The sequence below is a fragment of the Meiothermus hypogaeus genome (assembly GCF_003574035.1).
Taxonomy (GTDB): Bacteria; Deinococcota; Deinococci; order Deinococcales; family Thermaceae; genus Meiothermus; species Meiothermus hypogaeus.
In genome coordinates, this window is record NZ_QWKY01000004.1 from 1 (window position 1) to 98,855 (window position 98,855).

The 98,855-nt window shown below is 61.8% G+C and carries 97 protein-coding genes and 1 pseudogene; 49 read left to right on the forward strand and 49 right to left on the reverse strand.

The annotated features are described in order from the left end of the window. Window positions 1-322 precede the first annotated feature (322 nt). The 5 genes from Mhypo_RS01555 to Mhypo_RS01575 all read right to left on the reverse strand — a co-directional run bounded on the left by Mhypo_RS01555 (window position 323) and on the right by Mhypo_RS01575 (window position 3,615). A complete protein-coding gene (locus Mhypo_RS01555) occupies window positions 323-763 on the reverse strand; it encodes a RidA family protein (protein ID WP_119339605.1) in 441 nt (146 codons plus the stop codon). Window positions 764-812: 49 nt separating this feature from the next. Then, window positions 813-1,595, reverse strand: a complete 783-nt coding sequence (locus Mhypo_RS01560) for a universal stress protein (protein ID WP_119339606.1) — start codon at window positions 1,593-1,595, stop codon at window positions 813-815. A 3-nt stretch (window positions 1,596-1,598) separates the two neighbouring features. Continuing rightward, window positions 1,599-1,976 (reverse strand): RidA family protein, encoded by a 378-nt coding sequence (locus Mhypo_RS01565; protein WP_119339607.1) that lies wholly within the window; start codon window positions 1,974-1,976, stop codon window positions 1,599-1,601. Window positions 1,977-2,286: 310 nt separating this feature from the next. Further along, window positions 2,287-2,748 carry a hypothetical protein gene (locus Mhypo_RS01570; protein WP_119339608.1) on the reverse strand — a complete coding sequence of 154 codons (462 nt, stop codon included), beginning with the start codon at window positions 2,746-2,748 and terminating at the stop codon, window positions 2,287-2,289. A 279-nt stretch (window positions 2,749-3,027) separates the two neighbouring features. Continuing rightward, window positions 3,028-3,615 carry a GNAT family N-acetyltransferase gene (locus Mhypo_RS01575; protein ID WP_119339696.1) on the reverse strand — a complete coding sequence of 196 codons (588 nt, stop codon included), beginning with the start codon at window positions 3,613-3,615 and terminating at the stop codon, window positions 3,028-3,030. A 112-nt stretch (window positions 3,616-3,727) separates the two neighbouring features. Between Mhypo_RS01575 and Mhypo_RS01580 the strand changes: the two genes are divergently transcribed. Beyond that, entirely contained in the window at window positions 3,728-4,414 is a 687-nt protein-coding gene (locus Mhypo_RS01580) for a sulfurtransferase (RefSeq protein WP_119339609.1), read from the forward strand. Window positions 4,415-4,471: 57 nt separating this feature from the next. On the opposite strand, the gene Mhypo_RS01585 is transcribed toward Mhypo_RS01580, so the two are convergent. Then, entirely contained in the window at window positions 4,472-5,029 is a 558-nt protein-coding gene (locus Mhypo_RS01585; protein WP_119339610.1) for a transposase, read from the reverse strand. On the opposite strand from Mhypo_RS01585, the pseudogene Mhypo_RS01590 reads away from it, so the two are divergent. The 3 genes and pseudogenes from Mhypo_RS01590 to Mhypo_RS01600 form a co-directional block, all read left to right on the forward strand. Continuing rightward, window positions 4,985-5,278: pseudogene (locus tag Mhypo_RS01590) on the forward strand (DUF4277 domain-containing protein); the annotation flags it as partial. The gene Mhypo_RS01585 and the pseudogene Mhypo_RS01590 overlap by 45 nt on opposite strands. Window positions 5,279-5,483: 205 nt before the next feature. Further along, window positions 5,484-5,849: a ComEA family DNA-binding protein gene (locus Mhypo_RS01595; protein WP_119339611.1), complete on the forward strand. Its 366-nt coding sequence runs from the start codon at window positions 5,484-5,486 to the stop codon at window positions 5,847-5,849. Next, entirely contained in the window at window positions 5,846-7,885 is a 2,040-nt protein-coding gene (locus Mhypo_RS01600) for a DNA internalization-related competence protein ComEC/Rec2 (RefSeq protein WP_119339612.1), read from the forward strand. Before Mhypo_RS01595 ends, Mhypo_RS01600 begins: the two co-directional genes overlap by 4 nt. 38 nt (window positions 7,886-7,923) lie before the next feature. On the opposite strand, the gene Mhypo_RS01605 is transcribed toward Mhypo_RS01600, so the two are convergent. The 5 genes from Mhypo_RS01605 to mnmG form a co-directional block, all read right to left on the reverse strand. Beyond that, a complete protein-coding gene (locus Mhypo_RS01605; RefSeq protein WP_119339613.1) occupies window positions 7,924-8,742 on the reverse strand; it encodes a ParB/RepB/Spo0J family partition protein in 819 nt (272 codons plus the stop codon). Then, on the reverse strand, window positions 8,726-9,475 hold the full coding sequence (locus Mhypo_RS01610; protein WP_338067070.1) for a ParA family protein: 750 nt from the start codon (window positions 9,473-9,475) through the stop codon (window positions 8,726-8,728). Before Mhypo_RS01610 ends, Mhypo_RS01605 begins: the two co-directional genes overlap by 17 nt. Window positions 9,476-9,483: 8 nt before the next feature. Continuing rightward, window positions 9,484-10,206: a 16S rRNA (guanine(527)-N(7))-methyltransferase RsmG gene (gene rsmG, locus Mhypo_RS01615; protein ID WP_307724517.1), complete on the reverse strand. Its 723-nt coding sequence runs from the start codon at window positions 10,204-10,206 to the stop codon at window positions 9,484-9,486. Then, the gene (locus Mhypo_RS01620; protein WP_240637073.1) at window positions 10,199-10,543 is read right to left on the reverse strand and encodes a hypothetical protein; all 345 of its coding nucleotides are present in this window, start codon (window positions 10,541-10,543) and stop codon (window positions 10,199-10,201) included. Before Mhypo_RS01620 ends, rsmG begins: the two co-directional genes overlap by 8 nt. 95 nt (window positions 10,544-10,638) lie before the next feature. Further along, the gene (gene mnmG / locus Mhypo_RS01625) at window positions 10,639-12,441 is read right to left on the reverse strand and encodes a tRNA uridine-5-carboxymethylaminomethyl(34) synthesis enzyme MnmG (RefSeq protein WP_119339617.1); all 1,803 of its coding nucleotides are present in this window, start codon (window positions 12,439-12,441) and stop codon (window positions 10,639-10,641) included. A 207-nt stretch (window positions 12,442-12,648) separates the two neighbouring features. Here mnmG and dnaA point away from each other — a divergent pair, with 207 nt between their 5' ends. The 5 genes from dnaA (at window position 12,649) to Mhypo_RS01650 (ending at window position 20,127) form a co-directional block, all read left to right on the forward strand. Continuing rightward, a complete protein-coding gene (gene dnaA / locus Mhypo_RS01630) occupies window positions 12,649-14,004 on the forward strand; it encodes a chromosomal replication initiator protein DnaA (RefSeq protein ID WP_119339618.1) in 1,356 nt (451 codons plus the stop codon). An 892-nt stretch (window positions 14,005-14,896) separates the two neighbouring features. After that, on the forward strand, window positions 14,897-15,994 hold the full coding sequence (dnaN, locus tag Mhypo_RS01635) for a DNA polymerase III subunit beta (RefSeq protein ID WP_119339619.1): 1,098 nt from the start codon (window positions 14,897-14,899) through the stop codon (window positions 15,992-15,994). 161 nt (window positions 15,995-16,155) lie between these two features. Beyond that, complete coding sequence (eno, locus tag Mhypo_RS01640; RefSeq protein ID WP_119339620.1) at window positions 16,156-17,430, forward strand: phosphopyruvate hydratase; 1,275 nt, start codon at window positions 16,156-16,158, stop codon at window positions 17,428-17,430. A 61-nt stretch (window positions 17,431-17,491) separates the two neighbouring features. Continuing rightward, complete coding sequence (pyk, locus tag Mhypo_RS01645) at window positions 17,492-18,916, forward strand: pyruvate kinase (protein WP_119339621.1); 1,425 nt, start codon at window positions 17,492-17,494, stop codon at window positions 18,914-18,916. 137 nt (window positions 18,917-19,053) lie between these two features. Next, on the forward strand, window positions 19,054-20,127 hold the full coding sequence (locus Mhypo_RS01650) for an alpha/beta hydrolase family protein (protein ID WP_240637074.1): 1,074 nt from the start codon (window positions 19,054-19,056) through the stop codon (window positions 20,125-20,127). 303 nt (window positions 20,128-20,430) lie between these two features. On the opposite strand, the gene Mhypo_RS01655 is transcribed toward Mhypo_RS01650, so the two are convergent. Further along, a complete protein-coding gene (locus Mhypo_RS01655; RefSeq protein WP_170148181.1) occupies window positions 20,431-22,086 on the reverse strand; it encodes an HsdM family class I SAM-dependent methyltransferase in 1,656 nt (551 codons plus the stop codon). Window positions 22,087-22,341: 255 nt separating this feature from the next. Between Mhypo_RS01655 and Mhypo_RS17875 the strand changes: the two genes are divergently transcribed. The 6 genes from Mhypo_RS17875 (at window position 22,342) to Mhypo_RS01690 (ending at window position 27,323) form a co-directional block, all read left to right on the forward strand. Further along, on the forward strand, window positions 22,342-23,004 hold the full coding sequence (locus Mhypo_RS17875) for a GntR family transcriptional regulator (RefSeq protein ID WP_170148182.1): 663 nt from the start codon (window positions 22,342-22,344) through the stop codon (window positions 23,002-23,004). A 45-nt stretch (window positions 23,005-23,049) separates the two neighbouring features. Next, window positions 23,050-24,264, forward strand: coding sequence for a pyridoxal-phosphate dependent enzyme (locus tag Mhypo_RS01670; RefSeq protein WP_119339624.1), 1,215 nt, complete (start codon window positions 23,050-23,052; stop codon window positions 24,262-24,264). After that, window positions 24,255-24,968, forward strand: coding sequence for an AzlC family ABC transporter permease (locus tag Mhypo_RS01675; protein WP_119339625.1), 714 nt, complete (start codon window positions 24,255-24,257; stop codon window positions 24,966-24,968). Before Mhypo_RS01670 ends, Mhypo_RS01675 begins: the two co-directional genes overlap by 10 nt. Continuing rightward, a complete protein-coding gene (locus Mhypo_RS01680; RefSeq protein ID WP_119339626.1) occupies window positions 24,965-25,291 on the forward strand; it encodes an AzlD domain-containing protein in 327 nt (108 codons plus the stop codon). Before Mhypo_RS01675 ends, Mhypo_RS01680 begins: the two co-directional genes overlap by 4 nt. Window position 25,292: 1 nt before the next feature. Further along, window positions 25,293-26,162: a DMT family transporter gene (locus Mhypo_RS01685; RefSeq protein WP_119339627.1), complete on the forward strand. Its 870-nt coding sequence runs from the start codon at window positions 25,293-25,295 to the stop codon at window positions 26,160-26,162. 522 nt (window positions 26,163-26,684) lie between these two features. After that, the gene (locus tag Mhypo_RS01690) at window positions 26,685-27,323 is read left to right on the forward strand and encodes a hypothetical protein (protein ID WP_119339628.1); all 639 of its coding nucleotides are present in this window, start codon (window positions 26,685-26,687) and stop codon (window positions 27,321-27,323) included. A 115-nt stretch (window positions 27,324-27,438) separates the two neighbouring features. Here the strand turns inward: Mhypo_RS01690 and Mhypo_RS01695 are convergent, their stop codons facing one another. Both Mhypo_RS01695 and Mhypo_RS01700 read right to left on the reverse strand, forming a co-directional pair. Next, on the reverse strand, window positions 27,439-28,509 hold the full coding sequence (locus Mhypo_RS01695) for an LLM class flavin-dependent oxidoreductase (protein ID WP_119339629.1): 1,071 nt from the start codon (window positions 28,507-28,509) through the stop codon (window positions 27,439-27,441). Window positions 28,510-28,576: 67 nt separating this feature from the next. Further along, the gene (locus Mhypo_RS01700) at window positions 28,577-29,587 is read right to left on the reverse strand and encodes a polyprenyl synthetase family protein (RefSeq protein WP_119339630.1); all 1,011 of its coding nucleotides are present in this window, start codon (window positions 29,585-29,587) and stop codon (window positions 28,577-28,579) included. 312 nt (window positions 29,588-29,899) lie between these two features. Here Mhypo_RS01700 and Mhypo_RS01705 point away from each other — a divergent pair, with 312 nt between their 5' ends. After that, entirely contained in the window at window positions 29,900-30,562 is a 663-nt protein-coding gene (locus Mhypo_RS01705; RefSeq protein WP_119339631.1) for a PspA/IM30 family protein, read from the forward strand. A 95-nt stretch (window positions 30,563-30,657) separates the two neighbouring features. On the opposite strand, the gene Mhypo_RS01710 is transcribed toward Mhypo_RS01705, so the two are convergent. Then, window positions 30,658-30,999, reverse strand: coding sequence for a hypothetical protein (locus Mhypo_RS01710; RefSeq protein WP_119339632.1), 342 nt, complete (start codon window positions 30,997-30,999; stop codon window positions 30,658-30,660). A gap of 214 nt (window positions 31,000-31,213) precedes the next feature. On the opposite strand from Mhypo_RS01710, the gene Mhypo_RS01715 reads away from it, so the two are divergent. From Mhypo_RS01715 to Mhypo_RS01735, 5 genes are all read left to right on the forward strand, one after another. After that, on the forward strand, window positions 31,214-31,666 hold the full coding sequence (locus Mhypo_RS01715) for a hypothetical protein (RefSeq protein ID WP_119339633.1): 453 nt from the start codon (window positions 31,214-31,216) through the stop codon (window positions 31,664-31,666). An 88-nt stretch (window positions 31,667-31,754) separates the two neighbouring features. Further along, entirely contained in the window at window positions 31,755-32,228 is a 474-nt protein-coding gene (locus Mhypo_RS01720; RefSeq protein WP_119339634.1) for a hypothetical protein, read from the forward strand. Window positions 32,229-32,237: 9 nt separating this feature from the next. Next, window positions 32,238-32,918: a hypothetical protein gene (locus Mhypo_RS01725; RefSeq protein WP_119339635.1), complete on the forward strand. Its 681-nt coding sequence runs from the start codon at window positions 32,238-32,240 to the stop codon at window positions 32,916-32,918. A 119-nt stretch (window positions 32,919-33,037) separates the two neighbouring features. Continuing rightward, window positions 33,038-34,897, forward strand: a complete 1,860-nt coding sequence (dxs, locus tag Mhypo_RS01730; RefSeq protein ID WP_119339636.1) for a 1-deoxy-D-xylulose-5-phosphate synthase — start codon at window positions 33,038-33,040, stop codon at window positions 34,895-34,897. 261 nt (window positions 34,898-35,158) lie between these two features. After that, the gene (locus Mhypo_RS01735) at window positions 35,159-35,782 is read left to right on the forward strand and encodes an MBL fold metallo-hydrolase (RefSeq protein WP_119339637.1); all 624 of its coding nucleotides are present in this window, start codon (window positions 35,159-35,161) and stop codon (window positions 35,780-35,782) included. A gap of 115 nt (window positions 35,783-35,897) precedes the next feature. Here Mhypo_RS01735 and Mhypo_RS01740 read toward each other — a convergent pair whose 3' ends face one another. Continuing rightward, window positions 35,898-36,257: a rhodanese-like domain-containing protein gene (locus Mhypo_RS01740; RefSeq protein ID WP_119339638.1), complete on the reverse strand. Its 360-nt coding sequence runs from the start codon at window positions 36,255-36,257 to the stop codon at window positions 35,898-35,900. A gap of 369 nt (window positions 36,258-36,626) precedes the next feature. Here Mhypo_RS01740 and pdo point away from each other — a divergent pair, with 369 nt between their 5' ends. Genes pdo through Mhypo_RS01755 form a run of 3 tightly spaced genes read left to right on the forward strand, consistent with a single transcriptional unit; the run spans window position 36,627 to window position 37,963 of the window. After that, entirely contained in the window at window positions 36,627-37,304 is a 678-nt protein-coding gene (gene pdo / locus Mhypo_RS01745) for a protein disulfide oxidoreductase (RefSeq protein WP_119339639.1), read from the forward strand. Next, window positions 37,301-37,663, forward strand: a complete 363-nt coding sequence (locus Mhypo_RS01750) for a rhodanese-like domain-containing protein (RefSeq protein WP_119339640.1) — start codon at window positions 37,301-37,303, stop codon at window positions 37,661-37,663. The genes pdo and Mhypo_RS01750 overlap by 4 nt, the downstream gene beginning before the upstream one ends. A gap of 12 nt (window positions 37,664-37,675) precedes the next feature. Beyond that, a complete protein-coding gene (locus tag Mhypo_RS01755; RefSeq protein WP_119339641.1) occupies window positions 37,676-37,963 on the forward strand; it encodes a metal-sensitive transcriptional regulator in 288 nt (95 codons plus the stop codon). A gap of 128 nt (window positions 37,964-38,091) precedes the next feature. On the opposite strand, the gene Mhypo_RS01760 is transcribed toward Mhypo_RS01755, so the two are convergent. Next, entirely contained in the window at window positions 38,092-39,723 is a 1,632-nt protein-coding gene (locus Mhypo_RS01760; RefSeq protein ID WP_170148183.1) for a GGDEF domain-containing protein, read from the reverse strand. A 150-nt stretch (window positions 39,724-39,873) separates the two neighbouring features. Between Mhypo_RS01760 and Mhypo_RS01765 the strand changes: the two genes are divergently transcribed. Further along, window positions 39,874-40,335 carry a tRNA (cytidine(34)-2'-O)-methyltransferase gene (locus tag Mhypo_RS01765; protein WP_119339643.1) on the forward strand — a complete coding sequence of 154 codons (462 nt, stop codon included), beginning with the start codon at window positions 39,874-39,876 and terminating at the stop codon, window positions 40,333-40,335. Window positions 40,336-40,439: 104 nt separating this feature from the next. Here Mhypo_RS01765 and Mhypo_RS01770 read toward each other — a convergent pair whose 3' ends face one another. Further along, window positions 40,440-41,495, reverse strand: a complete 1,056-nt coding sequence (locus Mhypo_RS01770; RefSeq protein WP_119339644.1) for a [LysW]-lysine hydrolase — start codon at window positions 41,493-41,495, stop codon at window positions 40,440-40,442. 165 nt (window positions 41,496-41,660) lie between these two features. Between Mhypo_RS01770 and Mhypo_RS01775 the strand changes: the two genes are divergently transcribed. Continuing rightward, window positions 41,661-41,900 carry a ferredoxin gene (locus Mhypo_RS01775; RefSeq protein ID WP_119339645.1) on the forward strand — a complete coding sequence of 80 codons (240 nt, stop codon included), beginning with the start codon at window positions 41,661-41,663 and terminating at the stop codon, window positions 41,898-41,900. 106 nt (window positions 41,901-42,006) lie between these two features. Here Mhypo_RS01775 and Mhypo_RS01780 read toward each other — a convergent pair whose 3' ends face one another. After that, complete coding sequence (locus tag Mhypo_RS01780) at window positions 42,007-43,293, reverse strand: MFS transporter (protein WP_119339646.1); 1,287 nt, start codon at window positions 43,291-43,293, stop codon at window positions 42,007-42,009. Between the two features lie 105 nt (window positions 43,294-43,398). Between Mhypo_RS01780 and Mhypo_RS01785 the strand changes: the two genes are divergently transcribed. Both Mhypo_RS01785 and Mhypo_RS01790 read left to right on the forward strand, forming a co-directional pair. Next, window positions 43,399-44,106 carry a response regulator transcription factor gene (locus Mhypo_RS01785; protein ID WP_119339647.1) on the forward strand — a complete coding sequence of 236 codons (708 nt, stop codon included), beginning with the start codon at window positions 43,399-43,401 and terminating at the stop codon, window positions 44,104-44,106. Window positions 44,107-44,134: 28 nt separating this feature from the next. Next, window positions 44,135-45,403: a sensor histidine kinase gene (locus Mhypo_RS01790; protein WP_119339648.1), complete on the forward strand. Its 1,269-nt coding sequence runs from the start codon at window positions 44,135-44,137 to the stop codon at window positions 45,401-45,403. Here the strand turns inward: Mhypo_RS01790 and Mhypo_RS01795 are convergent. Next, on the reverse strand, window positions 45,390-46,733 hold the full coding sequence (locus tag Mhypo_RS01795) for a sensor histidine kinase (RefSeq protein ID WP_119339649.1): 1,344 nt from the start codon (window positions 46,731-46,733) through the stop codon (window positions 45,390-45,392). The genes Mhypo_RS01790 and Mhypo_RS01795 overlap by 14 nt on opposite strands. Next, a complete protein-coding gene (locus Mhypo_RS01800) occupies window positions 46,730-47,392 on the reverse strand; it encodes a response regulator transcription factor (protein ID WP_119339698.1) in 663 nt (220 codons plus the stop codon). The genes Mhypo_RS01795 and Mhypo_RS01800 overlap by 4 nt, the downstream gene beginning before the upstream one ends. 287 nt (window positions 47,393-47,679) lie before the next feature. Between Mhypo_RS01800 and Mhypo_RS01805 the strand changes: the two genes are divergently transcribed. The 6 genes from Mhypo_RS01805 (at window position 47,680) to Mhypo_RS01830 (ending at window position 51,706) form a co-directional block, all read left to right on the forward strand. After that, window positions 47,680-48,135, forward strand: coding sequence for a hypothetical protein (locus Mhypo_RS01805; protein WP_119339650.1), 456 nt, complete (start codon window positions 47,680-47,682; stop codon window positions 48,133-48,135). A gap of 199 nt (window positions 48,136-48,334) precedes the next feature. Continuing rightward, window positions 48,335-48,598, forward strand: coding sequence for an SHOCT domain-containing protein (locus Mhypo_RS01810; protein ID WP_119339651.1), 264 nt, complete (start codon window positions 48,335-48,337; stop codon window positions 48,596-48,598). Window positions 48,599-48,680: 82 nt separating this feature from the next. Next, entirely contained in the window at window positions 48,681-49,391 is a 711-nt protein-coding gene (locus tag Mhypo_RS01815; protein ID WP_119339652.1) for an intradiol ring-cleavage dioxygenase, read from the forward strand. Window positions 49,392-49,633: 242 nt separating this feature from the next. Further along, window positions 49,634-50,542, forward strand: a complete 909-nt coding sequence (locus Mhypo_RS01820; protein WP_119339653.1) for an FAD:protein FMN transferase — start codon at window positions 49,634-49,636, stop codon at window positions 50,540-50,542. Between the two features lie 17 nt (window positions 50,543-50,559). Next, entirely contained in the window at window positions 50,560-51,096 is a 537-nt protein-coding gene (locus tag Mhypo_RS01825) for a DUF2271 domain-containing protein (RefSeq protein WP_119339654.1), read from the forward strand. Continuing rightward, complete coding sequence (locus Mhypo_RS01830) at window positions 51,080-51,706, forward strand: PepSY-associated TM helix domain-containing protein (protein ID WP_119339655.1); 627 nt, start codon at window positions 51,080-51,082, stop codon at window positions 51,704-51,706. Before Mhypo_RS01825 ends, Mhypo_RS01830 begins: the two co-directional genes overlap by 17 nt. Here the strand turns inward: Mhypo_RS01830 and Mhypo_RS01835 are convergent. The 7 genes from Mhypo_RS01835 to Mhypo_RS01865 form a co-directional block, all read right to left on the reverse strand. Beyond that, entirely contained in the window at window positions 51,703-53,418 is a 1,716-nt protein-coding gene (locus Mhypo_RS01835) for a glycoside hydrolase family 125 protein (protein WP_119339656.1), read from the reverse strand. The two genes, Mhypo_RS01830 and Mhypo_RS01835, sit on opposite strands and share 4 nt — an antisense overlap. Before the next feature lie 37 nt (window positions 53,419-53,455). Continuing rightward, window positions 53,456-53,647: a hypothetical protein gene (locus Mhypo_RS01840; RefSeq protein WP_119339657.1), complete on the reverse strand. Its 192-nt coding sequence runs from the start codon at window positions 53,645-53,647 to the stop codon at window positions 53,456-53,458. A 70-nt stretch (window positions 53,648-53,717) separates the two neighbouring features. Further along, on the reverse strand, window positions 53,718-54,530 hold the full coding sequence (locus tag Mhypo_RS01845; RefSeq protein ID WP_119339658.1) for a carbohydrate ABC transporter permease: 813 nt from the start codon (window positions 54,528-54,530) through the stop codon (window positions 53,718-53,720). Then, entirely contained in the window at window positions 54,530-55,444 is a 915-nt protein-coding gene (locus Mhypo_RS01850; protein ID WP_119339659.1) for a carbohydrate ABC transporter permease, read from the reverse strand. Before Mhypo_RS01850 ends, Mhypo_RS01845 begins: the two co-directional genes overlap by 1 nt. Window positions 55,445-55,516: 72 nt before the next feature. After that, window positions 55,517-56,761, reverse strand: coding sequence for an extracellular solute-binding protein (locus tag Mhypo_RS01855; protein WP_119339660.1), 1,245 nt, complete (start codon window positions 56,759-56,761; stop codon window positions 55,517-55,519). A gap of 154 nt (window positions 56,762-56,915) precedes the next feature. Continuing rightward, window positions 56,916-57,341 carry a tRNA (adenosine(37)-N6)-threonylcarbamoyltransferase complex ATPase subunit type 1 TsaE gene (gene tsaE, locus Mhypo_RS01860; protein WP_119339661.1) on the reverse strand — a complete coding sequence of 142 codons (426 nt, stop codon included), beginning with the start codon at window positions 57,339-57,341 and terminating at the stop codon, window positions 56,916-56,918. A gap of 142 nt (window positions 57,342-57,483) precedes the next feature. Further along, window positions 57,484-58,749, reverse strand: a complete 1,266-nt coding sequence (locus Mhypo_RS01865; RefSeq protein WP_119339662.1) for a delta-60 repeat domain-containing protein — start codon at window positions 58,747-58,749, stop codon at window positions 57,484-57,486. 155 nt (window positions 58,750-58,904) lie between these two features. Here Mhypo_RS01865 and Mhypo_RS01870 point away from each other — a divergent pair, with 155 nt between their 5' ends. Beyond that, the gene (locus Mhypo_RS01870) at window positions 58,905-60,116 is read left to right on the forward strand and encodes a TCR/Tet family MFS transporter (RefSeq protein WP_119339663.1); all 1,212 of its coding nucleotides are present in this window, start codon (window positions 58,905-58,907) and stop codon (window positions 60,114-60,116) included. On the opposite strand, the gene Mhypo_RS01875 is transcribed toward Mhypo_RS01870, so the two are convergent. The 3 genes from Mhypo_RS01875 to Mhypo_RS01885 are packed head-to-tail and all read right to left on the reverse strand — an operon-like array spanning window position 60,113 to window position 62,500. Then, complete coding sequence (locus Mhypo_RS01875; protein WP_119339664.1) at window positions 60,113-60,604, reverse strand: macro domain-containing protein; 492 nt, start codon at window positions 60,602-60,604, stop codon at window positions 60,113-60,115. The genes Mhypo_RS01870 and Mhypo_RS01875 overlap by 4 nt on opposite strands. Before the next feature lie 24 nt (window positions 60,605-60,628). Beyond that, window positions 60,629-61,696, reverse strand: coding sequence for a C45 family autoproteolytic acyltransferase/hydrolase (locus Mhypo_RS01880; RefSeq protein WP_119339665.1), 1,068 nt, complete (start codon window positions 61,694-61,696; stop codon window positions 60,629-60,631). Window positions 61,697-61,705: 9 nt separating this feature from the next. Next, the gene (locus Mhypo_RS01885) at window positions 61,706-62,500 is read right to left on the reverse strand and encodes a metallophosphoesterase family protein (RefSeq protein ID WP_240637075.1); all 795 of its coding nucleotides are present in this window, start codon (window positions 62,498-62,500) and stop codon (window positions 61,706-61,708) included. A gap of 25 nt (window positions 62,501-62,525) precedes the next feature. Between Mhypo_RS01885 and Mhypo_RS01890 the strand changes: the two genes are divergently transcribed. Beyond that, window positions 62,526-63,101, forward strand: a complete 576-nt coding sequence (locus tag Mhypo_RS01890) for a chromate transporter (RefSeq protein WP_119339666.1) — start codon at window positions 62,526-62,528, stop codon at window positions 63,099-63,101. Next, the gene (locus Mhypo_RS01895) at window positions 63,094-63,621 is read left to right on the forward strand and encodes a chromate transporter (protein ID WP_119339667.1); all 528 of its coding nucleotides are present in this window, start codon (window positions 63,094-63,096) and stop codon (window positions 63,619-63,621) included. Before Mhypo_RS01890 ends, Mhypo_RS01895 begins: the two co-directional genes overlap by 8 nt. Window positions 63,622-63,795: 174 nt before the next feature. Here the strand turns inward: Mhypo_RS01895 and Mhypo_RS01900 are convergent, their stop codons facing one another. Further along, complete coding sequence (locus Mhypo_RS01900; protein WP_119339668.1) at window positions 63,796-64,788, reverse strand: GNAT family N-acetyltransferase; 993 nt, start codon at window positions 64,786-64,788, stop codon at window positions 63,796-63,798. A gap of 28 nt (window positions 64,789-64,816) precedes the next feature. Here Mhypo_RS01900 and Mhypo_RS01905 point away from each other — a divergent pair, with 28 nt between their 5' ends. Further along, window positions 64,817-65,014, forward strand: coding sequence for a hypothetical protein (locus Mhypo_RS01905; protein WP_119339669.1), 198 nt, complete (start codon window positions 64,817-64,819; stop codon window positions 65,012-65,014). Here the strand turns inward: Mhypo_RS01905 and Mhypo_RS01910 are convergent. Continuing rightward, the gene (locus Mhypo_RS01910) at window positions 64,986-65,933 is read right to left on the reverse strand and encodes a GNAT family N-acetyltransferase (RefSeq protein ID WP_119339670.1); all 948 of its coding nucleotides are present in this window, start codon (window positions 65,931-65,933) and stop codon (window positions 64,986-64,988) included. The genes Mhypo_RS01905 and Mhypo_RS01910 overlap by 29 nt on opposite strands. Beyond that, a complete protein-coding gene (locus Mhypo_RS01915; RefSeq protein ID WP_170148184.1) occupies window positions 65,930-66,946 on the reverse strand; it encodes an RIO1 family regulatory kinase/ATPase domain-containing protein in 1,017 nt (338 codons plus the stop codon). Before Mhypo_RS01915 ends, Mhypo_RS01910 begins: the two co-directional genes overlap by 4 nt. 492 nt (window positions 66,947-67,438) lie before the next feature. Between Mhypo_RS01915 and Mhypo_RS18480 the strand changes: the two genes are divergently transcribed. From Mhypo_RS18480 to Mhypo_RS01935, 4 genes are all read left to right on the forward strand, one after another. Continuing rightward, window positions 67,439-70,186 carry an HD domain-containing phosphohydrolase gene (locus Mhypo_RS18480; protein ID WP_240637076.1) on the forward strand — a complete coding sequence of 916 codons (2,748 nt, stop codon included), beginning with the start codon at window positions 67,439-67,441 and terminating at the stop codon, window positions 70,184-70,186. Window positions 70,187-70,267: 81 nt separating this feature from the next. After that, window positions 70,268-70,987 (forward strand): SDR family NAD(P)-dependent oxidoreductase, encoded by a 720-nt coding sequence (locus tag Mhypo_RS01925; RefSeq protein WP_119339673.1) that lies wholly within the window; start codon window positions 70,268-70,270, stop codon window positions 70,985-70,987. 73 nt (window positions 70,988-71,060) lie between these two features. Then, complete coding sequence (nrdR, locus tag Mhypo_RS01930) at window positions 71,061-71,585, forward strand: transcriptional regulator NrdR (RefSeq protein WP_119339674.1); 525 nt, start codon at window positions 71,061-71,063, stop codon at window positions 71,583-71,585. 248 nt (window positions 71,586-71,833) lie between these two features. Then, window positions 71,834-73,195, forward strand: a complete 1,362-nt coding sequence (locus Mhypo_RS01935) for an FAD-dependent oxidoreductase (protein ID WP_119339675.1) — start codon at window positions 71,834-71,836, stop codon at window positions 73,193-73,195. A gap of 57 nt (window positions 73,196-73,252) precedes the next feature. Here Mhypo_RS01935 and Mhypo_RS01940 read toward each other — a convergent pair whose 3' ends face one another. The 3 genes from Mhypo_RS01940 to Mhypo_RS01950 all read right to left on the reverse strand — a co-directional run bounded on the left by Mhypo_RS01940 (window position 73,253) and on the right by Mhypo_RS01950 (window position 79,225). Continuing rightward, window positions 73,253-73,852, reverse strand: a complete 600-nt coding sequence (locus Mhypo_RS01940; RefSeq protein ID WP_119339676.1) for a hypothetical protein — start codon at window positions 73,850-73,852, stop codon at window positions 73,253-73,255. Between the two features lie 22 nt (window positions 73,853-73,874). Further along, window positions 73,875-78,341 (reverse strand): alpha-2-macroglobulin family protein, encoded by a 4,467-nt coding sequence (locus Mhypo_RS01945; RefSeq protein ID WP_119339677.1) that lies wholly within the window; start codon window positions 78,339-78,341, stop codon window positions 73,875-73,877. Window positions 78,342-78,466: 125 nt separating this feature from the next. Then, window positions 78,467-79,225, reverse strand: coding sequence for a DUF1175 family protein (locus tag Mhypo_RS01950; RefSeq protein WP_119339678.1), 759 nt, complete (start codon window positions 79,223-79,225; stop codon window positions 78,467-78,469). A 189-nt stretch (window positions 79,226-79,414) separates the two neighbouring features. Here Mhypo_RS01950 and Mhypo_RS01955 point away from each other — a divergent pair, with 189 nt between their 5' ends. Next, window positions 79,415-80,026: a lysoplasmalogenase gene (locus Mhypo_RS01955; protein WP_119339679.1), complete on the forward strand. Its 612-nt coding sequence runs from the start codon at window positions 79,415-79,417 to the stop codon at window positions 80,024-80,026. Between the two features lie 16 nt (window positions 80,027-80,042). Here Mhypo_RS01955 and Mhypo_RS18710 read toward each other — a convergent pair whose 3' ends face one another. The 7 genes from Mhypo_RS18710 to Mhypo_RS01990 all read right to left on the reverse strand — a co-directional run bounded on the left by Mhypo_RS18710 (window position 80,043) and on the right by Mhypo_RS01990 (window position 88,482). Further along, on the reverse strand, window positions 80,043-81,713 hold the full coding sequence (locus tag Mhypo_RS18710) for a sugar phosphorylase (protein ID WP_119339680.1): 1,671 nt from the start codon (window positions 81,711-81,713) through the stop codon (window positions 80,043-80,045). A gap of 173 nt (window positions 81,714-81,886) precedes the next feature. Further along, window positions 81,887-83,173 carry an MGH1-like glycoside hydrolase domain-containing protein gene (locus Mhypo_RS01965; protein ID WP_119339681.1) on the reverse strand — a complete coding sequence of 429 codons (1,287 nt, stop codon included), beginning with the start codon at window positions 83,171-83,173 and terminating at the stop codon, window positions 81,887-81,889. A gap of 2 nt (window positions 83,174-83,175) precedes the next feature. Next, window positions 83,176-84,237: an ABC transporter ATP-binding protein gene (locus tag Mhypo_RS01970; protein WP_119339682.1), complete on the reverse strand. Its 1,062-nt coding sequence runs from the start codon at window positions 84,235-84,237 to the stop codon at window positions 83,176-83,178. A gap of 87 nt (window positions 84,238-84,324) precedes the next feature. Continuing rightward, window positions 84,325-85,125, reverse strand: a complete 801-nt coding sequence (locus Mhypo_RS01975) for a carbohydrate ABC transporter permease (protein WP_119339683.1) — start codon at window positions 85,123-85,125, stop codon at window positions 84,325-84,327. After that, window positions 85,122-85,973, reverse strand: coding sequence for a carbohydrate ABC transporter permease (locus Mhypo_RS01980; RefSeq protein WP_119339684.1), 852 nt, complete (start codon window positions 85,971-85,973; stop codon window positions 85,122-85,124). Before Mhypo_RS01980 ends, Mhypo_RS01975 begins: the two co-directional genes overlap by 4 nt. 115 nt (window positions 85,974-86,088) lie before the next feature. Beyond that, the gene (locus Mhypo_RS01985) at window positions 86,089-87,378 is read right to left on the reverse strand and encodes an ABC transporter substrate-binding protein (protein ID WP_119339685.1); all 1,290 of its coding nucleotides are present in this window, start codon (window positions 87,376-87,378) and stop codon (window positions 86,089-86,091) included. Window positions 87,379-87,390: 12 nt separating this feature from the next. Continuing rightward, window positions 87,391-88,482, reverse strand: coding sequence for a LacI family DNA-binding transcriptional regulator (locus Mhypo_RS01990; protein WP_240637077.1), 1,092 nt, complete (start codon window positions 88,480-88,482; stop codon window positions 87,391-87,393). 146 nt (window positions 88,483-88,628) lie between these two features. Here Mhypo_RS01990 and Mhypo_RS01995 point away from each other — a divergent pair, with 146 nt between their 5' ends. Both Mhypo_RS01995 and Mhypo_RS02000 read left to right on the forward strand, forming a co-directional pair. After that, window positions 88,629-89,534, forward strand: coding sequence for a hypothetical protein (locus tag Mhypo_RS01995; protein WP_119339686.1), 906 nt, complete (start codon window positions 88,629-88,631; stop codon window positions 89,532-89,534). 67 nt (window positions 89,535-89,601) lie between these two features. Continuing rightward, entirely contained in the window at window positions 89,602-90,261 is a 660-nt protein-coding gene (locus Mhypo_RS02000; RefSeq protein WP_119339687.1) for a DUF5995 family protein, read from the forward strand. Between the two features lie 8 nt (window positions 90,262-90,269). On the opposite strand, the gene Mhypo_RS02005 is transcribed toward Mhypo_RS02000, so the two are convergent. Continuing rightward, window positions 90,270-90,545 carry a metal-sensitive transcriptional regulator gene (locus Mhypo_RS02005; protein ID WP_119339688.1) on the reverse strand — a complete coding sequence of 92 codons (276 nt, stop codon included), beginning with the start codon at window positions 90,543-90,545 and terminating at the stop codon, window positions 90,270-90,272. Window positions 90,546-90,613: 68 nt separating this feature from the next. Between Mhypo_RS02005 and Mhypo_RS02010 the strand changes: the two genes are divergently transcribed. Beyond that, complete coding sequence (locus tag Mhypo_RS02010) at window positions 90,614-90,856, forward strand: hypothetical protein (RefSeq protein ID WP_119339689.1); 243 nt, start codon at window positions 90,614-90,616, stop codon at window positions 90,854-90,856. A gap of 494 nt (window positions 90,857-91,350) precedes the next feature. Here Mhypo_RS02010 and dnaX read toward each other — a convergent pair whose 3' ends face one another. The 4 genes from dnaX to Mhypo_RS02030 form a co-directional block, all read right to left on the reverse strand. Continuing rightward, on the reverse strand, window positions 91,351-93,228 hold the full coding sequence (gene dnaX, locus Mhypo_RS02015) for a DNA polymerase III subunit gamma/tau (RefSeq protein ID WP_119339690.1): 1,878 nt from the start codon (window positions 93,226-93,228) through the stop codon (window positions 91,351-91,353). 37 nt (window positions 93,229-93,265) lie between these two features. Continuing rightward, complete coding sequence (locus Mhypo_RS02020) at window positions 93,266-94,492, reverse strand: DNA polymerase Y family protein (protein ID WP_119339691.1); 1,227 nt, start codon at window positions 94,490-94,492, stop codon at window positions 93,266-93,268. A gap of 185 nt (window positions 94,493-94,677) precedes the next feature. Beyond that, window positions 94,678-95,103 (reverse strand): hypothetical protein, encoded by a 426-nt coding sequence (locus tag Mhypo_RS02025; protein ID WP_119339692.1) that lies wholly within the window; start codon window positions 95,101-95,103, stop codon window positions 94,678-94,680. Window positions 95,104-95,257: 154 nt separating this feature from the next. Continuing rightward, the gene (locus Mhypo_RS02030) at window positions 95,258-96,523 is read right to left on the reverse strand and encodes an S-layer homology domain-containing protein (RefSeq protein ID WP_119339693.1); all 1,266 of its coding nucleotides are present in this window, start codon (window positions 96,521-96,523) and stop codon (window positions 95,258-95,260) included. A 164-nt stretch (window positions 96,524-96,687) separates the two neighbouring features. On the opposite strand from Mhypo_RS02030, the gene Mhypo_RS02035 reads away from it, so the two are divergent. The 3 genes from Mhypo_RS02035 to Mhypo_RS02045 form a co-directional block, all read left to right on the forward strand. Continuing rightward, complete coding sequence (locus Mhypo_RS02035) at window positions 96,688-97,143, forward strand: CBS domain-containing protein (RefSeq protein WP_119339694.1); 456 nt, start codon at window positions 96,688-96,690, stop codon at window positions 97,141-97,143. Further along, window positions 97,143-98,309: a cation:proton antiporter gene (locus Mhypo_RS02040; protein WP_119339695.1), complete on the forward strand. Its 1,167-nt coding sequence runs from the start codon at window positions 97,143-97,145 to the stop codon at window positions 98,307-98,309. The genes Mhypo_RS02035 and Mhypo_RS02040 overlap by 1 nt, the downstream gene beginning before the upstream one ends. A gap of 61 nt (window positions 98,310-98,370) precedes the next feature. Then, on the forward strand, window positions 98,371-98,855 hold a 485-nt coding region (locus Mhypo_RS02045; protein ID WP_147371335.1), incomplete at its 3' end, for a LysM peptidoglycan-binding domain-containing protein.

A 98,855-nucleotide genomic window follows, 5' to 3' on the forward strand; every position in this document is an offset into this window, starting at 1 on the left:
AAGGGAGACGCTTTCTTCGCCGACCGACAGTGAAGGGCCATCGGCCCCCGGCTAGCGCCGGTACTCAAGGGAGGGGTGTGCTCTAGGATTCAAAAAGACAACCTATGGGTTTTTTGGTTTTGTGAACTGTCTTTTTGAATCCGGTATCATTGGGTCATTCCGAGGAGACCTGGCCGACAAGGAATCCAGCACGGGGGCGGTAGTGGAAGAGTTTGGCGCAACAAAAGCCTCGCTTCGCTCTGTACTGATGAGGGCGTGCTTCCTGAGCGAATCGCAACGCATGTATTGCACGTAAGGTGCTTTGGGTCTTCGGCTTATAGCCCTACACAACCTCAAAAATCCCCTCGATTTCCACGCTGCTGCTAAAAGGCAACTGGGCCATGCCCACCGCCGAGCGGGCGTGCCTGCCCCGCTCGCCGAACACCTCGAGCAGCAAATCCGAAGCGCCGTTGATAACCCTGGGCTGCTCCTCGAAGTCGGGCATGGAGTTGACCATGCCCAGAAGCTTGACCACCCGGCTGACCCTGTCCAGGTCGCCTACCGCATCCTTCAACACCGCAATCAATCGAATAGCGACCTCGCGGGCGGCGTGGTAGCCCTGCTCGGTACTGACCTCGCGGCCCAGCTTGCCCTTGAGGCTCGAGACCTGGCCCGAAATGAAGACCAGCTGGCCGCTTTTTACCCAGGGCACAAAGCTAAACATGGGGGGTTTGACCTCGGGCAGCACAATGCCAAGCTGTTCCAGGCGCTGTTCAATTTTCATCGGGGCTCCTTCAAGCAGTGGGGGCTACCAGGCCCTTGTCTGCACACGCTTAGGGCTGCACAAAGACCGGAACCTGGGCGTGGTTCAGAATCCAGCGGGTGACCGAACCAAAGAAGCCCCCGGCCCGGCTGCGCCCCACAAATAAGGCGTCGGCCTGTTGCTCGTAGGCAAAGCCCAGCAAGGCTGCCGCTGGCGGCTGAGCGGTGGAGAGCACCTTGGCCTCGAGGCGGCCTTCCAGGGCCAGGGGCAAGGTGCCGATGGCCTGGTTAATCCGCTCGAGTTCGTCCGCGTCCCCCACATGCAATACGGTGATTTTGCCGCCGCTGGCCTCGGCAATGTGATGGGCCAGCCTGAGCACCCGCTCGGCCCCGGGGGTGGGGCCAAAGCCTACCAGCAGGTGGGCCAGGCCCTGAGCATTGGCCTCTTGAGGTACGGCTGCTACCGGCCTGCTGCTCTGGGCAATCACCCGCTCGGTGGTGGTGCCCAGCAGCCGGTCGGCCAGGCTGTCCTCGCCGTGGGTGCCCATCACCACCAGGTCGTGCTCGGCGGCATGGCGCAGGATCACCGGGATGGGCTTGCGCGGCTCGAGCACGGTCTGCGCCCGGGCATCCAGGCCCTCCAGCTGCCGGGCCATCAAGACCGACCAGGCTTGCTCGGCCTCGTCAAAGATTTTTTCGGTCTGGGTGTCAAAAAAATGAGCGGCGCTGGCGTAGCGAGGTTCGGCGGCATGCAGGATGGTGAGCGAGCCCCCGGTCAGGTCGCGGAGCAGTTGCGCCAGCTTCAGGGCCTTCTGCGAGGCCTGGGAAAAATCGGTGGGGTGGAGGATTTTCATGGCCTAAAGGAGGGCGATACAGGCCACCTCTACTCTAACGTCGCGCGGCAGGCGGGCTACCTGAACGGTGGCGCGGGCCGGGAAGGGTTCTTTTACATACTCGGCATAAACCTTGTTGAAGACTGGAAAATCGTTCATGTCGGCCAGGTAGCAGGTGGTTTGTACTATTTTGGCCATGGAGCTTCCGGCGGCCTCGAGCACCGCGCCCAGGTTCTTCATCACCTGATGGGTCTGGGCCTCCACATCGCCCGCAACCAGTTCGCCGGAGGGGGTCAGGGGAATCTGACCTGAGCAAAACACCATGCCGCCTGCCACGATGGCTTGGCTGTAGGGGCCGATGGCCTGGGGTGCCTGGTCGGTCTGGACTTGTTTCTGGCTCATATCAACAGCTTATACCAAGCCCGGTTGATGGCTAATGGCTAGCCCAGGTTCTTATCATTTGCCTGGAAGCATGGGTTAGAGCCCCCTCACCCGGCGACACCGGGTTGCCATCAGAAGTGTCCTTTTGGGCAAAACGGGCACCAGGCTAACCGCCGCCAACACCACCCCCTCCCACGGGGGAGCAGGAAAGGGGAAGACGATAAAAGCCTGTAGGCTAGCCGAGCGCTCGATAACCAGGGATCCCAATTGGCCAGGAACCTTGCCCTCAGCTTTGAGGTGTTTAGCGCAGGCTGCTAAGACCGGCTCCGGTTCAGAAACCCTGGGTGGCCTGACGGGCCGGGGCAGGTTCTTGTACCAGGGTGGTTTTGGGCGGCCTGACCTCCAGGCCCAGGTAGGCCAGCGGGGTGTTGGACTCGAGGTCGGCGGCCATGACCAGATAATCTACTTCCTCCAGCGTCCACAGGTGAACCCCCTGGGCTTTAGCCAGCGCCCGAAACCACGGGCTGTACTGACCGTTGAGGGCAACGAGGATAACCTCCTGGGCGTGGTGGATTTGTTGGGCAGTCAGTACAGCTTGCAGGGCGTCTTCGTGGGTGGGGGTCTGGGCTTCCACATGGAGCAGGTAGCGCACCCCGGTGGGCGACTGGGCCAGGGCATAGCTCTGGTCGGGGGCTAGCGAGGCCACCCAGTAGGGGCACCGGTTCAAGAGACCTGCCACATAGCGCAAAAAACCCTTCAGATTGACACCGGGGGTAGCGTCCGTAGGCTGCATAGGTATCCTTTGGCCCATGATATTAGTGCCAGATGGCAGAAAGAAGTGAAGCTTGTACTCATATAAGCCTTATAGCCCCCTTAGGGTGGGACTCATACATTTCTCAACAGGCCCAGGGTCTAGCCTGTGGATAACTCTGTGGATAACCCCCTATTGTCTGTGGATAACCTTGTGGGCATTGGGGTGTTTCTCGTAGCAAGACGGTGGATTTTGCTGATTCTAACGGAGTTCTGTATGCGAGTAAAATTGTGAAACGATTGTCAGTTTATGCGCTTTGTATTAGAGCGCCTTGACCCAAAAAACCAGGGGCTTGGGGGTCTCCCGCGGCTGGCCCAGGTCTTGCCAGGCAAACTGACAAACCAGGTCTGGGCGCTTGGAAAACCCGCGCCGCTGCCAAAACGCGTCCAGGGGTACGTAGTTGGAAGGCTTGAGGGGGTGGTTGGCCGGGCGTTCGACGGCACAAAAGGTGACCTGGCGGTAGCCGAGTTGCAGGGCCCGGGCCTCTCGGTGACGGAAAAAGGCCACCCCCAACCCCTGGCCGCGGTAGGCCGGCTCCAGCACCGACTCCCCAAAGTAGTACCAATCGGCTGGCTCGAGCCCCGCCTTCACGAAGGGTTCTTGAAACTCGGCCTCGGCCTGCGCCAGGGGCAAGGCCGTAGAGGCCCCCACCACCCGTTCGCCATCCCGCACCACCACCAGGGTGCTTTCTGGAAGGCCCAGAAACTTGGCCAGGTAGTGCTCTTCGTACTCGAGGCTCCCCTCGTACAGATAAGGCCATTCCCTGAAGACCGCCATCCGCAGCCGGGCGAGCTCGGGAATGAAGGGGGCCACCTCGGCACCGGAAAGTACGTCCACAAGCAAGCTCATGGCTTTTAGGATACCAGCCCGATGGCCCGCAACCCGCATAACAAGCGGCAAACCGGGTTCTGCCAGGGGTGTTGCGCAAAACTGCATAGGGCAGACCGGTACAATTGTGCACATGATTCTTTCTACCGACCCACCCGCCCATGCTTTGCTCATAGATAGCCGCTCGCCCGCCGAGTATGCCCAGGGGCACCTGGAGGGGGCCATCAATCTCGACCTTTCGGGCTTTCGCGGGCGCCTGCGCAGCGAAGAGGAGCTCCGGCAGCTCGAGCAGGCCTTGGCCGACCTCAACGGGCGCTTGGGGGCAGGCCCCCAGAGGCCGGTGGTGGTCTACGATGTGGGCTTCAGCACCCGCCTCACCAAGACCGCTTTCATGCTGGCCCTGGGCGGCCTGGAGGTGCAGTTGTGGCCGCAGGGTTGGGAGGCCCGGGCCACCAGCCAAACCCCGGCCCAGCCCCAGGCGGGCGAACCCTGGGCCAAGCTCAACCGCGATATTCTCCTGACGGCCGACGAAATACTGGCCCATCCGGACCAGCTTCTGCTCGACGTGCGCGAGCCGCAAGAGTTTGCCATCGCCCGCATTCCCGGCGCGAAAAACATTCCGCTGGGGACCTTTGGGCTCGACAACGCCGAGGCCCTGGGGCTTTATGCGGGCCAGGTGGTGGGGGTGCACTGCCGCAGCGGGGCCCGCAGCGCCAGCGCGTTCTGGCTGCTGCGGCAGCAGGGGGTACAGGCCCGCAACTACCTGGGCAGCATGCTCGAGTGGGAAGCCGAGGCCGACCTGCCGGTGGAGCGGCCTTGAGGAGGGGCCTCTTCTGGCAGTCCCCAAAGGGTTTCTGAAAGACTGTCCGATAAGGCGCTAGGAAGCCAATCTTCTAACCATAAGGCGGATCATTGCGACGTAGATGAAGGTTTCCGTGGTTTCGGGCAGAAACTCGTAGTCCCGCTTGAGCCTGCGGTTGAAGCTGAGCCAGGCAAAAGTACGCTCCACCACCCATCGGCGGGGGATGACTACGAAAGAGCGACGGCCGCGGGTCTTCTGGCCAAGCTCCTCGATCAGGTCGGGGGGCATGGGTAACCAGATACCCCTAAAGTTTGCCTCGGGTCTTCGCATGACCTGTACCGTCCAGCCCAGGGTCTGTTTGACCCCGTCTGCAAACTGGCGTTTGTAGCCGCCGTCGATAAACAGGTGGGATAGGCGCTTGAATATAGCCCAAGCCGCTGGTAACACGACCCGGCCTCCTTGGGCATCGCTGAGGTTAGCGGGCAACACCTTGACCTTCAATACCCGTCCTTGGGTATCCACCAGCCAATGCCTCTTGCGGCCTTTCACCTTTTTCGCACCCCTCCCCCTCCCGGGTAGGATTTTGGGATGGGAGGGATCGCAGACAGCTTTCAGGTGTACGACCTGGGCCATCTAGGCCTGGTGGCCAGCATCCTGGATCAGATAGACCTGGTACAGACCGTGGACCGGTTTGTGGGGCCAAGGCCCGGGGAAAAGGTCTCCACCGGTATGGCCCTCAAGGCCGCCATCCTGAACGCCCTGGGCTTCCTCACCTCCCCCCTCTACCTCTTCAGCCACTATTGGGAAGGTAAACCCACGGAGTGGCTCCTGGGAGAAGGTATCACCCCCGAGCTTTTGAACGACGATCGCATGGGCCGGATGCAGGGCCGGTGCATAAAGTAAAGCCTCTACTTCCTCCCCCAACGGGGGAGGCTAGGTGGGGGCCTAATACCCGGCCAGGTCGCTTGCCTACAAGCAATTTTTTGCACGCACTTGGCTAAGGTTAGCAGGGGTTTACGCACCGGCCCTGGGATCCCTTGTCAAACAACCCGTTCTCACCCCAAATGGTGATTAAATATAGGACTTTGTGGAACGTTGGCTGAGCGTAGCCTATATTGCTGTTGTCCTTGGGCTTGGATTCGCAAGTATATGGCCCCAGTTGACCGTTCGGTTCGCCCGGGCCGAGGTCAAAACCACCGCCGCCCAGGGCTTGGTGGCCCAGCCAGGCGTGACCCCATCTGCCCTACAACCCGGCCCTATTGCCCCGGAGGTTGGCAAGGTCAACCTCAACACCGCCAGCCAAGCCGAGATTGAAAGCCTGCCCGGCATTGGCCCCGCACTCGCACAGCGCATTATTGAGGGCCGCCCCTATCGTTCGCTCGAGGATCTGGATCGGGTCAAGGGAATTGGCCCCAAGCTACTGGAGCGTTTGCGGCCGCTGGTCGCCCTATGATTCCTTATGCGTTGGGCCTGGGAGCGCTGCTGGGAGCTCTGACCCAGCTTACCCCCTGGGCGTTCTTGGGCTTGCTGGCCGGGCTTTGGCTACCGCAGACGGCGCGGTGGTTGGGCTTACTGGCGTACACCCTGGTGGTACTTCATCTAGGCCTATCCAAAGACCCCTGGGCTTCGCAGATAGGACAGTGGGTGCGGCTTCAGGGCACCCTGCAAGAGGGGTTCCTGCACACCCCCCAGGGGCGGGTTTACGTGCACTACTACCCCCGTTTGCAAGATGGAAACTACGTACTGGAAGGCCGTTTGCTACGCCCTCAGGCCAGGCGCAACCCCGGCGGATTTGACCAAGCAATCTGGCTGCGCGGTCTGGGCGTTCAGGCGGTCTTGCAGGCCCGGCAGGTGGTGCGGTTTGAACCCCCAGCCTCGGACACCCGGCAGCGGCTCAGGCAGCAATTGGTGGCCGGGCTCTCCCCCTCAGCAGCAGCGCTGGTAGTAGCCTTGACCCTCGGTGAGCGACGGGAGTTGGGAGAGACCTATGGCGAGTTCCAGCGCGCCGGGCTGGCCCACGCTTTGGCCCTTTCCGGGCTCCACGTGGCCATTCTGGCTGGATTTCTGGTACTGGTTTTGTACCGTCTAGGACATTGGCGTTATCTGGTGACCCTAGGCCTCCTGCTGATGTATTTGCTGTTGGTCGGGCCGCAACCCTCGCTGGTACGGGCGGTGATCATGGGGGGTCTGGTGTTGCTGGGCTTGTTTTTGGGCAAGGGCAAGGTAGCGGTGCTACCTGCCCTCTCGCTCGCACTTTTTATTCACCTGCTACTCGAGCCCCATGCCATCTTCAGCCTCTCGGCTCAGCTTTCCTACCTGGCCGTACTGGGGATGGCCCTGGTACTGCCCCGCCTCCCCAAGCTTCAGGGCTGGCAAAACTGGCTCTGGGCCTCGGTAAGTGTGACTTTTGCAGCCCAGCTCTTTATCCTTCCACTACTGCTCCACCACTTCCACCAGCTGCCACTGGTCTCCCCCATCGCCAATTTGCTGGTGTTGCCGATTTTGAACCTGTTGGTTCCGCTGGGCTTTGTCAAGCTGCTGCTGGGCGGGGTTCTGGCCTGGCCGGTGGAGTGGCTCAGCCAACTTACGCTGGGACTGGTGGGCTGGCTATCCAACGGGCCGCAGCTGCGTTGGGGCGAGATAAGCGCCTTTGGTTTTGCTTTGTATTTTCTGGGGATTTTGCCCTTGCTGGCCGCGGCTTATGGTCGAATCCGTTGGTCGCGGGCTGGCATACTGGCTGCGACCACGATCCTGGTTTCCCTGGTACTGCAGACCCTCCAGCGGGCCGAAATCTGGCAACTCGACGTGGGGCAGGGCGATGCCACGCTGGTACGCCTGCCGGGCAGGGTGGAGATTCTGGTGGACGGGGGCCGGGACTGGGCCTATCCCAGACTAGAAAGCGCGCTGCGAGCCTTAGGGGTGGATGATCTGGATCTGGTAATCGCTACCCACCCGGACGGGGATCATATACAAGCCCTGCCGCTGGCGATGCAAAACTTTCCGGTAGGCACACTGGTCACTGGACCGCGGGTGCGGGGAGATAAGCTAGATGACACCTTGCACCAAGCTGCCCGCCGTCAGCGGGTGCAGATAGTATCGGCGCGAGCCGGTGCGCAGCTCGAAATTGCCGGGGCCACCCTGCGCTTTCTGGGGCCGCAAGGCCGTGAAGCTCTGGACAACGACCGCAGCCTGGTGTTTGTGCTGGAGTATAAAGGGCGTAAAGCCCTGTTCACTGGAGACGCTCCAGTTTCGGCCGAGGCCCTTTGGGATGTAGAAAAAGTGGACATCCTCAAAGTAGGACACCACGGCTCCGACACCAGCACTGGCGAACGGTTGCTACAAAGTTTTCAGCCCAGGGTAGCGCTGATCGGGGTGGGCAGCAACCCCTACGGTCACCCCACCCGATCCGTGCTGGAGCGATTGAGCTTACACGGTGTGGAGATTCGCCGCACCGATCTCGAGGGCGCAATCCGGATACCATTGCCCTGAATTTCCCCCAGGACAAGCTCTGCGTGGGGTATCCCGGGTCAGGCTTCGTAGCCCAAAGCCTGCAAGATAGCGCTCAGTTCCTCCTCTGAGTGGTAGCTAATTTCGATCTTACCTCGCTTGTAATGGGTAAAGCGAACCTTGGTGCCGAGCCGACGCGAAAGGTTGCGGGCAATGTCGGCATAGGCCTCTTCACCTCTGGAACGTGCGCCCTGTGCCGCTGGTTTGTCTTTAAGTTTTTCGGTCTCTCGCACGCTGAGTTGCCTGGAAAGCACCTCCGAAAGACCCCAATTGCGCCGGGCTTCGGGCAGCATCAGGAGGGCCCTGGCATGTCCTGCACTTATTTTGTTCTCTTCAAGGGCTTGCATGATTTCAGGGCTCAACTGCAGCAGGCGCAGGGCGTTGGTCACGGTTACCCGGGCCTTCCCCACCGCCCTGGCCACCTCCTCCTGGGTCATCCCCATATCCACCAGTTTTTTGTACCCTTCAGCTTCTTCCAGGGGGTTGAGGTCCTCACGCTGGAGGTTTTCGATCAGAGCAATCTCGAGGGCCTCGCGCTCGCCAATGTCTTTGATGACCACGGGCACCTCGCGCAACCCAGCCATCTGAGCGGCTTTGAAGCGTCGCTCGCCTGCGACCAGCTCGTACATATCCCCCTTGGGGCGCACCAACAGGGGTTGCAACAGACCTTTTTCCTTGATGGAAGCCGCCAGTTCGTCCAGCGCAACCGGATCAAAAAGGCGGCGGGGCTGCCCAGGGTTGGGTTTGATCAAGGCCAGGGGCAGTTTGGTCAGGGAGGCTGGGGTTTTGGGCAACAGGGCCTCCAACCCCTTGCCCAGACCGCTAGGCTTCTTGGACACGACGCATCACCTCCTCGGCCAGCCGTCGGTAGGCATGGGCTCCACTGCTGGTAGGGGCATACTGCCCAATGTCCTGACCGTGGCTGGGGGCTTCGGCCAGCCGAACGTTGCGTGGAATCACTGTCCAGAAGACCTTATCTCCCAAATTCAAACGGATGTTACTTTCGACTTGCTGTGACAGCAAGGTGCGGGGGTCATACATGGTAATCAGTACACCCAGAAGCCGCAGGGCCGGGTTGAGACTGGCACGTACCTGATCAATGGTCTCCATCAAACCCGCGATACCCTCCAGCGCGTAGTATTCGGCCTGCACCGGCACAATCAGCCCCTCTGAGGCCGAGAGCACATTGAGGGTGATGGGCCCCAGACTGGGGGGCGCATCCAGTAGGATCAGGTCGTAGGCGGGCTCGAGCGGGCGCAATACTTCAGCAAGCCGGGTAGGGTTTTCAATGAGTTCGGCGGAAGCCCCCACCAGATCGGGGCTCGAGGGCAATAAATCCAGGCCTTTGGCAATGTTGACCACAGCACTCTGGGCTTCACCAGAGCCGACCAGCACGGTATAGATATTCTCTTCCTGCACAGCCTGCCCTACACCGGAGGTCGCGTTGACTTGTGGGTCGAGATCCACCAGCAAAACTTTCTGACCCGCTTTAGCCAGGTAGGCCGAAAGATTGACAGCTGTGGTGGTCTTCCCTACCCCACCTTTTTGATTTACGATCCCGATGCGCTTCACCTTGCTCACTAGGATAACGGATTTTTGGCCGGCACCCCTGTCCTGCGGGGGTAGCTGGGGGGGGTGGGCCTGGTTTTCTCGATAACAATTAGGGTTCTTAGCTCCCCCAGACCGGGCAACTGGAAAGTTATCACTTCCTGCACGGTGCCGCCCAGTTTCTGGATGGCTGCTTGGGCTTGCTCGAGCTCACCCTCCACCCCCACACTTTTTTGGGCAATCATAAAACCGCCCACCCTAACCAGGGGCAAACACAGCTCGCTCAGGGTGTTGAGGGCGCTCACCGCCCGGCTCAAGGCTCGGTCGTAGGTCTCGCGGTGGGCAGGGTCGTGGCCCAGTTCCTCAGCGCGTCCCCAGATGCAGTGGGTCTGGGCCAGCTTCATTTTCCGACAGACTCCCTCGATGAAAGCTATCTTCTTTTGAGTCGCATCCAGAAAAGTCATCTCCAGTTCAGGTCGAACAATTTTGAGCGGTAGACCCGGAAACCCGGCCCCAGTTCCCACATCCACTACCCTTAGGGAACCCTCCAGTTTTCCACTTTTTAGACAACTGAGTGAGTCCACGAAGTGTTTGAGGATAATTCCCCGCTCATCCCGGATCGCAGTCAGGTTGGTGATGGCATTTGCTTCGATCAGGTTTTGGTAGAGAAGTTGGAAGTAGGGCAGGGTGGGCTCGAGTTCTAGCCCCAGCTCGCGGGCAGAATCAAGGAAAAGACTAACTCCTTGACTACTCATCTGCATACTCAATACCTAGTCGGTATTTTTCTTTCATGTTGATATACCGCTCATAACTATGTTCATCGATTCGCCACCACGGACGAGAATCTAACACCGGGATCAAATCTCTCCGTAGAGCCACGCCGCGCATCATCCATTGATAGTAAGTTCTGTTGTCGTGTTTATATGGGCCGTAAAGTTTTGAACTAGGAAGCCGTTCCAATAGCCACTCAAATATCCTTTTATGTCTTATGTGCATTTTTATTGTTACTTGTGGCTGCTTTCCATCTCCACCGAAATGCCCTTCGCCTATAAGTAGCCCCAAAAGTACGCCTTTTTCAAAATCTGTTAACACACTCCACCTCCAGGGTTTCACAATAAACCTCATTGTGAAACAAGAATACAGTATCACAATTGTAGTTGTTTCACCCCAATGTTTTCCGTGAAACCTTAAGCCGGGACCTTCGTCAGGTACACCAGAAGCGCAGTTAAGTCGGAGTCTCGAACCCCTGGAACCCTCGAGGCTTCCGCCACCGAACGGGGTCGAACCCGGCTTAGTTTTTCCAACGCCTCTTTAGAAAGGCTGGGGACTTTGCCATAGTCCAGGGTCGCGGGTAGGAGGTAGGCCTCGAGCTCCTTCAGCTTTTCCCGCAGCTTGGCCTGACGCTCCATGTAGCCCGCGTACTTGGCCCGCACCTCTACCTGGTAAGCTTCGGCTTTATTCAAAGGCTTCTCGGGCTGGCCAATTATCTGCAGCACCTGTTCATAGGTGACCTCGGGACGGCGCAGGTACTGCAACGCCGAAACGCCATCCACCCGGCCTTTTTGCAGGCGAAGCAGCTCGCCCTGGACTCGAGCGTACTTGGCTTGCACTGCCTCCAAATCCTTCAGCGAGCGCAAACCCCAGGCTGCCGCCAGTGGCATCAGGCGCTCATCGGCATTGTCGGAGCGGCACAGCAGGCGCAACTCCACCCTCGAGGTCATCATCCTGTAGGGTTCGTCCACGCCCCGATGCACCAGGTCGTCCACCATGACCCCGATATAGCCAGATTCACGAGGCAAGCAGACTTCCGCCAGGCCCATTGCATAGCGAGCTGCATTCAACCCAGCCAGCAACCCCTGGGCTGCAGCTTCTTCGTAACCCGAAGTGCCGTTGAGTTGGCCCGCCGTAAACAACCCTGGCTGCTTACGGGATTGGAGTCCTGGAGTCAGTTCCAGGGGGTCTACCGCATCGTATTCCACCGCATAGGCATAGCGCTGGATGACGGCCTCTTCAAACCCCGGCAGCGTTTGCACCATGCGCACCTGCAATTCCGGGGGTAGGGAAGAGCTAAAACCCTGTAAGTACAACTCCGTGGTGTGCAGGCCATCAGGCTCAACAAAAAGCAAATGGGTGTCCTTATCGGAAAAACGCACCACTTTGTCCTCTATGGAGGGGCAGTATCGCGGCCCCACCCCTTCAATGTCCCCACCATACAGGGGGGAGAGGTGCAGGTTTTCCTGGATGAGCAGGTGGGTGGCCTCGGTGGTGCGGGTCTGCCAGGTAGGGCGGGCAGTGGCATGCATACCCACCGTACCCGAAAAGGTCTCGGGGGGGTCGTCGGCAGGTACCACCTCCAGCTTTTGGTAATTCACAGAGTCGGCCTGGATGCGGGGCGGCGTACCGGTTTTGAAGCGAAGTAAGCGGTGTCCCACTGCCCTCAGGCTTTCGGAGAGAAAGCGGGCCGGTGGTTCGCCCTGCCGTCCTGCGGCCCTGGACTGTCGCCCATACCAAACCACCCCCTGCAAAAAGGTGCCGCTGGCGATCACCACAGCCTGGGCGGCAATTTTTCGTCCGTCCACGGTCTGAACTCCGCGCAGTCTACCCCCCTCCAACCACAAAGCTGCCACCTCGGCCCGGATATTCTCGATATTGGGTTGAGTTTGCAGTACACGCTGGACTTCAAGGGCGTAGCCGTCACGGTCTACCTGCACCCGTAAACTTTGTACGGCAGGGCCCTTAGAACGGTTAAGAACACGGGTATGAATGGCAGTGGCATCGGCTATTTTACCCATCAACCCCCCCAGGGCTTCGATTTCCGCCACGAGCTGGCTCTTGCCGGGCCCGCCTACCGCTGGGTTACAGGGCATCAAGCCGATGCGCTCGGGGTTGGATGTAACCAGCCCTACCTTGACCCCAAGCCTTGCTGCGGCCCAGGCGGCTTCGATACCGGCGTGTCCACCCCCCACTACAACTACGTCATAGACCTTCATCCAGCCCACTCCTGACCCCGCATTCTAGCAGAACATTCCCGCATCAAAAAACTGTCGGCGTCTTTACAGCACCGCAAAAACCGATCCACGAGCGCAAATTTCGAATTTGGCTGTCCAGCAGAAGACTTTGAGCCCTGAAGGGGTGTTTTTACCCGCCTGTACAGGATTATCCACAGGGCATTTCCTACCTGTGGATAACTCGGTAAAATGTACAAACTTGTCTGGATTTCAGGAGGATTGACCTTGACCCAAAACACTGTCTGGCAAAACGTGCTCGAGTACGTGCGCCAAAGCATCACCGAGGTGGAGTACCACACCTGGTTTGAAAAGATCCAGCCGCTCGGGGTCGTCAACGGCTCGCTCGAGCTCGGCGTTCCGACCAGTTTTTTCAAGGGCTGGATCGAGGATCACTACGCCGAACTGCTCACCGAGGCCCTGACCCGCCTGGGGGCCCAAACCCCGCGCTTTGAACTCAAGGTTGTACCCGGGAAGCCTGTTCAAGACGATATTTTCTCAGCTTCCACTCAAACCAAGCCACAGGAATCGCGTGCCCGACTCAACCCCAAATACATCTTCGAAAACTTTGTGGTGGGGCAGAACAACAACCTGGCCCACGCTGCTGCTGTGGCCGTGGCCGAATCCCCCGGTAACGCGTACAACCCTCTATTCATCTACGGAGGGGTGGGACTGGGCAAGACTCACCTGATGCACGCAGTAGGTCACTCGGTAGCCCAGCGCTTCCCGGACAAGAAAATTGAGTATGTCTCTACCGAGACCTTCACCAACGAGCTCATCAACGCCATCCGTGAAGACCGCATGACCGAGTTTCGCGACCGCTACCGCTCGGTGGATTTGCTGCTGGTAGACGACATCCAGTTCATCGCCGGCAAGGAACGTACCCAGGAGGAGTTCTTCCACACCTTCAATGCCCTCTACGAGGCCCGCAAACAGATCATCCTGTCCTCCGACCGGCCTCCCAAGGACATCCTCACCTTAGAAGCCCGCCTTCGCAGTCGCTTTGAGTGGGGTTTGATCACCGACATCCAGTCGCCCGACCTCGAGACCCGGGTGGCCATTCTCAAGATGAACTCCGAGTACCGCAATATGCGCATCCCCGAGGAGGTCCTCGAGTACATTGCCAAACAGATCACCTCCAACATCCGTGAACTCGAGGGGGCCCTGATGCGGGTGATTGCCTATGCTTCCCTTAACGGTGTGCAACTGAGTAAAGCAGTAGCGGTCAAGGCTCTTTCCGACGTGTTTGCCGCTACTGAAGCCAACCTGACCCCCGAGGAAATCCTCAAGGCCGTGGCCGATTATTACAACCTCAAGCTGGAAGAGATTCGCGGGGCAGGTCGCCGCAAGGAGGTCGTTATTCCCCGCCAGATGGCTATGTACCTGATTCGGGAGATGACCCACGCCTCCTTGCCAGAAATCGGTCAGTTCTTCGATGGACGCGACCACACCACCGTGCTTTATGCCATCCAGAAGATCCAGGAGAATATAGATAGTGACACCGCCTTGCAGCAAGCCCTCAAAGGCATCAAGGAACGGCTGCGCTAATCAGGTTTATACAAATAACCACCCTCCGATCTCAAGAACTTGGCCCGAATCGCGTTTCCTTGTAGTTGAATAACATAATTGCGAGCCTTAAAACTGTGGATAAATTAATTCAACCTGTGGATAAGCCTGTGGATAAAATGTGGACAACCCTGTGGATAGACTTGTGGATAAGTACGTTCATAACAGGCCTGTGGATAAGTACCCAATTCGTCCACAGTTTATCCACAACTTATACACAGTTATTCAGACCCTTTATCCACAGGCCAAATTCGATACCGTTGCGGATTAAAGAGCCCTTATCCACATATCCACAGGCCCTATTACTACTATTACTAATTCTTAAAATTTTTAAAAAGAAGTAGGAATTTAAATTCTGCAGCCTATTTCAGTCGAACTAAAGCTCCCTCAAAACTTCAAAGGCCCAGACCCCTGAAGTCTTAATACACCACGTAAAGCAAATTTTAGGAAAAAGTAAGTCCACAACTCAGCTTCAATCCCCTTCAGCTCAAAAACAATCATTGGTGCATTACGTGGCGCTCTGAACCAGGCTCATTACGATTCACGCCGGTAGTGGGTGGTGAAGATAGCAGAACAGTGGATATCTTATACCAGATTCGGTTAGTTCGTCACTGAACAGTGACGAACTAACCCGACTGAAAGGAGTGCTCTAGGATTCAAAAAGATAGCCTCTGGTTTTTTGGTATAAATGACTATCTTTTTGAATCCGGTATTAGCCACTCGGCAGCGACATCCAGGATTTTCTAAAACCCACCTACAGGCAACCAGGGTATGGTAGGCCTTAAGCGCATTTATGGAAACTGGGTTGACTGTTAGAATATTTGGGCTCACCGGGGGCCGCAACCCCGGCTAATAGCCCAACACGGAGGCCAGTGTGGAAGTTCGCATCCCCAAACGTACCCTTGCCGAAGGACTTTCCATCCTCGAGCGGATCATTCCCAGCCGCAGTTCAAACCCCATCCTGACCTATTTACCCATCGAACTGTCCGAGCAGGGTCTGATTCTACGCGGTACAAACGGCGAGGTAGACCTCGAGGTCAAGCTACCCGCCGAGATCCAGGGCTCCGGCCAGGTCCTGGTGCCGGCCCAGACCTTTGCACAGATTGTCCGAAGCGCCCCGGGGGAGCTGATAGAGCTGGTCTTTGGCACGGGTGAGCGGCCGGGGGAGCGCCTCGAGCTTCACTCGGGCGCCTTCAACACCCAGCTTTCCACCACCAGCCCCGATGGCTACCCCGAACTGGCCTTTAAAGCCCCTGGCTCTGAAAAGATTGCCGCCTCGCGCCTGGCCCAAGCCATCACCCGGGTGCGCTACGCAGCCAGCACCGAGGAGTATCGGGCCATTTTCCGGGGGGTACAGCTGGAGATGTCCCCCACCAGCCTGCGGGCGGTCGCCTCCGACGGTTTCCGCTTGGCCCGCTACGACCTGCCCATGCAACTCCAAACCCGCAAGCTGGTGATCCCGGCCAGGAGCGCCGACGAAATTGTGCGGGTCTTCAAGGATGCCCAGGGGGAGGTGGCCTTTGCAGTGGGAGAGGGCACCCTGACCCTGGTGGGGGAGGCCGTTCGCATGTCGGTCAAGCTGATGGAGGGCGAATTCCCGGACTATGCACGGGTGATTCCACAAAGCTTCGTCCTGGAAGCCACCCTGGCTGCCGAGGCCCTGCGCGAGGGCCTCAAGCGGGTAGCGGTGCTGTCGGATCGCAACAACCACCGCGTTAACCTCCTGTTCAACAATGGCAAGCTCGACATCGATGCCGAGGGGGATTACGGGCGGGGCAGGGAAGAGCTTGCCATCGATTCTTCGGGCGAACCCCAGCTTATGGTGGCCTACAACGCCCAGTACCTGATTGATGCGCTGGCCCCCATCGAGGGTGCCGTGCGGATCAAACTGTCCGGCCCCACCAGCCCCAGTGTGCTACAGGCAGTGGAGGATGCGGGTTATCTGGCTGTGGTGGTTCCCCTGCGGGTCTAGGGCAGCGTGTGTACCCGATGAAATGCCTGCTGCAAAAGGTCTTCAGATCTGCATTGTTGGGCTTTCTCCTGAACGCAGTTTGATCAAGCCTGACGTGGGGATGTTAGACTCTTAAGCGGCTTGTGCGAAATAGAAGCGTTTCCAGCAAGGAGGCCTTTTCCATGACCACAATTCTAGAAATCAAAGGACGGGAAGTACTCGACTCCCGCGGCAACCCCACCGTCGAGGCCGAGGTGGTGCTAGAGTCCGGGGCCCGTGGGCGGGCCATGGTGCCCTCCGGGGCTTCCACCGGAGCCCACGAGGCGGTCGAGCTGCGGGATGGCGGCCCCCGCTTTGGCGGTAAAGGGGTGTTGCGGGCGGTGGCCGCCATCAACGAGCGCATTGCCGACGAAGTTATAGGGCTGGATGCGCTCAACCAGGAAGCTGTGGACAAAACCCTGCTGGAACTCGATGGTACCGCCAACAAAGGCAATCTGGGGGCCAATGCCATGCTGGCGGTCTCGCTGGCTACGGCCCACGCAGCTGCCGACGCACTGGGCCTGCCGCTATACCGCTACCTGGGTGGGGTGCAGGGGGTGACCCTGCCGGTGCCCCTGATGAACGTGATCAACGGGGGGAAGCACGCCGATAACAACGTGGACTTCCAGGAGTTCATGCTGGTGCCGGGCGGGCTGCCGACCTTCAGCGAGGCGCTGCGGGCTGGGGTAGAGACCTTCCACGCCCTCAAATCGGTCTTGAAGGCCAAAGGCTACAACACCAACGTGGGGGACGAGGGGGGGTTTGCCCCCGACCTCAAGTCGAACGTAGAGGCGGTCGAGGTACTTCTGAGCGCCATTGAGAAGGCTGGTTATAAGCCCGGCCAGGACATCGCCCTAGCCCTCGACCCGGCCAGCTCGGAGTTCTATCAGGATGGCAAGTATGTGCTCGAGGCCGACGGCAAGTCGCTTACGGGACCCGAGATGGTGGCTTACTGGGAAAGCTGGGTGAACCAGTACCCCATCGTTTCCATCGAGGACGGGCTGGCCGAGGACGACTGGGAAACCTGGAAACTCCTGACCGAACGATTGGGCCAGCGCACCCAGCTCGTTGGCGACGACCTGTTTGTGACCAACCCGGCCATCCTGCAGCGTGGCATCAAGATGGGGGTGGGGAACTCTATCCTGGTTAAGGTCAACCAGATCGGTACCTTGAGCGAAACCCTCGAGGCCATCCGCCTGGCCCACCGCAGCGGCTACACCACCATCCTCTCGCACCGCTCGGGCGAGACCGAGGACAACACCATCGCCGATATCGCCGTGGCGGTCAATGCCGGCCAGATCAAGACCGGCTCGGCCAGCCGCTCGGATCGCCTGGCCAAGTACAACCAGCTCCTGCGCATCGAGGAAGAGCTGGGTTCTGGGGCCCGCTTCCTGGGCTTTGGAGCGTTCAAGAGATGATGTTGCAGGTCTCAGGTCGGGACAGCCATTGGCCTGAGACCTGAGACCCGAGACCAGAACTATGGGACTTCCAAAACGAACCAAAATTGTGGCCACCCTGGGGCCCGCTTCGCGCTCGCCCGAGATGGTGCGCGCCCTGATCGAGGCCGGGGTGGACGTCTTCCGCCTCAACTTCTCCCACGGAATGCCCGACGACCACCGCGAATCGGTGCACATGATCCGGGAGGCCTCGAGCGCCCTGGGCCGCACGGTGGCCATCCTGCAAGACCTGCAGGGCCCTAAGATTCGCTGCGGGCGCTTCCGCGAGGGCGCGGTGGAGCTGCAGGCCGGGCAGAAGTTCATCATCACCTCTGAACCCATCGAGGGCGACGAGACCCGGGTTTCGACCACCTACCGGGGCCTGCCCAACGACGTAACTCCAGGGCAGATACTGCTCCTGGACGACGGGAATATCCGCCTGCGGGTGGAGGAGGTTCGCCTCAACGATATCCACACCACCGTCGTCATCGGGGGGCGGTTGTCCAACAACAAAGGCATCAACATTCCCGGGGCCGACCTCTCTATTCCGGCCCTGACCGATAAAGACATCGACGACATCGCCCTGGGGGCCGAGCTGGACGTAGACTGGGTGGCCATCAGCTTTGTGCGCAGCCGCGATGACCTGCTTTTGGCCCGCCACTACCTGAGCCGCCACAACTCCCGCGCGCGGCTGATGGCCAAAATCGAAAAACCCAGTGCGGTGGCCCGCTTCGACGAGATTCTGGAAGAGGCTGACGGCATCATGGTGGCCCGCGGTGACCTGGGGGTGGAGATGCCCCTGGAGGAGGTGCCGGCAGTGCAGAAGCGGATTATCCTCAAGGCCGTGCAGGCCGGCAAGGCGGTCATTACCGCTACCCAGATGCTCGAGTCCATGATTAAGAACCCCAGCCCCACCCGGGCCGAGGCCTCGGACGTGGCCAACGCCATCTTCGATGGCACCGACGCCATCATGCTCTCGGCGGAGACCGCCGCCGGGCAGTACCCGGTGGAAGCGGTCTCGTTTATGAGCCGGGTCGCCAGAACCATTGAGGCCACCCAGGAGTACAAAGACCGCCTGAATGCCCTGCGGCCCCCGGCCAACCGCACCGTGCAGGACGCCATCGCCCGGGCAGTGGACGATGTGGTGGAGTCCACCGGGGCCAAAGCGGTGGTGGTGTTTACAGCTACAGGCGGGGCGGCCCGCCGGGTGGCCCGCACCCGACCACCGGTACCCATTCTGGCCCTGACCCCCAACCCCCATGTGCGCAACCAGCTGGCCCTGGTTTCCGACGTGCTGCCCCTTCTGGCCCCCGACCCCAAAGACACCGACGACATGGTGGAAATTGCCGTGGCCAAGGCCAAGGAGACCGGGCTGGCCGAGGTAGGTGAGTATGTGGTGATTGCCGCCGGCGTGCCCTTTGGGGTTCGTGGCACCACCAATATGATCCGGGTAGAGCGGGTGAGTTGAAGAAAACCGTGCTCAGCCATAGGGCCTGGCTTGCACCCAGCAATCTGCGCTCCAGAGGTGATATGCCCAACTATCGAATAGCCTTGCTGATCTTGATTTTGCAGGCCTTGACCGGGGTTATGGCCCAAGGAGTGAGTATGAAACGTCCAGATGCACCTCCTCTGGCTCAGCGAGGGAATTTTGTGGTCGGGGTCAAAACCCTGCAAATGACCGACTCGAGCCGCCAGAACCGCACCATTGCCGCCGAGGTCTGGTACCCCACCAGCGGAACCCAGCAGAACCTTGTTTACGAAAGCGTGGTAGGACAAACCCCGGTTCGAATCAGCGGGCGCGCCAACCGCGATGCCACCCCTGCAAACGGCCGATTCCCCTTGATTCTGGCCTCGCACGGACAGCCCGGCACCCGGTTTCAGTTTGCTTACTTGAACGAACACCTGGCCAGCTGGGGGTTTGTGGTAGCCGCCCTCGAGCACCCCGGTTCGACCTACCAGACCCTCACGCAGCAAAACTACATCACCAGCATTGCCGACCGTCCACTGGACATCCTGTTCGCCATCGGCGAGGTGGCCCGGCAGATGCCCAGTGCGGATGCCAGCAATGTGGGATTGCTGGGCTACAGCTATGGCGGCTATTCCGTCATTAATGCGGCCGGAGCCGGGCTTGACGGCAGCGCCCTGAGCGAGTACTGCCGCAGCAGCAACGAGGGGCCCTGTTTTGCTCTGCCTTTTTTTGCCCAACTGGAGGCCCAACGTGGCTTGAATATGGTTAAGCCCGACCCCCGCATCCAGGCGGTGTTTGCCATGGCCCCCTACGGCCAGCCCTGGATTGGGGCCCGCTCGCTGGCCAACTTCAAGCTGCCATTGTTCGTGGCGGTGGGCGAGGCCGACGACGTAGCTACCTACCGCCGCGACGGGCTGGAATATTTCCGTAAGGCGGGCTCGAGCCAGAAGTACCTCCTGACCCTGGCCGCTGCCCAGCACAACCCCTTTGTGGAGTGCACACCCGAGGTGCGCAGCAGGGAAGAGGACTACTGGCGTTGCTGGGAGCCGGTGTGGGATCAGGAACGCGCCCACGATCTGGCCCGCCATTTTGCCGCCGCATTCTTCCTGCGCTTCTTGCAAAATAACCTCGAGGCCGGGAATTTCCTGAACCCCAGCCTACCCGGATTCAAACCGCGCACCACGGTAGGGGTCAAGCTTGAAACGCGCTGAAGGTGCTTTGTACCCAAAGCGCATCGTCCCCAGTGGCTGGTTTAGAGCGCCCTTCGCAGACGTTGCCGCCCGGATGAGCGGCAACTGTTCTGTCTGGGACAAAGGACTCCTTACCCTGGGAGGCTCGATCTTTGTGAGGAGCGCTCTGTAGGTTGTCTTTTTTGAACCCTTGAGCACACCCCTCCCGAACGGTCGGCGAAAAAAACCTCACCCTTCCAAGGGGCGGTATCGCCCTCCGCTACGCGGATAACTTCGGTGGGGTTGGTTCGTTACCGTTCGGTAACGAACCAACCGAATCCGGTACTACCTGGCAGACCGGCGCTCTTTGAGCACATTCGCCGCACTGCGCAACAGGCGCTGTTCTGCCCGGGTTAGCCCAAGACCCTGGATGAGGATAATATCATCCGCCAGATCTTGGGCGGCTTCTGCACGGCCTATGCGTAACAACGAATCCAGCTCGGCTAAGAGGGCATCGAGCGCATCCAGGGGCAGGTTTGGAGCTGCCAGCACCACTTTTTCAGCTTCTCTCGGCTCGACTTTGAGCATCCCGCCCCCCAGAGCATGACCTTCAATTTCAGCGCTCAATCGGGTGAGGGAGGTTTGCCATAAGCAGGCCAGGCCGGCTGCGCCCAGGGGGCTGGTTGAACGCAAGCGCAAAATGTGCAGGCTATTTGGGGCCACTACATGCGCTTCATTGGCTACCAGACGCGGATATTCACCGCTCATGTAGGTGAGAAAAGCGTCCGGCTGGTAGACGTAGGGTACGGCATACCAGGGGTCACGAACCCGGCATTTGTGGGCCTGGTGCGTACCTTCGGATTCGCCGTAAGCCAGGTAGGCTTGCAACTCCAGGGGCAGATCGTTCTTGCCGGTGATGTGCAACAGGTAGCCACTATCGCCACGCAACAGCCCCCCTTCCCAATCCGATTGGGTAAACCTCAGGCCCGATAAACCTCGAGCCCTACGAACCGCGGGCTTAAGGTACCTTGATGAAATGCCCCACTTGGCCACCTGCCAAGGACTCAAATGGAAGAAGCTGTTGTTGCCCGTCACATAGCCGATCCCCACATCGGCCAGCTCGCCTAGGCGCTGGGTCTGCTGGGAATGGCTCAACTCACGGTACAGCGCTCTGGCCTTTGGTGGGAGGAAGTATTCGATGATTCTTTGCCGGCCCGAAGTTAATGCCTGCGCTTCGATGCTTTGCCTTTCAAAGGCAGGGTCGAGGTTGTTCAAATCGGAAGGTTTTTCCAAATCCAGCAAATGGAAGTGAGCAGTCTTACCACCTTTGCCCTCGGCAAGCAAAAGGAGTGTGTCCTGGCTCAGGCTCGGGAAAAGCTTTTTTCTGAAGGTGAGAAAAGCAATCTGGTCAAAACTTCGGGCCAGGTATGCGAGCAGCGGCCGCGCATAAGCAGCGTGCCCAAGCTCCATGGGAATTACCATACCCAGGCGCCCGCCGCCACAGAGCATCGCCACGGAGTGCACAAGAAAAGGAGCCCATGAACTAGATAACATACTGAGTGCGAGGCCTTCCGAAGATGCCCGGGCCATCGCCCTGGCTCGCCCCTCGCCAGTGAAGCGCTGGTAACGAATGAACGGCGGATTGCCCACAACAGCAGTGAGCGAGGGTATCTGGCCTGGCAACAGGTCGAAAAAATCGCCCAAAATAAGATTGGATGGGCGAATTCCACTGTGTTCCAGAACCAGCCGGGTGCGCGCGTGTGCCTGCGGGTCAATTTCGACCCCGAAGATTTGGTTTCGGGGGTTGCCACCTAGTTGTTCCAGTCTTTGGACAGCAGCCTGTAGAAAAACACCTCCGCCAAATGAGGGGTCCAGAACCGAATCGTTCGGCGTGCGAATTGCCCAGCGCACCAAGAAGCCGGCGATGGTTTGGTCGGTATAGTAGGCTCCTAAAGCCTTGGCAGCCTCTCCAGATGGGCTTTCAGGAAGTCTAAAGGCCACAAAACTCAGCCTATCACTACGAGGTAGAATATGGCCAATCGGCCAGGACAATGGGTAGAAAAAACCTGCGGGCCAGGTTTTGCTTGGCAGAATCCGGTGTGTGATATATTACATCTCACTGGTGAACCTCGTGGAGATAAGAATCCTCTGGAAGAAAAGAAGCTATCGGCAAGTGTCGTGCTATGGCCGACGATGTGGAGCAATCCCTGGCGGCCAATCTTTTTCGTAGCTGACAGATTCCTTGAAGAGGTGAACATGCCTGTGCCGGAATTTGTCCCAACCCTCCAGCGCCCTATCCTGCGGGAGTCGGTTTACCAGCAACTGCGCGACTGGATCGTACAGGGAATCCTGGAACCCGGGGAGCAGTTGCGCGACCAGCAACTCGCGGAGCGCCTGGGCGTGAGCCGCACCCCCGTGCGCGAAGCCCTGCGCCGCCTGGAGGACGAGGGTCTGGTCGAGACCGCCAAGAACCGCTGGACGCGGGTCAGGCCGGTTGACCTGGACGAGGCCGAACAGATTTATCCGATCCGTGCGGCGCTGGACAGCATGGCCCTGAAGCTTTCATTCCCCCATCTGAGCAAAGCCCACCTGAGCGCTATGCGGGAGGCCAACGCCCGCCTCAAGGCCGCGCTCAAAAAGGGCGATATCCCTGGAGCGGTCGAGGCCGATTCGGCCTTCCACGATGTGTATGTTCGCCCCTGCGGTAACCTCGAGCTAATCGACATCATCCAGGGGTTGCGGGTGAAGCACCACCGCCTCGAGCTCGCCTACTTTGGCAGCCCCAAACTGGGGCTGGTCTCGGTAGAGGAGCACGCTGGAATTATCGAAGCGGTGGTTGAGGGGGATGTTCGGCAGGCCGAACGACGCTTGTATCGCCATTTCCAGGGCGCCCTGGCCCGCCTGAAAGGACGGCCCTAAGACCAAACCATCGCGGAGGGTTCGTCCTTCTCGGGAGTCCTGCCCATGAATGCCATCAAACACCTGCTCAACGACCTTGCTCAAGTGACGCGCTGGCCTACCAGGTCTGCTGAGAAAACGGCAGTAGCCGAATACCTGGCTGCAAAATTTCAGGCAGGTCAAAGCTACAACGGGACGCAAATCAAGACCCTCCTGAACGCCTGGCACACCTTCGAGGACTGGGCCTTGTTGTGCAGCGAACTGTGCGAACGCGGCTTTCTGACCCCCGAAACCAACAGCTCTGGCTATGTACGAACGGCCCTTGGCCCATCCGATCCCGGGCACCGGCTGAAGCTGGAAAACATCCAGCAAGCCGCCCGCAGCATTGACCCGGTCTTTCTCAACACCCCCCAATTCTCTGCCGAAACCTTAAGCCAGGTGCTGGGCGTCGAACTCGTGGTCAAGGTGGAAACCCTTAACCCCATTCGCTCTTTCAAAGGCCGTGGGGCCGAGTATTTCTTTGTGCGCAACCCCAGCCTGAAGGAGGTGATCTGTGCCTCGGCGGGCAACTTCGGACAGGGGATGGCCTACGCGGCCCGCAAGCGTGGTGTCAAGCCAACCGTTTTTGCCTCGATCAATGCCAACCCGCTCAAAGTCGCCCGGATGCAGGCCCTGGGCGCCGAGGTTCACCTGGTAGGTGAAGACTTCGATGCGGCCAAGCTTGCAGCCAAGGCCTATGCTGCAGAGCGCAGCCTGACCTTTGTCGAAGATGGCAAGGATGTGGAATTCAGCGAGGGTGCAGGTACGATGGGCCTGGAGCTGCTGCGCTACCCCAAGCCCTTCGATGCCCTGCTGATTCCCCTGGGCAACGGCGCCATGCTGGCTGGCATAGCCCGCTGGGTCAAGGCCCAGGCGCCCGAGATCCGCCTGGTGGGGGTGAGCGCCGCTGGAGCCCCGGCTATGGAGCGTTCCTGGCGAAGCGGAACCCTGGTGCAGGCCCCTTCCATTGCTACCATTGCCGACGGCATCGGGGTGCGGCTCCCGATACCCGAAGCCCTGGAAGACCTCGAGGGGTTGATAGACGAGGTACTGCTGGTCGAAGACGCCACCATCCTGCAGGCCATGCGGCTGGTGCACCAGCACCTGGGGCTGGTTTTGGAGCCCTCCGGCGCGGTGGGTATTGCGGCCCTCCTAACCCACACCCAGTTCAAAGGGCGAAGGGTGGCTACCGTTCTGTGTGGGGGCAACCTGACCGAGGAGCAGATGAAATTATGGCTGTAAACGCCCTTCCCCCCACACCCCAGGCGGCTTTCTGGCGGGGTGTGCTGGTCTCGCTGCCCATTGCGGTAGGCATCGTGCCCTTTGGCCTGGTCACCGGCATCGCGGGCGTGAAGGTGGGCTTGAGTGCAGTGGAAGTGACCGTAATGTCAGTGCTGGTGTTCGCCGGGGCGGCCCAGTTGGTGGCCCTGCAGCTGATGGGGGCGGGGGCCTCCATCTTCTTCGTGTGGCTGGCCACCCTGGTGGTGAACCTGCGCTACATCATGTACAGCAGCGCGCTGGCCCGGCCCCTAGAAACCCTGTCTGGGCGCATGAAAATACTGGCGGCTTTCCTGATGGTGGATCAGAACTTCGCCCTGGCCCTGAACCAGTACGGGGTGCTGGGCCCAAGGCTCACCCCCTGGTTTTATCTGGGTATAGGTGTGTTGCTGTGGCTAAACTGGGTGGTCGCTACCTACCTGGGCGCGCTGCTGGGGGCGCGCTTGCCCGAGGCCTGGGCGCTGGACTTTGCGGTGCCGCTGTGTTTTCTGGTGCTGCTGGTGCCGGCGGTGCACGACCGCCCCAGCCTGGCGGCGGCCCTGGTGGGGGGCCTGGTGTCTACGGCCCTGATCGGCCTGCCCTATCGCTCGGGGCTTTTTATTGGGGCACTGGTGGGCATTGGGGCCGGTGTATGGCTGGAGAACCGGATGGGAGCGGGGCGGGAATGAGCGACCTCGAGCTCTGGATCACCCTGCTGGGCATGACCCTGATTGCTTTTGCGCTGCGCTACGGGCCGCTGGTGATGCTGGAGCGCTTTCAGCTACCACCCAATCTGCAACAAGCCCTGCGCTACGTACCCGCCGCTACCCTGGCCGGCCTGGTGTTTCCGGCCCTGCTGGCCCCGGGCGGCCAGTGGGCTATAGGGCTCGACAATGAGCGCTTGTTGGCCGGAGTTATTGCAGCCCTGGCGGCCTGGCGCTTCCGCAACATCTTGCTCACGCTTTTGGTGGGCATGGGGGCTTTGTGGCTTTTGCAATGGATGGGGGTTTAGGGTGCAGCTTTCTACCCTGGCCCCCATCCTGTTTGTGCTCCTGTGGAGCACCGGCTTTGTGGGGGCCAAGCTGGGCCTGCCCTACGCCGAGCCCTTCACCTTTTTATGGGTGAGGATGGTCATCGTGGTGGGGCTGTTGACAGGCCTAGCAGCCTTGCTACGCTCCCCCTGGCCCCGTGGCTGGGTGCTGAACCTGCATATTGGCATCTCGGGACTCTTGCTGCACACGGGCTACCTGGGCGGGGTGTTCTTTGCGATCTCGAGGGGTCTCCCGGCGGGCCTCTCGGCGCTGATTGTGGGCTTGCAGCCTATCCTGACCGCCATTCTGGCGCAGTTTTTGCTCCGTGAGCGGGTGAGCAGGGTGCAGTGGGTCGGTCTGTTGCTGGGCTTTGCGGGGGTGGGGCTGGTAGTAGGGGAGAAAGCCCTCTCGGCCCGCCTGCTCTCTATTGAGCCCCCAGCTTTTGTGGCCATTGTGCTGGCTTTGCTCTGCACCACCCTGGGCACCCTCTACCAGAAGCGCTTTGCGGTGCAGATGCCCCTGGTGGGGGGGACGGTGGTGCAGTATATCGCGGCCTCGGTGGGGCTTTTTGTAATGAGCTTGCTGTTCCGCGAGACCATGCAAATCCAGTGGACCCAGCCGTTTGTGTTTGCCCTGGTCTGGCTGGTTCTGGTGCTCTCGGTCGGGGCTATTTTGCTCCTGATGTACCTGATCCGCCACAACTCGGCCAGCACGGTAGCCAGCCTGTTCTACCTGGTGCCGCCCGCTACCGCGCTGGAAGCCTATTTTTTGTTTGGTGAGCGGCTGGGGGGGTGGGCCCTGCTGGGCATGGGGTTGGCGGCGGTAGGGGTGGCATTGGTGGTGCGGCGGTAAAAGATAGGCCAAAGCACGGGTGCTTCCCGGTTCGTCGTCGGGTAGCCACCCTGCAGGGGTCGCATAGAAACCTTCGCAAAAACCCAGCAGCTTTGGTATGAAAGCGAACCTGCCCGGCCCGGGCAAATTTTGCTACACTCTAAACACGCCTGCCCTCAGCCTGGCCCTGTTGCTTTGCAGCGTGGGTTGCATCTGGCGTTGGTAAGTGAGCAACCGTGGGGGCTCTGTATGATACCGGATTCAAAAAGACAGTTTACAAAACCAAAAACACCAGAGGCTGTCTTTTTGAATCCTAGAGCACACCCCTCCCTGTCGGTCGGCGAAGAAAGCGTCTCCCTTCGGTCGGGTTAGTTCGTCACCCTTTGGTGACGAACTAACCGAATCTGGTATGAGATCTATAAAAAGCGCCCACATCAACTGCCAGGGGATGGCGGGGGGTTGGAATCGGAATCCTGCGGGCCTCCCTCCACACTCTGGCGGGGCCTGAAGGCGTCAAAATGCCCAGAGTGCGGAGGTGGTTATATGAGGCGAACGGCGGTGCTTCTGGTTCTGGCCCTGGCTGCTACGACCATTGTCTGGGGTGCGCAGGGTGTGGTGGTCTTGCTCAACGGTGTGCGAACCTCAGACGTTCTTCAGTCCGGCGGCAAAGTCTACATCTCGACCGAGGCGCTTCAGAAGGCGGGCGCTGAGGTCACGCGCCGCCCAGATGGCTGGTCGGTCCAGTTCATCCCGGTGGGCGGGCGGCTGCAGGTGGAGGCTGTGGAGGGCGTGGAAGGTGAATGGATTAGCAATGGCACCTGGCGGATTCGCGTGTCGGAGGTGCAGCCAATCGCCAACCCCTTTGGGCGCGGTGAGGGTTACGCGGTTCGCGTCGAAGTGCGCAACCTCGGCAAGCAGCCAGCCAGCATGTACGGAAGTGGGCTGGATAGGGTGCAACTCCTCGACGCCGACGGCAATACGCTGTCGTTGGCCGACGCTTCCTTCAAAGACCGCTACACGAGTGTGCCGCCAGCGGGGGGGTTTGCGAACGTCCTGCGCTTCGGCGATCCGCAGAACAAACTCCAGACACCGGGCCGCCCAACAAAACTGCTCGCACTTTTTCGATCATCGGGCGGTAAGCCCTCCCTGCCCCATTTCCGCATCGCTTTGAAGGGGCAATAAAGCATCTGGGGGTTGTTTGCCAAAGCGCACTCTGCTTGCATCTTTTAGCCCATGCAGATAGCTTCTCGGATGAGAGCATATCCTCGACGCAGAGGCACGAGCGGTCGGGCGGCTTTCAGGAGGCCGTGAGCGATGGCGCCGCCCGCTTTGCAATTTCCCGCCGCACCACTGGCGCGACCTCTGTCCCGAAAAGCTCGATGGCCCGCATCATCTTGGCGTGGGGCACGGTGCCCACGCTCAGTTGCAGCAAGAAGCGCTGGTGGCCGAAGATCTGGTGTTGGTAGAGGATTTTCTCGATGATCTGCTCGGGGTGGCCCACAAAAAGCGCCCCGCGCAGGTTGGTGCCGGCCTCGTACTGGGCGCGGCTTTGAGGAGGCCAGCCGCGTTCGCGCCCGATGCGGTTCATGACCGGGCTGCTGGTGGCATAGGAGAGCTCGAGGGCCTCTTTGGGGTCGTCGGCAATGAAGCCGTGGGCATTGATGGAGAGGGGCTGGGGAGGCAGGTCTAGCTGGCGGGCGGTCTGGCGGTAGAGCTCCAGAAGGGGAGCGAAGCGCTCGGGCAGGCCGCCGATGATGGCCAGGGCCATGGGCAGGCCCAGGCGGGCGGCCCGCACCACCGAGGTCGGGGTGCCGCCCACCGCCACCCACACCGGCAGCGGATTCTGCACCGGGCGCGGGTAGATGGGCTGGCCCTGGATGGCGGGGCGGTGCTTTCCGCTCCAGGTGACGCGCTCCTGGGCGCGGATTTGCAGGAGGAGCCCCAGCTTCTCTTCGAACAGCTCGTTGTAATCGTCTAAATCGTAGCCAAACAGGGGAAATGACTCGATGAACGAGCCGCGTCCGGCCATGATCTCGGCCCGGCCCCCCGAGAGCAGGTCGAGGGTGGCGAACTGCTGGAAAACCCGCACCGGGTCGTCGGAACTGAGCACCGTGACGGCGCTGGAGAGGCGGATGCGCCGGGTGCGGGTGGCAATGGCCGCCAGGATGACGGTGGGGGCGCTTGCGAGGTACTCTTCGCGGTGGTGTTCGCCCACCGCAAACACATCCAGGCCCACCTGGTCGGCCAGCTCGGCGGTCTCGAGCAGGTCTTTCATGCGTTGTGCCGGGTCTTGCAGCAGCCCGGTGTAGGGGTCGGGGGTGTTTTCGACGAAGGTATACAACCCGAGCTCAAAAGGCGAAGGCTCCATGAAAAAGCACTATACTATTTATAGCGAAATAAACCCTGAGCCAGAACACGTTGGCCGCACGGGGCTTTCACGCTTCACGCCGAACCAGGCTTTGCAGTACCTCCAGAACCATCGCTCCGATGGCCGCCTTGGGGGCTGTCCGCAAGACGGGCTCGAGCATGCCCAGTCCTTCGGTCAGCATTTGTTCAGCCGTGGCCTGGGCATAGGCCACCGCGCCCGATTGCAAGAGCCGCTGGTGCAGCCAGGCCACCTCTGGGGCCGGTTTTTCTTCTCTGGAAATGCAAAGCAAGCGCTCGGCCCGTGTCCGCTCGTCTGCAGACGCATTTTGCAGGTAGTGTAGCAAGATCAGGGTGCGCTTGCCCTCCCACAAATCCCCAGCAATCTCCTTGCCGTACTTGGCCGGGTCGCCTACCAGGTTGAGCACGTCGTCCACAATCTGAAACCCGATGCCCAGCTTCATGCCAGCCCCTTCAAAAACAGCAGGGGGTTCCACACCGGCGGCCAGGGCGCCCAGCCGCAGGGGGGCCACGGCGGTGTAGTAGGCGGCCTTCTGCCCCACCATTTCCAGGTAGTCGGCTTCCTGCAGATCGAAGCGCTGGTGCTCCATCCAGGTCATCTCGAGGTGCTGCCCCTGGGCTGTGAGCTCCACCAGCCGGACAAACTCCAGCAGCACGGCCTGCGAGACCCCGGCCTCGATGAGCAGGGCCCACTGTTTGGCGTGCAGTGCGTCGCCGGCGTTCAGGGCCAGCGGAACCCCATACACCTTGTGCAAAGCGGGCTTGCCCCGCCGTTCGTCGGAGGCGTCCTCGATGTCGTCGTGGATCAGGGCCCAGTTCTGGAAGAGCTCGAGGGCCGCCGCAACAGGCAGGAGTTGCTTGACCTCGGCCCCATAGGCCAGCCCGGTATAGACCAAAAGCATCCCGCGCAGCATCTTGCCGCCGCGCTCGGGGTAGTCGCGCAGCATCCGGGCGTACAGGGCCAGTTCGGGTCGCCTGGCGGCCTCGGGGTTGGGCAGGGCGTCCAGAAGGTATTGCTGAATCGCCGCGCGTACCTGAGCGGGGGAGAGGGTTGCGGTCATGGATAGATACTACGGCGACACCGCACAGAGGGCAAAAAGCCGGGTCGCCGAGGGACGAGCTGGCCTCCGCTTATTTCTTTGCCAGAGGTGAGGAGCGGATGCAACGCCTGCTGGCCCTGGTTTCGCGCAGCTTGCCCCGCCCTTTCTGCTATTTACGCTTTACATTATCTGCGTCGCTTTGTATCATATAATCTTGCAATGGCAGCAGGGCCTGCGCTAAGGGTGAGCATAGCCCGCCAACATTTGGTGTTTGTCAGCGGTTGTGTGCGCCCTATGGGTGCGCTACACTAAAGCTCCACAGGAGGCACAAATATGGGTATTCTTGATCGCCTTTCCCGCCTGATTCGGGCCAACATCAACGACCTCATCAAGCGGGCCGAAGACCCCGAAAAGATCATCGAACAGGCCCTGGAAGACATGCGGGCTACGCTGCGGGATGCTCGGATGGAAGTGGCGGAGGCCATGGCCGAGTTGAAGAAGCTCGAGCGCGAGCAACAAAACTACGCCGAACAGGTGCGGGCCTGGGAACAAAAAGCTGCCGAGGCCCTCCGGAGCGAACGCGAAGACCTGGCCCGCGAAGCCCTAAAGCGCAAACAGCAGGCCCACGCCCTTTCCGACGGCTTTGCCCAACAGGTGGCCCAGCAGCAGGCCCTGGTTAACCAGCTAACCACCCAGCTAAAGGCGCTGGAAGGCAAAATTCAGGAGTCCGAGGCCAAGAAAGCCCTGCTGATTGCCCGCAAGAAGGGCGTGGAGGCCGCCGAGACGGTGCGCAAGTTCGAGTCCAAGGTGGACACCCACAGCGCAGTGGAAGCCTTCGAGGACATGGAACGCCGCATCGAGGCCATGGAAGACAAGCACGCAGCCCTCTCGGAGATGGACAAGAACAACATCGAGAAGGAACTCGAGAGCCTGGGCAGCAGCAAGGAAGTCGAGGACGACCTGGCCCGCCTCAAGCGCGAGCTTGGCATAGCCTGAGCCGCGGCTTTGGCATAGTCAAAACCCCCCGATCGACTCGGGGGGTTTTGTGCGAACGTTCTACAGGTTACGAAGCCTTCGATAACTTTTGAGTGTCAACTCTGGCTCAGAAACACCTCGCCCAACTGGGCCAGGCTGCCTACCGCCTGCCCGCTGGGCAGGTGGCGCACCACCACAGCCAAGGCTTCACCGGGGGCTCTGCTCACCTCTGCCACTGAGAAAAGCTCCCCATCCACCTCCACCGTGACCTCGCGGGCGCTGCAGATCTCCACCAGCCGGAAATACCCCAGGCCCAGCCACTCCTCGCCGAAAATGCGTCGCAGTTCCTCATAGGCCACGCTTTTGTACCAGGCCTCGCCGGCCTGCAGGGCCTCGGCCCGGTAGGCGGCAATGGCCGCGTCGCGCAGGCGTTTTTCTTTGCAAATGCCCATAATCATGTGTAGAAATTAGGGCTGTTGCGTCATCTTTTGATAAAAAACGGGCTGACAAAAAGGCGTTTTTATCTGTAACAGACGTATTTTCTTACTTTTGGTTCGAATGTGGCTAAACTGGGCTCTTAATACTCGAGCAAACCCCGGCCAGGGGGTAGAGCTGGATTACCCGCGAAGCTATGCAGACGCTGCCCTGACGACCCGTGGGTATCGTTCAAGCATGTACCGGAGCTCGTGGTACCTGCAGGCAGGCAAGCTGGCCCTGGCGCTGGCTATAGGGCTGGGCCTGGCTTCCCTCACGCTGGCACCGTGGGGTCTGGGCTGGGTGCTGGGGCTGGGTTTGCTGGGTGGGGGCCTGGCCTGGGTAGGGTACAGGCTCCTGGGGCGGGCGCAGATAATGGATGCCCTCCCTGCCTACCCCCTATTGGGGCCGTGGCTGGTGTCGGGCGCGGCGCCCAGGGTGCGCGCTCGAGCGACCCTACGCAAGTCCCCGCCGGCCTGCCTTAGCGAGTCCGAAGTGGCCCAGATGTTGGCTGAACTGCGCTCGGCGAAAACCACGGCCCCATGTGAAACACTGCGGCTCGACCCAAAGCTCTTGCGGCGGTACCGGCGGCTACAAAAAAGCGGCATGCAGCCCTTATTTGAGCTGGAAACACTCAACGAGGTGGCCTAGCGTTTGTGGGCGTGGATCCCTGAGCGCTGTGGTTACCTGGGGATGTGGGACTTGCGTATGGGCGAAGGGGGCGTATTCTGAAAACAAGGTGGCCGGTATCGCGTTGCTGGAGTTGATGCTCCTGTTGCTGGTGGTGGGGCTCTTGGCCTGGGCCTTGGGTGCGGGTCGCAGCCTGCCCCTGCCGCAAAGCGAACAGGCCCAGCGGCTGGAACTGGCCCTGGCCGAAATAAGGCAGCAGAGCCAGGGGCTTTCCCACCTGCGCGAACCGCTCAAACAGGTGCGGCAGTATGGGCGGGATTTGCGCAAACTGCTGCCGCGCCTGGCCGAACTCGAGCACTTTCTGGCCAAGCCGGGCACCGAAGGCCCCACCCGGGATCGCCTGCTGGCGCGCTACCACGAACTAAACCAGAGCTTCGAGCGGGGGGTGGAGTACCTCGAGCGCCTGGGGGCCGAGCTGGTGCTGGTTTTGGGCATCGAAGAACCCCCGGCCCTGGCCGAACTGCCCTTGTTCTTAATCGAATTGCGCGAGGTTTTACATCCGCCTGCCACTGCCAGAAGGTAAATTGAAGCGATGCGACGAATCGCTCCACTGCTCCTGCTACTTTTGGTGGCCTGCGCACCGCGTGCCACTGAACCCCAGACCAACACCGCCATCATTCAAGGCCCGGTGGGGTTTTACCCTTCTCAGCCGGGGCTGGACTGGGTCTATCTCCCGCCCCGGGCCTCCATTGGCGACCCGCCGGTGCGGCTTTCGGTCATCGGCCCCACCACCTTTGAAGGCCAGCCGGCCATCCGCTACCGCTTGAGCGGGCGGGGCCTCGAGCGCTCCTACTACCGCCAGGTAGACGCCAGCGGGGTACGGCTTTTAGGCATGGAAGACTTCGATCGGCTGCAAGTGACCCGCTACACCCCGCCCATCCAAGAGTATCCGCCCCAGGCCAACCTCGTGGTCGGGGCCCGCTGGGGTGGGCAGACCCGCGAGGTCATCGAGCTGCGAGCGGGCAACAATGTGACCCGGGTGAGCGACCGGGTGCTGGACTACACCTATTCGGTGCTGGGCAAGTCCAATGTGACGGTGCCGGCTGGTAGTTTCGAGGTTTTTCGCATTGCCTGGGAGATCCGCGACCCCCGCAACCCCAACCTGCGTGAAAGCTTCGAGCTATGGTTCTTCCCTGGGGTGGGCGAAATTTTTAGTTCGGTGAATTTTAGCGACCAGGGCGGACTTTCGCTGGTTGACCGCAACTTCAAATAGGTCCCCTTAGCCTGCCCCTTTGTTCTCTGGGGTACTGCAACAGGCCTGTAAACCCCTAAAGTTGAGAGCAATATGCGCCAAACCACCGTGTTATCGCCAGGTCGTTTTGGGAGGCATCTGTGATTCTGCAAAAGGTCAACCAACCCCAAGACCTTAAAACCCTCTCTCAGGAAGAGCTGCTGCAACTAGCAGAAGAGCTACGCAGCGAGATTATTCGGGTGTGTGCCCAGAACGGCGGCCACCTGGCCTCCTCGCTGGGGGCGGTGGAGCTCATTGTGGCCCTGCACAGGGTGTTTGACTCTCCCCGCGACCGCCTGCTTTTTGACGTGGGCCACCAGGCCTACGCCCACAAAATCCTCACCGGGCGCAAGGATGTCATCCACACCATCCGCCAGGAAGGGGGCATCTCGGGCTTTACCAAGGTCTCGGAGAGCGAGCACGACGCCATTACGGTGGGCCACGCCTCCACCTCGCTGGCCAACGCCCTGGGTATGGCCATGGCCCGCGATACGCTGGGCCAGAACTATCACGTGGTGGGCATTATTGGCGACGGCGCCCTGACGGGCGGAATGGCCCTGGCTGCCCTCAACGTAATCGGGGAGCGCAAACCCAAGCTCCTGATGATCCTCAACGACAACGAGATGTCCATCTCGGAGAATGTGGGGGCGCTGAACCGCTATTTCAAGGAGTACCAGACCAAGAAATGGGTGCAGGACACCCAGAAATGGGGCAAGCAGGTGCTGGAGGGCATCTCCCCTAAGCTCTTCAACCTCGTAGACCGGGCCAAAGAGGCCGCCAAGCTCATGCTGCACCAGGAAAACCCCTTTTACGCCTGGGGCATCCGCTATGTGGGGCCGGTGGACGGGCACGACCTGCCGGGTCTGATTCACATCCTCGAGCAGATTAAGGAACTCGATGGTCCCACCCTGCTGCACATTGTGACCCAGAAAGGCAAAGGCTATGGGGTGGCCGAGGAAGACCCCATCTACTGGCACGGCCCCCCCGGCTTCAATCCGGAGAACCCCACCAAGGTGAGTAAGGGCTACTCCTGGTCGGCAGCCTTTGGCGATGCCGTGACCGAGCTGGCCTACCAGGAACCCAGACTCTTCGTGATTACCCCGGCCATGCGCGAGGGCTCGGGCCTGGTGCGCTACTCCCAGACCCACCCCGAGCGCTACCTGGACACAGGCATCTGCGAGGATGTGGCGGCTACGGTGGCGGCGGGCATGGCCTTGCGGGGGCTGAAGCCGGTGCTGGCGATTTACTCCACCTTCATGCAGCGAGCCTTTGACCAAATTGTTCACGACATTGCCATCGAAAATGTGCCGGTGGTGTTCGCGGTGGACCGGGCCGGGATTGTGGGGGGCGATGGGGCTACGCACAACGGGGTTTTCGACATTGCCTACTTGCGCACCATCCCCAATGTGCAAATTGCCGCCCCCAAGGATGCCCTTGAACTGCGGGCCATGCTCAAGAAAGCCCTTTCGCTGGGCGCTCCCATCGCCATCCGCTACGCCCGCGACAACGTGGAAAAAGCGCCTGAAGGTGCTTGGCCCGAGATTGAATGGGGCAAGTGGGAAGTGCTCAAGGAGGGCCGTGAGGCTTACATCCTGAGCTTTGGCAAGACCCTCAAGTACGCCCTCGAGGCCGCCGGGGACAACCCCGAGGTGGGCGTCATCAACGCCCGCTTCATCAAGCCGCTCGATAAGGGGATGCTCGAGCGGCTGGCCCTGGAGGGCTATAAGCTGGTCACCACCGAAGACCACCAGAGGATGGGGGGCTTTGGCAGCGCGGTGTTGGAAGCCTTTAACGAACTAGGTCTGAAACCCGATATTCGCGTGCTAGGGCTACCTGACCGCTTTTTCGACCACGGCTCCATCCCCCGCATGCACCACGAGGCGGGCATTGACGCCGAGGCCATCCGGGCGGCCTTGGCCGAGATGGGCGTGGGTATCAAGACCGCTACCCACCGGGCCTGAGGGCTCCCTTAGTCGCGCCCTTCAAAGAGGTTGCCGCTGTTATGCACGGCTTGCGCCGGCTCCACCCGATTCGGTCCTTGTGCACAGGTAACTTGTTTTGTGGTACGTTTTGAAGCACGTTGAATGCCCAAAATTGCGATGTGCGGCTTATTGAGAGGGAATGTATTGTATACCGAATTTTTTGTTACCAGATTACTAGAAATGCTGCACCGCTAAGGGAGGCCTTGGGGCCTGTGCCCTGCAAGGCAGTAAGTAGGCTGTATGAAACGCTTTGCGCTGGTAGCTAATACCTATTGGTTGGACACCCCCCAAGGCCCGCTGCTGGTGGACTCGGGAATGCCCAACGAGAACCGTAAACTTCTGGGTCTTTTGGGCGAGGAAAAACCTGCTGCACTGCTCCTGACCCACCACCACCTTGACCATGTGGGTGGGGCCCGGAAGCTCTGGGAGCGCTTTGGCTTGCCCATCTATGCCCATCCGCTCGATATTCCCTTTATTGCTGGAGAAAAGCGCCGCCCGCCCTTTCCGCCCATTCCCTGGCTGGGTGACTGGATTGCCAACAGCGCCAAACCCGTGCCTAAAGAAGCCCTGACACCGGTGGGGGAGGGTGCGGTGGTGATGGGCTGGCAGGTGGTTCATCTTCCGGGCCACACGCCTGGACAAATAGGTCTGCTGCGCGAAGGGGTGCTGATTGCCGCCGATGCCCTGCGTGTTGGGCCTAAAGGGCCAATCGTTTCACCGGCGATGGTCAACCACGACACCCAGGAAGCCCGGCGCACGGTGGGGAAGATAGCCCGCCTCGAGGCCGATACCATCCTGGTGGGCCATGGGCCACCCACCACCCTCGAGGCCGTGCGCGCGCTAGCGGAAAAGCTAGGGGTCTAGTGCACGGGTAACTTGTTTTACGGCGCGATTTGCAGCACGTTGAATGCCCAAAATTGCGATGTGTGGCTCATTTGGAGGGACCACAGTGCGTGCCGATTTCCTGGCTACCAGACCACTAGCGCTGAATATCACCCTTTTTTACCGGCAACCCCGCGGCCTGCCAGGCCGAGATGCCCCCGGCCAGGTTGTAGACCTCCAGCCCTTTACTGGCCAAAAACTCGGCGGCTTGCTGGCTGCGGCTGCCGCTTTCGCACTGGCAGATGATGGGCTTGTTCTTGGGCAGGCTCTCCCAACGTTTGGCCAGCTCGGCCAGCGGTAAGCCCTGAGAGCCGGGAATTTTGTTCATCTTGCGCTCGAGGGGGGTGCGCACGTCAATCATCACTGCCCCGGCCTTGAGCTTCTCCTGGGCCTCTTTGGCCGAGATACGGGGCACCCTGGGCCCCAGCCCCAACAGACTTTTGAACCAACCCCACATAGCCCTCAGTTTAGAGCGTTCTTCACAAAAATCGAGCCATCCGGGATTATGAATCCTCTGTCATGGAAAAAAAGCGGCCGCCTGGAAACTCGAAACCCAAGCACCCGTGGGCCGGCCCACGTTTTGGGTGCATCACCCGCGTCTGCTAGGGAATGGCCCAGACGCAAAGCAGACGGCGTTCCACCCCGCTTTGCGGCGAAGAAAGCGTATCAGCGGGTGAGGTACGCCTCTTTGTGCCTCTCGTTTTTACGGGCGGTCAGGTCTGTGAAGAGCGCGGTGGGGGGCGGACGCCCTTGCGAAATATATCCCCAGGGGGTATACTTGATATACCGGTGGGGGTATATCAGGCCCCCAGCCAAAGGAGAAACCATGTTCTTAGACGAGAAAATTCAAGCCCAGGTGCGCGAAATGCTAGCTCCTCTTCAAAACCCGGTGGAGCTGGTGGTGTTTACTACCTCGGGTATCGAACTTCCCGGGCAGGAAGTGGGCCTTCAGGACGAGACCCTGGGCTTGCTAAAGGAAGTTGTCGCTTTGAACCCCAATCTCAGCCTGGAGCAACGCTCTTTGCACGCTGACCCCGAAGCCCAGGCCCTGGGCCTGAGCTATGCACCTACCATTCTGTTGCGTGAAAAAGGCTCACAGCGCAATAACATTCGCTTTTTGGGGCTGCCGGCCGGCTACGAGTTCAGCACCCTTATCGAGACCCTGCTGATGCTGGGCACCGGCGAGACCAAACTGGGTGAAAAGTCGCAGGTCGACCTGCAAAAAGTGACCTCGCCGGTGCGCATGCAGGCCTTCGTGACCCCAACCTGCCCTTACTGCCCCCAGGCCGTGCTCGCGACCTACAAGCTGGCCTACCACAACCCCAACGTTATCGCCGAGGGAGTGGAGGCCAGCGAGTTTCCCCAGCTTTCCAGGCGCTACAACATCTCAGGGGTGCCCGACACCATCATCAGCGGGGCTACCCAGCAGCGCATCCTGGGCGGGCAGCCCGACCGGGTGTTTGTGGAGGCGGCCATCAAAGCCAGCGCCGGGGTGGTGGCATGAGGATAGCCCCCCTCTTGCTGCTGGCCCTTTTCTCCTGGGGTCTGGCCCAGCCCAGAATCGTCACGGTAGACGACCTGAGGGCGGCCCTCGCCAACCCCAAGGTGCTGGTGATTGATGTGCGCACCCCGCAGGAGTTTGCCCAGGGCCACGTCAAAGGCGCGGTCAACTGGCCCTTGCAGGAGATTGAGCGCTGGTGGAGCCGGGTGCCCAAGGATCGCCCGGTCTACATCCACTGCAACACCCAGAACCGCAGCGGCGTAGCGGTGCAGTACCTGATGGGCAAGGGCTACCAGAACCTCAACCTGGTGCATGGGGGAATTCAGGCCTGGATGTCGCGCAAATACCCCATTACCCGCTAAAGGGGGGTTGCCATGTCCACTGCTACCGAACCCACTCCAAACACCCCCTTCGACCCCAGCGAAAAGACCCGGATTATCCACCGCTTGCGCCGTCTGGAGGGCCAGGTGCGTGGCCTGCAGAAGATGGTGGAAGAAGACCGGGAATGCCGCGACATTCTTACTCTGTTGAGTGGGGTCAGGAGCGCGCTGGAATCGGTGGGAGAGGAGATACTGGAGGCCTACCTGGCCCGCTGCCAGGCCGACCTCGAGCCCCCCGCGCCCGCCCAACTGGTGGAGATGGTGCGGCTGCTGAGAAAGTAACTTTCCAGCGTACATGGGAAAGAGGGGCTGACAGCCCCTCTTTAGCTTCGAATGCACCCAAAGCTTTGAAAACCACCTCTCCTCCCGAAATGGCTTCGAGAGTGGAAGCGCTTTTTACGCCAACCCCCCTATTGCTCGAGCAAATCCTGCAACACCAGGGTGGAAGCAGGCGTGGGATATACCCGGTCTCGGCCCGCTTGTTTGGCCTTATAGAGCGCCTGGTCGGCTTGCTCGAGCCAGCGTTGCACGGTGGCCATCGAGGGAGGAATCTCCCCACCGGCCAAACCGCCCGAGATGCTCAGGTTCCAGCCAATTGGGTCAATGTGCAAGGCCCGTACCTCGGCCCGGATGCGCTCGAGCACGTGGTAGGCATCCTCGAGGTCGGCCCCAAACAGCACCAGGCCAAACTCTTCACCCCCCAGCCGCACGGCCAGGTCGTCGCTCCGGCTGGCTTTGCGCAGCAACTCAGCCAGTTGTTTGAGTACCTCGTCGCCGACCGGGTGGCCGTAGGTGTCGTTGACGCGCTTGAAGCGGTCTATGTCCAGCAGGGCCAGGGTAATGGGCTTGCCCCGCTCGCCCGCCAGGCGAATCAGCCGCTGCATCTGGCGCTCAAATCCCCGGCGGTTCAAGAGGCCGGTAAGGGGGTCGGCGTAGGCTTTGCTGCGCCATTCGTTGAGGGTTAGGGAGAGCCGCAGTCGCTCGGTGAGCAAAGGGGCCAGGGCTTCCAGCCCCCGCTCGTCCTTGGGGGGGCCGGAAAAGTAGAGCCGACCTTCGGCGGGGTGCTCGAGGGCCAGCTCAAAGGTATGCACGTAAGGGCCACTCTGGCCTGCCCGGACGGTCACATCCGAGCGTACCTCCAGCCCCACCAGGTTGCTATAAAGCGGCTTCAGGCCGTGTAGAACGCTTTGTAAAACCCCTTCGGGAATCAGGTGCTGGGTAGACTGACTTTTGCTGGAGAGGGTCTCGAGCAAGTTGATCCACAACTCCAGCTGGCGCTCAGCGTTGCTGATGCGCTGGTAGATGACCAGTCCAATCCCGCCCAGGGCCAGCAAAACTGCATATCCCCACCCGGCCAGGATGAGCGGTCCAAAGGCATGGTTGGCCTGGCCCAGCCCTATGCCCAGCAGCACCAGGCTGCAAAGCAGGGCGGTCGGGATAAACCCCAACAAAACCTTACCGATACGCTCGTCTTTGGCCTCGAGGTAGCCTCCCCAGCCGATCAGGATGTAGCCCAGGGCCCAGGCAACATACACAAACCCTGCCGCCCCGTCCAACCACCCCAGGGCCAGGCTACCCCCTGCCTTGAGCAGCAGCCCCAAGCCCCACACCAGCCGGGCCTCGCTGGCCCGCCCCCGCAGGGCAGCTTCCAGTAAGGGAAGCGCAAAGAGCATCGGTAGCCAATCGACCAGCCAGACGACCTCAGCGAAACGCGAGGGCACCCAGTAAAGCGTTCCAGCCAACGCTGCCAGCAGAAGGGGCATCAGGGCCAGGGTCAGGCGGGGCGGCTCGGTGGGCTGGAGCTGACGCAGGTTGGCGCTCCAGGCCAGGGCTGCAACAAGCAGCAGCGCCTGGGAGGGTGTGAAGGGGGCCTCGAGGCCCTGGGTGCGCTCGAGCAGCCCAACCCCGGTCTGAAGCCCCCAGGCCAGCATCCCCAAACTGGCCCAGCGCCATACCGGCTCACCTCGGGCCAACCACCACAGCACCAGGCCGGCAGCAGTCGCCAGCAGCATCAGCCCAATTTCGGGATACCCCTCAGCCATTCCCTCGAAGGTAGCATCAGCCAGGGGGTGATCCTGGTGCAAAATGCACATCAAGACGTTACCTTTTACCCCTTTTTGCCGTTACCTGCCGCACCGCATCTTAATCAAACGGCCCCCGGGTATGGGGCCTAAGTGCGATAAATTCGGGGCATGTTCAAGGTAGTCCTCTACCAGCCCGAAATCCCGCAAAACGCCGGCAACATTGCCCGTACCTGCGCAGCCACAGGGGCCGCACTGCACCTGGTGCGCCCGCTGGGTTTCCAGTGGAATAGCCCCAAGCTCAGGCGGGCCGGGCTGGATTATTGGCCCGCGCTCGACTACGTTCTGCACGACTCCTGGCAGGCTTTTCTGGGAGCTTTGCCCCAGGGCAGCCGGGTCTGGGCTTTTAGCAGCAAGGTGCCGCGGCTTTACACCGAGGTGCAGTACCGGCCGGGCGATTACCTGCTCTTTGGCCCGGAGAGCCGGGGCTTACCGCCGGAGGTGCTGGGGCGCTTTCCCAGCGTTACCATCCCCATGCCCGGCCAAGGCGGGCGCTCGCTCAACCTGGCCGTAGCGGTGGGGGTGGGGCTTTATGAAGCCCTGCGACAGGTGGGTTTTGGAGCGGAAGCTTAAGGCCCCCGTTCGGCACATCCGCTGCGCAGCCATCGACTACGGACGGTAGAGAGGCTGCTTTCGCTGGCCTTGAGCCTTCGGCTTTGGGCTTTCGGCACCCTCATCTACTTCGCCAGCCGCGTAAGGGCCGCCCGCAAAGCCTCGATGGCCTTCAAAAACTCGGGGATTTCCACATGCTCGTTGGGGGTGTGGTCGAGGGTGGAGTCGCCCGGCCCGTAGGCCACCATGGGCACCTTCCAGTGGGGGGCCACGATGTTCATGTCGGAGGTGCCGGTTTTGTATTTGAACACCGGCTCCCCACCAGCCTGGCGGATGCCCAGCCGCAGGGCACGGGTGAGGGGGGTGTCCTTGGGGCCCACATAGGGCACCTCGCGCCCGGAGAAGTCCAGATCCAGGATGGGCGGGGCATAGGCCGAAAGGTGGCGGATGGCCTCCTCGACCGAAAGCCGGGGGGGCAGGCGCAGGTCAAACTTCATCTCGGCCAGCTGGCGGTTGTCGGGGTGCTCGATTTTGAAGTCGCGCAGGTTGTACTGCACCTGGTTGAAGGGCCCCTGGCCACCGTTCATGGCCTCGGCCCAGGCCTTGATGCTGACAAAGTAGCTGATCAGCTCCTCGGCGGCGTTGGGCTCGTGGTGGGCCGAGTGAAAGCTGTCCTTCTCACGCCGCACCCGCACCAGGAGGCGGCCCTTGTAGCCCAGGGTGATGCCCTGCCAGCTCGAGGGTTCCCCAATCACCACAAAGTCGGGCTTGAGCTTGTCCACCACGTAGCGGGCCCCTTTGGAGCTGGGCACTTCCTCCTCGGTTGCGCCCACCACGTGGATGGTGAGCTTTCGCAAGACCTCTTCAGGAAGCCCGGCGGCGGCCAGCACAAAGGTCACAAAAGGCCCTTTGGCGTCCACCGAACCCCGGCCAAAGAGCTTGTCGCCCTCGAGCCGCACCGGCACCACACCCGGCACGGTGTCGATGTGGCCCAGCAGCACCACTTGCACCGGCCCCGTGCCCACCTGACCCCGGGCGTTGTCGGCCTCGTCTACCCAGGCTTTGGCATAGCCCAGCTTTTTCATACCTTCGGCCAGGTACTGGGCCACCGTGCGTTCCTGCCCCGAGACCGAGGGAATCTCGAGGGCGCCTCTCAGAAAATCAATTGGGTCTAGACTCATACCTGAATGGCCCGCGGCGGGTTCGGGGCCGCATTCCGACAGAATAACATTTTGTGGCATGGTGTTCGCTTACCTCTTGACTTTTCCCAGAATTCCTTAGAATAAAGCTCAGTTTGGCGGATTTGCTTTGTCCAAAAACCCCAAGCCAACCAACGGAGGAAAACCATGCCCCACGTAATTGTTGAACCCTGCATCGGCACCAAGGACAAGTCCTGTGTCGAAGTCTGCCCGGTGGAGTGCATCTACGACGGCGGCGACCAGTTCTACATCCACCCCGACGAGTGCATCGACTGCGGCGCTTGTGTGCCGGCCTGCCCGGTCTCGGCCATATACCCCGAAGAAGATGTGCCCGAGCAGTGGCACGACTACATCGCCAAAAACCGCAAACTCTCGGGCCTCGAGTAAGCCCCTCTTCGCTCGAAAGGCTGCCCTGGGGCGGCCTTTTTTGCGTGATGCCGACGACCTCGAGGCAGTCCAGAGCCTAGCTACCGGCTTCTTTAACGCGCCGTCTTCACGAAAGCTCCTGGCGGGCCGGGTCTGTGGGCGGCTTTGCCTCGAGCCCCACTAACCCGGCAGCCCGCTTTTTATCGCGCCGGATGCGCCACCCCAGGTAGTACACGGCCACTACCCGTAGCAACATCGAGACCAGGATGGGCAGGTGGTAGGGGCTGGGAAAGAGCTTTAACTGGGCGTGCAGGCTGCCCAATACCCCCCCTAAGAGAGAGCCCAGAATGCCCCCCACCGCAAAGGCCATCCAGTACCAGGCCAGATAGAGGTTGCGCTTTTCGGGGGGCGCACTTTGCAGCGCCACGTTGGTGAGGGCGGTGCCGATGCCGCCCCAGGCCACCGCATCGAAGGCGGCGGCGGCCCAGATGGTCTCGAGCCGCCCCGGCCCCCCCAGCAGCCAGAGCGGGGGTAGCACCAGTGCGGCCACGCTGCTGCTCAAGAGCAGCACCTGCCAGTGCCCAATCCGGTCGGCCAGGCGGCCCCACAAGGGGCTCAGCACCAGCCCACAGCTTGCAGCAATTACCGTCCAGAGGCCCACCTGGGTAAAGCTCATGCGGACATGCTCCAGGAAAAGCGGAAACACAAACGGCCCACCCACGCTCACCGCGCCCAAAAACAGCACCACAAAGCCCAGGAACCCCCGAAAGCGCCGGTCGGAAAGGGGCTGGATAAATGCGTCGAAGCGGGGGGGTGCGCTAGTAGTGGGAGGTTCGTACTGCTTTCGCAAAATGAAGGTGGCACTCACGCCTGCCGCTACCCCAAGCCCCAGCACCAGCAAAAACCCCCAGGGCTTGCCCAGCGCATCAATCAGGCTACCCGCCGCCAGGTTGCCCAGGGTGCCGACCAGGCCCAGCACCCCGTTGCGCAAACCGAAGTAGCGCCCCCGCTGTTTTTCTGGCACCAGATCGGCCATCCAGCCCGTCCATAGCACGTTGACGGGGGCGACAGCGAGCTGCGATAGGGCGGCTATCAACAAGAGGCCGGGAATGCGCCAGGGTTCGGGCATGAGCGGTACGAACAGCACCAGCACAAACAGGCCGCGTCCGAAAACCGAGAGGTTGGCGCTCAGGTCCTTGCGGCTGCCCCGAAAAAAAAGGGCCAGGGGGGCGGCCATCTGCCCCACCATGGGCAGCGCACCCAGAATGGCCAGGGCCACCGGGGGCGCCCCCAGCCACAGCGCATAGCCGGTCATGACCACGCCGGTGCTCCAGTTGATGAACAGGATCGCCAGCATGCCCTCCCAGATGGCCAGGTTTTGCGAACGGCGGGGCTCGCCTGCGGGCAGCGTCACGAAAGCCCATTATTGACCGGCGGGTCAGGTTTGGGAAGGGTGGGCTTCTTGAAATCTACATAAATTCCACCGCAGCCCTTTATAGCCTGCCCGCAGACTGTTTTCATGACCGGGTCTACCGATACACTGGAAACGGTGGCACTGGTACTGGTGGTCGAAGACGAACCGGAGATTGCCGAGATCCTCGAGGGCTACCTGCGGCGGGAGGGCTTCCGTACCGAGCGGGCCTCGGATGGCAAACAGGCCCTGAACCTGATTTGGGCGGCCCGGCCCGACCTGGTGCTTCTGGACATCATGCTGCCGGAGATGGATGGCCTCGAGGTGCTGCGCCGCATCCGGAGTAACGGCCATACCCCGGTGATTCTGCTAACCGCCCGTACCGAAGACCTGGACAAGCTGCTGGGCCTGGAACTAGGCGCCGACGACTACATCACCAAGCCTTTCAGCCCCCGCGAGGTGGTGGCCCGGGTCAAGGCGGTGCTGCGCCGAAGTGCGCCCCCCGAAGCAAATAAGTCCATTGTGCGGGTGGGGCCTCTGGAGATTGATAGCGAAAAAGTGCTGGCAAAGCTGGGGGGAGAACGCCTGGAGCTCACCCCCACCGAGTTCCGGCTGCTGGAGACCCTGGCCCGCACCCCGGGCAAGGCTTTTACCCGGGCCGAACTGCTGGAGGCGGCCCTGCCCGAGTCCGATGCTCTGGAGCGAGTGGTGGACGTGCACCTCAAGAACCTGCGCAAGAAGCTCGAGGCCGCCGGGGGCGCTAACCTTCTGGAGACGGTGCGGGGGGTGGGGTATCGGCTGTGGCTCGAGGCCTGAATGGGCACGCCGAAAACCTGAAGCTTATATGCATCTGCTGAATCGCATTGAAGTGCGCCTGAGCCTCCTGATGGCCCTGGTGGCGGTCACCACCAGCCTGCTGACGGTGGCCCTGAATATCCTCCAGCGGGAGCGTACCTTTCGGGAACTGCCGGCCGAGGTGCGGGACTTTCTGCGGCGCAACGAGGGCCGCCCGCCCAGCCTGAGTCTGACCCCTGAGCTGCGGCAGATGTTGGCAGAAGGTCGCGAAATTCGTGTGCGGATGCGGCCTTCCGAGAGCCCCGACAACCCCAATCCGGTCTTCTGGATTACCGCCGACGACCCCAGCGCCCCCGCGGTGCGGCTTCAGGCCCCGCCCCGCCTGCGGCGGCCCAGCCTGGAGGCCCGCTTGCAGCAAAACCTGCTGATTGCTGGCTTGGTGGCTACGGCCCTGGGGGTGTTGGTGGCGCTGGTCTTTGCCCGCCGCATGGCCCGCCCCATCGAGGCCATCTCGGCAGCGGCCAGCCACCTGGCCCAGGGCAACCTCTCGGTGCGGATTCCCGCGCCCCAGGGCGAGGATGAAGTGGCCCGGCTGGCCCGTAACTTTAACCACATGGCCGCCTCGCTCGAGCGCCTCGAGGCCGAGCGGCGGGCCATGATTGCCGATATTGCCCACGAACTGCGCACCCCCCTCACGGTGATGCAGGGCCGTCTGGAGGCCATCCAGGACGGGGTGATGCCTTTGGAGATGGCCGAGATCGACCGCCTGCACTACCAGGCCAGGCTGTTGGCCCGCCTGGTCGAAGACCTGCGCACCCTCTCGTTGGCCGATGCCGGACGGCTCAACCTGCTGCTACAACCGCTAAACCTGGCCGAACAGGCAGGCCGGATGGCCGCAACCTTCCGGGCTGCGCTCGAGGCCAGGCAGGTGCAGCTCGAGCTAGAACTTCCCGACCAGCCCGTACCGGTTCAGGCCGATCCCGACCGGCTGGCCCAGGTCATCGGCAACCTGCTGTCCAATGCCCTGGAGCATACCCCTGCGGGGGGGAAGATTGTTCTTCAGGTGGGGGCCGATACCACCCGGGCCTACCTGCGGGTGCTGGATAGCGGCCCCGGTATCCCCGAAGAGGCCCTGCACAAGGTGTTCGACCGCTTTTACCGGGCCGAAGCCTCGCGCTCGAGGGCCACCGGTGGGAGTGGCCTGGGGCTTTCCATTGTCAAGACCTTGGTAGAACTGCAGGGTGGACAGGTGCGCGCCCAGAACCGCTCCGAAGGAGGGGCCTTGTTCGAGTTGCAGCTACCCCTCAAGCCCGCCTGATCCAGAGCTCGGCCTGGAGGCCCTGGGGACGGTTGGGCAAAAGTACCAGCCGGCCCTGGTGGGCCTGGGCCACCTGGGCCACCACCGAGAGGCCCAACCCATGGCCGGGTACGCGAACCCCCGGGGCCCGGTAAAAGGGCTCGGTGGCCCGCGCCAGCACCTCCGGAGGCATGCCGGGCCCCTCGTCGCGCACCCGCAGGATGACAAAAGCTGGGTCGGGAGCGGGCTCGAGCTCCACCTGCACAGGCGCCCCGGGTGCGTACTTTTGGCTGTTGTTCAACAGGTTTTCCAGCGCCTGGACGAGCAGGAGGGGGTCGCCGGTGAGCCTCAGGGTCTCGGGCCCCCGGTAGGGTACGCTGTTCCGGGCGGCCACCTCCTGGGCCAGCTGGGCTAGGTCCAGACCCACCTTCTGCCCCCGCCCCTCCCGCGCCAGGGTGAGGAGCGACTCGCTCAGGCGGCTCATCCGCTCGACCTCCTCGCGCACTACCGCCAGGGTTTCTTCGGGTGAGGCCAGCCCCTGCTGCTGGGAGTCGAGTTGCAGCCGCATGGCGGTTAGGGGGGTGCGCAACTCGTGGGCGGCGTTGCGGGTGAACTGGGTCTCGCGCTGGCGAAAGGCCGAGAGCCGCTCGAGCATCTGATTGAAGGTCTGGCTAAGCTGCAAAAGCTCTCCGCTGCCCTCGGCGGGCACCCGCAGGCTCAGGTCGCCCGAGTCGGCCACCCGGCGGGTGGCTTCTTGCAGGTGGCGCAGGGGCCGCAAGGCTGGCCCGCTCACCAGCCAGGCCACCCAGGCCCCCAGCAGCGCAACCACCAGCGCGGTGAACAGCACCGTCTGCTGGTAGCCAGCCAGGCTGGCCCGAACCTGGCTGGCCTCGATGGCCCCCTGCAAATAGACCCCTGGCCCCAGGCGCACGCTTTGGTAGAGCCAGTTTTGCTCGAGGCGGGGTTCGGGGTTTTCGCTCGGTGGAATGGCCTCGGGAAAGCTCCCCCACTCCTGCCACACCTGCCCCTCCCGCACCAGCCGGGCGCTGGCCACACCGCCAGCCGGGGCGGGGTTGGGCAGGGGAAGCCGAGGGGCGTTTTCACGCAGGCGCTCCAGGGAGCTGGAGCTCGAAAACCGGGTTTCATCGCGGTCCCGATCCCGCCGGAACATACGGGGGCCTCGGCGGCCTTCCAGCTGATCCACAATGCGGTCCAGGTAGGCGCCCAGCTCGCGCTCGAGGTTGCCCATCTGCAGGCGCTCGAAGCTGGCATAACCCAAGAACCCCTGCACCAGCAGGGCCAGGGCGATGGCCAGGGCGATGAACAGGGCCAGGCGCAGACGCAGGCTCATGGTTCTATCCCCAGCCTGTAGCCCCCCGGCACCGTGCGCACGACCTGGGGGTCTAGCTTATTGCGCAGGTGGTGCACGCACACCTTCACCACCCCCGGGTCGGAGGCCTCCTCGCCCCAGACCAGATCGAGCAGCTCCTCGGGGCTGTACACCCGCCCCGGAAACAGGGCCAGCCGCTCCAGCAGGGCATACTCGCGGGGGCTCAAATCCACCCCCCGCCCGGCCCAGCGCACGCTCCGGTCGGTCAGGTCGAGCTCGAGGGGGCCATGCTGCACCCGGCTTTGCTTGACCTCGCTCATCCGGCGCAGCAAAGCCCGCACCCGGGCCAAAAGCTCCGGCAGGTCGAAGGGCTTGACCACGTAGTCATCGCCGCCTTCATCCAGCCCCATCACCCGGTCGGAAAGGGCATCGCGGGCGGTCATGAACAGGATGGGGCCCTTATACCCGGCGCTGCGGGCCTCTTTGGCCAGGATAAACCCCCCGTCCTCCGACTCCGGCAGGCGCACGTCCAGGATCATCAAATCGGGTTCGGCCTCGGCTAAAAGCGCCCGCGCCATGCTCAGATCCGCTGCATGGCGAACCTGGTGGCCCTGGGCCTCCAGGGCCCGCAGGACCGGGCGGGCAATGTTGGGTTCGTCTTCAACCAGCAAAAGCCGCATGGTTCCAGTCTGCATTGTAGGGGTTATGGGGGGGTTATGGCGGGCTCGAGGCCACTTCGTAGATGCGCCGCCCCACCAACCCCTGTGGGCCTTGCGCCCGACCCCGCTCCACAACCCTTAATCGTCGGTAGCTTTTTGTAACACCTCGGGCAAGACCTCCTGGAGCCCTGCAGAAGGCACTTCTTTGGATGAGAAACCCTCTCAGCAAGCCATAACTGCCCGGTAACCGCCCTGCCGCAAACTTCTTTTCGGGAAAGCAAGAAGGGCTTTCCAGAAGGAGGACGAGTATGAACAAAAGCATGAAAACCCTCTTGGTGGTTTCGAGTCTGGCCCTGGCGGGCGCTTTTGCCCAGCAAACCCCAGCCCCCCAGCCCGCACCGGCCCAGCCCATGCAACGCATGATGTTCCGGGGCCTGGGGGTGGGTAACCTGTACTTTAGTGCAGCGCAGTTTTTGGGTGTGACCCCCGCCGAACTCGCGGTTCTGAGCGGCGGCACCAAGACCCTGGCCCAGCTTGCGACCGAACTCGGCAAAACCCCGGCCGCCCTCGAGGCCGCCCTGGTGACGGCCCGCAACCAGGCCATTGACCAGGCCGTGCAGGCCGGGCGTCTGACCGCCCAGGAGGCCAACACCCTCAAAGCCAGCAGCCAGGCGGTGGCCAAAGCCTTTGCGGCCCAGCCGGTACAACTGCGCATGGGCCTGGCCGGCCGCGACGGACGGGGGCCCAGGGGTTGGTGGCGCTAGACCCTTTGATACCAGATTCGGTTGATTCGTTACCATTCGGTAACGAATCAACCCGACCGAAGGGAGTCCTCTAGGATTCAAAAAGACAACCTATGGGTTTTTTTGGTTTTGTGAACTGTCTTTTTGAATCCGGTATGAGTCGAGGTACACGGCGTGTGGTGGAACCACCGACCACACGCCCTTTGTGTAAAGGAAACCCATGTGGACGATCGATCACCGTGGACGCTGGGATGGCTTTGGCCACTACGGCTGGGGTCTGTTAGACGACCTGCTGTGGATTCTGCTGCTGCTTGGGCTGATTGCGCTGGTGGGGGTGCTGATGGTGCGGTTGTTGCGCGGCCCCACCCCTGGACAAACCCAGCCGACCCCTGACCGGGCCCTGGAGATTGCCCGCGAGCGCTATGCCAAAGGCGAGATAAGCCAAACCGAGTTCGAGACCCTGAAGAAGAACCTGGGTGGCTGATGGAAACGGGCCGGGTGCGGTGCATCCGGGCTTAACCCATTTCACCGCCTTTTGTCGCAAGAATGCGGTACAGGAGACCCCTATGGACAACGATGACAAACCCATCGGAAGAATTTTGAGTCGCCGCGAGGTGCTTTCGGTGCTGGGACTCGGCGGCCTGGCTGGGGTGGGTGCCCTCATCGGGCCCAGGGTTGCTGCGCAAAACACGCCGCTGCCCTCGTGTATCGTGCGCCCGGCCCTCACGGAAGGGCCCTACTTTGTGGATACCCAGTTGAACCGCTCGGACATCCGCTCCGACCCCAGCACGGGCTTGGTAAAACCTGGGGTGCCGCTGGTGTTGCGTTTTGTGGTCTCGAGGGTCTCGAGCGGCGGCTGCACCTTGCTACCGGGCGCGATGGTAGATATCTGGCAGTGCGACGCCCAGGGCATTTACTCCGGTGTACAGGATCGCTTTGCCGATACCCGGGGGCAGAAGTGGCTGCGCGGCCACCAGATCACCGATGCCCAGGGGGTAGCCCAGTTCACCACCATCTACCCCGGCTGGTATCCGGGCCGCACCGTGCACATCCACTTCAAAATCCGCTACCAGAACCGCGATTTCACCTCCCAGCTCTTCTTCGACGATGCCCTGAGCGACCGCATCCTGGCCAACCCACCCTACGCCAAGGCGGGCACCCGCACCCGCAACGCCAACGACGGCATCTATCGCAACGGCGGGAGCCAGTTGCTGCTCAACCCGACCCAGAGCGGGGCCGGGTATGCTGCGACTTTCGATATCGGGCTTAATCTGTAGCTTATACCGGATTCAAAAAGACAGTTTACAAAACCAAAAACACCAGAGGCTGTCTTTTTGAATCCTAGAGCACACCCCTCCCTGTCGGTCGGCGAAGAAAGCGCCTCCCTTCGGTCGGGTTAGTTCGTCACCTTCTGGTGACGAACTAACCGAATCTGGTATTAGCCTTCACCCATTCTTCATAAGGCGTTTGTCAAACCATCACACCGGCTGGAGATACTGCCCCATGTTCGGGAGATTCTATGCCCCTGGCTTTCCACACCTTGCTTAAACCACGCTCCCAACGCTACCGGGCTCGCTATGAGGCGGTGCTGGGCACAGCCCTCGAGCTGCAACTACAGGCCGATGGCCCCCGCCAGGCGCGCGCCGCAGAAACGGCTGTGCTGGCCGAGATTGAGCGCCTCGAGGGTATTTTTAGTAGCTACCTGCCTGCCTCCGAGCTTTCTCGCTGGCAGGCTCGGGGCAGCGCGCGGGTCTCGCCTGAGCTGCGGCATTTGCTGTACGAGGCCGAAAGCTGGAGGGCCCATACCTACGGAGCCTTCAACCCGGCTGCCGCTGCCCTGCAAACCCTGTACGCGCAGAACCCCCAGCCCGGCGAGGCCGAACTCGAGGCTTTGAGGGCTGCCCTTCAGGGCCCCTTGTGGCGCCTTGAGGGCCAGGAAGCCCACAAGATAACTCCCCTGCCCCTGACCTTCAACGCCCTGGCCAAGGGGCTCATCGCCGATCGGGCGGCCCAGGCGGCCTTGCGCGTGGGGGGCCTCGAGGTGCTGCTCAACCTGGGGGGTGACCTGCGACACCTGGGTCAGCAGCGGGTGCGGGTGGCGGTGGCTCATCCCTTTAGCCCTGCCGATAACGCACCACCACTGGCCCGGCTCTGGGTATGCAACCAGGGTGTGGCCACCAGCGGGCCGTCGCAGCGGGGGGTTCACCTGTTCGACCCCCGCACAGGCCAGCCGGCCACCCAGGTGGTGCAGGCCACGGTGGTGGCCCCCAGTGCAGCCACCGCCGATGTGCTTGCCACGGCTTTTTGCGTGCTCGAGCCCATGCTCAGCCTGGCCCTGGCTGAGGTCTTCGGGGTGGGTTGTTTGCTGGTGGAAGCCAGCGGTCAGACCCACAGCAACCCCCGTTTTGAGCAACAACGGATTCACTAACCATCAAGGAGAAACCTATGCAGCGCAGTTTTATCAGCCGTAGAAACTTTATCTATCGCACCACCGGCTTGCTCCTGACCCTGTGGGCCGGTCGCAGTCTGGCCCAGGCCAGGTGGGCCGACATGAAACTGGATATCACCTTCGAGTTTGTGGGGGGCAGTGGACGCTACCGCCCGCCTTATGTAGCGGTCTGGCTCGAGAACGCCCAGGGCCTGCCGGTGCGTACACTGGCGGTCTGGTTTGAGCAGTCCCGCAAGGGGCCGCGCTGGCTCAACGAACTCAGGCGCTGGTACCGCAGTAACGAACTGACCGAGGCCGTCTCGGGCCCGACCCGCAGGCCGGGGCGCTATACCCTGAGCTTCGATGGCAAGGACGACAAGGGCAACCTGGTGAGCCAGGGCGACTACTACGTGTGTGTGGAGCTGGTGCGGGAGCACGGCCCCTACGAGCTCTTCCGTGAAAAAGTCACCCTGGCCCAGACCTCCTTCAACCGCAGCTTTAATCTTGCTGGCGAACTAAAGGAGGTGAGCTTGAGCTATGATCGGCAGGCTTGAAGCCCCCCAGCGCGAACATCTACCCAAGCCCCTGCGAACCAGGGCCTATACGCTGGTACGCTGGTTGCACCTTTATGCATCCATGCTGAGCCTGATGGTGGTAATCTTTTTTGCTGCTACTGGCATCACCCTAAACCACCCCGAGTGGATGTTTGGCACCGCCCAGACCACCCACACCTATAGCGGTACCCTGCCGCAAAACTGGCAGCGGGATGGGCAGGTAGACTGGCTGCAAGCTGCCGAGGCGCTTCGCGCAGCCCATGGCCTAAAAGGTCGAGTCAGCGACACCCGCGCCGACGATCAGGAAGCCTCCATCAGCTTCCGGGGTCCGGCCTATGCCGCCGACGCCTTCATTAATCGGGCCGACGGCAGCTACACCCTGAAGGTGGTGGCCCAGGGGCCGGTGGCGGTGCTCAACGACCTGCACCGGGGGCGCGACACGGGCCGGGCCTGGGCCTGGCTAATTGACCTTTCGGGGGGGTTCTTATTGCTGGTGGCTCTGACCGGCTTTGGGCTCTCGTTCTTTTTTCGCAAGACCCGCGCGGCGGCCCTGACGGTGGCGCTGATTGGAACTGCGGCGATGCTGCTCTTGATGCGGCTGGTGGCCTAAGGTTGGGGGGGCATCCCTCGGGTCTTGCTGGCCGAGAGCGCATAGGTGATAAAACCTGCCAGGGCTGCAAAGCCTGCCCCTGTTCGACCGACCCCCGTCTGGGGGTCGAACGATTCGCAGGCGTAGCCAGCGTCGAGGGGGGCCTGCTCGAGCACCATCAGGGCATCCCCCGCAGGCCGCATCAATCCCGACAAAATCCGGTTGGCCAGGCCAAAGCCCGAGGGAAATGGAAAGTGCGCCGAGCCCTCGCCGGGGAAGCGTCCCTTGTAGTGGTGGGGGTTATCGTCCCCCAGAATCCAGAGCGCGGTGGCCTGCCAGATAGGATCCTGGCGGTTGCAAAAGCCCAGGTGCGGCAGCAAGAGCAGGCTGCCTGCCGGCTCGTCGGAAAAGGTGTAGCGGCCCCCCGGTTCAAAGCTAAACACAAAGCGCCCGTTGCGCTCGGCCTGGCGGTAGAGGGTCTCGCGCAGGGCGCGGGCCTCGTGTTTGAGCATTTCGGGCTCCCGCCAGTAGGGCGAAAGGCGCTCCAGGGCTACCGCCCACAGGGCGTTGTCGTAGGTCAGGTAGGGCTCTGGCACGGGGTCGTCGGTGGGGGAGAGGAAGGTGCGGTAAAGCGAGAGGGAAGGGTGTTTTTCCTGGGCCACACGCTCAAACACCCACTCCAGCGGTTCGCGCAACTCGGCGACGAGTTCGGGGTTGGGGCCGGTAGCTTCCAGGTAGCGGGCCAGCGCTAACGGATAGGCTGCGGCCTGGTCGAGCTCGAAGCCCGGGTACAAAGGCGGCCCGCTCAGATACTGGGCGTGCTCCCCCGGCCAGCGGGCAAAGCGGCGGAAGACCGCCTTGAGCACCTCTTTGGCCCGCTTGCGGTCGGCCTTGAGCAAGGCCGGAAAGAACCACAACAGCCCATCCCGCGCCCAGTAGGCCCCCGAGACATAGTAGTGCGGGCTGCGCGAGGTCAGCAGCACTGGCTCGCCCTCCAGAGTATTGGCCTGGGCGTAGAAGTAGCTGAAAATCAGGTGCCGCCGGTAGACCTCGTAGAGCGGGCCGGTGTAGTTGGTGGAAAGCAGGGCCAGCTTGTGCAGGGTTTTGCGCTGAAGCGTCTCCCAGCCTACCCGGCGCAAGTGCAGGGCAGTGGTGCGGGCGCCGTCGGCCTCGGGGGCCAGCCCCAGGTAGAGCGTGACCGGGCCGGACGCCCACTCGAGCACAAACTGCGGCCCCCAGTCGGCCCGGCTGGGGGTGGTGTCGGCCTGCAAGCCCAGGGCCAGCAGGGTGCGCTCGCTGCGGGCCTCGAGCACATAGCTGCCCGTCCAGGCATCGTGCGAAACACGGAAGGTTGTGTCCAGTTTTTCCTCTCGAAAGCGCCGCAGGCCCAGGTATTCCAGGTTGCCGGCCACTTGAAGGCGCCCTGGGCTGCGGGGCTCCAGGCGCAGGGCCAGCCCCCGCTCACCAAAAGGGGCCAGCAGCGTCGCGGTGAGGTGCTCGTTTTCCCAGACCGGAATCCAGTCCGCCGTGCGCGAGAGCTTCCAGCCCTTCCCCGAGACCTCCAGCAGCGGCTCCCCCACCCAGTCCAAAAGCCCATTCAGTGCAAGGGAGGCCACCCCGATCCGGGTAATCGAAGGGGCGTTGGGGCTGGCCTCGACGTGAATATCCAGGTTGCCCGTGGGCAGGTGCGCGGGCGGGCTTTCCAGGATGGGGGCGGGGGTCATGAGTTCCATAATCGCGCGTTGGAAGGAGCTAGCAAAGGGCCTGCCGTTACTGCTTCTTGAGATTATCGAAGTAAACCCAGATCAGGTACAGCGCCAGCAACACCCCTGCTATGAACACCAGCGTCACCACGGTTCGGAGCCAGGGGCCAAAAGCCACCCCCAGCACCAGCCCCGCAAAAAAGCTGAGCAGGTGGCCCCAGTAGCGTTGCCGGATGAGCCGAAGCAAAGTTGGGTTCATGTCCTCGAGCCTACCACCCAAAACCCAGTGGCACAGGCTCGCATCTCCGATCTGCCGGGAGGCCTTGGGGCTATCCCTTTACCCCCGTCAGCACTACCCCCTCGATAATCTGGCGCTGGAAGAACAGGAATACCAGCAGCACCGGCAGCACCGCTAAGCTGCTGGCCGCCATGATCAGGTTCCAGGCGGTGCCGGCCTCGCTCGAGAACAGCGCCACCCCCACCGGTATGGTGCGCATATCGGCGGTCTGCACCACGATCAGCGGCCACAAAAAGGCGTTCCAGTTGCCCAGGAAGGTAAAAATGCCCAAAGCCGCCAGGGCCGGTCGCACCAGCGGGAAAGCAATGCGCCAGAACACCCCAAACTCACTTAGCCCGTCTATGCGCCCGGCGTCCAGCAGGTCGGTGGGCAGGGTCTCGAAAAACTGCCGCATCAAAAACACCCCAAAAGCGCTAATAACGCCGGGAAACAACAGGCCCCAATAGGTATTGCTCCAGCCGTACTCGGTGCTCATCACATACCAGGGGATAACAAGCATCTCGGTAGGCACCATCAGGGTGGACAGAATCAGCACAAAAATCAGACCCTTGCCGGGAAAGCGCAATTTGGCCAGGGCATAGCCGACCAATGAGTCGAAGAACAACACCGAGAGCGTGGTGATGCCCGCGACAATCAGGCTGTTCAAGAACCAGCGGGGAAACTGGGTTTTGAAGAGCACCTCGCGGTAGTTGTCCAGGGTGGGGGCCTGGGGCCATACCTTGAGCTCGAAAATTTCGGCAAAAGGCTTGAGGGAGGTCAGGAACATCCACACAAACGGAAAAAACATCACCAGGCTGCCCAGAATCAGCAGGGCGTAAATCAAGAAGGTAGACAGGCGCTTCATCAGTACTCCACCCGCCGCGACAACAGCCGCAGTTGCACCAGGGTAATGCTCAGGATGATCACAAACAGCAAAACCGTGATAGCCGCTGCGTAGCCGAGCTCAAACCGGGCAAAGGCCACCTGGTAGATGTAGAGGGCCAGCGTCAAGGTAGAACCGAGCGGCCCGCCCTGGTCGGTAAAGTTCAGGTTCACCACCTGGGTAAAAAGCTGCAAGAAGCCGATGGTGCCAATCACCGCCGAGAAGACCATCACCGGGTTCAAAAGAGGAAAGGTGATGTGGCGGAACAGTTGCCAGTTGCTGGCCCCATCGATGCGAGCGGCCTCGTAGTAGTCGCGTGGGATGTTTTGCAAACCCGCCAAAAAGAGCACCACCTGAAAGCCCAGGTTTTGCCACACTACAATCATGGTCACGGTGGCCAGGGCCTGTGAGGGCTTGGTCAGAAAGGGCTGGGGTGGAATGCCAAACACACTCAAAATCTCGTTGACGATGCCAAAGTTGGGCGAGAGCATCCAGCTAAAGACCCAGGCAATGGCAGCGGCTGGGGTGACGTAGGGGGCAAAATAGATGGCCCGAAACACATCCCGAAACCGGGTCACGGCATTCAGCAGGAGGGCAATACCAAGCCCCAGCAGCAGTTGTAGCGGTACGCCGAGCAGGGTATAGGCCAGCGTGTTTTGCAGGGCTTTGAGCAGGAGGCGGTCCTGGAGCATCTGCTCGTAGTGTTCCAGCCCCACAAAAGGCCGCTTGCTGGGGTCGGCGTGCCAGTCGAACAGCGAGAGCCACAGCGCCTGGAACGCCGGCCAGATGCGGATGAATAAAAAGAAAGCCAGTGGAATGGCCAGAAAGGCAAAGGCCCACAGCGCTTCGCGGGTCGCCAGCGACACCCTTCGTTGGGCGGGTTCAGGTGGTTTCATAAAAAGGCGGGTAAGAGAGAGCTTGTAGCCTGTGGTTTACCCACAAGCTACAAGCCATGGACTTCAGACCATTTACTTCCAGAAGTTGTCCAGCAGCTTTTGCTCTTCGGCAGCTGCGATGCGCCAGGATTCCGCCGGGTCTTTGTTTTCCAGGAGCACGCGGTTAATAGCGTCGGTCATCACCTTGCGCTGCCCGATCTCGTCCACAAACGGGGTGGCTTTGGCATAGGACAGCGAAATGACGAAGGGGCCGTACACCTTATCCAGGGTGAGTTTGGGGTCTTTGATCAGGCTCTTGCGGGCGGGCAGTTCGCCCACCTTCTCGAGCCAGTAGCGCTGGGTCTCCTCGGAGACCAGAAACTCCAGGAACTTGAGCGAGGCGGCCAGTTTGGGCCCGGTAGCCAGGGGGGTCAGGCCGTGCATCCAGAAGGAGCCATAGTTGATTTTGCGCCCCCCGGCTTTCTCCAGGGGCAGCTCGGCCACACCCCAGTTGAACTTGGCCCCATTGCGGATGGTGCCGATGGCGAAAGAGCCATCAATAATCATGCCTACCTTGCCGGCAATGAAAGCATCGCGGTAGGCGTTGTTGCCGGGGAAGAACTGGTTGCCCAGGGTGCCCACGTTGTACTTCTTGAGCCAGTCGGTGTAGAAGGTGAAGGCTTTGAGCCCGGCTGCGTTGTCGTAGAGCACTTTTCGGCCGTCGTCGGAGTAGGGCCGCCCGCCAAATTGCCGGATGAGCACCTCGCGTACGAGGTGGTGATCCTGGCCATCGGGGGCCATGGCATAGCCCAGCTGGGTGAACTTGTTGCCGTCCTTAACGGTCAGTTTGGCCGCCATGCTGAGGAACTCATCCCAGGTTTTTGGGGGGGTCTTGAAGCCGGCGGCATTCAGCAGGTCGCGGTTGTAGAAAAGGGCCAGCGAACGCACCGCGGTGGGCATGCCGTAGAGCTTGCCCCCTACCTTGGCAGCCTGGGCCAGGCTCGAGAACTCGCTATCCAGCACCTTTATATATTCGGCGGGCATGGGTTGCAGGTACCCGGCCTTGACCCAGGTGGGCAGCCAGCCGTAGAACAGGTTGACCACATCGGGCCCCTGGCCGGCCGGAATAGACGAAGCCACTTTTTGCTGGTAGGCGTCGAAGGGAAAGGTCTGGTGCTGAACCTTGATGCCGGGGTTGGCAGCCTCGAACTTTTTGATCAGCTCGTTTACTGCCTCCACTTTGCTCCTGAAGTCGTATTGCCAGTAGGTGATGGTGACCTGACCCTGGGCCAGGGCTGCACCCCACAGGGCAAAAAGGGTTACCAGGACTATTCTCATAGACTTCCTCCTTTGGGATTCGCCTCAAACCTCGATGGGTCGAGATGGATTATAAAACGAAAAACGGTTCTTGTCAGAAGCGGCCCAATGCCCCCCAGAATGCGCGGCCTGCAGGAAGAAGCCAGTCAGGATGTGGGATTTTTGCGTTCCAGGACTATACCAAAGCTATTGCTGGTGCATGCCCGTGGGGAATCAACCTGACGCTTCGCCCATGCGCGGTGGGCTCGAGGTGAACTTCCAGGCTATCCGGAAACACCTCGGGCTTACCCCACTCGATCAGCACCAGGCGGGCCTCGGGCAGGTAGTCCTCCAGACCCAGGTTATAAAGCTCCTCCTGATCGGCCATGCGGTAGGCGTCGATGTGCACCACCAGGCCCTGGGGGGTGGGGTACTCGTGAATCAGGGTGTAGGTGGGGCTGGTCACCTCGCCTTTGAACCCCAGCGCCTCGGCCATGAATTTCACCAGGGTGGTCTTGCCGGCGCCCATGGGCCCCGTGAGCAGTACCAGGGTGCCTTCAGGCAAGGCCTGGGCCAGCCGCCTGGCCATCTGTTGGAGGTCCTCGAGTGAGCTTAGATTCACGTCTCCCTTCGACTTTATACCGGATTCAAAAAGACAGTTTACAAAACCAAAAACCCCATAGGCTGTCTTTTTGAATCCTAGAGCACTCCCTTCGGTCGGGTTGATTCGTTACCGTTCGGTAACGAATCAACCGAATCTGGTATTACTTGTAGCGCACAAGGATTACATTTGTATTGGCGCTTCCCGCCACGATCAGACGATTATCAGGCTGGAATGTCATTGCTGAGGCAACTGCGTCGTAGTTGGTGCTCACCTGTGTCTCGATATAGCCATTAGAGCCAAAGCTTGGGTCGACAGTTCCATTCAAATTGTGTCTGTAGAGTGCAAAAAATTTGGGCGAACTATGGGAAGCTAAGCTGATTAGTTTACCGTCAGACTGCTGAGCCATCAATATGGTGTATTGGTTGTATTGATCTACGTTGCCGCCTGTACCAAACCCAATATCAGGATTGCCATTTGCCTCATAACGTTTTAACCTATCGCCAACCGATGCTATCAGCCGGCCATCGCTCTGACGCATAAGGTACCTTAATAGCCCATTGCCGCTTACCATCCCCTGTCCCCCAAATGAGGTGTCTACTGTTCCGTTGTCAAGTAAGCGTGAAAGGGCAAAACCGAAGGAAGTCCCAAATCTCGCTCCGATTCCCAGAAGTATTTTCCCATCTGGTTGAAGAAGCATGTGCTTGGCTCGGCTGTTGGTAAGAGAAGCAATCTGCTTAATTCCAAAAGAGGCATCCTGGCTTCCATCGGAGTTATAACGCAACAAAACCGGAGTTTCGTAGTTGGGCGCACCTTTGTCGCTGTAGCCTCCTACCAACAACTTGCCACCGGGCAAAAGCAAAAGAGCATACGCCTCATCGCTATAAGGGCCAGGGGAGGCAACCACGATGCCATCGCCATCAAAGCTGGTGTCGAGTTTACCATACTCGTTATAACGAACCAGCGCGATTTCGTAGTAATTCGAGTTTGCCGTGCTCCCGGCTACCACCAGCTTGCCGTCTGGCTGAAGCACCAGCGCGTGGGCCCGATCGCTGTAGTCAGATAGCGAAGTGACCACTGTACCCTCATTGCCAAAAGTGGTATCCAGAGTGCCGTCGGGGTTATAGCGTAGCAGAATAATATCGTCAACGTAGCTGGGGCTGACGACTTTTTCGATATAGCCTGCCACCACAATTTTTCTATCCGGCTGCACGATCAAACTGGTGATCCAGATCTTAGCATTGGCAGAAGTTACAGGGGTGGTTACGATACCTCCATTGCCAAAGGAGGTATCCAGCTCTCCCTTAAAGGATAACTGCGGCCCAGGCGTGCCGCCACCAGGATTGCTCCCGTTGGGGTTTCCACTACCGCCGTTGCAGGCCAACAAAACCAGGGCCAAGAGACTGTAAAGCCCAAAGCGCATGCCCATAAAGGCTCAATCCCCCTTCCGTCGTTTTCTGGCTTTGATTCTAGCAAAAGTGTGCTGCGGCAACGGCCCATTTGCACTATGGTTTTTGTGCGCTGCAAAACTTGGGGAAGCTGTCGAATTCCCAACGATGGGTTTGGTGTCATAATGGCGCGGTTATGGCTTCTGCTCGAACCGCCTCTATATCGTTCATTCTGATTTCGGTACTTATCAACGTGATGGGACTGGGGCTGGTCATACCGGTACTACCCAAGCTTATTGAGACCCTGGCGGGCAGTGTAGAGGCTGGAGCGCGGCTCAACGGTCTGTTTTTTGCGGTGTATGCGGTGATGCAGTTTGCCTTTGGCCCCATTCTGGGCATGCTCTCCGACCGCTACGGGCGGCGCCCAGTGTTGCTGGCCTCGCTGGTGGGCACCGGCATCGATTATCTGATTGCGGCCCTGACGCAGTCTATCTGGGTGCTGTTTTTGGCTCGAGTCATCGCCGGGGTTCTGGGCGCTAGCCTATCCACCGCCAACGCCTACATTGCCGATATTTCCAGGCCCGAAGAGCGGGCCCGCAACTTTGGCCTGATTGGGGCCACCTTTGGGATGGGCTTTGTGCTGGGGCCGGTAGTGGGCGGGCTGCTGGGCAACATAGACCTGCGCCTGCCCTTCTACTTTGCCGCGGGTCTGGCTTTTCTCAACTTTCTGTACGGCTACTTTGTGCTGCCCGAGTCGCTCAGGCCGGAAAACCGCAGCACCCAGGCTAAATCGCTCAATCCCTTCACGGCCCTCTCGATTCTGGGCAAGACCCCCATTTTGCGCGGCCTGACCTTTAGCCTTACGCTCATCTTCCTGGCATTTGGGGCCTTGCAAAGCGTGTGGGTACTGTACACGGCCTACAAGTTCGACTGGAAGCCCTTAGAGGTGGGCTTTTCGCTGTTTCTGGTGGGCCTGGGCGGTGTGATTGTGCAGGCCGGGCTGGTTCGGCCTATAGTGGCCCGACTGGGCGAGCGACGGGCGCTTACCCTAGCCCAGAGCGTGGGCTTTTTCTCCTTCACCCTGTATGGTCTGGCTACCCAGGGCTGGATGATGTACGCCACTATTGCCCTGGCCGCCCTCAGCAACCTGGGCCAGCCCTTGATCCAGTCCTTCCTGACCCGCGAGGTCTCGCCGAAAGAACAAGGAACCCTACAAGGGGCCCTCTCTGGGCTGCAAAGCCTTACGCTGGCCGCAGGCGGGTTGCTGGGTGGGGTTCTGCTTTCCTGGGTTGCGAAACCCGGCCTTCCGCCCTGGCTCCTCGGGCTTCCCTTCTTTGTGGGGGCTTTGCTCTATGCGACGGCTGCGGCCAATACCGCCCGGCTGTTTCTTGGCCTTCGCAAGGGCTAGCGTCGGCGGGCCAGGGCCTGCCGGAGGGCCTCTGCATCGGATGGGCTGTAGCCAAATAGGGTGATTTCCAGGGTGTCGGGGGCGTCCTGTAGCTCGTCTAGCATCGCTTCGATCACTTCGTTTAGCGCTAATCCGCCCACACCGGTTCCCAGCAGGGGAAAAGCCACCCTGCGCAAGTTATGCTCGAGCGCCAGGCGAACCGCAGCCCGCGTTGCACTTCGAACGGTTTGCAGGCTGGCGGGCTGGTCGCCCAAGACGGCTGCATGAATCACAAAGCGCACCGGCAGCGCTCCGGCGCCGGTGAGGGCCGCTTCACCAACCCGAATGGGCCCGTGCCTGTCGCATTCTTCCTGGATGCGGGGGCCGCCTTTGCGCCGGATGGCCCCTGCGACCCCAGCGCCCAGGATCAGGTGATTGTTGGCGGCATTCACGATGGCGTCGCCCACAAACTCAGTGATGTCGCCTTGGGCAATGTGAATTCGGGCCATGTGGTTAGTGTAGCCTTGGGGGCCTTATACCTGGTAGCGCACGTAGGGGTTCTCGTGGGGCGGGCCGTCGGAAACCCACAGCTCGAGGGTGCCCAGGTTCATGATGACCGAAACGATGGTGCGATAGGGTTCACCCAGCGCGTATTCTTCGGGGCTGGCGGTGCGGCAGACCGCATAAGGAGCACCCTCTCGGTCGGATAGGGCCGCCTGAAGCTCCTTTAGGCCGGGCTTGTTGACCTCGCGCAACCGCAGGTCGAGGCGTTCGGCCCGGTGGTGCGAGCGGTCGAGCCACTCGATGGGCGGCACCTCGATGCCAAAGCGCTCGGGGGCCAGGTAGTGGTTGGCGTGTACCAGCTGGCGTTCGTCCTCCCACAGGGCGACGCCGCTGGGCGAAACCTCTATGTCCAGGGCCTTTCCCCCCTGGCCAATCAGAAAGTTGCCCGAAGCTGTGCGGGGGTTTTCGACAATGGCAGTTTTGGCATCATCAAGCGTTTTTTGCCGCAGGGCCTGATAGGTTCGCAGGTGGAAAGGCTTGCCCAGCCCGGCCCAGTGGTCGCCCTTAGAGACCAGGCCGTTGATGCAAAGCCCCAGCCCGTGGGCGTTAAGGCCAATCTTGCCGCCAAAGATGCCCGCCTCGGTAAAGGCCAGCACCCTTGTACCGTCGGGCTCGGTGATGTGTTGCAGCGCCCCCTGCACCCCCTCCATCCAGTCCCAGTTTTGGCCCATCCAGAGGTGGCCGTCGGCGCTGTGGGCCGGCAGGAGGGCAAATGCGGTACAGCCGTTGGGGGCCTCGTGACCGAACTGGTGATAGACAATCTCGTAGCGCACGTTGAGGGTGGCGATGTCCACCAGGGGCTGGCCAGACCCCGCCGCAATGCCTTCGATGCCCTGGGCATAGGCCGGACTTTGCTGCCGGATGGCCTCTAGGTATCGCGCCCCCCGTTCGCGGGCCTCGCGGGGGGGGAGCTTGCACTCGACCTCGAAACGCTGGAAGTAGACCTCCAGGTTGTGGGCAATCCGGTCGGCCAGGGCAGTGCCTTGCTTCAGGCCTTGATCGTAGGGGGAACCCGAAAGTTGAAGATAGGGCAGCATATGCAGTCATTATGTGCCCGGTTGGCTCAGGTTTAGCACAAACCCCGGCCCCCCGTTCCACAAGCAGTGATCTACGTTGAAGCACAGGCCGTCGTTGTACTCGAGCGGGTAGAGCACCATCTGGGGGGCATAGCCAATCAGGCTGTAGATGGGGGTGTGGCCGTGGATCAAGCGGCTTGCGCCGAGTTGCCCCAGGAATTCTTCGGTCAGGGCAATGCCCCCGTTCAGGAACGAGAACCTGCTGGCAAACTGCTCGGCCAGCGCGTCCCAGGCCTCAACGCTATCCGAGCGCAGAATATCGCGCAGGCTCTGGTTGATCTGCTCCAGGCTATCGCCGTACTCCAGGTAGAACAAACTATCGGCGTGCATCAGCAGGGTGCCCTCGACCCGGGCCAGGGCCGGGCGGTTTTGCAGCCATTTGATATGGCTCTCGTTCAAGCGCTCGAAATCGGGCTCTTTGCCGCCCACCCGCTGCCAGATTTCGTAAAAGGTCATGCGCTGCCCCTGGCGCTTGAAGCTGGGAATTTCGACCTGGGTAAAGTGGTGTGCGGCCAGCAGCATCAGGTCGTGGTTGCCCAAGAGGGCATGTACAGCCCCGCCGGCAGCGGCAGCTTCGCGCTCGAGGCGCATCAAGAGCTCTATCACGCCAATGCCATTGGGGCCCCGGTCGGTATAGTCGCCCAAAAACCAGAGCTGGGCCTCCCCGCCCGTCCACTGTAGCTCCTCCCCCAAAAACCCCTCGCGTTGCAAGAGCCGGATGAGGGCTTGCAGGCAGCCGTGAATGTCGCCGACAACGTAATGCACCGCCGGACAGTGTATCATCCGGGGCATGAAAGTGCCGCTTGGCCAGCTTTTTTGGGCGTTTTTGCAGGTAGGCCTGGTGGCTTTTGGGGGTGGGGGCAACGCCCAGCTCTACCAGGCCCTGGTGCTCAGGCGGGCCTGGATGGCCGAGCGGGAGTTTCTGGAAACCACCGCACTGTGCCGCATTCTGCCGGGGCCTGTCTTTGCAAACACCGCGGCCCACCTGGGCATGCGCCTGGGGGGCGTGGTGGGGGGTGCGCTGGCCCTGTTGGGCGTGCTAACCCCTGGGGCCCTGCTGATGCTCCTCCTGAGCTTCGCTTATTTCCGCTTTGGTGCAGTGCCGGGCTCGCTGGCCGAGAGTGCTCTGAACGGGGTGGCGGCTGCGGCCATCGGGCTGATTCTGGCCACCATGCTGCGCCAGGCCCCCATTGCGCTGGACTCGCGCAAGGCAGTTTTGCTGGCCCTGGGGGTTTTTGTTACCTATGGCCTGCTGCACTGGCCGTTGCTTCTGGTGCTGCTCATGTTTGTGCCGGTGGGCATGGCCCTCTACTGGCAGGAGGCCGCCGAAACCTGGCCGGGCTCGGAGGTGGAGCCCCGTGGCTGAGGTGATAGAGGTCTTCCTGGCGTTTTTGCGCTTTGGGGTGCTGAGCTTTGGTGGGGGCATGGCCAACCTGCCGGAGATGGCGCGGGTCATCATCGGCAACGGCTGGGTCACGGGCCAGCAGTTTGCCGATGGTTTTGCCCTGGGGCAGTTTGTACCGGGGCCCAACATGCTGGCGGTGCTGTTTTACGGCCTGAGCGCCGCCGGTGTGCCGGGAGCCCTGGCGGCTCTGCTGGGCATGTTTCTGCCCGGCGCGCTGGGGGCCATGTGGCTGGTAAAAGGCTGGGCGTGGATGGCCCGGGCCCGCTGGAGCCGCGCCCTGCGCAAAGCCCTGGTGCCCATCAGCATGGGCCTTAGCGCCAGCATGGTGCTGGTGCTTGTGCAGCTTGGGGTGGACGGGCTAGGCTGGTTTGCGCTGCTGGCCGCGGCCACCTTGCTGATTTACCGGGGGGTAAATGTGGTCTGGGTGATTGGCGGGGGTGCAGCGCTGGGGCTGTTGGCAGCGCTTTTGCCGCTCAGGTAGCCCACTCCACCGCCACCAGGCTCGATTGGGCCAAAGCCCACCGACCTATGAATTTTTTGGTTTTGTAAACTGTCCTTTTGAATCCGGTATGGGGTAGCACCGGGCTGTCGGGCCAGACGGCATTACGAACCCTGGCCAGCTCGAGGTAATCGGTGGGAGTGAAGGGGCCAATGGTCAGGCTAATGCTCCTTCCTTGGCACTTAGAGCTTCTTCCTTCAACGTCAGCACATAGTCTGCCCAGATCGGCTGCTTTACAAAGCCCAGCGCTTCGTTGATGGAAAGCATGGCGTGGTTGTTCGACTCGTTGCCGGTGCGAATCTCCCTGGCTCCGTAGGCCTGGGCAAAGCGGATGCCCAGCAGTTTTAGAGCCAGGGCCAGCCCCTTGCGTCGGTAGGCCCGGCGGGTGCCAGTGAGGCCGGTGTGCAGGTAGTCGCCGTCGGTTTTCCAGAGGGTGGAGAGGGCTACGTACTGGCCGGTGTGCTGGTCTACGGCCACGAAATGCCCTTCCGGCAGGTAGTAGCGGCTCTCGAACACCCACTTGCAATAGTCCTCGAAGCTTACCCCGCTGATGGCCTCGGGGCGCGGTACGTCCAGGCGGGCCTCGAGCCAGAGGTCGTAGAGCTTTTGCTTGTAGTCCGGGTCGCTCTCGAGTTCCTTCATGCTCCGAAGCTCGAAACCTGCGGCTTCTACAGCCTCGATCTTGCCCGCCCAGAGGCGAAAGTCGAAGCGCTTTACATCCAGCCGCGATTCCCAGTATTTCATCTTCTCCACAAAGCCCAGTTTTTGTAGCCAGAGGCTGGCGTCGGGTTGATCCTCGCGGGTGCTGCTCAGGATCGAGATGGGGTCGTAGGGCTCAATCGCTTCCATGATCCGCCGATACAGCGCTTTGCCGATGCCCTGGCTGCGGAAAGCTGGCTTCACCGTGATCCAGGCCGCGAACTTTTGCGGGTGGTACATGCCTTCGAACTGTGTGTACTCGCCCACCCCCACAATCTGCTGGTCAACCTCCGCTACGAAGCGCCCCCACCGGATCTCAGGGGCGTGCTTATCGTGCTCGCGCAGCCCGGCTTCGGTGTGCACTTCGTCGGGCCAGGCTGCGGCCAGCACCTCGGCAATGGCGGGATAGTCGCGCTCCTCAAAAGGTCGAATGTTCAGGTTCGGTACCATATGCTGCTCCTGGTGCTAAGCTAAGTCTGTGAGCCATAAGATTCGCCAGAAGTTGGCTGCCATTGTGACCACGGTGGTATTTGGTTTTATCCTGTGGAAACTGCTCGAGCGCACTTTTGTACTAATCTGGGTCAATACCCCCTGGTGGGGAGCCCTGCTCATGCTGATTGTGCTATTCCTGATCATTGATTACACCATTAGCCGGGCCTTTGGGGTACGGGACTGAGGCGCAAGAACACCGCTGCCGGCTCCTTCACGAACCCCAGGGCCTCGTTGATAGCCAGCATGGGGCGGTTGATCTGGTGGTTGGAGGTGCGGATGTAGCGCACCCCGTAGCTCCGGGCAAACTCGATGGCCCGCAGCTTGAGGGCCCACGCAATGCCCTGGCGGCGGTGGCTGGCCCGTACCCCGGTAAGCCCCGTGCGCAGGGTTTGGGGCCGGTTGGATCTGAACAGCATGGTAACCCCCACCATCTTTGGGCCCTCTAGCGCCAGGAAATACCCCTCGGGCAGCAGGTTGGGGTCTTGCAGGGTGCGCTCCCGCCAGACCTCGAAGGGCCAGGGGGTGATGGGCTCGCGGCTGGGCACATCCCCGAGCAATTCGATCTCCAGTTCGTACAAAGCCTGCTGGAACGCCACCTCCTGCCAGGGCAGCTCGCCCAGGGGCCGCAGGGCGATACCAGGGGGTAAGGGGCGGATAAAGGGGTGGGCGTCGAAGTGCTGTAAATCCAGCACCGACTCCCAGCGCCGCTCCACTTCGGCAAAGCCCTGGGTCAGCAAAAAGCGGAACTCCGGCCAGTTTTCCCGCACCTGGGCCTGGAGCTCCCGAGGCTGGTGGGGGGCCAGTTGAGCCAGTAAAAATTCCCAAAGCGGCGCTTCGAGGGCCTGGGCCTCGGGGCGCAGGTGATAACGCACCTCGAGCGCCCCTGGCCTGGGGTCGTAGTAGGGGGTGGCGTACTCCAGCACCCCCACCACCTGTCCGGCTTGCTCGAGCAAAAAGCGTTCCATTATGTCGCTTTGGCCCCTGGTGCGATCCAAGTGCTTCATCTGGGCCATGTCCAGCGGCGCCTCGGGGTGGGCGGCCTCGCGCACGGCGGCAAAAGCCTGGTAGTCGGCCTCGGAAAAGTCGAAGGGGCGGATATTCATAGCAAAGTCGCCTCCACGGGGGTGAACGGAGTAGCGTTTTTGCGGGCAATCTGCCAGACCCTGCGCAACACCTCAGAACCTTTGGGGTGCAAGCCCAGGTGCCCAAAGGTGCGGCATAGACCGTGCACGTCGCGCTGCAAAATCTCGCTGGCGCGGGGGTTCTTGTCCCACTCCACCATCTGCGGAAAATCAATCACCACTGCCCGACCTTCCCACCACAGCAGGTTGAAGGCGGAGTAGTCGCCGTGCACCTTGCCGTGGGCCAGCATCAATCCCAGGATTTGGATGGCTTGCTCGAGGGCATCCTGGGCTTCTGCCTGGCTTAACCCGGCCTCGCTCAGGCGGGGGGCGGGGCCCTCACCATCGCCGATGAACTCCATCAAGATCACGTTGCCGGCATGGGCCACCGGCTTGGGTACGGCGAGGCCGGCTTGGTGAAGGGCGTGGAGTTGGCGGTACTCTTCTTCCACCCACAGGATGTTTTGCGCGCGCACGCCAAACTGGCTGCGCTGGTCAATGGCTTTCTCCACCTGTTTGTCGCTGATGTAGCGGCCCTGGCGGTAGAGGGCATCGTTTTTGAAGCTGCGTACCCGGCTGTCCACGTAGAGCTTGGCCGCCAGCAGGGGAAAATCTTCAACCGCGCCCTCGCCTTCCTGGGGGAAGGGGGCGGGTGGATGGGGGCCAACCAGGGGTGTTGTTTTGGCCGAGGCCCGTACCACATACAGGGTGGCTTCCTTGCCGCTGCGCAGTTGCCACAGCAACTCGCTGAAGTATTCCTTCTCGTACAGCTCCTGCAGGCCGGGGTCGCCGAAGGTGCGGCCCTGTGCCTGGCCGGACTCGAGCAATTTCTTGACGGTCTGGCGGCGGGGCGGCTTGCGGGCTTTGCGATGGGCACGGTCGGCGAAATATTCCCGGCCATCGGCTTCGTCGGAAAGCCAGTCGTAACCGGAGGCTTCCAGCTCTTCCTCGAGCCAGGAGGTGGCCGGGGGCCGGTTGGGGTTGTTGACAGACATTAGAACCTCAGCAATACCAATCAAAGGGGGCTTGGGTTGGAATAGAGAACGGGTTGGATTTTGAATCATTCCCATCGCACACTCCTTTCGTAAGACCACAAGAAAGCTGGGGGCTTTAGGTTTGCCCCCAGCTTGGGTATACGTTGGCGCTTATGGCATTAACGTAACCGCTCGGCGGCAAACCACGGATGCGACTCCAAGGGCAGACAGAAAGTGGGAGATCATCATCATGGGTTCACCTCCTTTGCAATGCTCGTTCTACTCCCAGGAGTGTAGCACATGGCACACTAGCCCCGCAAGGCGGGTTTGTTTTTTGTTCTCCCACAAGGGAAGTGCGCAGGACATAGGAGGACCGGGTTCTGGGTGCTTGATGCCGTCTTCATTCAATCTTCGATGGTTGCTTGGCCCAACCAAGGCTCCGTAACGCTTTCCTGGCAAAATTGGTGCAAATATCCGCTGTTTTAGGTGTTTACAAGCTAACCTCGAGGTGTTGTGGAACTCGCAGGGGTGCTCATCTCCATCATTTGTACAACCTTGCTGATAGCAGCCCATAGTGGTCGGGAGCGCTGGGGAATAACACCATTCACCATGCTGGCCTCGACCATGGGTCTTATAGCGTTCTCGAGCGCTTTTTTTATGGATGTGTTGGGGCTTTACTCTGGCTTGTTGTTCACATTACAGGTAGGGCTTTTGCTGCTTGCTGCGCTGGATGGCGAAAAACGCTGGCGGAGCACCCTGGCGGGCTTGTTGCTAATCAACGTGCTGGCCCTGGGTTTGCACACCTTGTTGCGTTTGCTGGACGTACCGGCTGTCCAGGTGGCCCAGGCCACAAGCACCGTCAACCTCCGCATGGGGGCGCAGGGGTTGGCCCTGCTGCTGGGGGGGCTGGTGGTCTGGTGGCTTTACCCCAGGCTGGTGGTGCGGAACCGGATACAGGCCCTGGTGGTAGCGCTGGGGGTCTTAAGCCTGCTCAATATCGGGCTCTTGTTCCTGTTGGCCCGCGAGGGGCTGGGAGAACTGGTGGCCGGCTTTTTGTTGCAGGCGGTGTTGACCGGGCCTTTGCTGGGGCTTTATCTGGAGGGATCTCGCCGCCAGATGCACACCAGACCCATCGAGACGGCCTACACAGCCCTCCTGAGTACCGTGGAAGCTTTGGCCAGGGGTTCTGAAGAGGAGCTCTGGCCCCGCCTGCTGGAATCGGCGGTGCGGGTGGTGCCAGGCGCCCAGGCCGGCAGCATTCGTCTGCGCCAGGGTTCAGATTTTGTCTTTGTGGCTCAGAAAGGCTTTGGCGAGGGCATCCTGGGGGTGCGTAGCAGCGAGTTAGAGGTCATAACCTGGCACGGCAACCCGGCAGCCTGGCGGCAGGGCCAACCCCGCATTGCCAACCATGCCGACATTCAGCGCATTTATGCGGCTCACCAGGAGAACGAGCGACTGGCCAGCCAGCTCAACCAGGCCAGCCAGGATCTGGTGGCTCGCATTCGCTCCACCCTTTGTATGCCCATCTTGCTGGGAGGCGAGGTGGTGGCCGAGATCAATCTGGACGCCTTCCGGGATCGGGCTTTTAGCGAGCAGTCGGTGGAAGTGGCTCGCCAGTACGCTTTGCAGGTTACGGTGTTGCTGGCGGCCCACCGCCAGCAGGCCGAGCTCGAGGCCCGCATCCACGAGTTTGAAGTGATCGAGGCCCTCAGCGCAGCCTTGCGGGGCCTGAAGGGTACCGGCGAGATAACCAAGCGGCTGGTACGCGAGACCATCCGCCTGATGAACTCAGAACACGCGGCGCTGCTCCTAATTGAGCCGGACGGCAAACACCTGCGCTGCTATGCGGCGGCGGGCTTTTTCCTGGAGATCAAAGACGTGCTGGTACCCCAGGGCCAGGGTCTTAGCTGGGCAGCGGTGGAAAGCCGGGCGCCTGTCTGGAGCCAGCAAGCCCATCTCGACAAGCGGGCCTTTGGTCCATTCAAAACACCCCGTCCGCCCTACTCGGAAATCGTGATGCCATTGTTCAGCTCCAAAGGACATCCCCTGGGAGTGCTGATTTCCGCTCGCAACGGTGCATACGCCTACCTGGATCGGGATTTGCGCTTGATGCAGGTTATTGCCAACATCGCCGCCAACACCTTGGAGCGGGTACGGGCCAACGAGAGCCTCGAGGCCGAGATTGCTGAAAAAACTGCCCTGCTGGAGCTATCGCAGATGCTGGGTGGCAACGACGCCTCACTCCTGCCGTTGGCGTTGGACAAAATTCGCAGCATGGCCCAGGCCGATGCCGTAGCCCTGGGTATCCTGGAGGGAGATGCCTTTCGCATCCGCTCGGTGGCCGGACACCTTAGGTCGGAAGCTATGCATCTTCTGCACACTCCCATTCCGCGTGAGCATCCCTTGGTACGCCTGGTGCAGCAAAAGGAGGTGTTTCATGTCGGCGATACGCTCAGCCACCCGTTGCTGAAGGTCTATGCCGAGGTGGGTATAAGGGGCCTTTACCTGATTGAGGTGGTGCGCGATCCGGAGCTCCAGGCCGGGCTGGCTTTTTTTCGCCTCGAGCCCAGCCAGGGTTGGAATGCCTCGGAAAATCGCTTGCTCAAGGGGGCCGCTCAGATTCTGGGAGCTTTGCTCTTGCGCCTGGAGCGCACCCGGCAGCTCGAGGCCGCCTACGATGGGGCCTTGCGGGCCATTGGTCTGGCCTTGGAGGCCCGCGACCGCGAAACCGCCGGCCACACCGACCGGGTGGCGGCTATGGCCGAGCAGTTGGGCCGTGCCTTAGGCATGAGCGAGACTGAGTTGCGCGATTTGCGCTGGGGGGCCTATCTGCACGATGTGGGCAAGCTCACCATCCCCGATGCCATCCTGCTCAAACCGGGCAAGCTCACCCCGGAAGAGTTCAGTACCATGAAAACCCATGCCCCTTTGGGTGATGACCTGGTACGCAACCTGCCCTTTGTACCACCTGCGGCCCGTCAGGTGGTGCGCCACCACCACGAACGCTGGGATGGGCGCGGCTACCCGGATGGTCTGGCCGCCGAACACATTCCGCTACCGGCCCGCATTTTTGCCATCTGCGATGTGTTTGATGCGCTTTGCTCCGAGCGGCCTTACAAAGCCGCCATGCCGCCCGAAATGGCGGCCCAGGAGCTATGCCGCAGCGTCCACCACGGCCATCTGGATCGCCATCTGGTGGAGGTTTTCCTCAGAATCCAGGGGTTGGAAGACGCCATGCGGGTCTCCCAGGCTGCCGACTGATGGGGGTGGGTTGCCCAGGGGAAAGCCCCAGCGTTATCGACATTACGCTCCACACGGCTTTTTGCGCTATGATGGGGTTCAATGGTCGAATTTTCACGAGATTTGTTGGGTCTGGAGCAGCGCATCGTAATGGTGACGGGGGCCGGGCGGGGCTTTGGGCGTTCGGTGGCCCGCTCCTATGCCCGCAATGGAGCCACGGTCATCACCGTAGACCCCGATGTGGAAATGGCCACCGCGATTGCCTCCGAGGTCGAGCAGTTGGGGGCTACGGCCATTCCCATCCGAGGGGATATGTCGGTGGTGCTCGACGTGATGAATACCTTCGAGAAAATCGAAGAGCTGTTTGGGATGCTCGACGGGATTGTGCACGTCACCAGCGCCGAGAGCAAAACCCCCTTTGTGGAGCTCCTGGAGGGGGAGTGGTACGACCTGCTCAATGCCGACGTGAAGTCCAGCCTGTACGTATTGCAGCAGGGCCTTCGCTACCTGAGCGGCGGGGGCTTTGTAACGCTGGTATTGCCCCCCTTGCAACGAGAGCAGCCCCATGTGGCGGCGATTCGCGGGGCGGTGGCCGGTTTGATTGAAGGGGCCACCCGCATTTTCCCCACCAACGTGCGGGTTAATGGGGTCATCCCCAGCCGCGATCCCGTAGGCGAGGAGCACGACCGATCCCTGGTGCGGGTGGCGGTGGCCCTGGGCTCGATGGTTTCGGAGGGGGTACGGGGCCAGCTTTTAGAGGTTTTGCTCCCCGAACCGCCGCACCAGCCGGAAATCTATGACCTGCTGAGGGAACTACCGTGAAAGGAATTTCAAAGGCCTGGCAGGTGATAATTATTTGGCCTTCGACCTTCGTCCTTAGACTCTCGACCGTTTTATGAACTGCCCATTTTGTGGAAACCCCGATAGCCGCGTGCTGGATTCCCGTCCTTCCGACGAGGGTTCGGTCATTCGCCGCCGCCGGGAGTGCCCTGCCTGTAAACGTCGCTTTACCACCTACGAGCGGGCCCAGGTGGAGCCCTTGCTGGTTATTAAGCGCTCCGGGCGCAAGGAGACCTTCGACCCCAACAAACTGCTGCGCGGCCTGAGCCTGGCCGCCCAGAAGCGCCCCATTGACCCCGAGGTCTTGCAGGAGTTTGCCTTTGGCTTCGAGGACACGGTCAAGGAAATGGAGATTACCTCCGAGGAAATCGGGCTGCGTTCCTTGGCTTTTTTGAAGGAGTTAGACCCGGTGGCCTATATCCGCTTCGCCTCGGTCTACCGCGAGTTTGACAGCCTGGAAAACTTTATCGAGGAAGTGCGCAAGCTTGACCGTAAACCTGGCAAGGGTAAGAAAGCGCAAAAGATGGAAGAGGAGGACGAACTCAATCTGGCAGACGAGGTCAAACTGGGAACGGTTTGAACAAATCGCGGTTCCCACCAATACGACGCACACGGAGCGTCGTACTGTAGTCGTTACGGCAAAAACCGCCGTACCGACTATTCGTGGGAGGCCGCTCTGGAAGCAGTAAGCGAGTCTTGCAAGGGCCGCAAAAGGCGGTTGATTTTGTTCAGGTACGCTCATCCCTTCGGTCATGGGATATGATTTGCGCTGTCTGTGCGGGGCCGACCCGCCACCGTATTCCACAAGCAGGCCGGAGGATGTTAGGAATGGCAAACCAGTTCGACGCAAACCGACCCCTGCGGGTCGCGGTCATCGGTTCGGGGCCTTCGGGCATTTATGCTGCCGAAGCCCTGATCAAGCAGAGCGAAACCCCTGTCTCGGTAGATGTGTTTGACCGACTGCCCACCCCCTATGGGCTGGTGCGCTATGGGGTGGCTCCCGACCACCAGACCATTAAGTCGGTCACCAAGGTGATGCAGAAGGTGTTGCAAGACCCCCGGGTGCGCTTTTGGGGCAATGTCGAGTTTGGTCGCGACCTGACCCTGGGTGACCTGCGTCGGCATTACGATGCGGTGGTGTATACGGTGGGGGCCTCGAGCGACCGCCATCTGGGCATCCCCGGCGAAGACCTGCCGGGGAGCCTCTCGGCCACCGAGTTTGTGGCCTGGTACAACGGCCACCCCGACTACCAGAACCTGCCCATTCGCCTCGACATGCGCGGGGTAGCGGTGGTGGGGATGGGCAACGTGGCGGTAGATGTGACCCGCATCCTGGCCAAGTCGGCAGATGAATTGCGCACCACCGACATCGCCGACCACGCCCTGCCGGTGCTGGCCCAGAGCCAGGTTACCGACATCTACATGCTGGGCCGCCGGGGCCCGGCCCAGGCCAAGTTCACCACCAAGGAGCTACGCGAACTAGGCGAGCTGCACAACGCCGATATTGTGGTCAGGCCGGAGGAACTCGAGCTCGACGAAAAAAGTGCCGCCTCCATTGCGGGCGAACCTGCCCTTCAGAAGAACCTGGAAATTCTGCGAGAGTTTGCGGCTAGGCCGCTTACGGGCAAGCCCCGTCGGGTGCACATCCGCTTTTTGGTCTCGCCGGTGGCGATTCTGGGCGAGGGCCGAGTGCAGAAGATTCGCCTGGAGAAAAACTGCCTGGACGAAAACCTGAACGCGGTGGGTACGGGGGTGTTCGAGGAGCTCGAGGTGGGGATGGTGCTGCGCTCGGTGGGCTACAAGGGCGTGCCCCTGCCTGAGGTGCCCTTCGACAGCCGCAAAGGGGTTATTCCCAACCAGGCCGGGCGGGTGCTGCGCGAAGGCCAGGTGGCGGCAGGGGAATACACGGCGGGCTGGATCAAGCGCGGCCCCAGTGGGGTGATTGGTACCAACAAAGCCTGCGCTACCGAGACGGTAAAACTGTTGCTGGAGGATGCCCCCCACCTGTCGCTGGCCCCTGACCCCGACCCCGAGGCCATCCCGCGGCTCCTCAGGGAGCGGGGGGTGCACTACGTGACCCTCGAGCACTGGCTGCGCCTGGACGCCCACGAAACCGCGCTGGGACAAGCCCAGGGCCGGCCACGGGTCAAGGTGACCAGTGTGGAGAAGATGCTCGAGGTGGTGGGCTGAAAGCCGATAGCCGATGGCCCGCTATTTGACCGAAGCCGATGGGGTATTGAAGGGCCTTTACCGCCGGAGTCGGCTGGTCCAGCGGTAGGCGGTGGCCATCGCCCGGCGAAGGGTTTCCCGGTCGGGTGGGGCTGCCAAGAGCCGCTCGAGCTCGGCCTCGGTAATGGGCTCGAGCGGTCTGGCGGTAGGCTCTTCTCCGGCAAAACGCAAGGCCATTCCCTCGGCTTTCCAGCGCGGCCAGCCCGCGGGCTGGGCCAGGTGAAAGAGTTCGTGGCGCAGGGTGCCTTCCAGGGTTCCCCGCTCCAAAAGAATCCGCAGGCGCTGGGTGTCAATCTGGTGCGTACTGCGATTAGCGGCGGCCAGTACAAACCACGGCAGCCGTGTCGAGGCGGTGTAGGACGCCAGGCTGGGGTGGATGACCACCCGAACTTGCGGCGGTAATGAATAACCGGCAGTCTGTAAATCCCGGCGGGCCTTTTGCAAAACCCGGAAGACCTCACTTAGGTGCCGTGTGTCGGCGTTTTGGGCCCACCGCACCACAAAACCCGGGGCCTGTGCGCTCTTCCAGGCCTGCGCCCCGGCGGGGGAGATGAAGGCCAGCGCCAGCACCAACAGGTAAGGGAAAAAAAAGAGCGTCTGGGAGAAGCGAGGGTGCATAAGCCTTTTTCTCCCCGCTCCATTACTCCCTTACCTGCACCTGCCGCACCGTGCCCACCCCCCGCACCTCCGGCTCGTACATCATCCAGGCCAGGGTCGGTAGCGCAGTGAAACTGCCGGGGGTCTCGGCCCGTAGGACGTAGGTAAAGGTCACGGGGCCACTCAAGTAGCTAAAGAAGAACTCCACCTGCCGGTCGCGGATCTCCCGTCCGTCAAACCAGTAGTTCCAGCCGTAGTAGTCGTCGCCAAAGCGCGAGCGCACCCCGGCAATGCGGAAGGAGTCGTCGTTTTCCACCACAGCCAGGCCTGCCGGGGTAGGCTCCTCCACCACCACATAGCGCACCGCGCCTTGCTCGGGGCGCACCGTCAGGGTCACGACCACCAGCTCGCCCACCTTGAGCGGGCCACTGAGCGGGCTGCGGTCGTAGACAAAGCGCTCGGCCTTGGTGTCGTAGCGGGGGGTGAGTTTCTCGTAGGTGCGGGCCACCCGCAGGCCTTTGGCCTCGGGTTGCAGGTAGGCCCGCTCCTCGAAGTAGCCCACACTGCCGCTCAGGTATAGCCGGTTATTGCTAATAACCTCTACTTCGTTTGCGCCCACCCGCAAGCCTTCCAGGGCCAGCTCGGCGCCTTTGGCCGGAACCCTGAGGGTCTGGGTTTGCCCGTTGACCGAGACCTGCACCTCCTGCTCGCCGGGTTGCTCACCGGAGGCTTTGGCCAGGGCCAGCGCGGCCACCACCACGGCGGCGGTGTCCTTGGTGGAGATCCAGCGGGCGCCTTTGCGCTCCTGCATCAGCCAGTTCACAATTTTTGCAATGGCCGGGTGGTTTGGGCGCAGTTTGGCCAGGGCTTCCAGACCCCGGGCGGTGGCCTCGAGGCGGTCGTCGTTCCAGGCAAAGCGCGGGGCCCGCACCTCCCAGTAGGCGCTGCGCTCGCGTTCGGTCAGCTTGGTCAGCAGGCCATCCAGGGCCCGCTCGGCCTGGGTTCGGTTGCCGTTCTGCTGGTAGGCCAGCACGATTAGCGCGTGGCCATAGGGGGTGAGGTCGCGTCGGGTCAGGTAATCTTGCAGGTAGCCCAGATCCAAAGGCTGGACAGACTGGAAAGCGGTGCGATTGAGCAGGGGACGACCCGCTTGTAATACGCCCGGTCGCCAGCCCTGGGGCATGTAGCGGGGCCCGGCCAGGGCAAAGGCATAGGCGGCGTAGGCCACTGCGTCGGCGGCGTAGGTGCTGGCGTCGGGCCGGTTCAGGGTTTTGAGCAGGTACTGTACACCCCTCCTGAGCGCGTCTTCGCGTACCCGATAACCGGCCTGCTGGGCCTGCAACAGCCCCGAAAGCACATACGAAGAGATATAGACCGAGGAGGCGTCGTTTTGCCAGAAGCCCCAGCCGCCGTCCTCGTGCTGGAAGTCGTAGAGGCGCTTGAGCCCGGCGGCCACAAAGTCGTCGAGGTTCGCGGCCAGGTTTTCAGGCAACTGGGCGAAGTCGCCTGCCTGCTTGGCCAGCACGCTGGGCAGGAAGCGGCTCATGGTTTGCTCGGAGCAGCCGTAGGGGTAACCGGCCAGATACCCCAGGGCCGGGGTGACGGCAGCGGCCAGCGAGGGGGTCAGGTAGAGCTTGCCCTGGGTCTGGCTGAGGTCGGTGCTGGGCGGCAGGGTAAACTTCCAGCGCTCGCCCGACTGAGAGGCCCAGCCCAGCTCTTCCTTGAGCCCTTTGGGGAAGATGGAGAGCCGGGTGCGCAGGGCGTCTGAAGCGGCGGGGGTGAGGGCCGAGGCCTGCAGGGTGACGGTACCGCTCTGGTCGGCCCGCACCCGGTAGCCGGCAGCCGCCCGGCCTCCGGCGGGAAGCTGGGCCAGGGTGGTGGGGGGGGTGAGCAGACTGATGTTGGTGGCCTCGAGGCGCAGCTGGCCCGCCTGGTTTTCTGCCAGGTTGTTCTGTCCAATCACCCGCAAGGTGGCCTCGTCGCCCCGAACCAGGAAGCGCGGGGTGCTGAGGCGGGCAATCACCGGCAGGGTGGTGGTGACGGTCTGGGTGGCCTGCCCCACGGTATCCGAGAGCGAGATGGCCCTGGCGGTCAGGCGCCACTGGGTCAGGTTGTCGGGAAAGCGAGCTTCCACGGTGGCCTCGCCCTGTTCGTTGGTCTCCACACTGGGCAGCCACAGGATGGTATCGCGGAAGTCTTCGCGTACCCTGGGCTGGGCCAGGGCCTCTTTGGACTGCCCGAAGACAGCCTTGTCCATGGGGGCCCGGGCTGCCGTGCTATAAGCAGGCGCCACGTTGCCAAAGTAGTAGCCCCCTGCGGTTTGGGTGCCCACCACATTGCTTTTCAGGCCCCAGAAGAAGCCGCGTATGTCCGGGGATTTCTCGGGGCGCACCAGGTAGATGGCCTCGTCTACCAGCCCCACCGTCACCTGGCTTTTCACCGGGCGGCCCTGGGGGTCGGCTACTTTGAGCCGGTAGGTCGCGGTCTCGCCGGGCTTGTAGGTGGTTTTGTCCGAAGTGATGGCCACATTCAGGAATTTCTCACTTGGGGGAAGTAAAAAGCCCGCCACCTCGCTGTAGTACTCCCCCTGGCCCAGGATGGTGACCGAGAGGTAGCCGTTGGGGGCCATCTGGGGGGTGAGCTTTAGTTCGTAGGTAAAGGTGGAGCCCTGGAAGCGTACAATCTCCGGCTTGGCAATGCGCTCGCCTTCCAGGTTCACCAGGGCCCAGCCGTCCGAAACCGGCGACTGCACCACGAAGCGGGCCGTCTCGCCCACCCTGTACTCGGGCTTGTCCACGGTAATCTTCAGGCTCTTGTAGTCCCAGAACCAGTACGAACCATCCGAGACCCAGACCCAGTCCAGGGCCTGGGTGGCCCGCCCGGCCCCGTCGCGGGCCTCCACCGTAAGGGCATAGGAGCCTTGTTTGGGCAGTTTGAGGCGTACCGTGGCCTGGCCCCTGGCGTCGGTGCGCCCTTGTACGCGCAGGGTGCGCTCGCGCTGCTCGCCCTGGCCCCGCACCCAGTAGGCGCGGCTGGCGGTCACGGTAAAGGGCACCGAGACAGGGTTACCCTCCAGGTCTTCGGCCCGCACGGTGGCGGTCAGGGTGTCGTTGGTCTGGTAGGCGTACTGGTCGGTCTGGATGTCCAGCACAATCCCCGAGCGGTAGGCGGTGATGAACCCCGTTCCGCCGATCTCCCGCCCGGCTTCGTCGGTCACGCCGGCCTCGAGGGTCAGGCGGTAGTCTTCCTCTCCCGGCTTGAGGGGTACCTCCACCACCAGCTCGCCCTGGGCATTGAGCCGGCCCTCACCCCGCTCGATGATCTTGCCCTCGTAGGTGTCTTCGTAGCCCTCGTTCTGGTAGAAGCCGTAGCTCGAGACATACCCAAAGCGATAGTAGGGTCGCTGAAGGATGGAGTAGCTCACCCTGCCACCCGAGACCGGCCCCCCAAACAGGTACTCCCCTTTCACCACAAAGCGGGCTTTCTCCCCCTGTACCGCTACCTTTTGGGCCGCTTCGACCGTTACCCTGTACTCGGGCTTGACAAACTCCTGCACCTCGAACTCGCCCGTATGCTCTTCGTCCCCCAGCCGGGCCACAAGCGTATACCCGCCCAGCCGGGCATCCAGCCCGATGCGAAACTGCCCGCTAAAGCTGCCGTAGGCGTCGGTGGTGAAGCGGCTCGAGAACACTTCGTTATCGTCGTAGTCGCGTACTTCCACCTCTACCGGCTGGCCTGCCACCGGCTTGAGACCGCTCGCGCTGCGGGCCGTCCCTTTGAAAAACACCGTGTGGCCGGGGCGGTAGACGGGGCGGTCGGTAATGAGATAAACCCGGTTTTGCTCCTGGTTCCAGCTTTGCCAGTAGGCGCTGCTGAAAGCCCAGGAGGCGCCCGAGCGGGCCGCCACGAAAAGGTTTTCGCTGCTGTTCAGGTCGCTCTGGAAATAGGCCAGCCCGCCCTCGGCCCGCACCTGCCGGACGAGGCGCTTGTCCCTGGAGACAAAAATCTGCGCTGTGCGGGGCTGCCCATTGCTGAGGCTGGCGGTGTAGACCAGCATTCTCTGCGGGTCAGACTTAACCAGCAGCCCCAGGTTGGTGACCAGCACCAGCGTAGCCGAGCTAGGGCGTGGGGTGCCAATCTGGACCAGGTACAACCCTTCGGGCAAGCGCCCCAGGCTCACCTCACCATAGGGCCGGTTTGCAGTGCGAAAGACCGGTATGCTCTGCACCGGCGACAACCTGAGCTCGCCGGTACGCTCAAAACCGCGCGGCCCCCCTAGCTCCACCACCTTTTCGGGGTTCCCAATCCGTAGGACGCGAACCTGGCTGCTGCCGCCCCCCGGCAGGTAATACTCCACCCGCACCTGCTGAGTGGGACTAAAGGTGCCGCCCCCATATAGCTGCGGCTCCTGGCGCTGGGCCGAGCCCGGTATCAAGCCGATCAAGACCAGCCCCAGCAACCCCGTTCCTGCCTGCCAAAAACGTTTCCAATCCTGCGAATATTTGCGCATAACACCTCACCTGGATGCGATTTGTGGACTTTTGCCTACCATTGTTGCAGCTCCTCGGGCGGTGGTTCGGCAGGCTGAGCAAGTGCGGACTGGGCAGGGGGTCTCATGGAACCTCCGGGCAAGAGCTAGTTGCTCACGATCTTCCAGCGATAAAAACCCAAAAAGTAGGGATTATCGGGCCTGGGATGCCAGTATTTCTGGGGGTGCTGGTTCAGGGTTTGCAGGCTCACCAGCCGTACCTCCCCGCCCTGGGAGGGGGCATAGCCGGTGTGGTAGACCACCAGGCCGTTTCCCAGGTAGACCATGCTGTGATAAGCCGAGCCCTTGGCCAGCGGATGCACGAAAAACAAGAGGTCGCCGCGCCGGGCCTTGTCCGGGGTGCGGCCCAGAAGGACGCTCGAGTACCGCATCAGGTACACGGCGCTGGCCCAGCTAACCAGGCGGCCTGCCTGCACATCGTTGGGGCGGTAGGCCCCCGGTTCAATGCGGAAGACCGCCCGGCCAATCTGCGGCAAAGGGTAAGCGCTCAGGGGCGGGACCTGCACCTTAGGCAGGTAGGGAAACTTCTGGAACCAGGCCGTCGTCTTGGGCTTCAGGGCCTCGAAAAAGGCAAAGCGCAGCAGGCCAGCGCAGTCCTGCTCCTGGGGTAGCCAGGCGGGCGAGGGGGCGGTGAACTGGGCCTCAGCAATGGCGGCAAACCACTCCAAAAACGCCTCGCGCTCGGCGGCACCGTGGAGCTCGGCAATGTCGGGATAGCCGTCCTGGTCGAGGTCGGCCAGGTTGGGCCGGGCTGGGCCGAGGGGCGCGGCCAGCGCCAAACCACAAAGCCCCAAAGCCACCCACCCCAGGCGTCGCCCCACCCACCGCATGCTGGCCGCTTGCATACTCGTTTCGATTGTAGCGCGATCTAAGGTAAGCTGGGGCAGATTCGTCGACTCGTTACCGTTAGGTAGCGAATCAACCCGAGCGAAGTTACCCGCGCAGCAGAGGGCGATACCGCCCCTGGGTTTTTGTTTTGTAAACTGTCTTTGTGAATCCGGTATAAAGACTAACTCAGGTGGGTGTAGAAAGCCATGAATGAATGGAGTGGGCTCTGGCTGGGATGGGGCGGTTTCAGTCTGCTGGGCCTGCTCTGGGCGGAGTGGCAGCGGCGACGTGCTTTGCGGGCTCTCTTCAAGGTGCTTTGCTCGCTGGGGTTCTTGTTCTTCGCCCTCAGCCTGGGCCTGGCAAGTTTGTTCGCACAGCTTGTTTTTGCGGGGTTGCTGCTTTCGGCGGTCGGAGACGTGCTTTTGCTCTTCAGGTCGAACCGGGCCTTTCTGGCCGGTCTGCTGGCCTTTTTGCTGGCCCACCTGGCCTATGTGGGGGCCTTCGTGCAGGTGGGTTCGCCGAGCCTGGGGGGCCTGCTGCTGGTCTTGCTGGGGGGGTATTTCTGGCTGCGCTGGCTGTGGCCGCACCTGGCAGGCTGGCGGGGGCCGGTAATGGCCTATGGTCTCGTCATCAGCCTGATGCTTTGGGTGGGTCTGGGAGTGCCAAAGCCCCAGGTCTGGCTGGGGGCGCTGCTTTTTTACCTGTCCGACCTGTTTGTGGCCCGGGAGCGCTTTGTGGTGCAAGAACCCCTGAACCCTTTGCTGGGGCTGCCGCTGTACTACGTGGCCCAGTACTTGCTGGCCGGGGCGGTGCGGTAAAAAACCTTCCGTTGCCTCAAACCAGCCACAGCACGCCATATGGCGGAATCTGCCCGGAAAAGTATTTCCCACTGATCAGGTCGCGCCCCACGCGGTTGATGGGCTGGGGTTTTGGGGTCACGTTGATATAGCAGCCCACCTGCCGGTCGCGGTAGCCCCGGATGATGCGCAGCACTTCCCTGGACTCCATCACCACCTGGGGGGCGCCCGGGTGAAAGGCCGGGTGGGAGGCCCGCACCTTGATCAGGTGGGTCATGCGCTGAAGGATTTTGTACGCGCGGGTATGGGGGTTGCCTAGCAATCCCTCCAGCTCCGGGCCGGTGAACTTGTGCCGGTTGAGGCGGCGATTAATACCGCTTTCCTCCAGACCTGCATGGTCGGAGGGAGAGCCGAAGAGGCTGTGGATGTAAACCCCCGGCACGCCCTGCAGGCTGAGGAGGATGGACTGGGCAGCCAGGAAGCGGTCAATCTGGAGATCTTCGGGCTCCTCGCTGTAGGGGGGATTGAGGGCATCGAACAACGTCAGGCAGAGCTCGTAGGGCACCGGGCCCTCAGGGGTGTCTTTGTAGTTGACACGGCCCCCATGATCCAGGGCTTGTTGCACCAGGGCGGCAATTTCTTCGGGCTCTAAAAGGCCCTGGGCGGGCACCACCCCCAGCCCGTCGTGGGAGGCCAGAAAGTTGAAGAAGGTGGTTTGTTCGCTGGGGGATTCCAGGCCCGCTGCCCAGGCGGCCAGCTTGCTGGCGTCGCCGGTGCGGAAGGTGTGCAGCACCAGCGGGGGTAGGGGGAACTGGTAAACCATCTGAGCCTCGTCGCGCCCGTTGCCGAAATAAGCGATGTTGTCACGGTGCGGTACGTTGGTCTCGGTGATCAGAACCACCTGCGGCGCCACCGCGTCCAGCACCAGCCGCATCAGCTTGACGATGCGGTGGGCCCCCTCCAGGTGCATACAGGAGGTGCCGATCTCTTTCCAGATAAACCCCACCGCATCCAGCCGGATCAGCTGGGCGCCGTTTTTGACGTAGAACAAGAGCGCATCCAGTACCTCCAAAAGCACCGCAGGGTTGGCAAAGTTGAGGTCAACCTGGTCGGTGGAGAAGGTGGTCCAGACCAGCTTATCGCCGCTCCTGGTTTGGAAGGGGGTCAGCAAAGGCAGGGCTCGAGGCCGGAAGACTTTAGAGAGGTCGGTGCCGGGCTCCACCACAATGAAATAGTTTTGATACCTGGGGTCGTCGCGCAAGAAAGCCTGGAACCACGGCGACGAGGCCGAGACGTGGTTGCAGACCAGGTCGGCCATCAGGCGGAAGTCCTGGGCGATGGCCTGGATGTGTTCCCAGGAGCCCCACTCGGGTTTGACCTGCTTGAAGTCCACCACACTAAAGCCGTCGTCGGAGGTGTAGGGGTAGAAGGGCAGGATGTGCACCCCGGAGAACACCCCATGTAGGTACTGCCGCAAAAAGCGCTGCAGGGTTTGCAGGGGGGCCTCGCCGGCCTGGGTAATCTGGTCGGCGTAGGTGATCAGGACGGCGTCTTTTTCACTCCAGGGGGGCGCTGGGGTGCTTCGGGCAAGGGCAGGGTAGCGCTTTAGCAGAGCCTGGAGTTGTTCTAGTACTTCCTCACCCCGGCCCGGGTAGAGGAACTCGAGGTGGGCCTGCATTTTCTGTTGTAGGTCGGTCGTGATGGTCATGGCGGTATGAGGAGGAAGGACAAGGTGTTGAATCGCAGTTCCTATCCTACGGTGTGGGCGCAAGAACGGAGGTACAAGCCTGGTAGGGCCGCGGTTTCCGCTCTCGGGCAAGGGGCTCGACAGGCTGCTTGACGGTTAGCATGCGATTTTCGGCAAGACCGCCAGCCACCGGCTCAACGCAAGGGGCCTTCGGCCTGACCCCAGGCCAGGTAGATGGCCGCCGTCCAGGAGAACGTGCCACCCCCCAGGCCCTGTCCGGTGAGGGGGTGAAAGTACTCGCTAAAACCGGTCATCTCGCACAACTTCAGGGTGTCCTGGCGGATGCGAAGGGCCATCTCGGGGTAGCCGTAATCGGCAAAACCCAGGGCAATCAGATAGTTCACCACTGCCCAGACCGGGCCGCGCCAGTAGCGCTGGGGCTCGAAGCGGGGGCTATAGGGGTCGGTGCTGGGAACAAGGTAGCGCACCTGCCGGGCCCACCCCTCCAGGGTGCGCAGCAGGCGCAGGGCCCTTTGCGGGCTGGACGTTCCGGCGTAGAGGGGCAGGAAAGAGGCCGAAACCCCAACCCGGATGGCCGCACCGCTACGGAGGTCGCGGTTGAAATAAAGCCCAGCTTCCTCGTCCCAGAGGCTTTCAATGCCCCGCTGGCTGGCCTCGAGCCACCCCTCAATTTCGGCCTCGTCGGCGAAGCCCAACCGGCGCGAAAGCCACAGCAGATCGCGGTTGGCCCGGTGCAGCACGCAGTCAATCAAGAGGCTCGCTACCCGGAAAGGGCATTCGCGGAGCAGGCGAAGCTGGTCGAAGCCGGCCCGCTTGTAGACCTCGAGCAAGGTCAGGAAGCGGTCGTACTCGCTCTGGTGGGGGCGCTGGGTGGGGTCCACATGGGCGGTATCGCGGCGGATGTAGGGCGGAAGGGCTGGGTCTACCTCGACCCTTGCCAGGGCTTCGTCCCAGGCCGGGCTGTTGTCGGCCCCGGTCTCCCAGGGGTGCAGCACGGTGATGAGGCCGGTATTCTCCGGGTCACGTTCGCGCTTGAACCAGCGGTGGTAGGCCAGCATCTTGGGATACAGGCTTCGGGCTTTGGCCTCGGCCTGGGCCTGGTTCTGGGCCTGCTCGAGCATCCAGCGCACAAAAGTAGCAACCACCGGCGGCTGGGTGATGGCCGAGGTGGGCGGGGTGCGGGTCACCCCCCAGCGCTCGGGGCCGGGAAAGTAGGTGGGCTCGGGCCGGTGGAAGACGATGTGGGGCAGCATCCCGTTCGGCCACTGCCCCAGGAAAAGGGTCTCGAGCTCCTGCCACGCCCGCCCTTCATCAAACTGCATCCAGCCCAGGGCGGTAAAGCCCGCATCCCACAGCCATTGAAAGGGATATAGCCCGGCGGTGGGGATGGTGAAGCCCCCCCGGTCGTTGGCGCGGAGTATACGCCGGGCTTCCTCGGTAAGCGATTCCTGAACCGGCATCTCTACCTCGCCTCGAGGGCCTGTCCACTGCTGGGGTCCAGCCAGCGCAGGCGATCCGGCTGGGGCTTAAGCCAGATGGTTTGCCCCGCCCTGACTGCAAAGTCGGGGGGTACGGTGGCTTTGAGGTGCTGCTGGCCAAAGTGCAGGGTCAGCAGGAGGTGGGGCCCCAGGGGCTCCACCACCAGCACCTCGGCGGGGAAGCTTTGCGGCTGCTGGACGGTAAAGGCTTCCAGATCCTCGGGCCGTACCCCCAGCAAAACCTCGGGGCCGGGCGCCGCCATGGGCAAGTCCAGGCTGAGCGAGTCGATCCGGGCCTGCCGGCCCTCCACCGGAAGTTTCAAGAAGTTCATGGGCGGGCTGCCGATAAAGCCCCCCACAAAGGTATTGGCCGGCTCCTGATAGACCTTCATGGGTTCGTCGTACTGCACCACGTAGCCGGTGTTCATCACTGCGATGCGGTCGGCCAGGCTCATGGCCTCTACCTGGTCGTGGGTGACGTACAGGGTGGTGGTGCGGCTCTCGGCCAAAAGGCGCTTGAGTTCGGCCCGCATCTCCAGGCGCAAGAGGGCGTCCAGGTTGGAGAGGGGCTCGTCCATCAAGAGCACCTCGGGTTCGACCGCCAGGGCCCGGGCCACCGCTACCCGCTGGCGCTGCCCGCCCGAGAGCTGGGCCGGGTAGCGCTCGAGCAGGTTCTCGATGTGCATCAGGTTGGCGGCCCGCTCCACGTTGGCCTTGAGTTTCTCCGGCGCGGCCTTCTGCATGCGCAGGCCAAAGGCGATGTTCTCAAACACCGTGAGGTGGGGAAAAACCGCGTAGTTCTGGAAGACCATGGCAATCTTGCGCGCGCGGGGGGGCAGCTGGCTCACATCGCGGTCGCCAATCCAGACCCGCCCCTTTTCGGCCTGCTCGAGGCCCGCAATGATGCGTAGCAGGGTGGTCTTGCCACAGCCCGAGGGCCCCAGCAACACCACAAATTCCTGGTCGCGCACCTCGAGCGAAACCCCGTTCAGGGCCTTGAACTTGCCAAAGGTTTTCTCGATGTTTTCCACTCGGATGGAAGCCATAAACCTCCTAGAGGGTCGAAAGCTGAAAAGCAGGGGGTGCAACTGTCACGGAAGGCCACTACCACCTTTCTTACCGGTTATCCCACCTCACCGGTTGGCGATGCCCCACAGGGTAAACAGGTAGCGCCGGATGACAAAGATGAAGATCAGGGCCGGCACAATCAGGAAGAAGCCCCCGGCAAAGCGAAAGGGCAAGGGGGAGTCGTTGAGCGAGGTCAGCAAGAAAGCGGGCAGGGTGCGCTCGCGCAGGGTGAGCAGGGTGGCGGCAAAGACCTCGTTCCACGAGATCACAAAAGCAAAAATGGCGGTGGCCGCCAGTCCGGGCAGGGCCAGTGGCAGCACCACCCGAAGGAAGGCCTGGATGCGGTTGCAGCCCAGGGTCCAGGCCGCTTCCTCCAGCTCCTTGGGGATGCCCAGAAACAGGCTGCTGGTCACCAGCACCGCAAAAGGCAGGGCCAGCGCGGTGTGCACCAGGGCTACCCCGAAGGCGGTGTCGTAGATGCCCACCTGGATGAATTGCACCGCCAGCGGGATGGCCAGAATGGCCAGGGGAAAAGCCCGCGTCATCAGAATCAGCAGGCGATAGGCGTCGGCGCCTGCAAAACGGTAGCGGGCCAGGGCATAGCCCGCCGGGGCCCCCAGCAGCACCGAGAAAACCAGGGTCATGGCGGCCACGGTCAGGCTGTTGCGGATGGCCTTCCAGACCCCCTCCACCCCAAAAAAGAAGGAGATGGTCTCCAGGGAAAACTGCTGCGGCAAGAGGCCCTTGGGCCAGGCAAAGACCGAAGGGCGGTCGCTAAAGGCCAGGGTGGCGATCAGAAAGATGGGAATCAGTACCCACAACACCAGCACGATCGCCAAAAACAGATAGAGCCAACGCAGGTTCATGCGGCCCCCTCCTGCTTGGAGCGCATCAGTCGCAAATAAAGTATGGTGGCGACCACCGAGATCCCCAGAATTATGACCGCATAGGCCGCCGCCACCCCCGGATTTTGATAGGCGTTGTACCAGTAGTAGGCTTCGCCAGCCAGCACCGGCAGGTTGCGCCCGCCCAGGGCGACCACCACCGCAAAGACCTCGAGGGCCAGAATGGTGCGCAGAATCAGGGCTACCTGCAGACTCGGCATTAGCAGCGGCAAAGTGACTTTCCAGAAGCGCTGCCAGGGTCTGGCGCCAAACACCTCGGCGGCCTCGCTGTACTCCTTGGGAATCAGTTGCAGGCCCGCCACCAGAATCACAAACACAATGGCCGTCGCCCGCCAGACTTCGGCCGCCACCACCGCCAGGAAAATCATCCAGGGGGTCTCGTAGCTAAGCCAGAGCTGTGGCTGTTGAATTACCCCGATGCCCTGCAAAAAGCTGTTGAGGTAACCCCGCTCGGTAAAAATGGCCAGCCACACAATACCGGCCGCCAGATCGGAAATGCCCAGCGGGATGGTCCACACATACAAGAACAAGTCCCTGCCTTTGGAGATGCCCCCCAGCAACATGGCCATCCCCAGGGCCATCACCACCTGCAAGGGCACAATCACCACGGTCAGCAGCAAGGTGTATTTGACGGCATCCTTGAAGTAGAGGTCGGCGGCCATGCGCTGGAAGTTCTCGAGCGTCCACTGCCCCCCGCTGCCCCGCACCGACAAGAGCAGGGCCTCCAGGAGCGGCCAAGCGAACAGGAACAACAAAAACAGCACGCTCGGCAAAATGAGTACGTAGGGTATGTACCGTTCACTACGCATCTGACCCTTCCTTTTTCCTCCCGAACCGGGCGCGCACTTTGGAGAGGGGCCGGTGTATTAGACCGACCCCTGCTCCTTTGGCCCAAATGGCACCTACGGCGCTTAGAGAACCGCTTTAGTTCACTGGGCAGGCCCCGCTGCTGGCCGGGTCGGGCGACCAGCAGGGCGCCCGGGTTTCGTTCATGATGCGGCGCAGGTTAGCGGCTTCGCTATCGAGCACCCGGCGAACATCTTCGTTGCGCAGCACGATGCGGGCAAAGGTGTCCTGGAAGACCTTGTTGTACTCGCCGCCTCTGGCGCCCAGGCCCACCGGCAACAGGCTGGGCAGGGCCACGTTGCTCTGGGCCTGCCGCGCGATGGCATCGGCCCCCATGCGGATGCCCTGGGGTAGGTTGTCGGGCAGGCGCACCTGGATGACCGGGAAAAAGCCGTTTTGTGCCAGGGTGGTGATCTGCACCTCGGGGCGGGTCAGGTACTCGATGGCCGCCACCGCCGCGGCCCGGTTGGGGCTGCCCTTGGGGATGGCCAGCCCGGCCAGCACCGGCATGAAGCCCCGGCCATAAGGCCCGATGGGGGCCGGGAAGGCCACAAAGTCGCCTGGTTTTTGGTTGAGCGCATCGCGCAAGCGGGCGATGTGATCCCAGGCAATCCAGACCTCGCCGGCCAGGAGGGGCTCCTGCATGAAGTCATAGCTGGTGGACTGCGGGTTTACGTGCTGCCAGAGACTCTTGAACTCGAGCCACATGCTTTCGGCTTCATCGCTTCTAAACTTGGTGACCGCGCTCTTGGTGTAGGAGGGATACAGGTACCCCTGCGTAAAGCGGTGCATCAAACCCCTGGGGCCTGCCGGGAAGCCCAGCATGCGCCGACCGGTAGCCCGCTGGATGTTGGCGGCCCACGCCTTAAGCTGGGTGTAGGTAAGGGTGTTAACGTTAGCGCCCGCCGGCAAATACTGCAAGGCCTGCCTATTGGCTACCATGATGTAGGTGGCCTGCATCCAGGGGATGTAGAGCTGGTTGCCCGTGCCCATCTTGCCCAGGTTCACAAACGATTGCGAGAACCGGCGGTCCTTGAGCTGGGCCAGCACATCGTCCACAGGATCCAGCGCACCTGCGGCAACCAGCGGGGGGAAGTCGCCGTGCAGGCCCCCAGCCAGGCCCACATTCACCCGGCCCGCCCGCACTTCGGAGAGAATGCGGCTGGTAAAGGGGGCGTTGTCCTCGGGGATGAACTCCACCCGCCCCTGGAAGTCCTTCAGGATCACCTGCCGCATGCGCTGGGCTTCCTCGATGGGGGTGAACTGGGTCGAGACAAACAATAGCGATGCCGTCTGTTGCGCCAGCACCCCGGACAGCACCAGCAGGGTGCTCAGGAGACCCAACCACAACCACTTGCTCTTCTTCATGCCTTCCTCCTTCTAGGTCGGCGGGGGACCATCCGACCCCCGCAACACCAACTCGGGAACCCAGACCTCCTGCAAGGCTGCAACCGGTACCCCGGCCAGCCGGGCCAGCAACATCTCCACCAGCCGCTTGCCGGTATCGCGGAAGGGTTGGTGTACGGTTGAAAGCGGCGGGTCGGTGTACTGGGCCTGGGGGATATCGTCGTAGCCAATGACCGAGACCTCCCGGCCAGCCTGCAGGCCTCGTTCGCGCAGAGCCCGCAGAACCCCAATGGCCATGAGGTCGTTGGCGCAAAGGATGGCCGTGGGGAGCCTGGGCGGTTCCAGCAAACTTTGGGCCAACTGATACCCGCTGTTCTCGCTGAGGTCGCCTTCGAGCAGCCACTCGAGCCGGAGGGGGAGGTTGGCCTCGGCCATGGCTTGCCGATAGCCGGCCAGACGGTGAGCGGCAAAGTTGAGTTCGTGGGGTGCCCCGATAAAGGCAATCTCACGGTGGCCCAGGTGCAGCAGATGCGCTGTGGCCATATAAAAACCCTGCTGCCCATCCACATCCAGGTAGGGGTAAGGGGTGGTGATGAGGTCGCTGCGTCCGTGCGACACGAAAGGGATGTTTTGCTCGAGCAGATAGGCGATGCGTTCGTCCTGGCGGCGGGTGCGGGCCACAACCAGACCGTCAACCCGCTTGCCCTCCACCAACCGCCGGTAGACGGTCAGCTCCTCCGCACCCGGCGGGCAGGTGGCCACCAACAAATCCAGACCGACGCCCGAGAGCCCTTCCCCCAGCCCGGCCAGCAGCTCCAGAAAAAATGAATCGGCAAAGCGGCCCTGGGGGGAGGGTATCACCAGGCCGATGGTCTCGGCCCGTCCTTTGCGCAGGCGCTTGCCGTTGGGATTGGGCTGATACCCCAGGCGGGCGGCAATCTCGAGCACTCGCTCGCGGGTTTGGGGGCTGACGCGGTCGGGGTTGTTGAGCACCCTCGAGACCGTGGCAATAGAGACCCCGGCCTCCGCCGCCACGCGGCGGATATCGGGATTAAGGCGAGGGGTGGCCATAGGCGAACGGATGGAGCCAATGCTCTTGCAGAACGCTATGTAAACGTTTTCCATACCTTAGCACTGTCCTCGATTTTGCGCAAGTCCCCCGCTGATACCTGAGGTGGCACGCAGCTAAAAAAAAGCTTCTGGAGGGCTGGGCCCGTTTTTGGGGCCTGCTCGAGACCATCAAGCCCATCCTCGGTTGTACGCTGTGAACCGTGAAGCACCTTTTGTGGTTGGTGTTACTGCTATCTGCTTGTATACCAGCCCCACCAGAGCGTAACCTGCGGCCAGCTGGCAGCCCCGATGTGGTGGTGATCGGCTTCGCGGGGCGCTGCGCCTCGCTGCCGGTGGTGGGGGATGCCTGCAACCCGCCCTTCGATAACTACGGCTACCTCGACGATGTGGTGTTTCCCCGCAGCAGCACGCCGCGCCAGACTGCGCAGGCCGTAGTGGAAGCCTTTGCCGGCCAGGGCTTGAGGGTGGAATACTTTGATGTATCGGCTTTTCTGTATGCCCACACCAGCGGCATCTCGAGGCAGCAGGAGAACGGTTACCTCGAGGCCGAAGGCTACCTGCAGCGGGCCTATGAGTACTGGATCAAGGGATTCGAGAACCCTACCAGGGTGGTGCTGCTGGCCCACTCCCACGGCACCGTCTGGGCCAGCCTCTTGGCCTGGAACCACCCCGAGGTGCGCTTCGACTACTTCATCTACCTGGACGCCATTTGCAGCTTCTGGGATGCCGACAACCTGCGCAACAACCCCATCATTCAGGATTACTACGATGTCCGGGGCTTGCGCCGTCCTTTCCCACTCAACGATAACGAAGGCGGCAACCCTTGCAGGGTGATTGCGGTGCCGGGCCAGCCAACCAAACAAGACCTCAACGACGTGGTTCCGCCCAATGTGCGGGTGGGCCTCGAGGTGGTCAGCCGCAGCCCGGCCAACCTGGCCCCGCTCAACTTCATCTTCGACGACGACCCCGATTATCGGCTCGATGGTTCGCAGGCCAACCTTTTCCGCTTTCAGTCACGCGAGGACCACAGCGGCGTCACGGCCCGCAACAGCGATGCCATGCAGTGGGTGGTGGCCAGGATTCGTGAAATGGGCTTGCCGAAGTAGCACACAAAACGCTCCCTACTACCCTAAAATGAGCAAACCCATGTCGTCCGCACCCATCCTTGCACGCATGCAAGACCACCTTCGCCGGTGGGAAGAAGCTGGCGACCGCCGGTCGGTGTTTCTGCGTTGTTATTCGATGATGACCGAGAACATGCTGATCGCGGTTGCCAGGGGCGAATTTCAGGACCCGCTATGGGTGAATCACCTCCTGCACCACTTTGCCGACTACTACTTTGTGGCGCTGGAAGCCTACGAGCAAGACCCGGCCACTGCTCCTCCGGTGTGGCAGATGGCCCACGACTGCTGCAAGAGCCCCCGCCTGAAAGCCCTGCAAAACCTGTTGCTGGGGGTTAATGCCCACATCAACTACGACCTGGTATTTGCTCTGAGCGACGTGCTGCAGGATGAATGGGAGGCCCTGAGCCCCCAGCAGCGTGAGGTGCGCTATGCAGACCACTGCAAGGTGAACGTAGTTATTGCCCGAACCGTGGATAGTGTGCAGGATCAGGTGATTGAACGCTATGACCCCGAGATGGATCTGGTAGACAAACTGATGGGTTCGCTGGACGAATGGCTGATTTCGCGCCTGATTGCGAGCTGGCGCGATCAGGTCTGGCGAAATGCCATTGACCGGGTGGTGGCTTCCCAGGCCGAGCGGGCGTCGCTTACCCAGAAGGTCGAAAAGGCCTGTCTGGAAATTGCCAATTCCATTTTGTTCAAGCAGTAGATGCTTTGTTAACCGGCAAACTTGCGCAGCATCGCTGCAATCTGGGCGGGTTTCTGGTTGTCGCCTTTGGCGATGTCGGTGGCGCACAGGGTCAGGAATTCCTGAAGGATCAGGGTAGAGGCCGACTCCATGGCTTTCTTGGTAGCGGTCATCTGGGTGAGAACATCCTCGCAGGGGCGGCCCTCTTCCACCATTTTCTGCAAACCCCGTACCTGCCCTTCGATGCGACGCAGGCGCTTGAGGATACTGTCCACGGTTTCCCCGTCGAGATCGGTGGTGTTCATAGGAACTTAGTCTATACCACTATTTTTTTCTTTATTTATTTGAAGCAATAGCTGAAAGGAGCGAATCAATGACCAGAAAAAGTTTCCCGCTCGTTTTTTCGTTCATGCTTCTTCTGCTGGCGACGACCAACCCGCCGCCGCCCGGCACGCTTCTCGACACCCGGCAGTTTGGCACCGGCAAAAACGATGCAGCTTATGCCCTGGCCACCAATGCGGCGAGCATCTATGTAGCGGGATATGTGGGTGGCGCCCTGCCCGGCCAGACCCACGAGGGCGGTGAAGATGCCTTCTGGCGCAAGTACAGCCCTTAACGAGCGGTAAGTTCATTTCGTCATTTGCTATCTGAAAGAAAAGGTGAATAGGATGGGAAAAGGGGATGCCATGCTTCGTGAACCAAAACATCCCCTGCACCATCTTGGCCTGGAACAAAAGATTGGCCAGCTTGTAAACACGCCGTTGCTCTGTTGCGAGACTCGCAATATTGCGCCCTTCACAGACGTTGCCGCCCGCGAAAACGAGAATGCGTCTGCGCCCAGACGCATGTTACGCACCCAAGCGTGAGCTGGGCCCGGCCCACGGGTGCTTGGGTTTCGAGTTTCCGGGCGGCAACTGTTCTGTCTGGGATAGAGGATTTTTGATTCTAGGGAGGCTCATTCTATGTGAAGAGCGCTCTAATGGAGCCCTGTGAGCAAGAAAAGCACCTCCAAGCCACGGGAGAGTCTTCACCTGCAGGTTGCGCAGATCATCTATGCCCAAACCCAAACGGGCTTCCCCGAGCTTGACAGTGGGGCTCGCTGTGCTGGGGCTAGTCGGGCTCTTCCTCGAGGTCGGTAGAAGCGGCCTCGAGGGCGGCTTCGCGCGGGGCCTCGGGGTAAAACTTGCGCAGCCTTCCGCCGAACAGCTGTACCAGTTTTTGAAAACGCGGGTCTTCTAACAGGTTGGCCTCGGTGGTGGGCTTGGCCTCGGTATCATCCGACGCCTCTTCGGGAGGGGTTTGATCCAGCAGCGAGGCTTCGGGGTTCCAGGGCGCTGGTTCGGGTGGCCCGGCCACCGGGGGATGCAGCAGCGATGGATTGGGTTCTTCCCAGGGTGTGTCGGCAGGGGCAGGCTCGACAGGGGCAGCGCTGCTCCCGGAGGGTATGGGAAGGTTTTCAGTGGGTAGTGGTTGTGGGTGTTCTGGAGCAGGGGTAGGTTCGGCGGGCGGTACAGCGGGCTCTACTTGGTCGGTGGCCGCCGGTGGGATGGGCTTGCCCGGCGAGAAGGCACGGGCCAAAGGCTCATCCGTTAGTTTTTTTTTCCCCAGCTGCAGCTCGACCTGCTCTATGCCCAGCACTTCCCGCACCGCCTTCTGGATTTCACCCAAGTGCTTCTGCGCCCCCTGGTGGTGGAAGCTTTTTTGCTCCGGAAACAACAACACCACCCTGTCTTCCTCAAAGCGGGGTTCGGCCTCGCGCACGAAGCCCCGGATGGTTATCTTGAGCGCCCCCATAACCCGCCGCCACTCCGAGGCCAGGTCGGCAACGGCCTGGGGGGTGGGTGTGGGGCCCTCTTCTCGGCTTGCAGCTTTGGGCTCGCGGCTCTCGAGCTTCCGGGGCCTGGGGTCGAAATCGGGAATGGCCGGGGTGGCAGCAGGCACGGTGGAGGCGACGGGGGCCGCATGGAGGGCCTGGTAGGCGCTCAGGATGGCCAGCTCCAGCGAAAGCGCATCGGAGCGCTTGAGGAGGCGCTCGAGGGCTTCGTCCAGGGCGGTCATGGCGGCCACTATGCGCTCCTCGGGCTGGTTCAGGTGGGGGCCGGTGCCCAGCCCCATGCGCCCGTACAGTCCGGCCCGTAAGGCCTCCAATAGCCCCTGGGCCAGGGTACGCGCTGCGAACCCCTGGGTGTAGAGGTGCTGGGCTTGTTCCAGCGCCTGCCGGATCTGCCCTTTGTCCAGGGCCTCGGCCACAGCAAACAGGGCCTCTTGCGGGGGCAGCCCCAGGGCCTCTTCGGTCTGTTGCAGGGTGAGGGGGCCCTCGAGGGTCAGAAGCCTATCCAGCAGGCTCTCGGCATCGCGCATGGCCCCGTCGGCCAGCCGGGCGACGAGTTGCAGGGCCGGGGGCTCCGCCTCGCGGCCTAAGCTGGCCAGGATGCGCTGCAGCTTCTCGACAATTTCGGCCTCGGAAAGCCGCCGGAAGCGGAAGTGCTGGGTGCGCGAGAGGATGGTGGGGGGCATCCGCTCGGGCTCGGTGGTGGCAAAGATGAAGATCACGTGCGGAGGGGGTTCCTCGAGCGTCTTCAAAAGCGCATTGAAGGCGCTTTTGGACATCATGTGGGCCTCGTCGAGGATTACCACCTTGTGCTGCCCCAGGATGGGGGCCAGCAGAATGCGCTCGCGCAGGTCGCGCACGTCTTCCACCGAGTTATTCGAAGCGGCGTCAATTTCCAGCACATCCGGGTGCCGCCCCTCCCGCACCAGACGGCAACCCTCGCAGACCCCACAGGGCTTGGGGTCGGACGAACAGTTGACCGCCTGGGCAATCAGGCGGGCGCTGCTGGTTTTGCCCACCCCCCGCGGCCCCGAGAACAGATACGCCTGCGCCAGCTTGCCCTGCCGAAGTGCGTTCAGCAATACTTCTTTCACGTGCTCCTGGCCCACCATCTCGTCGAAGGTGGTGGGGCGGGCCTGGCGGTAGAGGGCACTCACGGGTTCTAGCTTAAGGCCCAAGGCCCAAAGCGCAAAGCTAAATATCGGGCAGCTCGAGGTCGGGAATGCGGCTAAAGGCAATGCGGGTGACGGCACTTTGCTCGGTGCGGTGCATACCCAAAAAGTACAGGGCCTGGGGGCCGTACTTGCCGTTGGCTTTGTCCATGGCCTGGGCCAGCCGCACCAGTTTTTGGTCGGACTCAAAGAGTGGCCAACCCAGTTCCTGCTCGGGAATCAGGCTGCCCAGGGCCAGGCCTACCTTGAAGGGGGTACCCTCGGGCTTTTGCGCCCAGAGCCGCAGGATCACGCGCAGCAGGGTCAGGGTGTCCTGGCTGGGCTGGATGCGCATGTGGGCATCCCATTTGCCTTTTTCGCCGCCGTCCAGAAAGCGCACGAATAGGGCCACCGAACCGGCCCAGTAGCCCTCGTGGCGCAGACGGGCCGCTGCGCGGTGCACCAGCCGGGTGAGCACAGCCCGGGCCCCAGCCTCGCTGCGAAAAACCGGCGGCAACACGTGAGAATGGCTCAGGCTGCGCCGCCTGGTGGGGGTCTCGGGCAGGTCGGCCCCCCGCAAGCGGTGCCACCAGGCAAAGCCGTGTACCCGGCTGCCCCAGACCTGCGAGAGCTGTAGCACGGATAGCTGGTAGAGCTGCTCCACCGTGGTCACGCCGTGCTTGAACAGGCGCTGCTCCATGCCAGGGCCAATGCCGGGTAGGTCGCGCAAGGCCAGCGAATACAGCCGGTGGGGCAGGTCGGAGAGCTGCAAAAGGGTCAGGCCGTCGGGTTTGTGCATCTCGGCGGCCACCTTGGCCAAGAACCGATTGGGCCCCAACCCCACCGAGCAGCGAAGCTCCTGGCCCACCTGCCGGTAGATGGCCTGTTTGACCTGCGCTGCCAGCCGCAGCGCCTCGGCGGGCTCCTGTTCCCGGCCCATCAGCTTGCAGACCATCTCGTCTATCGAGAGCACGGCTTCGATGGGCAATACCGTATCTACCGCCCGCAGAATCTGGTGATGAATGCGGATGTACTCCTTGGGGCGGGCCTCGACAATTTCCAGCCTGGGGCAGAGGAGCCGGGCATCCTGTACCAGCGTCCCGGTTTTAACACCGTAGCGCTTGGCCTCGTAGCTCGCGGCGATGCAGCAGGTGGTCTCGGCCAGCATGGGCGCTACCGCTACCGGCCTGCCGCGCAGCTCGGGCCTGAGCTGTTGCTCCACCGAGGCAAAGTAGGAGTTCATATCCAGGAACAGGTAGTGGATGCCCATGCAAACCTCCGGGGTAAGGGGAATTGAAATCACTGAAGCCGTTCAGTGATTATGTAAATTACATAATATAAATATCAAGTTTTTGCAAGGACAAATAATCCGCCCTCGCCGACAGCGGCCAGTCGCGTAGTCGACTGGAAGTGTGCGCCGTATTGGCTTTTGGCTAGTTACCGCCTGATGGTTCTTCAATCCAGCGGGTCTTTGGCGGTTTCCTTGGTCTCGGGGGCAAATCCGCCAAACATAAACACCTCGTCGCCCTGATCGCTCAAGTGGAGCTCGGCCAGCCCCTTGCGCACCAGCTCTTTCAGCAAACTGCGGGCCTGCTCGACCTCGAGCTGGCAGTGCAACACCACTTCGGCCAGGGTCACCCGACCCTGTAGCTGTTTGGCCAGGGCCAGGATGCGCTGCTCTGGCGATTGGGCAATGCTCTGGGGTGTTTTGCTGATGGCCAGGCGATAACCCAGCACCCCCACAATGGCAAAAAACACCGCCATGCCCGCTACCACTCCAGGCCCAGCTTCCCCTGAAGTGCCCGAAACCAGGTCGCTGATGGCAGCAATCACGAAGAACCCGCTCAGGGCGACCATGAACCACCCTAGAAAAGCCCGCATCGAAGGAATTATAGGGCGCTTTCATATTTCGAGCCAACCGTTCTCGTTTTCGCAGGCGGCCACGTCTGTGAAGAGCACGATGTTCAGGGGCCCTGCGCCCATGGGTGCAAAAAAAAGAGCCCCCATACGAGGGCTCTGTGCGTTGACGCTGGTTTTAGAAATTGAACTTCAAGCCTGCACGGGCTCCCAGGCCAAAGTTGCCTCCCTGCTCGAAACGGGGGTTGCCTTCCACGAAGAGGCCCAGCGGGCCAAACAGGTTGAGATCGAGCCCCACGGCGGCGGTGCCATAGATGGGGTTGGCCAGGGCAGGCAGGAAGCGAGCACCCACCCCCACGTAGGGGCTCAAGAGCCCGCTCCCAAAGTGGCGGGTCAGGTAGGCTTCTATGCCCAGGGCCTGGGTGCCCAGGTTGTAGTCCAGGCCGGCCCGCAGGCCGAAGCCCAGGAACACATTGCGCACGCCAACCATGCCGGTAACGGCCAGGTTGTTGGTGTCAAAGATACCGCCTGCGGGCTGGGGGATGATGCCCAGCGCAGCGCCCGCGCCAAAGTAGAGGTTGCGGGCCGGGGGAGCGGCGGGCATGACCGGGGCCACCGGCCGTACTTCGGGCTGCGGCTGAGGTTGAGGCTGGGGCTGGGGTGCAGGGGCGGGTTGCTGGGCCTGCTGGCGCAGCTCGGTCACCTGGCCTTGCAGGGTAGTGACCTGGTTGCTAAGGCTGCGTACCTGCTCTTCCAGAGCCGCCACACGGGCGGTGTCGGGGCGGTTGCGAATCTGCTCTTCGAGCGTGGCGATGCGGCGCTCGAGGGCCACCGCATCCTGGGGCGCAGTGGGCGCTGCCGGAGCCTGGCTCAGGCGCTGGACTTGCTGCTCGAGGGCGGCGATACGGGCCTGAAGCTCGGCCGGGGTGGGGCCTGCCGGCTGGGCTGGCTGGGCGGGTTGCGGGGCCTGACTCAGGCGCTGAACCTGCTGCTCGAGGGCGGCTAAGCGCTGCTCGAGGGCGGCTGCCCGCTGGCTGGTCTCGATGGCCCGCTTGACTTCGGCCTCGAGCTCGGCTAGCTTACCAGCCTGATCCTGGCTGGTTTTCTCGAGGGCAGCAAAGCGCTGCCGGAGCTGCTCCAGCTCGGGGCCAACCTCCTGGGCCCCCCGCTCAACGGCCAGGCGGCACTCGGGCCGGGCATTCTCGAGGCGGTTGGTCTGGTAGAGGCGGAAGAAAATCAGGGCGGCCTGGTAGCGGGTCAGGTTCTGGTTGCCCCGGAAGGTGCCATCCGGGAAACCCTCAATCAGACCGCACTGTACGGCAAATTCCACCGCCTGGCGGGCCCAGTGCCCCGCCGGGATATCCCGAAACTGGGTCTGGGCGCTGGCAAACACACCGAAGAATGCGGCCAGCACAAAACTAGCTATGGCCAATCGGCTTTTCATACAAACCTCCTTTTTGCTACGGCCAAGTAAACTTGGCTCCGTTTCCTACGCTACGCAGCCAACGTGAGGGCCCAACTTAGCCAGCCCATAAGCGGAATTGGGAACTTTATCACCCATTTCATGTTTGGAACTTTCGCCTGGGCCCCATTGGGTACAATCCTCCCATGCAGGTCAAGAATCTGATGGGGTCGCGCCCCTATACGGTGCACAAAAATGAAACCCTGTACATGGCTGCCGAGCGCATGCTCGAGCACCGCCTGGGGGGCTTGCCGGTGATAGACGATGTGGGAGCGGTGGTGGGGCTGCTCGAGATCGACCAGATGCTACCCGAGCCGCAAAAAGTGCCCTTTTCCGATGTGGAGGCCCTGCGCTTTCTGGACGAGTGGGTAGACCCTGGCTCCTTCGACCGGCTGGTGGAGCGCTACAAGAACACCCCCGTGCACCGCCTGATGCGAACCGAGGTAGCCATGGTAGGCCCTGACGACCCCATTGAGAAAGCCCTGGGCCTGATGCTACAAGACCGGCAGTACCGGCGGGTCTTGGTGGTAGACGAGCAGCGGCAACTGCTGGGCACCCTGACCCGCTCCGACTTCTTGCGCTTGTTTGTGCGGGGGCACTGATGCACGGCATGGGGCACCTGGTCGAGGTTTTTTTCCTCCTGCTGGCCGCGCAGTTGGTGGGCTGGTTGTTTGCAAGGCTCAAGCAGCCGGTGGTGATCGGCGAGGTGCTGGCGGGTTTGTTGGTGGGGCCTGCTTTACTGGGCCTGGTGCACGACGGTGAAATTCTGGAATTCCTGGCCGAACTGGGGGCCATTTTCCTGCTCTTTATGGTGGGCCTCGAGACCCGCCTGCGCGACATTCTGGCGGTGGGCAAGGAGGCCTTTTTGGTAGCGGTGCTGGGGGTGTTGTTTCCCTTTGTGGGGGGGTATTTTTTTGGCCTTAGCATCGGCTTTGCCCAACTCCCGGCGCTGTTTTTGGGTACGGCCCTGGTAGCGACCAGCGTGGGCATTACCGCCCGGGTGCTGCTGGAGCTGGGCGTGCTTTCGCGCAACTACAGTCGCATTATTCTGGGGGCGGCAGTAATCGACGACGTGCTGGGCCTGATTGTGTTGGCCGTGGTGAACGGCGTGGCCCAGAGCGGCACCTTCGAGCTGGCAGTGGCGCTGCGCATCACCCTGCTCTCGGTGTTGTTTGTGGGCGGGGCCATGCTGCTGGTGCCCTGGCTGCGGCGGGTCTCGTTGCCCCGCTTCACCCTGGGCAATCCCTTCGGCTTTGCCCTGCTGGTGGGGGTGGGGCTGGCGGCGCTGGCGGCCATCATTGGCCTGGCCCCCATCGTGGGGGCCTTCCTGGCCGGAATGCTCCTGGCCGAGGTGCGCGAAGAGCTGGCCATCGAGGAGCACGTCCGGGCGGTGGGGCAGTTTTTGACCCCCATCTTTTTTGCCATGGTGGGGGTGCGCCTGGAGCTGACCGCCTTGCTCAGTGCCAAGGTCTGGCTGGTGGGCAGCGGGGTTTTGCTGATTGCCCTGGTGGGCAAGCTTTTGGGGGGGTTTCTGGGGGCCTGGAGCCAGGGCTTCCGCCGGGCGGTGGTGGTGGGCGTGGGGATGGCCCCCCGGGGAGAGGTGGGCTTGATTGTGGCTGCGCTGGGCCTGGCCGCCGGAGCGGTGAACGAGGAAGAGTATGCCCTGGTGCTGTTCATGGTGGTGGGTACTACCCTGCTGGCACCGCTGTTTTTGCGGCCCGCCATTGCCTGGGCCGAACGCGCTCAAGCTTCCGGGGGTTCCCCATGAAAGCCGAATAATGGCTGCATGAACGCGAAAATATGGCAACCGGGCGTATACTCACTTTGATATGCGCCCAATTGCTATATTGCCCTGGCTTATTGCGATGGCGCTGGCCCAGAGCGTGCCGACCTATACGGTGCAGCGCGGCGACACCCTGTTCTCCATTGCCAGACGCCACGATACCACTGTGGAAATTCTGATGCGGCTCAACGGCCTGAGCGAGGCCACTCTGAGCGTGGGGCAGGTGCTGCAACTGCCGCCCCGGGTGGTACAGCACACCGTGCAGCGCGGTGATACGCTTTTTTCCATTGCCCGGCGCTATGGCTCCACGGTGCAGGCCATTCAGCAAGAAAACAACCTCGAGGGCACCTCCCTATCGCTGGGGCAGGTGCTCCGGATTCCCCAGGTGAGTGTAGCGGCCCCCAGCAACCCTCCTGCCAACCCCTCTGCATCCAGCCCGTCCCCTGCCAACCCCAATCCTGCCCCACCCCCAGGCTCCTCGGCCAATCTGGTGGGCTCGAGCCCGCTTCCGAGTCCCACCCCACCTCAACC

Coding starts and splice junctions, on each gene's coding strand:
- Mhypo_RS01555 (WP_119339605.1), bottom strand. CDS start 763: ATGAAAATTGAACAGCGCCTGGAACAGCTTGGCATTGTGCTGCCCGAG.
- Mhypo_RS01560 (WP_119339606.1), bottom strand. CDS start 1,595: ATGAAAATCCTCCACCCCACCGATTTTTCCCAGGCCTCGCAGAAGGCC.
- Mhypo_RS01565 (WP_119339607.1), bottom strand. CDS start 1,976: ATGAGCCAGAAACAAGTCCAGACCGACCAGGCACCCCAGGCCATCGGC.
- Mhypo_RS01570 (WP_119339608.1), bottom strand. CDS start 2,748: ATGCAGCCTACGGACGCTACCCCCGGTGTCAATCTGAAGGGTTTTTTG.
- Mhypo_RS01575 (WP_119339696.1), bottom strand. CDS start 3,615: ATGAGCTTGCTTGTGGACGTACTTTCCGGTGCCGAGGTGGCCCCCTTC.
- Mhypo_RS01580 (WP_119339609.1), top strand. CDS start 3,728: ATGATTCTTTCTACCGACCCACCCGCCCATGCTTTGCTCATAGATAGC.
- Mhypo_RS01585 (WP_119339610.1), bottom strand. CDS start 5,029: ATGGCCCAGGTCGTACACCTGAAAGCTGTCTGCGATCCCTCCCATCCC.
- Mhypo_RS01600 (WP_119339612.1), top strand. CDS start 5,846: ATGATTCCTTATGCGTTGGGCCTGGGAGCGCTGCTGGGAGCTCTGACC.
- rsmG (WP_307724517.1), bottom strand. CDS start 10,206: ATGAGTAGTCAAGGAGTTAGTCTTTTCCTTGATTCTGCCCGCGAGCTG.
- mnmG (WP_119339617.1), bottom strand. CDS start 12,441: ATGAAGGTCTATGACGTAGTTGTAGTGGGGGGTGGACACGCCGGTATC.
- dnaA (WP_119339618.1), top strand. CDS start 12,649: ATGTACAAACTTGTCTGGATTTCAGGAGGATTGACCTTGACCCAAAAC.
- eno (WP_119339620.1), top strand. CDS start 16,156: ATGACCACAATTCTAGAAATCAAAGGACGGGAAGTACTCGACTCCCGC.
- pyk (WP_119339621.1), top strand. CDS start 17,492: ATGGGACTTCCAAAACGAACCAAAATTGTGGCCACCCTGGGGCCCGCT.
- Mhypo_RS01650 (WP_240637074.1), top strand. CDS start 19,054: ATGAAACGTCCAGATGCACCTCCTCTGGCTCAGCGAGGGAATTTTGTG.
- Mhypo_RS17875 (WP_170148182.1), top strand. CDS start 22,342: ATGCCTGTGCCGGAATTTGTCCCAACCCTCCAGCGCCCTATCCTGCGG.
- Mhypo_RS01670 (WP_119339624.1), top strand. CDS start 23,050: ATGAATGCCATCAAACACCTGCTCAACGACCTTGCTCAAGTGACGCGC.
- Mhypo_RS01675 (WP_119339625.1), top strand. CDS start 24,255: ATGGCTGTAAACGCCCTTCCCCCCACACCCCAGGCGGCTTTCTGGCGG.
- Mhypo_RS01680 (WP_119339626.1), top strand. CDS start 24,965: ATGAGCGACCTCGAGCTCTGGATCACCCTGCTGGGCATGACCCTGATT.
- Mhypo_RS01690 (WP_119339628.1), top strand. CDS start 26,685: ATGAGGCGAACGGCGGTGCTTCTGGTTCTGGCCCTGGCTGCTACGACC.
- Mhypo_RS01695 (WP_119339629.1), bottom strand. CDS start 28,509: ATGGAGCCTTCGCCTTTTGAGCTCGGGTTGTATACCTTCGTCGAAAAC.
- Mhypo_RS01700 (WP_119339630.1), bottom strand. CDS start 29,587: ATGACCGCAACCCTCTCCCCCGCTCAGGTACGCGCGGCGATTCAGCAA.
- Mhypo_RS01705 (WP_119339631.1), top strand. CDS start 29,900: ATGGGTATTCTTGATCGCCTTTCCCGCCTGATTCGGGCCAACATCAAC.
- Mhypo_RS01710 (WP_119339632.1), bottom strand. CDS start 30,999: ATGATTATGGGCATTTGCAAAGAAAAACGCCTGCGCGACGCGGCCATT.
- Mhypo_RS01715 (WP_119339633.1), top strand. CDS start 31,214: ATGTACCGGAGCTCGTGGTACCTGCAGGCAGGCAAGCTGGCCCTGGCG.
- Mhypo_RS01725 (WP_119339635.1), top strand. CDS start 32,238: ATGCGACGAATCGCTCCACTGCTCCTGCTACTTTTGGTGGCCTGCGCA.
- Mhypo_RS01735 (WP_119339637.1), top strand. CDS start 35,159: ATGAAACGCTTTGCGCTGGTAGCTAATACCTATTGGTTGGACACCCCC.
- Mhypo_RS01740 (WP_119339638.1), bottom strand. CDS start 36,257: ATGTGGGGTTGGTTCAAAAGTCTGTTGGGGCTGGGGCCCAGGGTGCCC.
- pdo (WP_119339639.1), top strand. CDS start 36,627: ATGTTCTTAGACGAGAAAATTCAAGCCCAGGTGCGCGAAATGCTAGCT.
- Mhypo_RS01750 (WP_119339640.1), top strand. CDS start 37,301: ATGAGGATAGCCCCCCTCTTGCTGCTGGCCCTTTTCTCCTGGGGTCTG.
- Mhypo_RS01755 (WP_119339641.1), top strand. CDS start 37,676: ATGTCCACTGCTACCGAACCCACTCCAAACACCCCCTTCGACCCCAGC.
- Mhypo_RS01760 (WP_170148183.1), bottom strand. CDS start 39,723: ATGGCTGAGGGGTATCCCGAAATTGGGCTGATGCTGCTGGCGACTGCT.
- Mhypo_RS01765 (WP_119339643.1), top strand. CDS start 39,874: ATGTTCAAGGTAGTCCTCTACCAGCCCGAAATCCCGCAAAACGCCGGC.
- Mhypo_RS01770 (WP_119339644.1), bottom strand. CDS start 41,495: ATGAGTCTAGACCCAATTGATTTTCTGAGAGGCGCCCTCGAGATTCCC.
- Mhypo_RS01775 (WP_119339645.1), top strand. CDS start 41,661: ATGCCCCACGTAATTGTTGAACCCTGCATCGGCACCAAGGACAAGTCC.
- Mhypo_RS01785 (WP_119339647.1), top strand. CDS start 43,399: ATGACCGGGTCTACCGATACACTGGAAACGGTGGCACTGGTACTGGTG.
- Mhypo_RS01790 (WP_119339648.1), top strand. CDS start 44,135: ATGCATCTGCTGAATCGCATTGAAGTGCGCCTGAGCCTCCTGATGGCC.
- Mhypo_RS01795 (WP_119339649.1), bottom strand. CDS start 46,733: ATGAGCCTGCGTCTGCGCCTGGCCCTGTTCATCGCCCTGGCCATCGCC.
- Mhypo_RS01800 (WP_119339698.1), bottom strand. CDS start 47,392: ATGCGGCTTTTGCTGGTTGAAGACGAACCCAACATTGCCCGCCCGGTC.
- Mhypo_RS01805 (WP_119339650.1), top strand. CDS start 47,680: ATGAACAAAAGCATGAAAACCCTCTTGGTGGTTTCGAGTCTGGCCCTG.
- Mhypo_RS01810 (WP_119339651.1), top strand. CDS start 48,335: ATGTGGACGATCGATCACCGTGGACGCTGGGATGGCTTTGGCCACTAC.
- Mhypo_RS01815 (WP_119339652.1), top strand. CDS start 48,681: ATGGACAACGATGACAAACCCATCGGAAGAATTTTGAGTCGCCGCGAG.
- Mhypo_RS01820 (WP_119339653.1), top strand. CDS start 49,634: ATGCCCCTGGCTTTCCACACCTTGCTTAAACCACGCTCCCAACGCTAC.
- Mhypo_RS01825 (WP_119339654.1), top strand. CDS start 50,560: ATGCAGCGCAGTTTTATCAGCCGTAGAAACTTTATCTATCGCACCACC.
- Mhypo_RS01830 (WP_119339655.1), top strand. CDS start 51,080: ATGATCGGCAGGCTTGAAGCCCCCCAGCGCGAACATCTACCCAAGCCC.
- Mhypo_RS01835 (WP_119339656.1), bottom strand. CDS start 53,418: ATGGAACTCATGACCCCCGCCCCCATCCTGGAAAGCCCGCCCGCGCAC.
- Mhypo_RS01840 (WP_119339657.1), bottom strand. CDS start 53,647: ATGAACCCAACTTTGCTTCGGCTCATCCGGCAACGCTACTGGGGCCAC.
- Mhypo_RS01845 (WP_119339658.1), bottom strand. CDS start 54,530: ATGAAGCGCCTGTCTACCTTCTTGATTTACGCCCTGCTGATTCTGGGC.
- Mhypo_RS01850 (WP_119339659.1), bottom strand. CDS start 55,444: ATGAAACCACCTGAACCCGCCCAACGAAGGGTGTCGCTGGCGACCCGC.
- Mhypo_RS01855 (WP_119339660.1), bottom strand. CDS start 56,761: ATGAGAATAGTCCTGGTAACCCTTTTTGCCCTGTGGGGTGCAGCCCTG.
- Mhypo_RS01865 (WP_119339662.1), bottom strand. CDS start 58,749: ATGGGCATGCGCTTTGGGCTTTACAGTCTCTTGGCCCTGGTTTTGTTG.
- Mhypo_RS01870 (WP_119339663.1), top strand. CDS start 58,905: ATGGCTTCTGCTCGAACCGCCTCTATATCGTTCATTCTGATTTCGGTA.
- Mhypo_RS01875 (WP_119339664.1), bottom strand. CDS start 60,604: ATGGCCCGAATTCACATTGCCCAAGGCGACATCACTGAGTTTGTGGGC.
- Mhypo_RS01880 (WP_119339665.1), bottom strand. CDS start 61,696: ATGCTGCCCTATCTTCAACTTTCGGGTTCCCCCTACGATCAAGGCCTG.
- Mhypo_RS01890 (WP_119339666.1), top strand. CDS start 62,526: ATGAAAGTGCCGCTTGGCCAGCTTTTTTGGGCGTTTTTGCAGGTAGGC.
- Mhypo_RS01900 (WP_119339668.1), bottom strand. CDS start 64,788: ATGGTACCGAACCTGAACATTCGACCTTTTGAGGAGCGCGACTATCCC.
- Mhypo_RS01910 (WP_119339670.1), bottom strand. CDS start 65,933: ATGAATATCCGCCCCTTCGACTTTTCCGAGGCCGACTACCAGGCTTTT.
- Mhypo_RS01915 (WP_170148184.1), bottom strand. CDS start 66,946: ATGTCTGTCAACAACCCCAACCGGCCCCCGGCCACCTCCTGGCTCGAG.
- Mhypo_RS01925 (WP_119339673.1), top strand. CDS start 70,268: ATGGTCGAATTTTCACGAGATTTGTTGGGTCTGGAGCAGCGCATCGTA.
- nrdR (WP_119339674.1), top strand. CDS start 71,061: ATGAACTGCCCATTTTGTGGAAACCCCGATAGCCGCGTGCTGGATTCC.
- Mhypo_RS01935 (WP_119339675.1), top strand. CDS start 71,834: ATGGCAAACCAGTTCGACGCAAACCGACCCCTGCGGGTCGCGGTCATC.
- Mhypo_RS01940 (WP_119339676.1), bottom strand. CDS start 73,852: ATGCACCCTCGCTTCTCCCAGACGCTCTTTTTTTTCCCTTACCTGTTG.
- Mhypo_RS01945 (WP_119339677.1), bottom strand. CDS start 78,341: ATGCGCAAATATTCGCAGGATTGGAAACGTTTTTGGCAGGCAGGAACG.
- Mhypo_RS01950 (WP_119339678.1), bottom strand. CDS start 79,225: ATGCAAGCGGCCAGCATGCGGTGGGTGGGGCGACGCCTGGGGTGGGTG.
- Mhypo_RS01955 (WP_119339679.1), top strand. CDS start 79,415: ATGAATGAATGGAGTGGGCTCTGGCTGGGATGGGGCGGTTTCAGTCTG.
- Mhypo_RS18710 (WP_119339680.1), bottom strand. CDS start 81,713: ATGACCATCACGACCGACCTACAACAGAAAATGCAGGCCCACCTCGAG.
- Mhypo_RS01965 (WP_119339681.1), bottom strand. CDS start 83,173: ATGCCGGTTCAGGAATCGCTTACCGAGGAAGCCCGGCGTATACTCCGC.
- Mhypo_RS01970 (WP_119339682.1), bottom strand. CDS start 84,237: ATGGCTTCCATCCGAGTGGAAAACATCGAGAAAACCTTTGGCAAGTTC.
- Mhypo_RS01975 (WP_119339683.1), bottom strand. CDS start 85,125: ATGAACCTGCGTTGGCTCTATCTGTTTTTGGCGATCGTGCTGGTGTTG.
- Mhypo_RS01980 (WP_119339684.1), bottom strand. CDS start 85,973: ATGCGTAGTGAACGGTACATACCCTACGTACTCATTTTGCCGAGCGTG.
- Mhypo_RS01985 (WP_119339685.1), bottom strand. CDS start 87,378: ATGAAGAAGAGCAAGTGGTTGTGGTTGGGTCTCCTGAGCACCCTGCTG.
- Mhypo_RS01990 (WP_240637077.1), bottom strand. CDS start 88,482: ATGGAAAACGTTTACATAGCGTTCTGCAAGAGCATTGGCTCCATCCGT.
- Mhypo_RS02000 (WP_119339687.1), top strand. CDS start 89,602: ATGCAAGACCACCTTCGCCGGTGGGAAGAAGCTGGCGACCGCCGGTCG.
- Mhypo_RS02005 (WP_119339688.1), bottom strand. CDS start 90,545: ATGAACACCACCGATCTCGACGGGGAAACCGTGGACAGTATCCTCAAG.
- Mhypo_RS02010 (WP_119339689.1), top strand. CDS start 90,614: ATGACCAGAAAAAGTTTCCCGCTCGTTTTTTCGTTCATGCTTCTTCTG.
- Mhypo_RS02020 (WP_119339691.1), bottom strand. CDS start 94,492: ATGGGCATCCACTACCTGTTCCTGGATATGAACTCCTACTTTGCCTCG.
- Mhypo_RS02025 (WP_119339692.1), bottom strand. CDS start 95,103: ATGCGGGCTTTTCTAGGGTGGTTCATGGTCGCCCTGAGCGGGTTCTTC.
- Mhypo_RS02030 (WP_119339693.1), bottom strand. CDS start 96,523: ATGAAAAGCCGATTGGCCATAGCTAGTTTTGTGCTGGCCGCATTCTTC.
- Mhypo_RS02035 (WP_119339694.1), top strand. CDS start 96,688: ATGCAGGTCAAGAATCTGATGGGGTCGCGCCCCTATACGGTGCACAAA.
- Mhypo_RS02040 (WP_119339695.1), top strand. CDS start 97,143: ATGCACGGCATGGGGCACCTGGTCGAGGTTTTTTTCCTCCTGCTGGCC.